This is a genomic window from Sphingobacterium sp. NGMCC 1.201703 (assembly GCF_047784615.1).
Lineage (GTDB): Bacteria > Bacteroidota > Bacteroidia > Sphingobacteriales > Sphingobacteriaceae > Sphingobacterium.
On record NZ_JBLOHD010000008.1, the window covers coordinates 1 to 115,343 of the forward strand.

Here is a 115,343-nt window from a genome sequence, read left to right on the forward strand (position 1 = left end):
GAACGGGATTTTAAATCCTGCCAGGCTCTCTTAAACCTTTCTTTTTTCATGGCTGCCTGCTCTCGCGGCAACCGTCCCTCCCTTGCGGAGTGGTGCAAAGATAGGGAGTTTTTATAATCACTTCCAAGACTTTTGTTTATTATTTTTTAATAAAAAAGTTAACTTACTGTAACATTGAAAGATTCATTTGAAAAATAGTATTCCATGGGCAATCCAACAGGTCAAATTAACAAACTGGCACATCCATTAACAGGCAAAATCTGTAAGTAAAATGGACAAGAAAACATCAATTGTCATTTTCCTTTTGTGGAGAAGCAAAATATGCTCATATAGAGTAAATCCACTCGTCTTGAAGAATATAGATCAATGAGTTTCCATGAAGCAAAAAAGGCCCAAGCATACACTTGGACCTTTTTTATATAATAATCGAGTAACGATTAATCTTCTTCTTTCGAAGCCAACAATTGATCGTACTCCTCGCGAGAGCCCACGATTAAATTGCTGTATTGACGGATACCTGTACCTGAAGGGATCAAGTGACCAACGATTACGTTTTCTTTCAAACCTAATAAGTTATCACGTTTACCTGCGATAGCAGCCTCGTTCAACACTTTTGTAGTCTCTTGGAAAGAGGCTGCAGAGATGAACGATTTGGTACCTAATGATGCTCTAGTGATACCTTGCAACAATGGACTTGAAGTCGCTGGAATTGCTTCACGTACTTCTACAAGTTTTAAGTCACGACGTTTCAAGCTTGAGTTTTCCTCTCTCAACTTACGTAAAGAAACAATCTGTCCTGGACGTAAGTTATTCGAGTCTCCTGCATCAACAACCACTTTTTTGTCAAACAAGGAATCATTCTCTTCCATGAAATCCCATTTGTTAACTGCTTCTTTTTCTAAGAAACGAGTATCTCCTGGATCTTCGATGTTAACTTTTTGCATCATTTGGTGAACGATCGTCTCAAAGTGTTTATCGTTGATCTTCACACCTTGCAAACGGTATACCTCTTGGATACCATTCACAATGTAATGTTGCACAGCTGATGGACCTTTGATCGACAAGATATCCGCAGGAGAAATCGAACCATCTGATAATGGCATACCAGCTTTCACGAAGTCATTATCCTGAACAAGGATATGTTTAGAAAGAGGTACCAAGTATTTCTTGATTTGACCATCACGAGACTCGATAGACATCTCACGGTTACCACGTTTCACACCACCTAATGTTACCACACCGTCGATTTCTGTTACAACAGCAGGGTTAGAAGGGTTACGTGCTTCGAACAACTCGGTTACACGTGGAAGACCACCCGTAATATCTCGTGTTTTACCAGTAGAACGAGGAATCTTAACTAAGATACCACCTTCTTTAACAGTCACACCGTTAGCAACAGCAACGTGGGCACCTACTGGAATATTGTATGTACGAATAACCTCTCCTGATTTATCAAGAATCTTGATGGATGGGTTTTTCGTTTTATCACGTGTTTCAATAATTACCTTCTCTTTGTGACCAGTTTGCTCATCTGATTCCTCACGGAAGGTAACACCTTCGATGATCGCATCAAACTCAACTTTACCAGCAAATTCAGAGATAATTACTGCGTTATATGGATCCCACTCTACCAATTTATCACCTTTAGCTACTGTACCGCCATCCTCAACGAACAACTGCGAACCATAAGGGATATTTTGTTGGAATACAATCTTATTGTGTGCATCAATGATCTTAACCTCACCAGAACGTCCTAAGACAACCTGATGTGTACCATTGTCATTTGTTTGCGAAACAGTACGTACGTTTTCAAATTCGATTTTACCATCGTATTTAGAAATGATGCTTGAGTCAGCAGCAATATTCGATGCCGTACCACCCACGTGGAACGTACGAAGTGTCAACTGTGTACCTGGCTCACCGATTGACTGAGCGGCAATAACACCGACAGCTTCACCTAACTGAACACGTTTACCTGACGCCAAGTTACGTCCGTAACAACATGCACAAACACCACGCTTCGACTCACAAGTCAATACCGTGCGAATCTCAATACCTTCGATACCCGCTTTCTCAATAGTTTCAGCGATTTCCTCTGTAATATCTTCGTTTGCAGAAACGATCAACTCCTCTGTTTCCGGATGGAATACATCATGTAAAGGCGTACGACCCAAAATCCGATCGAACAATGGTTCAACAACATCATCATTATCTTTCAATGCTGTCGTATAAATACCACGTAAACCACCACAATCTTGTTCCACGACGATCATGTCTTGTGCTACATCATGTAAACGACGAGTCAAGTAACCCGCATCGGCCGTTTTCAATGCCGTATCGGCAAGACCTTTACGCGCACCGTGGGTAGAGATAAAGTATTCCAATACGGACAAACCTTCTTTAAAGTTTGATAAGATTGGGTTTTCGATAATCTCACCACCAGAAGTACCGGATTTCTGAGGTTTCGCCATCAAACCACGCATACCACATAACTGACGGATCTGCTCTTTCGAACCACGGGCTCCAGAATCCAACATCATGTAAACTGAGTTGAAACCTTGGTTATCATTCGAAAGAATATCCATAACGTGTGCCGTCAATCTGTTGTTGATACGTGTCCAGATATCGATGATTTGGTTGTAACGTTCGTTGTTTGTAATGAAACCCATGTTATAGTTATTCATTACTTCTTCAACCTCGTTAGTTGCTTGTTGAATCAATTCAGCTTTCGCAGCAGGAATGTTCAAATCTTCCAAGTTGAAAGAAAGACCACCTTTGAAGGCTGTTTGATATCCCAATTCTTTCATATCGTCCAAGAATTGCGCAGCACGAGCCATACCCGTTGTCTTCACAATCTCGCCAATGATATTACGTAAAGATTTTTTGGTAAGCAGTTCGTTTACGAAACCCATTTCATCTGGAACAACTTGGTTGAAGATCACGCGACCTACAGTTGTTTCTAACAAGGTATCAACGATACTACCATCTTTTTGTCTAACTTTTGTTTTTACTTTAATCCAAGCGTGAAGGTCAATTTGCTTCTCATTTAAAGCAATGATAACCTCTTCGGCCGAATAGAAAGTCATATCTTGACCTCTTACGATATGATCGCCAGCAGTTCTACGGCCTTTAGTAATATAGTAAAGACCCAATACCATGTCTTGAGATGGTACTGTAATTGGGGAACCATTCGCAGGGTTTAAGATATTGTGGGCTGCCAACATCAAGATTTGGGCTTCCAAAACTGCGGCATTACCTAAAGGTAAGTGAACCGCCATTTGGTCACCGTCAAAATCGGCGTTGAACGCTGTACACACTAATGGGTGCAATTGGATCGCTTTTCCTTCCACCAATGTAGGTTGGAAAGCCTGAATACCCAAACGGTGAAGCGTAGGTGCACGGTTTAGCAATACAGGGTGACCTTTCAATACATTTTCGAGGATATCCCATACCACAGGATCTTTGCGATCAACGATTTTTTTAGCAGATTTTACTGTTTTTACAATACCACGCTCGATCATCTTACGGATGATAAACGGTTTGTAAAGTTCAGCAGCCATATCTTTAGGAAGACCACACTCGTGTAATTTCAAGTGAGGACCTACAACAATTACCGAACGGGCCGAATAATCCACACGCTTACCTAACAAGTTTTGACGGAAACGACCTTGTTTACCTTTCAAAATATCAGATAATGACTTCAATGCACGGTTACCTTCTGTCTTAACAGCATTCACTTTACGTGAATTGTCAAACAAAGAATCTACCGCTTCTTGAAGCATACGTTTTTCGTTACGTAAGATTACTTCAGGAGCTTTGATCTCGATCAAACGTTTTAAACGGTTGTTACGGATAATCACACGACGGTATAAGTCGTTCAAATCCGAAGTCGCAAAGCGACCACCATCCAAAGGCACTAAAGGACGTAATTCAGGCGGGATGATCGGAACGATTTTCACAATCATCCATTCTGGACGATTCTCGATATTTTCACGTGAGCTACGGAAAGCTTCAACCACATGAAGACGTTTTAACGCTTCATTTTTACGTTGCTGCGAAGTTTCATTAGCGGCCTGGTGACGTAAATCGTAAGACAATTGATCCAAATCAATACGTTTCAACAAGTCTTCCAAGGCCTCAGCACCCATCTTGGCAACGAATTTTTGAGGATCGTTATCGTCTAAATATTGATTTTCTTTTGGTAAGGTATCTAAAATATCTAAATATTCTTCTTCAGTCAAGAAGTCCATGAAGTTGATACCATCTTCTTCCTTAATACCAGCTTGGATAACCACATAACGTTCGTAGTAAATGATCATATCCAATTTCTTGGTAGGAAGTCCCAATAAATAACCAATTTTATTAGGAAGAGAACGGAAGTACCAGATGTGTGCAACAGGAACAACCAAATTGATATGTCCCATACGCTCACGACGTACTTTTTTCTCAGTTACTTCAACACCACAACGGTCACATACGATACCTTTATAACGGATACGTTTGTATTTACCACAGTGACATTCGTAGTCCTTTACAGGACCAAAAATACGCTCACAGAATAAACCGTCACGTTCTGGTTTGTAGGTACGATAGTTAATCGTTTCTGGTTTTGTAACTTCACCACTTGAGCGTTCCAAAATAGTTTCTGGAGAAGCCAAGCTGATCGTAATCGAAGTGAAGTTGCTTTTAATTTTATTATCTTTTTTGTAAGACATACTTATTCAAAAGTTAAAGCTTTATAAAGAAGCCTTGAAGGACTGAGCCCTTCAAAGCCCTATTTGCTTAATTAATCCAATGTGATATCTAGACCCAATCCACGTAACTCGTGTACCAATACGTTAAACGATTCTGGTACCGATGGTGTCGGAAGATTGTTACCTTTTACGATTGCCTCGTAAGTTTTGGCACGACCAACCACGTCATCCGATTTCACCGTTAAGATCTCTTGAAGGATGTTAGATGCACCGAATGCCTCCAATGCCCAAACCTCCATCTCACCGAAACGCTGACCACCGAATTGCGCTTTACCACCCAGAGGTTGTTGTGTGATCAATGAGTACGGACCGATTGAACGTGCGTGCATTTTATCATCAACCATGTGACCTAATTTCAACATGTAGATGACACCCACTGTCGTTGGTTGATCAAAACGGTCTCCCGTCAATCCATTGTACAAATATGTACGTCCAGATTTTGGTAAACCGGCCTTAGCAACCCAATCTTGTACCTGATCCATTTCAGCACCGTCAAAGATCGGTGTAGCAAACTTAACACCTAATTTTTGACCAGCCCAACCCAATACAGTTTCGTAGATCTGACCCAAGTTCATCCGTGAAGGTACCCCTAGTGGGTTCAACACGATATCAACTGGTGTACCGTCTTCTAAGAATGGCATATCCTCATCACGTACAATACGTGCAACGATACCTTTGTTACCGTGACGACCAGCCATTTTGTCCCCTACTTTCAACTTACGTTTCTTAGCAACGTAAACTTTAGCCATCTGCACAATTCCTGATGGAAGTTCATCACCGACAGATACTGCGAATTTATCACGTTTGAACGAACCTAACTCTTCATTAATTTTGATATTGTAATTATGAAGAGCCATTTTGATCAACTCGTTTTTATCTTCGTCAGTTGTCCATCCCATTGGGTTGATGTTGTTATAATCTAATTCAGCTAGGATTTTTTGCGTAAACTTAGCTCCCTTAGCAACCAACAACTCTTTATAGACATTGTATACCCCTTGGCTTGTTTTACCATTCACTACAGTGAATAATTTTTCAACCAAACGATCTTTCAATGATTTAACAGCTCTATCATGAGCAACCTCTAATTTCTCTAAAGTTTTACGTTCAACCTCTTTAGACATTTTCTTCGCACGCGAGAATAACTTCGTATCGATAACAACACCTTTCAATGAAGGTGGAGTTTTCAATGAAGCATCTTTCACGTCACCAGCTTTGTCTCCAAAGATTGCACGTAACAATTTCTCTTCTGGAGAAGGATCAGACTCGCCTTTAGGCGTGATTTTACCGATAAGGATATCACCACCACCAACTTCAGCACCGATACGGATAATACCGTTTTCGTCCAAGTCTTTTGTCGCTTCTTCAGATACGTTAGGAATATCAGCTGTTAACTCTTCTTCACCACGTTTTGTGTCACGAACTTCAAGTTCGAATTCTTCGATGTGAAGAGAAGTAAACCAGTCTTCTTTCGCTACACGCTCAGAAATTACGATCGCATCCTCAAAGTTATATCCTTGCCAAGGCATGAATGCAACTTTCAAGTTACGACCTAATGCCAATTCACCATTTTCAGTCGCATAACCTTCACATAATACCTGTCCTGGTTCAACTCGTTGACCTTTCTTAACGATAGGCTTCAAGTTCATACATGTATTTTGGTTGGTTTTCTTGAATTTGATCAATTTATACGTTTTGACATCATCATCGAATGATACAAGACGATCATCGTCGTTTCTGTCGTAACGGATCTTGATTTCATCAGCATCTACATATTCTACTACGCCATGACCTTCGGCATTGATCAAGGTACGTGAATCTTTTGCAACACGACCTTCAAGACCAGTACCTACGATAGGAGCTTGTGGACGCAATACAGGCACAGCCTGACGTTGCATGTTCGATCCCATCAATGCACGGTTGGCATCATCATGTTCCAAGAAAGGAATCAACGAAGCCGCAATAGAGGTAATTTGGTTTGGAGCAACGTCCATATAATCAAGCATATTAGGCTCGATAATTGGGAAGTCACCCTCATATCTGGCTTTCACTTTCGCATCTTCGAAATTACCTTTGTCATCATACAAAGCATTCGCTTGTGCAATTGTTTTACCATCTTCATCCTCAGCAGATAAGTATACTACAGGTTCATCGACCACAACAACCCCATCTTTAACCTTACGGTAAGGAGTTTCGATAAATCCTAAGTGGTTGATTTTCGCATGTACAGCCAATGAGGAGATCAAACCGATATTTGGTCCCTCTGGTGTTTCGATTGTACAAAGACGACCATAGTGTGTATAGTGAACGTCACGAACCTCGAAACCTGCGCGCTCACGGGAAAGACCACCTGGACCTAAAGCTGACAAACGACGCTTATGCGTGATCTCAGCAAGAGGGTTAGTTTGGTCCATGAACTGAGACAACTGGTTTGTACCAAAGAAAGAATTGATTACAGACGAAAGAGTACGTGCATTAATCAAATCGGTCGGCGTAAACACCTCATTATCACGAATGTTCATACGCTCACGGATTGTACGCGCCATACGAGATAGACCTACACCAAATTGAGCATATAATTGTTCACCTACAGTACGTACACGACGGTTTGATAAGTGGTCAATATCATCCACCTCGGCTTTGGAGTTGATCAAGTTGATCAAGTACTTCACGATTGCGATAATATCTTCACGTGTCAGGACTTTCGTATCATCAGGAGTACCCAATTTCAACTTACGGTTGATACGGTAACGACCTACATCACCCAAATCATAACGTTTATCAGAAAAGAATAAACGGTCAATGATACCACGAGCAGTTTCCTCATCTGGTGGTTCAGCGTTACGCAATTGACGATAGATATGCTCTACCGCTTCTTTTTCTGAATTGGAGGTATCTTTTTGTAAAGTATTATATATAATAGAATAATCGGCATTATTTGACTCATCGTCTTTGGCTAAGATAATAGACTTAACACCAGCTTCGATGATCAGATCAATGTGATCTTCTTCTAGAACAGTTTCACGTTCAAGGATAATTTCATTACGGTCGATAGATACCACTTCACCAGTATCCTCATCTACGAAATCTTCTACCCATTTTTTTAATACCCTAGCCGCTAGACGACGGCCAACATATTTTTTAAGACCAGATTTACTAACTTTTACTTCATCAGCTAGGTCAAACAATTCTAAGATATCTTTATCCGAATCGTAACCGATAGCACGCAATAAGGTAGTTACTGGGAATTTCTTTTTACGGTCGATATAAGCATACATAACGTTGTTTACGTCTGTCGCGAATTCGATCCAAGATCCTTTGAAAGGAATTACCCTTGCAGAATAAAGTTTAGTACCATTTGTGTGTCTACTTTGACCAAAGAAAACGCCCGGTGAACGGTGTAATTGCGATACGATGACACGCTCTGCACCATTTACCACGAAAGTACCTTTAGGAGTCATATAAGGGATAGTCCCTAAATATACATCCTGAACAATAGTTTCGAAATCTTCGTGTTCTTCATCATTACAAGATAACTTTAACTTAGCCTTTAAAGGAACGCTATAAGTCAAGCCGCGTTCGATACACTCTTGGATATCGTAACGTGGTGGATCAATGAAATAATCCAAAAACTCTAGCACAAAAATGTTTCTTGAATCAGAAATAGGGAAGTTTTCCGAGAATACCTTGAACAGCCCTTCCTGATGGCGGTTGTCAGAAGTAGTTTCTAATTGAAAAAACTCCTTGAAAGATTCCAATTGCACATCTAAGAAATCTGGATATTCCAATACTTTCTTACTTGTCGCAAAGTTTATTCTTTCTTGTTGAATATTATTGTTTGCCAAGGGAATATGAATTTTAGTTTTAAAAAAACTGCGCTTACATGCATGCTGTAAACCACATGTCCACTGTGCCCAGCATATACACAGCATAGTGGCGTATTGATATAAATAGGAATAGACTCTGACGAAAAATCGTCAGAGTCTAAACCTTTTCGGGCTAATTAGTTGAGATTATTTAATCTCAACAACAGCACCAGCTTCTTCTAATTGTTTTTTCAAAGCTTCTGCTTCGTCTTTAGATACACCAGCTTTTAATTCTTTAGGTGCTCCGTCAACTAAATCTTTAGCTTCTTTCAAGCCTAATCCAGCTAAATCTTTAACCAATTTAACTACAGCTAATTTTTGACCACCAGCTTCTTTCAAGATAACGTCAAATGAAGTTTTCTCTTCAGCAGCAGCAGCACCACCTTCAGCTGGAGCAGCAGCTACAGCAACAGCAGCAGCAGCAGGCTCGATGCCATACTCGTCTTTTAAGATATCAGCTAATTCTTTAACTTCTTTTACTGTTAAGTTAACTAACTGTTCAGCAAGTTGTTTTAAATCTGCCATTTTATTTTGAATTTTTGAATGTACTTTGTAAAAATTGTTAATTAAATTGTAACGAATAATTCTTGTTCTAGAGGATTCGTTAACCTCTTTCTTCTAAAGCTTTTACCAAACCTGCAACAGTATTTCCTCCTGATTGAAGAGCTGAAATAACATTTTTCGCAGGTGACTGCAATGCAGCGATAACATCAGCGATAAGTTCGTTTTTAGATTTAAGATTAACTAATGCAGTTAATTGATTATCTCCAACGAATGCAGTTTGCTCAATATAAGCAGCTTTCAATACTGGTTTGTCACCAGCTTTACGAAGCTCCTTGATCAATTTCGCAGGTGCGTTTGCAACTTCAGAAAATAACATTGTAGAAGCACCTTTAAGTGTTCCAAAAATATCTTCTTCGTCAACACCAGCTTCGATCAATGCTTTTTTGATCAACGTGTTTTTTACCGCTTTGATTTCGATACCTTGCTCGAAACATTTACGACGAATGTTATTCACTTTTTCAACTGACAACTCAGCAGTATCGGTAATATAGAAGTTACCGTAAGATTTAATCTGTTCGGCTAAAGCTTGAACAATTTCTTGTTTTTCTTCTTTTCTCATGATTAAATACCTGCTACTGATTTAGTCTCAATATGAATACCAGGACTCATAGTTGAGGAAATGTGAATACTTTTAAAGTAAGTTCCTTTAGCTGCAGACGGCTTCAAACGAGCTAGAGTTTGTAATACCTCTAATGCGTTATCATATATTTTATCTGCATCGAACGACGCTTTACCAATAGAAGTATGGATGATACCGGTTTTGTCAACTTTGAAATCGATCTTACCACCTTTTACATCTGTTACAGCTTTACCAACTTCTGTTGTAACTGTACCAGTTTTAGGGTTAGGCATCAAGTTTCTTGGACCTAAAATACGACCCAATTTACCAACTTTAGCCATAACACTAGGCATAGTAATAATGATATCAACGTCAGTCCAACCACCTTCAATTTTGCTGATGTAATCATCTAAACCTACGTAGTCTGCACCTGCCGCTTTAGCTTCTTCTTCCTTATCAGGAGTACATAAAACTAAAACACGAACAGTTTTACCAGTACCGTGAGGTAATGTTGCAATACCACGAACCATTTGATTTGCTTTACGAGGATCTACGCCCAAACGAACGTCGATATCCACAGAAGCATCAAATTTGGTCAATGAGATTTCTTTAACTAAAGCCGAAGCTTCTTTCAAAGAGTATGCTTTACCAGCTTCAATTTTGGATAGTGCCGCTTTTTGATTTTTTGTTAATCTAGCCACTTTTCTTAAATTGATTTCTTAATTAATTGTTCCAAGGAGCATTACCTGATACAGTAATACCCATACTACGTGCTGTACCAGCTACCATTCTCATAGCAGCCTCTACAGTAAATGCATTTAAATCAGGCATCTTATCTTTAGCGATTGTCTCAACTTGTTCCCAAGTGATAGCCGCAACCTTTTTACGGTTAGGCTCGCCAGATCCACTTTTTAATTTAGCAGCGTCTTTCAACTGAACTGCTACTGGTGGAGTCTTGATGATAAAATCGAACGATTTATCAGCGTAAACTGTAATGACAACAGGCAATACTTGACCTGGTTTGTCTTGCGTACGAGCGTTAAACTGCTTACAGAAATCCATAATATTCACACCTTTAGCACCTAATGCAGGTCCTACTGGAGGTGAAGGATTCGCAGCTCCGCCCTTAACTTGTAATTTTACTAACGCACTGACTTCTTTTGCCATTTTGTTTTGAATTTAATTTTGTTAAATGTCTGTTAGTAAGTTGGAAGCAAATAACGTAACATTCATCAGTCGGGACGTAACACCCCAACCGAGGTGCAAAGTTAATAAGAAGATTTTAATCCTGCAAGTATCTAACTTTTAATTTTTCAGGAATTTACACTTTTCCTGAAAAAGCCAGGGTCCATTCGTTTATTTTCCCGAAATGCCAACGATTCAACCAGCTAATTAAACATAGAAGGAATCAGAATTATTTTTCAAGGCAATAAAAAAAATAATATCCAATATAAATACAATTGGATTGATTTCAAAATACTCATGGCGTTGGTGTATTTGCGCTCTATATATCCAACTTAATTCCCTATAGACTTCAGCACTTTATCCATTACCGGATCTTTCCCCGTGATCACATCATCGATACTGCGCACGACAGGAACATCCGGCATTACACCCCTTCCCTCTTCGGCTACTTGAAAATAAGGTTTGATATTCATCAAACCAAAGCGCCAACGCAAATGGGAATTTGGAAGTTTAAGCACAGGAAGGTATCCCGCAACCGTACCTCCAGCAGCCCCTCCGGTTTCCTCACCCACAAAAATAGCTCGCTTCCCCGCTTTTAGATTTGTCGCAATCAAACTCGCTGCAGAAAAAGTCCCGCCATCGATCAGTACAAATAATCTACCTCGATATCGATGGGGTTTTGATTTTTCGATTTTACTTCCAATTTCCTCTTTTGTTCGGTCGCTTCAAACTTTCTTACAACAGTTCGCTGGTAAGTACTTTCGCCAAGAGAAAACAAGATATCAATGGAATCCCGGTATCCCAGTTCCAGTTGATAATACCGCGGCAACAAACGCTCAAAAGCCTGGTCTGTAAATGTTGTATTATAGCCATCCGAAGTAAACGTCGGACGATATTTCGTGTATAGATTTTGAGGCTGTATACCTTCTATAGCGAGTATTTTGGAACCCAGTACCAACGTGGAATCCATCGTTCCATTTTTTTTTAGATAAAGTGTATTTCCTTGCCAATGAAAGCCTAATTGCGAAAAAGGCCCCCTACTTTTTTGGTAACGAACTTTATCTTTACTTTGTGGATCGAATTTGGGAATAAGAGGGCTCAGGCTCATGTGTCCCTGCCGAACTTCTGACAATACAGACGCTAGTGCCAACTGAAACTGGTTGGGCAATAATGGCTGGCGGATCGCAAAACGAAGGCTGTCAAACTTAGCTTTTAACAGATCTTCTCGAACATACTGAAACAAATCCGGATGCATTTTCCACAAGTTGTGCTCAACATAGTTGATATCCTGCTGCATTGCCTCCACAACAAGGGGTGTCTCTATAAAACGATTGTACTTCTCAACATTTGCACAGCTCAGCAATGTGAAAGCATAGAACAATAAGATTAAATAACTCGCTGGCCTTTTCATTAGTAGTAATATACAAAAAAAAAGCCTTCCAATTTTCATGGAAAGCTTTTCTCTATCGTTAATTACTAATCTTACTCTTTTTCTACTTGCATGTAGTTCAATTCAAGAGGAGTCTTCCGTCCGAAGACTTTAACCATTACGATCAATTTCTTCTTATCTTCGTGAACCTCTTCAATTTCACCTGTAAAACCGTTAAAAGGACCATCATTTACTTTCACAGTTTCACCAACGTAATAAGGAACATTGATGGTTTCGCCTTGTTCTGCCATTTCATCAACCTTACCTAAGATACGGTTAACTTCCGCTTGGCGCAAAGGAACAGCATTTCCGGCTTTATCACCCAAGAAACCAATTACGCTATTGATATTCTTAATGATGTGCTCCAACTCCCCATCCAAGGCAGCCTCTAATAAAACGTAGCCTGGGTAGTAGTTACGTTCTTTAGCAACCTTTTTACCATCACGCATCAAGTAATATTTTTCCATTGGAATCAACACTTGAGGAACCAGGTGTTCAATACCTAAACGACTAACTTCGGCATCAATATATTGCTTTACTTTCTTCTCTTTCCCACTTACAGCACGAACTACGTACCATTTTAAACCTTGATCTGCCATAAATAAATACTATTGAAAATTAAGAAGCAATACCGTACAAGAACTCTAATCCTACACTCGAAGCCTTATCCATTACAAAGACCACCAATGCAATAAGAAGAGATGCAACAAGCACAATAACAGCTGAACTTTGCAACTGAGACCATGTAGGCCAAGTCACTTTCTCAGTGATCTCTACATAAGAGTCTTTAAAAAAATCAAGTACTTTTGCCATTTTAGTTTATCTGTTTTTATAAGCACGGGCACCAGGACTCGAACCCAGACCAAAGGTTTTGGAGACCTTCGTTCTACCTTTAAACTATGCCCGTGTATTTCTTATTTTGTGATGCAAATATAGTGTTTTAAACCACTTTCTGCAAATCTTTTTTTCTTTTTTTTTATTTTAATCCGATAAATCGCTTATCGAAAAAATAAGCTAATCAACCTCAGTCGATTAGCTTATTTTATATTTTTCTAGATCTTTAAAGACTAGATAATTTCAGTTACCTGACCAGCACCTACTGTACGACCACCCTCACGGATAGCGAAACGTAGACCTTTTTCCATAGCGATAGGAGAGATCAATTTAACAGAGATCGTAACGTTATCACCTGGCATAACCATTTCAGTACCTTCTGGTAAAGAGATTTCTCCAGTTACGTCAGTTGTACGGAAATAGAATTGAGGACGGTATTTGTTGAAGAATGGAGTGTGACGTCCACCTTCTGCTTTTGACAATACGTAAACCTCAGCTTTGAAATGATCGTGAGGAGTTACTGAACCTGGTTTACAGATAACCATACCACGTTTGATATCAGTTTTCTCAATACCACGTAACAATAAACCTACGTTATCACCAGCCTCACCGTAATCTAAGATTTTACGGAACATCTCAACACCTGTTACTGTAGATTTCAAGTTCTCAGCACCCATACCTAGGATCTCAACTGGATCACCAGAGTTGATTACACCTCTTTCGATACGACCTGTAGCAACTGTACCACGACCAGTGATTGAGAATACGTCCTCGATAGGCATCAAGAAAGGTAAGTCAGTCAAACGTGGAGGAATTGGAATGTAGTTATCTACAGCATCCATTAATTCCATGATTTTCTCAACCCACTCAGGCTCACCGTTCAATGCACCTAAAGCAGATCCTTTGATTACAGGGATATCATCACCTGGGAATTCGTAGAATGACAATAACTCACGAACTTCCATTTCTACTAAGTCTAACAACTCAGGGTCATCAACTAAGTCAGTTTTGTTCATGAATACTACTAACGCAGGAACACCTACCTGACGAGCCAACAAGATGTGCTCACGAGTTTGAGGCATAGGACCATCAGTCGCAGCAACTACGATGATAGCACCGTCCATTTGAGCAGCACCAGTTACCATGTTCTTAACGTAGTCAGCGTGACCTGGACAGTCAACGTGTGCATAGTGACGGTTAGCTGTAGAATATTCTACGTGTGCAGTATTGATTGTGATACCACGCTCTTTTTCTTCAGGAGCAGAGTCAATTGAATCAAATGAACGAGCTTCTGACAAACCTTTATCAGCCAATACTTTAGTGATAGCAGCTGTAGTTGTAGTTTTACCGTGGTCAACGTGACCGATAGTACCAATGTTTAAGTGTGGTTTACTACGGTCAAATTTCTCTTTTGCCATGTTTATGCGAATTAGTAATTATAAATTATTTCTATTTGTTATATACTCTTGCTTAACTTTACACAAGTACGAGCCAAAGATGGGATTTGAACCCACGACCTCTTCCTTACCAAGGAAGTGCTCTACCCCTGAGCTACTTCGGCTTACTAAAAAACCTTATTTACGTATTAATGCCCCCACCTTTAGATACATTATTATCAAAGAAGATAGAGACTAAATTTAATACTTGAAAAATTTGAGCGGAAGACGAGGTTCGAACTCGCGACCTATAGCTTGGAAGGCTATCGCTCTACCAACTGAGCTACTTCCGCTTAATAACTAGAAACTAGAGTAAATCTAAACTCCAATTAAAAAAAGTGTGGAGGGAGAAGGATTCGAACCTTCGAAGCCGAAGCAACGGATTTACAGTCCGTCCCATTTGACCGCTCTGGAACCCCTCCAGACCTGCAACCTACGTTGCATTTAGAGCCTCTTATCGGGATCGAACCAATGACCTACTGATTACAAGTCAGTTGCTCTACCAGCTGAGCTAAAGAGGCTTCTAATATTTTTAAAATAACTTACGTTCTATCAACGCCAATCCGATAATCTTATCTTTTCAGCGAGTGCAAATATCGAATTTACTTTTGATTTTTGCAAGTTTATTTTTTACTTTTTTTTTTCATTTAAAGAACTAAGCAAACTTCGTTGTTATGAACCGTTGTTCCCTTGTTTGCTGATGCAAAGATAGACACAAAAGTCACTTTACAAAAATATTTATCAAAAAAAAACAGTACTTTTTGTCAATTATACTGATATGCAGCACAATAATTTTTAATTGACTATTTGCCTATTTTGGTTATTTGCCTAATATACTATCTTTGGGCATGCAAATTTTACCCCAATCACTTTCAAAACTTACCCGCTATACAGCGTTACTTGCGCTGTTTATAGTTGGTAAAGGCGATTTGAAAGCTCAAAATATTATTCAAAAATTGAGTAAAAAATTTCTTTCGGCTGAGAAAGACTCTACCCGTTCAGGCAGTTTTATGGTTTTGCCTGCAGTTGGGTACGCACAGGAAACCGGAGTAGAATATGGTTTAGCCAGCTCATATAACTTTTACCTGGACAAATCGGATCCCCATATTCGCACCTCCACGATGACATTGATGGGAACCTTTACCTCTAAACATCAGTCAAACTTTAAATTTCAAACTGATCTTTGGACAAAAAATAACGATTATCATTTTGTCAGCGAAATTAGGTACCGCAACTGGCCATTTAATTATTATGGCATCGGTATGGATACCTGGAAAATAGACGAAGAGCGCATCGACCAAAAACTATTTCGCGTAAAACTGGAAGTAGAGAAAAAAGTCCATAACAATTTGTATTCGGGCGTTAATATACAGTACGATAATTTCACAATCCGCAGTGATAGCAACGACCATGTGTTTAATCGATCTGACCTTATCGGAAAAAAAGGGGGGCAGCAACTGCTCCTCGGTGTGTCACAGTTATTTGACAACCGCGACAACGTTTCTTATAGTACACGTGGTTATTATGCCAAATTTCGACTTGCCTACGCACCCAAATTATGGACCAGTGAAGATTTTAATGGCGCAAATCTGGACCTGGATCTCCGTGGTTTTATTCCTCTACATAAAAACGTCACACTGGCCCTCCAAGGTATCCTTCGTTCGACATTCGGAAAAACAATCCCTTTCTATAATTACCGTGAATTAGGCGGCGATATGATGATGCGCGGATATTACCTTGGACGTTATCGTGACAAAAATTACCTCGCTTCGCAAGCCGAATTACGTTATCGTTTTCACCCCCGTTTTGGTATCGTTGGTTTTTCTGGAATAGGGTCAACTTTTTCAAAAGAAAATAGCAGCAGGTATGTACCAAGTTATGGCGGCGGATTACGCTACTTTTTTAGTTTGGAACACAATAGCAGTATTCGATTTGACTATTCATATGGTGAACAACGGAACGGGGAGAAACGCCAATCAGGCTTTTACCTATCCCTAAGTGAAGCTTTTTAAATAAAGAAGGGGGCATAAAAATGGACTGCCCCCTTTTTTTATTTTATCCGGAACCTGCAACAATTTCTATCCAATTGTTGACGAGCCCCAGTTTATCTTTTTGAACAGCCTCCCCTTCATCAATTTCAATAAGGTACTGATTGATGCTATATTAGTTCTGTGCTCACAATAAGTCTACCTCAAGTCACCTTTGCGGGTAGATGCATACAATCTACTTCCACGTATACCGTAATACGTTGATGGCTTTCAATCCTAATCAAACATTGTAGAAAGAACAACGGAGAAACTAAAACCTGATTAGAAAATTTTCCTTACGTTGTCCAGCCCTAAAAAAGACCAAGCCAATTCGATACAAATCTATGGTGACAACTACGCGACTATCATCCTTGAGCCTCTTCCAATAGTCTTCACGCTCGACCGACAAATGGGGCTCGTTTACAATCAGCATATCGCGTTCGCCGACGATAGCCAGAAAATCCAGGTCTAGGTTTGTCTTATCGATATAATAGATCTTGCGAAAAGAATAACTTCCGGCTTGCTGTTTCAACAGCACCTCGTAACTTGGCAGTGACTTCTCTGCCAAAACCACAAACTGATCAAATGCAAAAGCCTTCAATAGGCGATCGATTAGCAGATATTTTTTTTCTTCTACCTTCCCCCTTACACTAATGTCCTGGGGCAAATTTAAACGCGTATCGGGATTATCTTTCTGATAAATGACCTCATCGACCAAATTATAAACAAACGGTGAATGTGTCCCATGTCGGCTATGGGAAATGAAATAATGGCGCCAATACTTCAGGTGGTAATTCATTTTGCTGCAAACATCGAAAAATTTGTCTTGATATACAATTAAATTCTCCTTTCTGTAAAGGCATATTTAACCACCTACAGCTCGATAAACAGCAATTTGTTGTATACCCAAAGAATAGATGACATTCGTTTTGCATGAAAAATACTGATTTTACACTTTATTTCACATGGAACATCAAAACACAAGACATGAACAAGCCATTTGCACCATAGGCATAACAAGAACAAGATGATCGTTAAAAGCTAGGTTATAGTTGGAAAGAAGTGTTAAAACTGAAGTATAAAAGCACTACCTTCTCCCTCAACGCTATTGAGAAAGATCGTGCCTTTATGCAGCAACATAATCTGCTTACTCAGAGTCAACCCCACCCCTGTTCCAGTTTTTTTTGTTGTAAAAAAGGGTGTAAATATCTGTTCCTGGAGATCCGCAGGGATTCCCCGACCATTATCTTCGATGCGAATCTGCACTTTTCCATCGATTTCCATTGCAGATAAACTGATATAGGCCTCCGTTCGGGAATTCACTGCATCAATTGCATTTAGCATCAGATTGATAATAACCTGTTCGATCAAGTTGACATCAGCATACAGTATCAGCCGGGTGTTCTTTAAGATAATATCAACATCAATATTTTTTTGGATCAGCGTCGGCTCGAGCAACTGGTAAATATGTTCAAATAGTTGGGAAACCTGAATCGGCGCTACCTGTGGTTGATCCACCTTATTAATCATACGGTAGCTTTTTGCAAAATGCAGGAGTCCTTCGCTCCGCCTTTTGATGGTTGATATACCGGTTTTTAGATCATCAATATCCTCATGTCCTCTGAAATGGTCCAAACGCCCATTGAGTGTTTCGGCCAATGAACTGATTGGCGCAATAGAATTCATGATCTCGTGCGTAAGTACGCGCAATAACTTATGCCAGGCCTTGGTCTCAGTCTCATCAATAGCTTCGTTGATATTTTGATAAACGACAATGCGAAATATGGCATCTTGTGTTTCAAAACTAGAACTTTGAATCAGCAATTTTATTTTTCCTTTACTTGACTGGATAGACTCCATTTGTTGCTGACCATTATCCAGCAGCATAGTCTTTTCATAAAGGTCGGGATTTTTCTTTTTCAGTCCGGCAATATTCCCTAGATGTGGCAGATGAAAAAGTTGTTTAAAGGCATCGTTCACCCACATTACTTTTCCCGTATCCATCTCATAGAAGATAATAGCCGAGTTAAGCATATTAATAACACGATCGAGGTACTGATGTTGTATCTCCTGTTTAATACTGATTTCCTTATACGTTTCGTTAATCTGATTAAAAGCGCGAAAAAGCTGCCCTTCGACCGATTTCGGATTTTTCACCAAAAAACGTCGCGTAAAGTCGCGATATTTAACTGCCTCGGCAAATTCTACAAGCTGTCTTTCCAAAAAATTATATTGGGCATATAGATTAAAACCCAGATAGAGCATAATACAAAAGATCAAAGACGCTTGTACATACTCATGCTTCATCAAGAGGTAGGCAGCCACAACCGCAGCTACCAACAGCAAAACAATCTTAATTACATTTAAAATCTTTCCATGTCTCATAGGCTAGATATCGTATTTCTCCAAACGCCTATAGAGTGCCGCACGGGTCAGCCCCAGTTCCTTTGCGGCCTTACTGATATTCCCATTATAACGTTCGATGGCCGACTTAATGGCTTTCCGCTCCAGCTCTTCTAGATTTTGGCTGCTAGGCACAGATTCAACAGCCACCTGTTCTGCTTGCTGTTCAATCGGAGAGAAAAATAGATCATTTCCAGCAATACTTACCTGATCGGCCATGATTACAGCCCGTTCGATACTGTATTGCAACTCACGCACATTTCCGGGAAAGTGATAAGCAAAAAGCTTTTTTATCGCATCCGGTTCAAATCCTTCTATGCGTTTATTGTACTTCTTCGCATAGATATCCAGAAAATATGTTGCCAATAGCCCGATATCTTCTCCCCTATCCCGTAAAGGAGGAACTTGAATTTCCACGGTATTGATGCGATAAATCAGATCCTTCCGAAAACGGCTTTCATCGGCCAAGTGTTTAAGGGATACATTTGTTGCGGAAATTAGGCGTATATCCACAGGGATCGATTGGTAAGAACCCAGCGGTGTAACTTGACGATTTTGTAGTACAGTCAATAGTTTGGCCTGTTGCTGCAACGAGATATTACCGATCTCATCCAGAAACAAAGTCCCGCCATTTGCTGCTTCAAAACGTCCCTGACGGTCTTCCCGCGCATCTGTGAATGCCCCTTTTTTATAGCCGAAAAGCTCACTTTCAAACAAAGTCTCCGTCAATGCACCTACGTCAACTTTCACATAAACCTGATCCGAGCGCAACGAGCGCCGTTGAATCGCCTGTGCAATCAAATCCTTACCGGTGCCATTCTCCCCCAAGATCAAGATATTTGCGTCTGTTGGTGCTATCTTCTCAAGCTTATATTGCAGTTCGTCCATGACCACCGAATTACCGATCAGATCTGGGCTATTGCCGGAGCGTAACAGCGAACTCTTATTTTTCTTTTCTTTATTTTTTGATTCTGCAAGCGTGCTTTCAATGGTTGCCAGCAACTGCTCGTTTTCCCAGGGCTTGACCACAAAATCGGCGGCGCCCTGTTTTAGCGATTTTACAGCCAGATCTACCGCACCATAGGCAGTGATCATAATCACATGAACCTGCGGAAATTTTTCTTTGATCCGCGACAACCAATATAACCCTTCATTTCCGGTATTGATTGTACTTTTGAAATTCATATCCAGAAGCACAAGGTCATAAGGCATTCTCTCCAAATGCCCAATCAGGTTCTCTGGATTAGATTCGACATGAACATGGCTGACTTTAGGTTTTAGCAAGATTCTTGCTGCTGTAAGTAAATCTTGGTCATCGTCGACTACTAAAATAGATGCTTTTTTCATATTCCCTGGCTTCATTCAGACACTAAGATAACTATAAATTTAACGAGCCTGCGTAATAATCATTGATATATTTTTGTAGCAACCACTCATACTGCTTGACAACCAATTGGATCTGGCTATTATCATATTTTGTCTTTGCAGTTAAAAATATGACTGAATTACTGTTTCCCAATTCGAATACGACCTTGGCGATACGAAATGATTCCGCGTAATTTGTATTTTGCTCCTGCAATTGTGTAATTGTATTGCTGGCATTTTGCAGGTTAAAAACCGCATTTGCAGTCTCGGTCCTCAAATTATTCAGCGCAATCTCGCGTTGAAATTTGCTTGATTCCAAATCTAATTTAGCCAGTTTAACATCATTCCTAACCTTAAATCTGTTAAAAATGGGAATTGAAAGATCTAATGATACAGACTTTCCAAGATTATTCTTCATTTGATACCAATAACCGCCCGTTTTTACATTTTTGGAATAATTCGAACCTAATCCACCATTTAAGGACAAAGAAGGCCAATAGGAAGATTGCGCTATTTTAATATTTTTTTCGGCCGCTTTAATTTTCCAATCCAGCGCCGGAATATTCGGTAGATTCTCCGTTGCCAAGTTATAAAGTGTTGTAGCGTCCATTTTTTGTGCATCAGCTTTTAACTCCAATGCCTGCAAATCGCCCAATTGCGCCTCTTCTATATTTAATAAACTGGCTAACTTTACACGATTCGTATAAAGCCGCTGTTTATTGCTTTCGATCATATTGATATCATTAGCAAGCTGTCCTTTTAGATCAAAATAATCCCCCGGATTAATTGCACCCTCTTTTTGCATCGCTTCAGCACGACGTACCTGCTCACGTGTCACCTCTGTTTGCACCTCTGATTGCCTCAAAACATCCTGTGCTGTTAATACTTGGATATAAGCCGTAATAACATCCAGTTTCAATGCATTGACCTGCGAATCGAATTCAAGTTTTCCCGCTGCCTTCGCATCTGCGCGCATCCGAATATCATTCAATATACGAAATCCATTAAAAACAGGTACACTAGCATCCAACCCAAAATTTCCAGAAGAGTTATTACTAGTAATATATTGATTTGTCGCATTATCAACAGAACGTCCTGAGGTAAGGCTATGCCCCAAGCGTCCATTCAAATTAGGTAATCGATTCGATTTTGCCTGTGAAAGATTCACTTCAGCTCGTTTTACTGCTAATTCATTTTGCAATAAGGTAGGGTTGGCTTTTATAGCCAATTGGATACAGTCGGCCAAGCTACGTTTTGATTCCGACTCATTCCCCCTGATAGCTTCTACTTTTACAACATCCCGCTCCCCAATTCCTTGCTCAGTCTGTTGTGCCTCAAGTTTTATATAAGTCAACAAAAAACACAATGTACTATATATATAAATTCTCTTCATATCCACTTTTTGTTTTCCAAGCAGACCATCGCCATGCCAAACAATAAAAATTCTGATTATCAACAAGATGCACAAAACAACAAACGATCAATGTCCAAGTTCGTACAATCAACTGTCCGATATTGAACACCCGCGCAATCTTATTAAAATACAATAAAAATATACGGTAAAAATCATAGATAAGATCCGGGTTGTACGCCATCGTACATGAAGTGTCCGCTATCGAACACCGAACAGCAGCACAAACAAAATAAACAACTAAAAATCAATACGTTAAATTATTGGCACAGCTTTCATAGTTACATAGCAAATTGATATTAAATTATGGACAGACCTTTAGAAAAGAAGAAGTGGAATAGCAAACGCATCATGACCATTGTAGGGATTGCTGGCATCGTTGGATTAATCGGCGCTAGTTTTTACTTTACCTCGGGCAAAAGCAAGCTAAATGTAGAAGCGGACCGTATCTCTATTGTCGAAATAAAAAATGGTAACTTTCAGGAATTCATTCCAATCAATGGCACAGTGCTTCCAATCAGCAGCATCTATCTCGATGCTTCTGTAGGTGGTCGTGTGGAGGAAAAATTTGTTGAAGATGGTACTGTCTTAAAAAAGGGTGATCCGATTATGCGTCTATCCAATACCGATCAGGAGCTTACGTTGGTTCAACAGGAAACACAAGTACTGAACCTTTTGACACAGTCGCAGATCGCGCAGACCAATGCCCAACAAGCATCTATTAACAACCGTAACCAGATGGCAGATGTCGAACAGGCTTTTAGGGAAGCCGAGCGTATCTATAACTTAAACAGAAAATTACTCGCGGAAAAGGCTATTGGATCACAGGAATTTGAAAAATCAAAAAATGAATATAATTACCAAAAGGAACGCGTTAATCTAACGAAACAGATTCTAAAACAAGACGAAATATCCAACGCTCAAAAAACGAATCAGGACAGACAGACCTACCAACGTACACAAAGTGCGTTGGAATTAATGAAACGAAAAATTGGTGACCTCATCGTACGGGCACCTGTCGATGGTCAGTTAACTGCTTTTGATGCCGAAATTGGACAGAACAAAAATGCGGGCGAGCGACTCGGTCAGATTGACGTCCTGACTGGATTTAAAGTTCGTGCTGATATCGACGAGCATTATATCAACCGTATTTTCCCAGATCTTCAGGGCGAGTTTTCCATTGGAGACAAAACCTACAAGCTTCGTATTAAAAAGGTATACACGCAGGTAACCAATGGCCGGTTCCAGGTCGACATGGAATTTATCAATGAAGTCCCCAAAGGAATCCGTCGTGGACAGACGCTACAAATACGTCTCGCCTTAAGTGATGAAACGAAAGCATTATTATTAGCTAAAGGTGGTTTCTATCAACAGACCGGTGGCAACTGGATCTTCAAACTCGATAAAAATGGAAATACAGCTTACCGTGTCGACATCCAACTGGGCAGACAGAATCCAGAATATTATGAAGTGATCAAAGGATTACAACCCGGAGACAAGGTCGTCGTATCGAGTTACGAGACCTATGACAAAGTGCAGGAATTAAGTATTAAGCGATAAATTCGAAGTAAAAAATAAAGCCAGTGTTAATCCACTGGCTTATTTAACCAAATCTGAATAAACAACAGCAATTACGCAATACCACGATGATAAAGAACTTTATAAAAACAGCCTTTCGTAACCTTTGGAAAACCAAAGGGTACAGCTTTCTCAATATTTTTGGGTTAGCGATCGGCATTGCAGCAGCATCCTTGATCTTTTTATGGGTAGAAAATCAGTTAAGCTATAATGATAACTTCCCCAACAAAAAGGATCTCTATATCGTCAAGTCAAAACAGACCTATGATGGTGCAACCTTTGTGTTCGAATCAACCCCCGGCCCCCTGGCGCAAAATATAGCGAAAGAGATTCCGGGCATTAAACATGCCGTACGCATGACATGGATTAGCCCAATGTTATTCTCTGTTGGTGATAACAATTTATTTCAGAATGGACTATATGCTGATGCGACCGTTGCCGACGTGCTTTCGCTGGAATTTATGGAGGGGGATCGTAAAACCGCATTTGACAAAGTAGATAACATCATTTTATCAGAATCCGGCGCGAAAAAATTATTTGGCAGTCAACCCGCCCTAGGTAAGACAGTAAAGACTGATAACAAAGAACTTTACATCGTATCAGCCATTACAAAAGACCTCCCTAAAAACAGCAGTTATAATTTTCAATGGTTAATTCCCTTCAAAAAATTTGAGTCTAGCCAAGACTGGCTGACCAGATGGGACAATAATGGTATCCAGACGTTGATTCAGGTTGAAGACAATGCAAACGTTGATCAAATCAACAAACAGCTCATGAACTATGTCAAAAATAGAACCAATGGTGAGGTTACTTTTTCACAAAATTTCCTCTATCCAATGGAAAGATGGGTTACACATAACCGTTTTGATAACAGTGGAAATGAAATAGAAGGAAGTTTAAAAAATATTCGTCTGTTCAGCATTATTGCTTGGATCGTTTTGCTGATTGCCTGTATCAATTTTATGAATCTTGCTACCGCCAGATCCGAAAAAAGGGCAAAAGAAGTCGGTATGCGCAAAGTTGTTGGTGCAAGTCGTCAATCGTTGATTGGACAATTTCTCGCAGAATCATTGGTCCTAGCTTCTATTTCCTCATTAGTTGCTATTTTATTGGTCTATATTTGTATTCGGCCATTTAATACCATGATTGGCCAAGACCTTCAGGTCGATTTATTCAAACCGATACATCTTGCCTTTGTCATCACAATTACTTTAATATGCGGGCTATTTGCAGGAAGTTATCCCGCATTCTTTCTGTCTGCTTTCAAGCCACTATCGACTATCAAAGGAGCGAAGCAGAAAGCTGGCACCGGAAGTCTTATCCGCAAGGGATTGGTTGTACTACAGTATACCGCATCAGTTGTACTGATCATTTGTACGATTATCATTTATCAGCAGATACAACATAATAAAAATAGAGACATTGGCTTTGACAAGAGTCAGGTATTGACCACCACACTGCAAGGTGATATGGCCAAACATCTTCCCCTGATCAAAAACCAGCTCCTAGCAACAGGATTGGTGGAGCAGGTTGGTGTCAGTGATGTGAGTATTCTCAACATTTACAACAATACCTCTGGTTTCAATTGGGAAGGAAAAGATCCAAACAAGAGTATTCTGATCGGAATGCTACGTGCAGATGAAGGCTTAATACCGGCATTAGATCTTAAAATGTTTGATGGAAGAAACTTCCACGCCAACTTACTGGGTGACAGCACATCGGTTCTTATTAATGAAACCCTTGCTAAATTAATCCGGAAAGACGGCCATGTAGTGGGTAGTATCCTTAATTACGGCGAAGAGAATTACACGATTGCCGGAGTTGTCAAAAATTTTGTTTATAACAACGTATATGCCGATCCAGATCCCATGTTATTTATACCTCTGGTCAGAGAAACCGGCCTATTGAATATCCGTACAAAAGCAGGGATTGACCTGCCGCAGGCTATTCAACAAATTGAAAAGATTATTGTAAAAAATAATCCCGGATTTCCTTTCGATTACAAATTTTTGGATGAAACCTTCAACAGCAAATTTCAGGCTGAACTGTTTATACAGCAGTTATCCAGTGTATTTGCGGTTATATCCATTATTATTTCATGCTTAGGCCTATTTGGTTTGGCTGCCTTTGCGACAGAACAACGTGCCAAAGAGATCAGTATACGCAAAGTCCTTGGTGCTTCCGTTTCTGGTCTTATTCAGATGCTCAATCGCGAATTTATTATCCTGATAGGTATCTCCTGTATCATTGCATTCCCGATTGCCTGGGTTTTCATGCACAAATGGCTCGCAGACTATGCACACCATGTTAACATCTCCTGGACGGTCTTTGTGCTGAGTGGTCTATCTGCCATAATAATAGCCCTGTTAACGATTAGCTCACAGGCTTTTAAAGCCGCAATAGCCAACCCGACGAAGACACTCCGAGACGAATAAAAAGAAAAATAAACAATTTAAAAGAATAGAATTAAACAGAATAATAACCGCCTAAAGCGATTGCCGAGGGCCCAAAACATAAAACCATGAGCGCAAAAAATATGATTAAAATAACCAATCTTCAAAAGTATTACCGCACGGAAGAAGTAGAGACTGTCGCATTGAACAATCTGAATATTCACGTAAAAGAAGGTGAATTTGTTGCCGTGATGGGTCCATCTGGTTGTGGCAAATCAACTTTACTGAATATAATCGGACTATTGGATGATCTGGATGAAGGGAGCTATTTATTCAACGATATCGAGGTGGCTAAATTCAAAGAACGTGGTCGGTCAGATCTTCGCAAACATAATATCGGGTTTGTATTCCAGAGTTTCAACTTGATCGATGAACTTACTGTATTTGAAAACGTGGAACTTCCTCTTGTCTATACCAATGTCCCAGCAGCCGAACGTAAGAAACGAGTTGAAGAAGTACTGGAGAAAGTGCAAATCATGCACCGCCGCAACCACTTTCCCCAACAGCTTTCCGGAGGACAGCAACAGCGTGTGGCCGTTGCCCGTGCTGTCGTCAATAATCCCAAATTAATTCTTGCCGATGAGCCTACCGGTAACCTGGATTCCAACAATGGTAATGAAGTGATGCAACTCTTAACCGAACTGAACGAAGCTGGTACAACCATCGTGATGGTTACCCACAGTGAACATGACGCCAAATTTTCGGATCGTATCATCCGCATGCTGGATGGTCAGGTTATTATGGAAACGACATCATTAGGATCCTAGCCAGGGCCAGCTGATCCTTTTAAGGGTAAGGAATGTTCTTAAAAATCTAAAAGCGCTTACCCATGAAGGGCCGAGAGCTATTAAACGAGTTTAAAGTATAAAACGATGAAAGGCATAAAATTAATTTTGAGACAATGGGGACGTAACCGTCTGTTTACCTTTCTTAATATCATCGGTCTAGCGATCGGGATCAGCGCAAGCTGGATTGTATTTCGGATTGTCAATTACGAATTCAGTTTTAACCAGAATCATCCCGACAAGGAACGGATTTACAAGCTTTACTCGGCATTTAAGGAAGGTGAAAATATCCATCGTTTTGATGGGACCCCCTACCCTCTTGGTGCTTATCTCGGTGCTAATCTAAAGAAAGATCTGACCGGACTGGAAGTGGTTGCACCTATTGCTAACCGATCATTTGAAAGCATCAAGGTAAAGCGTTCTAACAACGAAACGCTGGAATTCAATGAGCAGGATAAAATTGTTTCCGCCACCGCCGACTATTTTAAACTCGTTCCCTATAAATGGATCGTTGGTAATCCAAATACGGCGCTCAAAAACAACAATGAAACCATCCTGACGGCCTCCCGTGCAAAACAATATTTCCCCGATGCAGATCCAAAATCTCTTCTTGGCAAAACAATACAATACGATGATCAGCTTCTTACATTAACCGGTATTGTCGCCGACTTAGACTATCCGAGCAGTTTTGTCAGTAAAGAATTTATCCGTGTAAAACCCAATCCCCAGGAAGCAGACAATTGGGAGAATTCAAGTTCAAATTTCCATGTTTACATTAAATTAACTGAAAATGGGATGCCTTCGCAAGTAATTAAACTAGCTACCAAGAAGTTTCAGGAGATGGCTGGCGAAGAATTTAAGCAGTACAATATAACGGCCGGTTATGAGTTAGCACCACTGACGGACTTGCATTTCAATAAATTCATCTTGAACGGAAGTGACAAGCAGGTGTTGTTCGGATTGATAGGTATAGCCGTATTTCTCCTTATACTGGCAAGTATCAATTACATCAACCTGACCACCGCCCGTGTTCCGGCCCGGGCTCGGGAAATCGGTATTCGGAAAACATTGGGCGAACAACCCAGACACTTGACACTATCCTTTATCAAAGAAACCTTTTTTACCTGTTTATTTGGGTTATTATTCTCCTGGCCCTTGGTCAAAATATTCGAACTTACCTTTAGTACATATCTTCCGGAAAATATAAACGCTTATTCAGATAGTCTATCTGTCTTTATCTTTCTATTGGGACTTATTATCCTATTGACATTAATTTCCAGTCTGTATCCAGCTTATCTCATCAATAAAGTACATGTCGTAGAGGCCATCAAAATCCATGCAACAGATAAAATTTCGTTTGGTGGTATTTCGCTCAGAAAGATCCTCATTGTCTTTCAATTTGTAATCGCACAAGCTTTTGTCGTACTGACAGTGATCATGGGTTTACAGCTCCAGCATGCTTTAGACAGCGATGTTGGTTTTCAGGATGATGCTGTTATTACACTCAAACTGCCGTATAAAAAAGCAGAAGATTCGGGTAAAAGTCCATTTCTGTTGAAAGAACTTCTTCAAAAATATCCTGAAATTGATCAGATTTCGCTAGGCCACCTCCCCATGAATAACGACCAATGGGGAAATAATATCGTTATGCAGAGCGATACCGGTCAGATCTTGGTTAATATGCCTTTTAAATATATTGAAGAGAACTATTTGGATGTATTTAAAATGAAATTACTGGCCGGCCGGGCTCTCAAACTCTCGGATACAACTTCAGGAATACTGATCAATCAAAAGGCCATTAGTAAATTTGGATTTAAATCCCCAGCTGAAGCTGTCGGAGCAATTGTTACCGTAAGCGATCGTCCAACGACAATTGTCGGTGTACTGGCTGATTTCCACAACTTTAATCTCCATGCGCCATTAGAACCCCTTGCCATGCAAATATCAACTGATAAGGGCACGCTGCAGAATATAAATATCAAATTAAATGGAGATCCTAAAAAATGGCATCAGGCAATTGCATCCATCAAGACTGAATGGGAAAACGTATATCCAAATGCACCTTTTACCTACCAATTTTATAACGAGCGGATCAAGGAACTCTATGAGAAAGATTATCGCTTTTATAAAATAATCAATCTGTCAACGTCAATTACCATTTTATTAAGCTGCCTGGGATTGATTGGTTTAGTGACATTAACTACGCACCAGCGAACAAAGGAGATCGGGATCCGAAAAATTTTGGGCAGCACGGTCAGTGGCATCGTGCTACTGCTCTCAAAAGATTATATCAAACTAATTCTTATCTCGATCCTAATCGCTACACCGATTGCCTGGCTGGCGATTGATAAATGGCTCACAGACTTTGCGTTTAAAATAGAACTCAGCTGGTGGATGTTTATTATTCCGGCGATAGCAACTATCGGCGTAGCATTTTTAGCCATGGGCTATCAATCCCTCAGTGCTGCCCGTGCAAATCCAGTAGACAGTTTAAGAGATGAATAAAGAAGCTCAATAGTGATCAAGGAAAATGATGGGATTCAGTAATGTTCCCATCACAATCCATGTTTTTGAAGAACGAACCGCAAGAGAATACACAGAACACAGCAAAATTGACCAACACTACAAAAACCTAACCATATGATAAAGAATTATTTAATAACAGCCATCAGAGAATTAAGGAAAAAGAAGTTCTATACCGTTATCAATATCTTAGGGTTGTCGGTCAGTCTTACTGCCTCGATATTAATTATTCTCTGGGTACAGGATGAACAAAGTTTTGATAAATTCCATCCAGACTATGAACGTATATATACAGTCAATTCTCACTTAGATCCCGAACACAACGGTTCTATATGGGGATCTTCCCCAGGTCCTATTGGAAATTATGCACAAAATGTACCTGAGGTTGATTACGCAACGCGTGTTTCACGGGACTACAATACAACATTGGTCAATGACAAGTTGAAACGTCCCGTAACGGATATGAACATCTATTATGTTGACGGCAATTTTTTCAACATGTTTCATTTTCCACTGCAAGAAGGCTCTCTTGCAGGTTTTCAGGCTAATTACAAGCAGGCACTTATCACTGCATCAACAGCCGAAAAACTTTTTAGCAATCAGCAGGCTATCGGAAAGACTTTTCGTTACCAAAAAGATCTCTTTACTGTGTCCGGTATCCTACAAGATCTCCCCCAAAACTCCTCCATGCAGTTCGATGTCGTTATTCCATTAGGATATCATGCACAGCGATTTACAAACTGGGGGGGTAATGGAAAATGGAAAACAATCGATGAAGATCTGGGAAACTACAGCTTTTCAACCTATGTTAAAGTCAAACCCAACGCTTCTGCAGCACTTATCGGAAAATCTATCACAGACTCCTATACCAAAGCCCGTGACGGCGAAAATTCGACTGTATTTGTTTTAGACCCGTTAAAAACCATGCATCTAATTGCGCCCGACAGAAATAAATCTACACTTCGCATGGTGCAGATTTTTGGGATCATAGCGGTATTGCTGCTGGTCATCGGTGCAGTAAATTATGTCAATCTGAGCACCGCAAGGGCATTGGATCGGGCGAAAGATGTTGGTATCAGAAAGATTATTGGTGCCAACCGTCTCCACTTATTCTTACAATTCATCACGGAAACGGTTATTGTATTTCTTTGTTCGTTAGTGATCGCTTTTATCCTGATTCTGATCCTTCATACAGGATATAATCAGATTGCGCAAAAATCAATCAGCTTTTCTTTCCGTAATACGGCAATATGGCTGTATATTGGGGCTGCAATTTTGGGAACACTCGCGCTATCCAGTATATATCCCGCAATTCAACTGTCCTCATTCAATCCAATTCAATCCATAAAAGGGAAATCAGTAAAAGGTGTTTCATCTAATACAATGCGTAAAATATTAGTGGTCTTCCAGTTTACCCTTTCCGTGACGTTAATTGTGTGTACACTTGTCATCCGAAACCAATTGGCTTTTATCCAAAAGATCAACCTGGGCTATGACAGAGATCATGTCATAACCCTTGGTCTTCCAGAGGAAGCCTATAAGCATATAGATGCAATACGGACCGAACTCAAAAACAACAACGCCATACAAGCTGTCTCCTTATCCGGTGTTTACAACATGACCGACTTCGGAAATGCCACTGGGGATATAGATTGGCAAGGTAAATCTAAAGACAACAAACTGATTGTAGCTCAGGCGACCATTGATAAGGATTTTATTCCACTGATGAACATACAATTTCTCGAAGGGAAAAATTTTACTGGTATGCCAGCCGATTCTTCTGGCTATATCATCAACGAAACATTGGCTAAACAGATGGGCTTAAAACCACCCTATGTGGGATCCAACATGAGTTTTCATGATATCCCGGGACAAATCATCGGAGTGGTAAAAGACTTCCACTTCAAATCCATCAAAGATAAGATTGGTCCAATGGTCTTTTGGACACGTTGGGGAGCGGGCACTTTATATGTAAAAACAAGTACGACAAAAGCTCCTGAAGCCATTAAGGCTTTAGAAAAGATCTATAATCGCTATCCTTCCGATGCTCCATTTAATTATACATTCATTGATCAGCAATTTGACAATTTATATAAATCGGAACACCGGACAGGACTACTATTCAACATTTTTGCAGGTATTGCGATTTTTATATCCGCTTTGGGCTTATTTGCACTAGCAACTCACGAAGCACAAATGCGCATAAAAGAAATTGGAATCCGCAAGGTCCTCGGAGCAAGCACCTTTGGTGTCGTAAGACTATTGGGCAAAAATTTCGTGATACTCGTTTCTATTGCCATTTTGATTGCCTGTCCCATTGCGGTCTATTTGATGAATAAATGGTTAAGCAATTTTGCCTATAAAACAGATTTGGACATACAGACCTTCATCTTCGGCAGCATTCTGGCCTTGCTGATTGCCATTACCACAGTCAGCTATCAGGCTATTCGCGCGGCCTTGAGTAATCCTGTCGATAGCTTAAGGGACGAATAATTAACACGATAAACTATGATACAAAATTATATTAAAATAGCCTGGCGCAATATACTAAAGAATAGAGGTTATGCCACCATAAATATTGTAGGCCTCGCCGTCGGCTTGGCTTGCTGTTTATTAATTGTTATTTATGTACAGCATGAACTTTCCTACGATAAATATCATGTCAACAAAGACCGTATTTTCCGCGTCGTACATGACTATAAAGAAGTCGGCAGCACAGAACAGCATCAGATCTGGGGGAATGCTCCAGTTGGAGAAGCCCTGAAATCCGACTTCCCGGAGATAGAGAAGATCGTTCAATTCTCTGGGCAAACGTCCATCCTACTCAAACAAGGGGAAAATAGATTCCAGGAAGAAAATGTATTTTTCATGGATTCTACAGCATTCGATGTATTCAGCTGGAAAATGTTGGCTGGTAATCCACATACAGCATTAAAAAATGCATATTCTGTTGTATTGACAGAAAGCACAGCAAAAAAATATTTCGGTGACCAGAACCCGATCGGCAAAACCATTGAAGGGGGATTAGCAGCAGGTCGGGCTGATGCAGGTCTGTATACCGTAACAGCTGTAATGGAAGATGTTCCTGCCAACTCACATTTTACCTTCGATGCGCTATTATCTATGAGTACCTTCCGGAAAGCAAGACCCGGTGTCTTCGGGAAAGAAGGTTGGGACTATGTAGATTTTTACACTTACTTCTTAACATCGAAAGAATTTGATCCTACAAAATTCAGTCAGAAGATACCTGATTTTCTCAAACGTAATGTCCCGGTACAAGTAAACGCCAATTCAAAATACAGTTTCCATCTCGAGCCCATGCTTCAGGCATATATGCACTCCACTGCGGATCGCCAACCGGGAACAACAGGTAGCTTTCAAAATCTGTACATTTTCGCGATTATCGGTGGATTCATCCTGCTGATTGCCTGTGTTAACTTTATGAATCTTGCGACTTCCAGATCCATGGAGCGCGCCAAGGAAGTCGGTGTACGAAAAGCCATTGGGGCCAATAAAAGCAATCTGATACTACAGTTTATGTCCGAGTCGCTGGTACTCGTATTTATCAGTAGTATATTGGCTATCGCTTTGGTCCTTGCATTTCTTCCTTTTATGGAAGTTTTTTCAGGTAAACAGTTTGGCTATTCGACCCTCCTTAACGGCACCACCTGGACGATTTTCTTTTTGGTAACACTTATAACCGGGTTATTAGCCGCCAGCTACCCCGCTTTGATCCTCGCAAATTTTAAACCGATTAAAGTTCTTAAAGGAACATTTAGCAACAGTAAAGGCGGTACATTATTACGTCGGGCTCTCGTTGTCTTTCAATTCTGTCTTTCCATTGCATTGATCGCAGGCACCGTGATTGTATTCTCGCAATTGAATCAACTACAACAGCAGGATCTTGGATTTCAAAAAGCACAACGTCTAATCATCGACTATAATTTTGATGAGAAAGTCAACAACAATTTAGAGGCAATCAAAAATACCCTCGCAAAAGATAAAGATGTACTGTCGGTGACAGCTTCACGCACCGTACCGGGAGCATTTTTTCCAAATGCTGGAACAGAGATTATGTCTACAGATGGCAAAATGACCAATTTCGCGCCTTCACTATATGAAGTAGATATAGACTTTATCCCCAATATGGACATCAAGATGGCAGCAGGAAGAGCTTACTCACGCGATTTCCCAGCAGATAGTGCCCATTCACTTGTGATCAACGAATCGGCAGCCAAATTATGGGGCTATTCAAATCCACAGGATATCATCGGAAAACAATTTAGACAGTGGGGCAAAGAAGGCACGGTCATCGGCGTTGTAAAAGATTTCAATTACCTGTCCCTACATCGCAAAATTGAACCATTGACGCTACGACTTGAGCCAAGTAGCAGCCGTTATCTGGCTGTGAATCTACAAAAAGTAAATCAGCAAACAATCGCACGAATTAGCAAATTATGGGCAGAACTTGCCCCTCACCGTCCCTTTCTGTATAGCTTCTTGGACGATAATTTTAACCGTCAATACGAAGCCGATTTTAACTTCCGGAGACTCTTTACGGCATTTTCTAGTCTTGCCCTTTTCATTGCTTGTCTGGGTTTACTTGGATTGGTGACCTATACGGCGCAACAGCGTACCAAAGAAATCGGGGTCCGCAAAGTTCTTGGTGCTTCCATATACAATTTAGTGCTGCTACTCTCTTCTGATTTTATCAGATTATTAGTCATCGCGCTCTGTATCGCTACACCATTATCATGGATAGCAATGAACAAGTGGCTGGATAATTTCGCCTATCATATTGAGCCAAAATGGTGGATGTTTGCTTTTGCTGGATTTTCAGCTGTTCTCATCGCCCTGATCACCGTTAGCTTCCAAACGTTAAAAGCCGCTAAAGCCAATCCGGTAGATAGTCTGAGAGACGAATAAATAGTATACAAGCAAGAATAAACTTAATATATCAGCACGACACAAATAGATACAATCATGATCAAGAACTACATAAAAACAGCCTGGCGGAGTATTCGGGCCAACCGATTTTTCAGCATCCTTAATATTAGCGGATTGGCGATTGGCATCTGCATATCCCTGCTGCTATTTGCTTTTATCCGTCAGGAACTGAGTTTTGATACCATGTATCCAAAAGCTGATAATATCTATCGTTTGCACATGCAGTTGTCGGCAGAATACAATCGGGAGAAAATGATTAACCTGCCAAATGCAGTGGGTCCGGCCCTCAAATCAGATATTGCGCAGGTCGATAATATGGTACGGCTGGTAAAAGATGGCTTTGGCGCTACCGCTTCGATACGTGCCGGAGCGGAAAATTTCAATGAGAAACAATTGTACCTAGCCGATTCAACCCTGTTTTCCATCTTTGATTTCCAATTTATAGAAGGGAATGTTCGTACAGCATTTCTAAACAAAAAAAGTATTGTCCTTTCCCAATCAACAAAAGAAAAACTGTTTGGTAAGAGTGAAGCATTGGGAAAACTCATTTCCGTTAACCAAAGAGATACCGTACAGGTAACCGGCGTATTCAAAGATCTTCCCGCCAATAGCACCCTGGACTGTAATATGGTCATGAATATTATGGATTCCTGGATGGGGCAAAATGTCCATTGGAGCAATGCAAGCTATGAGACGTATATATTACTAAAAAAAGGATCCGATCCAGCTGCTGTTGCTCAACAAGCGACAAAGTTGATTGACAAATACGTAGAAAAAGACCATCAATATTATACTCAATTTTTCCTGCAACCACTGCTAAAGGTGCATCTTTACTCATCGAATCTTGGAGAGGGAGTTACCAAACGTATAGGAAACATTGACAGCATTCGAACACTATCTGTCCTTGCTTTTCTTGTCATCGCGATTGCCTGTATCAATTACATGAATCTGGCGACCGCAAAATCACAGAAGAATGCCAAAGAAGTGGGTGTAAACAAGGTGCTTGGAGCTACTAGGAGCCAACTGATTGTCCGCTTTTTTGTGGAAACCGCAACGATCAGTCTATTTGCAATGACATTAGGCGTGGTATTGGCCATTCTTTTGATCCCGCTATTTAATAACATCGGCAGCACAAACATTACTATTCAACAACTCCTGAACTGGGATATGCTAGGGATATTGGCGTTATCCTGGTTTATGATTACGTTTTTTGCGGGCAGCTACCCAGCCTTATTCTTATCGAAAATAAAATCGATCGCATTGATGAATAAGGGCTACAATAAACAAGGGAAAACAGTCCTGATCAGACAAATATTGGTGGTATGCCAATTTACCATTTCGATTATATTGATCATCGGCATCTCCGTGATGCTCACCCAGATGAATTTTATTCGAAATAAAGACCTGGGCTATCAACCTGAACATGTGGTCTCGGTCCCCATCCGTTCTTTCCGAAGCCTGGAAAAGCTCAACACACTCAATCAACAGGTCCAAAGCTTATCAAATACGTTGTCCACCACATTCGCACAGTCCGTACCCGGAAGTAACGAAAGCGGAAAAACAACTTATAAACTCAGCACAGATAAACAGGGTTTACCGACACTGAGCTGTGTTACTTATGGAAATACAGTAAATACACTTGGATTAAAATTGCTTGCCGGAACAGATTTACCTGATATATGGGGACGTACAGACTCTACCTGCTATGTACTGATCAACGAGAAAGTACTGAAATACTTAGGCTATAAATCTCCGCAAGAAGCCATTGGGAAGCATATTATCACTGAGATGAGTCCAACCAACTCGATCATCACCGGTGTCGTTCAGGATTTTAATTATACAAACCTTAAATCCGAAATCGGAGGTTACAGCTACTACACCATGAATGATCCCTCAGAATCACCACGCAACTTATTGATCCGTTATAAAACCACAGATGTTCAAGGATATATCGACCAAATAAAGAAGATATATACGACTGTCGCTCCTGAAGCTGCATTCGATTTTTCGTTTTTAGATCAACATGTCCAAAGCCAATATGAAAATGAAATCCGCTCATCCAATATCATGAGCATGTTTTCATTTCTTACACTTTTTATAGCCTGTCTCGGTCTGTTGGGACTAGCAGCCTATACCACCGAAGCCCGAAGCAAAGAAATCGGTATCCGCAAAGTTCTGGGAGCCAGTGTTCCGGGTATAATTCATTTACTGTCATCAAATTATATCAAACTGATTTTGCTTGCTTTTCTTATTGCTGGACCGATCGCTTATTATCTCTTTAATAATTGGTTAAATGATTTTGTGTATCATATTGAGATGCCTTGGTGGGCATACCTGATTGCGATATTAATAGTAACACTGGTCGCATTTATCACTATAGGATTTCAGACGTTTAAAGCCGCGCTATTGAATCCGGTAAATAGTTTAAGGGACGAATAGATCTTCACCTGGTTGAATCATTAAAACTAAAACGACAATGATTGGAAACTCACTAAAAACAGCTTATCGTTTTTTAAAAAAACACAAGTTGATTACATGTATCAATGTCATGAGCTTAGCCATCGGCATCACAGCGACATTAGTCATCTTTTTGATGATTCAATACGACTATAGTTTCGATAAACATGTTCCAGACAGGGAACAGGTTTACCGTATTGTTAGTGACGGTGACATTAAAAACGCGGGGGTATACATGCCTTTAGTACGAACTATGGAAGAAGAGCTACCAAACCTCGACGCCATAGCTCCCGTTTATCGAAGTCATGTTCAAAAATTGAAAATCACGACTCCTAGCAACAAAGCTCAAGTTTTTCCAAAAGAGCAACGTATTGTACTGACCAATAGTCAATATTTCAATATTTTACCACGCAAATGGTTATCCGGAAATCCACTTAGCCTCAATACAGCAGGCCATATCGTACTCACAGAAAAAACACTGGAAAAATTTTATGGAAATGAGTCTCCTGCCAATGTTATTGGCAAAACCATTGTTTATGCAGACAGTATTCCGCTCCAGGTCGTCGGCGTGGTCGAAAATGCACAACAGCACTCTGGCTTCAATTTTGACAGTTTTATCTCCGAAAAAACAATTCCCCAGAACAATAGTTTGAAGGAGATGTTTAATTGGGAAGCCTGGAACAGCATCTCTGACTCCCATCAGGTTTTGATCAAAACCAAACCCGGTACCCGACCAAACGCGGTAGAAAGTAATATTGCAAACCTATTAAAAAAGTATAAATTTAAAAATGGCGAGAAAATTACTGATCACCTGCTGTTACAACCGCTATCAGATGTCCATTTTAATACGACTTTCAATTATGAAGCTACTAAGCCTGAAACACTACGAAATCTGATCCTGTTGGCATTTTTCCTTTTGGCCTTAGGCGCGGTTAACTTTATCAATTTATCTACCGCGCAATCCATCGAACGGGCAAAAGAAGTGGGCATCCGCAAGACACTGGGAAGTTCAAAATCCACTTTAATTAAACAATTTTTGTTGGAGACTTTCCTGATCACACTTGCAGCCACTGTACTGGCGGTTCTACTGTTCCCCCTTTTTCTACAAGTCTTCGAAGGATTTATTCCTAGAAACTTAAACCTGGATTTATTGGATAAAAAATTGATTATAATGTTCCTATTGGCGCAGCTTTTTTTTGTCACGCTACTGGCAGGTTTTTATCCTGCTTGGGTATTGACGGGATATGCACCTGTATTAGCGCTCAAAAATCAGCTGGGGAAAAACACCAATCTTTCCAGAAGTGCATGGATACGTAAAGCATTGACCATTTTCCAATTTGTGATGGCCCAGGCCTTTTTAATCTGCGTATTAATTGTGATTCGGCAAATCAATTACCTATCCCATAAGGATATGGGATTTCAACGTGATGCCATCATCAATATCGATATCCCCGGTGCCTTTCAGAACTCGGACAAAGGACTATTCCTCAAAAATGAGCTTTTAAAACTTCCCGAAGTAAAAAAAATAAGCTTTGGAAATATTGCCCCGGCAATGAATGGTTATATGACAACTTCAATAGTTTACGATCAGTCTTCGGACAAAAAATCCTTAACTTTTGATAACCGCTCAGGCGATGAAAACTATTTGGATGTTTATAATATTCCACTTCTGGCAGGAAGAAATATTCGTTTACTGGACTCTACAAGAGAAATACTAATCAATAGAAAAGGTTTAGAATTACTAGGTATCCAAAAACCGCAGGATGCAATTGGCAAAACCTTCGAAAATGGAGCATCTAAGATTGTCGGTGTTATGGAAAATTTTGACATTGCTTCGGCGCGCCAAGCTGTCAAGCCTGTATTGTACATCGGAAGTAAGACAGGTTATGTGCTTCATATTGCTTTGGACCAAAAACATCCAGAAAACTGGAAAAAGGCAATCGACAAGATCACGGCCACCTACAAATCTACGTTTCCTGACGACGAGATCGACCTTCGCTTTGTAGATGAAATTGTCCAAAAATTCTATAACCAAGAAAAACGACTTTCCAAATTGTTGTCCTGGGCCGTCGGGCTGTCCGTATTTATTGCTGGGTTAGGCTTATTTGGGCTGACCATATTTACGGCTAATCAAAGAACAAAAGAAATTGGTATACGTAAAGTTTTAGGAGCTTCAATAGTGCAGATTACTTTTTTATTGCTCAAGAATTTACTTTCCCTGGTGGCAATAGCCTGTTTGATTGCATTCCCGATAGCATATTACTTTATGTCACATTGGCTAAATGATTTCGCCTATCGCACCACTATGGAACCATGGATTTTTGGGTTGTCTGCCCTCAGCCTGATAGCATTCGCCAGTTTCGTGCTCTCAACCAAAAGTATTATGGCTGCAAAAGCAAATCCAGTAGATAGCCTAAGGGACGAATAGATCAGCTACTGGTGGCGAGAATGGTATACAGTTAAATTTGAATCTAATATAGGTCACAATGATAAAGAATTTCATCAAAACCGCTTGGCGCAGTATTTTTTCCAACAAATTCTATAGCGCTATCAATATCCTCGGGTTGACCGCTGGACTAGTTGTGGGAATCTTCCTATTACTATGGATAAAGGATGAATTGTCCTATGATCGTTTTCACAAGAATCAAGGATCTATCTACAAAATTGGGATTGAGGGCGGGACAGGGATCTCAAAACGCATATTTGGATCTATCATTGCCCCAGTTGGAAGTTTCGCAAAGAAAGAAATCCCTGAGGTGCAGGATGCGGTACGTATCTTCAGGATCGGTGATGCCACCATCAAGTATAAGGACAAACGTTTTACAGAAAAGAATTTCGCCTTTGTGGACCCCAGCTATTTTAGTGTTTTTGACTTCCCGCTTATTCAGGGGAACCAAAGGCAGCCTTTTCCCGATAACAATTCCGTTGTTCTTACCGAAACTACCGCCCGTCGGTATTTTGGTGATGAAAATCCAATCGGCAAAACGGTGGTATTGGGAATAGAAGACCTGTGTACAGTTAGCGGAGTTATCCCCGACTATCCCGAAAATTCTTCCTTTCAATTTCAGGTACTCCTCCCCCTTTCACGGTTCAACGAGCAGGCTTACATCAAAAACAAAACCACCTACGACAATAAAACCTATCTGTCATCAATGGATGAAGATTGGTCCAGTTTCGCCTTTGGGACCTACCTGCAATTAAGACCCGACGCGAATCCTGCTGTGGTGGCTCAGAAATTACAAATGATACATGAACGTAATAAACCCGAAGATGCCCCCGTTCCTTACATTACACAGGAATTGGCCAAAATGCACCTTTATCAGATGGATGGTAGCGATGGCGGTATTGGCACGGTACATATTTTTATCGGGATCGCTCTGATCATCCTTGTCATAGCCAGCATCAATTACATCAATCTCTCTACCGCGCGATCTTTATCCAGATCCAAAGAGGTTGGCATCCGTAAAATTATCGGCGCCGGAAGAAAAGAACTCTTTTTTCAATTTATACTGGAAACGACTCTTCTTTTCACGATGGCCGCGACTTTAGCCATCTGCCTTGTTTTTATCCTTCTCCCCCTTTTTAACAGTTTCTCTGGCAAACAAATTTCCCTGCAACTATTTAGCACCGAACTATGGGGCTACATTTTAATGATGTTGATAGGTACCTTACTGCTGACCAGCATTTATCCTGCATTATTGCTTTCAAAATTTGATCCGATCAATGTATTAAAAGGTAGATTCGGAATGAAGAAATCAAATTTCAGAAAGATATTGGTGGTCTTACAGTTTACAGTATCCATTGTTCTCATCGCGATGACGATCGTTATCGGTCGACAATTGGAATATATACGCAACAAGAACCTAGGCTACGAAAAGAGCAATATTATCTCGGTAGCGATGGCACCAAAAATGGCGCAGCATTTTGATGCCGTCAAAAGTGATCTCCTGAAAAATAAAGGTGTAAGCGATGTCATTCGACTTGGCCGCGATATGGTATACGGTGGAGCATCTACTGGCGATAATGATTGGGATGGAAAACCCAGCAATTCAAATCTGTGGTTCAGCATGACGTATTCGGATCAATCAGCGCTTGATTTTTTCAAGATAAAGCTAACACAGGGAAAAAACTTTACCGGCTCACTGGCAGATTCTACACATTTTCTCGTCAATGAAACTGCCGTTCGCGAGATGGGATTGAAAAATCCAATTGGTAGCCGCTTACGGATCCGAACAGTTTCTGGAACCATTATTGGCGTGGTCAAAGACTTTAATTATGCTAGTGTACGTCAAAAGATCGAACCCATGGTTTTTCAATTTAGTCCAAAAGATTGCCAGCAACTTTATGTCAAAACAACCCCTGCTGGGACCGAATCAGCATTACATGCCCTCCAACAAATCTGGAAAAGCTACTATGACGATATGCCGATCAACTATAGCTTTCTGGATGAAAGTTATCAAAAGCAGTATATGAGCGAGCAAAAACAAGGAACATTGTTTAACTTCTTTGCCGTCATAGCGATACTGATTTCTTGCCTGGGACTTCTTGGATTATGCACCTATACTGCACAACTGAAAACCAAGGAAATTGGCATCAGGAAAGTTCTCGGCGCAACGGTCTTCCATATTATGCAGATGCTGAATAAAGAATTTTTGCTTTTGATCCTTATCGCTAATATTATCGCACTTCCGATTGCACTATACTTCACTTCGAATTGGCTCGATGGATTTGCTTTTAGAACAACAGTGCCGATAACAATATTTTTCTCTGCCGGGCTACTAACGATTATCATTGCCCTCTTTACCGTTAGCTTTCAATCCATCAAAGCAGCGATCGCGAACCCCGTCAAGAGTCTAAAAGACGAATAGCTTTTATGCATAAAAAATCGCCCCAAATATATTGAACAATTAATCAGCATACGGAAATAACAAACATAACCATCAAGCACCGCCATGATTAAATTATTTTTGAAAACTGCTTTACGCAATCTTAAACGAAACCCCTTACATACGAAAATCAATATTCTTGGATTGTCGTTGGGATTTACGGTTGCTTTGGTGAGCACCCTGTGGATCTTAAAACAATTTTCCTTCAACCGCAATCATGAGAATTATGACGATATTTATCAGGTCATGTTAACAGGTACATTCAATAATGAAAAATCTACTGGCCATTCGACTCCTATACCCCTAGCAAAGGTTATTGCATCTGATTTCACCAATGAGATGCAGCATATCACATTAATAACAAATGAAAGTAATAACCTTAAAGTCGGGAACAAGAAGCTCAATGCTGAGGGCTTTTATGCCATGGGCGAATTTTCTGAATTATTTTCGTTAAAACCAATACAGGGAGATATTTCAACCCCAACTGCTGCCTCTACCATTATTATCTCAGAATCATTAGCGCAACGACTATTTGGCTCCAATAATATTGTTGGAAAAACGATTCAATTCAATGGAAGAGAACAATATAGCATACAGGGTATCTTTGAGGACATTCCAGAAAACAGTACTTTTCAAGGATTAGAATATATCCTACCCTTTGTAGATTATCTTCATAAAAACGAAGGTATAGACCAAAAGTGGTCGCACTGTTATTTTCGCACATTCGGACAAATCGAGAACCCACAAAACATCCCTGGGCTTGAACGTAAATTGACCAATATCTTTAGAACAAACCTTACCGATATAAACCCCGAGATTCTTTTGCATCCTATGTCCAAATGGCATCTCTATGATGCATTCAAAAATGGTAAAAATGCAGGCGGACAAATTCAATATGTATGGATGTTTGCCTGGATCAGTATTTTTATCCTGCTGTTGGCAAGTATAAATTTTATTAATCTCAATACAGCCCGAAGTTTAAAAAGAGGGAAAGAAATTGGAGTTTTAAAATCTGTTGGGGTCAATCGTCGACAACTGATCGCTGGTTTTCTGGTGGAGTCAACCCTAGCTGTATGTTGCGCCTTTTTGATCGCGATACTACTGGCTACCCTAATCCTTCCCTGGATTAATACCATCACTCATACGACACTCCACATCCCTTTCGCCGATTTTCGTTTTTATAGTTATTCGCTATTAGGAATACTTGTTATAGGACTTCTTGCGGGTCTATATCCTGCATTGTTCTTATCCTCGTTTAATCCGATCCTTGCACTCAAAGGAAAAGTGAGCATAAGTATGGGTAGTTTCAATGCTAGAAAAGGTATGGTTGTCCTCCAGTTTGCTATTTCCATCTTTCTGATGATTGCAACCTATTTGGTCATAAAACAATTGCATTACACAAAAGGTCGTCCGATTGGCTACAATAGTTCAAACCTAATCAACGTAAACAATAGTAGTGAATTAATTACCAAAAACTTTGAGGTCCTGAGAAAACAACTGATGGATCAACGTCTGATTCAGGACGCCTCACTCACTTCAAATTTTGTCAACCATCTCTCTTTGACCGGTGGTGGTTTTAACTGGCAGGGGAATGAAACAAAGGAAGGATCTATTATGGGAATTTTCACCATCGACGAAAACTTCGCCAAAACGGTACAATGGAACTTTTTAAAAGGGAGGAACTTCTCAAAGGATTTCAAAACTGATTCAACTGCCGTAATTATCAATGAAGCAGCGGCGAAATTTATGGGGGTTACAGATTTGACGAGCAAACAATTATCTAAAAGAGGAATCAGCTATACGATTATCGGTATTATACAGAACACCTTATCCCAATCCCCCTTCAGCGCTATCACGCCTACGGCCTATTTCCTTGATTTTCTGCCAAAAAATAAAATAACACTCAGGCTGAATGAGCAGCAAGATATTAGCCAAACGATGAAAGCAATCGCCCAACAGTTCAATCGCTTTGATCCGGATCTCATCTTTGATTACACGTTCACAGATAAAGAATATGCCAAGCAATTTGAACAAATGGAAATGATTAAAAATCTGACCAGTATATTTACCGCGCTTGCCATACTGATTTCCTGCCTTGGACTCTATGCTTTGGTATCCTTTCTAACCGAACAACGCGAAAAAGAAATTGGTATCCGCAAAGTTCTTGGCGCATCAGAAGTTGGTTTATGGATATTATTGTGCACAGAGTATGTCTGGTTGACATTGATCGGTTTTCTTATTGCTGCTCCCCTAGCCTATCTATTAATGGAAACATGGCTCGACAATTACGTTTATCGCATTTCAATTAGCTGGACCGTATTTGTCCTTACGGGATTAACTGCACTGGTCATCACCCTCCTAACGGTTAGTTATCAAGCCATTAAAGCAGCATTAGCCAATCCGGCGATCACATTACGGAACGAATAGATCTACCTGTTCGGCGACGGACAGCAGACTGTCCGTTTCCGAACATACCACGCGAGCACAACAACACAAAAACACCTAAAAATCAAAAACTTACACTTATGGCAAACGAATTGAATTAGCTATTACTATTGTGGCATGACCAGCAAAAGCCTATCTATCCAGATAAACTACTTTGCGGGTCAGACAATTATGGAAAAGTCAAAAACTCAATACGATGATTAAGAATTACCTTAAAATTGCCTGGCGGAATATCAAAAAAAATAAGGGGTTTTCCTTATTAAATATGTTTGGCTTAAGTTTGGGCATTACCTGCTTCCTGTTATTAGCAGCCTATATATTTCACGAATCAAGTTATGAACGTTTTTTTCCAAATGCCGATCGTTTAGCTTATTTCAGTCTGACCTATAAGGCTCCCAATAGTACCGAAGAGGTAAACTCCAGTGTAACGCCCACAGCACTAGCACCAACCTTGCAAGCGGAGCTTCCCGAAATCGAACAGGCAACCCGATTATATGGATACTCCAAAGCCGGAAATATAGCTTCGAAAGATGAGACGACGAAGGAAAAAAAACTGATGTACGCCGATCCTAATTTTTTTAACACCTTAAGCTATACATTTATCGAGGGCGACGCGAAACATGCGTTAACCGAACCGAATCAAATCGTACTGACAAAAAAACTAGCCGAAAAATACTTCCCAAAACAATCTGCACTGGGAAAAACCTTGGCGATAGATAAAGTCAATTGGAAAGTCTCCGGTGTCATACAAGATCTGCCAACAAATACACAGATAAATTTCACGGCCATTCTTTCCAACAAAGATTTGCCACGCTACAAGCAACCAGAATGGTCTTCAGCAAATGACATCACCATTGCGCTGTTAAAAAACAAAGACAGTTTTGGCACGATTCAACAAAAATTAGATCAGATCACCAAAGCGAAATTTGCCGAGGCAACCAAACAAGGTTATCAATTTAGCTTTTCAATTGAAAAACTAATAGATATTCATCTTCATTCCAAGGCTGCAGGTTCTGGCAACCTGGTATATATCTATATTTTGATGGCTCTAGGAGCTGCGCTTATTATCCTGACGAGCATTAACTTCACAAATCTAATATTGGCACATGCCATCGAACGCAAAAAGGAAATCGGCGTTAAGAAAGTCTTAGGCGCTGCCCGAAAAACGATTTTCTTGCAATTCTTCTTAGAGTGTAGCTTGATGGTATTGCTTTCCCTTTCTTTCGCTTTGCTGGCTACATTTCTATTATTGCCCCTATTCAGTTCGTACATGGGAAGCGAAATGCAATTAACGGTATGGACAGATCCTAGGTTCTATGCGATCCTGTTTTTATTTTTTATCGTATTGACACTAATTTCTGGTGGATGGCCCGCCTATTCCATTGCCAGCTCAAAACCAATGTCTATTTTCAAACGGAAATTGGCGGAGAAACAGAGTGGGATTTCTTTTAGCAAGGTATTGGTTACTTTCCAATTTAGCATATCCATCTTCTTTATCATCTGTACCCTATTTGCGGGACGTCAAATGCAATTTATACAATCCAAAAATACAGGACTAGACCGTACCGATATGCTGGTCATCGATGGCCAGGGATGGCAGGACAAGGAGCGGCAATTATTAAAAGATAAACTGATGCAACTCAATAGTGTTCGGGGTGTAACTGCCTCCTATGACAATCCGGTCAATATTCAAGGCGGATATAGCATTAACACTGTTGAAGGTCAACCGACTGATTTCGAAATGGATGTGACAGCAATTCCTATCGAAAAAGATTTTGTATCAGTCTTTCGTATCAAAACAGTGGCTGGGGAACCTCTTTCCGATACAGATATTTTACGTGTACGGGATACCCTATCTCCGGAATATAGTTTTGTGATCAATACACTCGCTGCATCGGCGATGGGATTTACACCACAACAGGCAGTCGGCAAAAAAATCAATTTAAACGGCCGTAAAGGCAGTATTAAACAAGTCGTTGCCAGTTTTAACTTTGCCTCACTCCACAATGAGATTAAGCCAATTGTACTTTTTCCGGAATACTATTATTTTGGTAATATCTTCATCCGTCTAAACCCAGATGCACCAATTCAGGATGCAATAGCGCAAGTGAAATCTGTTGTGAAAGATATTGATGCGAAAAATAAATTTGAGTATCATTTTCTAAATGATGACTATAGTAAACTCTATTTAAAAGATCAACAGACGACAAAAGTCATGCAGCTCTTTTCGCTTATTACAATTGCCATTGCTTGCATGGGATTATTCGCACTATCCGCTTATGCTGTGCAACAGCGTGTCAAAGAAATCGGAATCCGCAAAGTATTGGGTGCTTCCGTATTCAAAATCGTCAAGATCCTCAGCGCTGACTTTATGGTACTCGTTTGTTCAGCACTTTTGATTGCCATACCATTGGGATGGTACGCCATGCATCGCTGGATGGACAATTTTGCTTATCACATTACACTGGACTGGTGGATATTTATCATCGCAGGATCAAGCGCACTGCTGGTTTCCTTTATTACAATCAGTTTTCAGACGGTAAAAGCAGCACTCACAAATCCCATTGACAGTTTAAGGGATGAATAATTTAATAAAAAAATAGAAATAACATGTTTAAAAACCATATTAAAATCGCTTGGCGGAATCTTTGGAAAAGTAAGAGCTATTCTATTATTAATATTATTGGACTTTCCATCGGCATGACTGCTGTATTGAATATCGGGATCTGGGTGCAAAACCAATTACAGTTTGACAATTTTTATAGCAACAAAGAAAACTTATATAAGATCTGGATTAAAAGCCAAAATGATGAGGGAAAAGTAGGTATGAATGAGATTACTTCTGGACGAGCAGCACGTGCTCTCGTGGAAGACTATCCAGAAGTTGAACATGCTGCGCGTATGTATTGGAGTACCACTAGACTGATGTCATTTGATGACAAAAAAATCAAATCCAAGGGAAATGAAGTCGATCCAGATTTTATCCGCATGTTTGATTTTAAACTCCTCAAAGGAAATGTTGATCAAGCTTTACAGGAAACAAAAAATATCATTCTTACGGAAAGCTTGGCCAAAAGCATATTTGGTGATGTAGATCCATTGAATAAAACCATCATACTTGATAATAAGGAGCCTTATCAGGTTTCTGCAGTTATGCAGGATCTTCCAAATAATACAAGTTTTGATTTCACCTACCTGATCCCTTTAGCCGATGCTAGCAAATATTCACCAAATTGGAATACAATCACATTCTCAAGTTACGTACAATTAAAGGCGGGAACTAATATTGACGCTTTTAATAAAAAGCTTGTGAACATAATTGAGAAAAAATCCAACAACGAGTTAAAAGGGTCTCTGTTCTTATATCCAATATCCAAAATGCACCTGTATTCAAAATTTGAACAGGGTATTCCAGTTGGTGGAAAAATTGATCAGGTTAAACTTGTTGCGGGAATTGGTTTATTAATTTTATTGATAGCCTGTATCAATTTTATCAATCTCAGTACAGCGCGCAGCCAAAAAAGGGCAAAAGAGGTCGCTATACGAAAAGTTGTCGGGGCACAGCGTTTCAACCTCATTGTACAATTTCTGACAGAATCCCTATTATTGGCGATAATCTCAGGGACACTTGCGATCACATGGACATTACTGACGCTTCCCCTATTCAATAAGATTTTTGATAAGCCGTTGGTTCTTGGATTGTCAGATCCAGCAATCTGGTTTTCGTTGATCGGGTTTATTTTTCTAACAGGTATCCTGGCGGGACTATATCCTGCATTTGTAATATCGGCCTTCAAACCAATAAAATCGTTAAAGATATTCGGACAATCAAAAAAAATCCCCTTGAATTTCCGTGAGGTATTGGTCATTTTTCAATTCGGTATTGCCATCATACTTATTATTGCCACGATTATCGTCCGCAGGCAAATTGAATATGCGGGGCAGCGTGATGTTGGCTATAACATTTCCCAATTGATAGAGATTGGCATGGAAGGCGATATGGGCAAAAATTACGAAGCGATCAAGTCCGAACTGCTCAACAATAGAGTAGCTACTGCTGTCACACGTACCGGATCATCAATCACTAGCTTTGCTGGAAGTGCTTTTGGGGGGTTCTCCTGGACTGGCTCAACACCCGAACAGGAGAAAAAAATGGGCTTTGATCTAGGAAGAGCAGAAAATGGCTTTGTCAAAACTCTCGGATTAAAACTCACCGCCGGTCGTGATATCGATTATCCAAGATTAGCTACCGATAGCGCTGCAGCATTGCTGAACGAAGCCGCTATCAAAGAAATGAAACTGGAAAATCCTATTGGAAGCTTTCTAAAATGGGGAGACAATACCTATACAATCGTTGGTGTAATCAACGACTACATCAGCGGTTCTCCGTATAGTCCCGTAAAGCCTATGTTTATTTATGCCAACAAGAAATCCTTGTACAATTTAATTATCCGGACAAATCCGACTTCTCCCATCCAGGATCAGCTAACTCAGATCGAACAGATCATTAAAAAATTCAATCCTGCTTATCCCTTCGAATATCAATTTGTCGATCAAAAATTTGCGGGTAAATTTAAAGATCAGCAACAGACAGCTCAACTGGCATTCATCTTTTCGGGGCTGGCGATTTTCATATCTTGCTTAGGCTTATTTGGTTTGGCATCTTATATTGCAGAACTCAGAACCAAAGAAATTGGTATACGCAAGGTACTCGGTGCTTCTGTTAGTGGCATTACAGCCATGCTCTCCAAAGATTTTATCAAATTAGTGATTGTTTCCATTTTGCTAGCCTCTCCTATTGCATGGTGGGCAATGAATAAATGGTTGCAGGATTTCTCCTATCGAATTGAAATACAATGGTGGATTTTCGTGTTGGCAGGTGCTGCAGCCCTTTTGGTCGCCTTCGTGACAGTAAGTTCACAAGCCATTAGAGCAGCAAATCACAATCCGGTCAAAACATTAAGGGATGAATAATTATCCATTATCTAATATCTCAACAGAAAAGACATGGTCAAAACATATATCAAAGTAGCCTGGCGGAACTTATTGAAGAACAAGGCTTTTTCAGCGATTAATATTCTTGGTTTGGCCATCGGTATGGCCGGAGCCTTACTTATTGCCCTATGGTTGCAGAATATGCTGAGCACAGACCGCTTTCACGAAAAAAGTGAACGTCTTTATATTATCAGTAACCGCGATTCCTATCAAGGCGAATTATGGGCTTGGACAAATACGCCTAAGATCATGGGGCCAACACTGAAAGCTGATTTCCCCGAAATCGAAAGTTTTACACGTATCGAGCAGGATGATAAGTTTCTGACAAGCTATGCGGATAAAAATCTAGTTTCCAGCGTTACCTTTGTCGATCCCGGGTTCTTCAATATGTTTAGCTATCCCTTGCTTAAAGGTGATAAATCCAATCCGCTTAAAGATGCAAACTCAGTTGTCATTACGGAAAAATATGCAAAAGCCCTGTTCGGTGATACAGATCCAATAGGAAAAACCATCAAAATTGAATCAACGTATTTAGTGACTGTCCAAGCGATCGTAAAAGACCCTTCAAGTTATAGTAGCATACAATTTGATTACCTGCTTTCATGGGAGCTGGCCAAGAAAATGGGCTATGTAGATGAAAATTGGTCCAATAACTCTACTTATACCTATGTGCTGTTACGGGAAGGGACAAGGTTGGAAGACTTCAATGCCAAAATCAGACTTTTCAGCCAGAACCATATCAATGTCGGCGGCAACGAAATTAAATCTACAAACGAAATTTTTGCATTTCCATACAAGGACACCTACCTCTACAATAAAAGTGAAAACGGGGCTTATACAGCCGGACGGATCCAATTAGTTCATTTATTCACGTGGATCGGTATCTTTATCTTGCTTGTTGCCTGTATTAATTTTATGAATCTCAGTACAGCCCGCTCCGAGAGAAGAGCCAAAGAGGTCGGCGTACGCAAAGTAGTCGGTGCACAAAGAAAAAGTCTGATTCTACAATTTATCATCGAGAGTGTCCTGGTCAGTATGGCAGCAATGATTATTGCTTTCATCACTATCGTATTGGTTCTTCCAGCCTTTAATGATTTGGTTGAAAAAAATCTCACCATATCCGTCCTGTCCGGAAATACCTGGTTATTTTTAATCGGATTCACTTTGTTGACTGGCATATTGGCGGGAAGTTATCCCGCATTTTTTCTTTCCTCTTTTAAACCACTGAAAACATTAAAAGGAAAATTGAATACCTACAACAAAGGAATCAGTGTACGTTCCATCCTGGTTGTTGTTCAATTCAGTCTCGCAATTATCTTGGTCATAGCAACCATCATCGTTTCACAACAGATCCGACATACCAAGGATCGGGATCGTGGCTATAATGATAACGGGCTCGTAGCAACTCGGTTTACCGGCAAAATCAATGGCGGAAAAATTTACCAAACTCTTCGAAATGAGTTGTTGGCCAGCAATGCGGTGATTTCAGTGTCCAAAAACATGTCCCCGGTAACGGATCGTTATAGCAATGGCTGGGGCTTTTCCTGGCCGGGTAGTACCGAAAACGATAAAAGAATTTCCTTTGACCGCTTCAGTACCGATGCCGATGCCGTGAAAACGTTGGGATTTAACCTTGTTGCAGGAAGGGATATCGATATATACAAATACCCAACAGACAGTAATGCCATGTTACTGTCCGAAACAGCCGTCAAGCAGATGCGTTTACAGCATCCTGTTGGGCAAACAGTAAACGGGGATGGTCAAAATTGGACCGTCGTTGGAGTAATTAAAGATTTTATCACCGAATCTCCTTTTTCAGCAGCTTATCCAATGATCGTCCTGGGGCCAAAATCCTGGTTTACAAATATCCATTATCGCTTAAATCCAAACAACAGCACTGCCTCGAACTTAAAAACCATCGAGGCTATCTTTAAAAAATTCAATCCGGAATATCCATTTGAGTATAAATTCATCGACGAAAATTTTGAAGCTAAATTCAAAGAAACGCAGGCTATCGGGACGATTTCAATGCTTTTTTCAGGTTTGACCATCTTTATTTCCTGTCTTGGTCTACTCGCTCTGATCGCCTATATGGCCGAGACGCGTATGAAAGAAATTGCCGTTCGCAAAGTCCTGGGAGCCAGCGTAACACAAGTAACTTCGTTGCTATCTGTAGACTTTATTAAATTAGTGATTATTGCTATTATGATCGCCTCACCGATCGCTTGGTGGATAATGGACAAGTGGTTGCAGGATTATAGCTACCGCATACAGGTTCAATGGCATTATTTTGCTTTTGCCGGATTAATGGCAATATTGATCAGTATGGCAACCATCAGTTATCAAGCTATTAAGGCTGCCCTTAGCAATCCGGTGAATAGCCTTAGAAATGAATAAATAATACGATCTCATCATGATAAAGAACAATCTAAAAATAGCGTGGCGAAATCTAAGAAGAAATTCTTCCACATCGATCATCAATATTACCGGGCTAGCCATGGGTATTGCGATCTGCTTACTGATAAGCCTATATGTCGCTGATGAATTTAGTTTTGATCGGTTCAACACAAATGCAGATCGTATAGTACGTATAGTCTTCCGGGGTACAGTAAAAGGGGGAACAATCAATGAGGCACATGTGATGCCTCCCGTGGCAGCCACAATGAAGGCTGAATTAGCCGAAGTCAAGGAAACAGCCCGTTTGAGACAAGGCGGAGCTCCCCTATTTACAGTTGGCAATAAAGTTTTTCGTGATGAACAGATGGCCTATGTTGATGCCTCCTTCTTTAAAATATTTACCTTGCCTCTTATCAAAGGTGATGCGAATACCGCTGTCAAGATGCCCTATACCGCGGTAATATCTGAATCCATGGCACGCAAATATTTTGGAACAACAGACGTCGTAGGTCGGGATCTCGCCATAAAAGGTGATCAAAATATTTTAAAAATTACAGGAGTGATGAAAGATATCCCCAAAAACTCGCACTTCCATTTTGATATCTTTACCTCTATGGCTGCACTGGAAGACTCCCGTTCAAACTCCTGGATGACATCCGAGTACTACACCTACGCACTCCTCAAGGAAAATACCTCATTAAAAAATCTAGAAAAAAACTTAACGACCTTATTTGACAAACATGTTGGGGCTCAGTTTATGGCCGGATTCGGGATGAGTTATGAGGATTACAAAAAGTCAGGCAATACAATAGGTCTCTATTTACAGCCGCTGACCGATATCCATCTGCATTCCAATTTTGGCTACGACCTCAGCCCATCAGGTGATATCCGGTATATTTATATTTTTGGTGCGATAGCCCTTTTTATGTTATTGATCGCTACGATCAATTTTATGAATTTGTCTACAGCCAGCGGTTTCCGGAGAAGTCGGGAAGTCGGTGTACGTAAAGTATTCGGTGCTGACAAGCAAAGCCTGATCCGTCAGTTCCTCTCAGAAGGTATTCTGCTGACTTATCTGGCATTGTTTCTGGCAGTCGGAATTGTTTTATTGGCTCTTCCTCTATTTAATCAACTATCGGGTAAATCCATTGCAATCCATCAGCTCGATTTTGCCAAAATCATTCCCCTCCTGCTCGCATTCGGCTTATTGGTAGGTCTATTTTCGAGTACTTATTCTGCATTATATCTAGCTGCATTCAACCCTTTGACTGTATTAAAAGGACGTTTGTTGCGATCTACAAAACGGTTCAACCTCCGGAGCAGCCTTGTGGTCTTTCAGTTTATTATTTCCGTAGGGCTCATTTTCTGTACCGTAGTTGTCATCCGGCAGCTCGATTATATGCGGAACATCAAATTAGGTTATGAAAAAGAGAATGTCATTGTGATCCAGAGTTGGCCCTTGGGCGAAAACGAAAAAACTTACGTCAAGCTATTATCCGAAGACAGCCGTATCAAGCATATCTCCCGTTCATCTTACCTACCCGCTGGAGAAACCAACAACAATAACTTCTTTGTCTATCCGGACGGCAATACCGAGAAATGGGTCAAAACACTGCGTTATGATGTAGACGAGGAATATATTCCTGCAATGGGTATGCAGCTTCATGAGGGACGAAATTTTTCGAAAGCTTTTGGTAACGATACCTTATCCATTATCGTGAATGAAACCGCAGCAAAAGATCTGGGCTGGAAAGGAAAAAGTCTTGGCCGTACATTGACCAATAAGGATAATAAAACCTATCGTGTCGTGGGTGTTGTCAAAGATTTTCATTTTAAATCGCTACACGAACCCATCTCACCCTTAGTCATGGTATTGGGCGATCAAGCTGGAAGCCTGATTATCAAAACAGAGACAAAAGATACCGAAGCGCTGATTCAAAAGTTGAAAGCGGAATACGACGCCTTCCCTTCCGATATTCCATTCAACTATTCTTTCCTCGATGAGCGCTATGCCCAAACCTATCAGGCCGAAGTCAAAACAGGAAAATTGTTGAGCATATTCGCCGGACTGACAATTTTCGTCGCTTGTCTGGGTTTATTTGGATTAGCTATTTTTACAGCAAACCAGCGCCGGAAAGAAATCGGTATACGTAAGGTCATCGGCGCTTCTGTTCCGGGTATTACAGGGATGCTTTCGACAGAATTTATCAAACTTGTCCTGATCGCTATCGTGATTTCTTCACCCATAGTCTGGTGGGCGATGCACAAATGGCTTGAAAATTTTGCTTACCGCGTTGAGATACAATGGTGGATGTTTGCCCTTGCGGGGCTACTTGCGGTACTGATCGCACTGCTGACCGTGAGTTCGCAAGCCATCAAAGCTGCGATAGCAAATCCTGTCGATAGCCTACGGGAGGAGTAATCTCCAATACGGACAAAACAGTGATATTGTAAACGCAACACAATAAAATTATGATTAAAACATATTTCAGATCAGCGCTACGGCAACTATGGAAACATAGCTACTATACCTTTTTAACAATTGCTGGTTTAGGGCTGGCAATTGCATGTAGCTTATTTATCTATAGCTATAACAGTTTCCAATATAGTTTTGATCAGTTTCATACCGATAAAGATCGCACCTTTCTAGTCGTACAGGATCTCAAACTAGAACAGGTCGAGCATAGCAAAGGCGGATCCTATGCCATGTACAACGCTATTTCACGTGAAATTCCACAAGTGGAACGAACAGCATTGTATATGGATAATAAAGACTTGACGCTACGGATCGGGGATCAACTTTATAAAACAGAGGGCAAAGCCGCTTTTGTTTCATCAGCATATTTCAACACCTTAAATTTCCCTTGGCTGGAGGGATCCCCAAAAGATCTGGATCAGCCTAACACCGTCGCGTTAACCAAGACAATCGCCAAAACTTATTTTAATAACGATAACCCCTTGGGCAAAACGATCCTGGTTGATAGCAAATTCCCGGTAAAAGTCGTGGGTATTATCGATGACAGCAACAAAAATTCAGACTTCCGTTCAGAAATCTATCTTTCGCAAAGTTCTGTTGCTACCTTATGGCAGATCCCTCAAAACGATGGATTCTTTAACAATTGGGGCTATTCCAACTCTAGTAATAATATTCTCGTCACCTTAAAAAATGTAGCTGATAAAGGTACCGTCGAACAGGCCATTCGTACGCTTGTTGCCAAATATTGGCATAAAGATGTATTACAGACATTCAATTATAAACTCCTGCCATTGACAAGCTACCATTTTGACACAGACTACGGAAAAGGAACACAACGTACACTATTGAATATTCTGGTCGCAATTGCAATCGGGGTCAGTATCATGGCTTTGGTCAATTACAGCAACATCACCTTTGCCAGACAAATGAACCGCAGTGTAGAAATGGGCGTGAGAAAGGTATTGGGTAGTTCCAAAAGACAGCTGTATATTCAGTTTCTATTCGAAACCCTGATCCTGACCGCTGCTGCTGTTATCTTCGCCTTAGTTTTATTACTGATCTTTTCAAACTGGGCAAATCAGGCTCTTTTTCCAAATGAACCCGTACAGATTATCCATCCCCTATCATTTATGGGGATCATTGGTATTATCTGGATTTTCACGAGCTTATTGACCTCCGTCTATCCGCTGATTTTCGTCAACCGGATGAACATTCAGCAGGCACTGAAAAAGCTGACCATAGGCCCCTGGAGTTTTAGCCGCAAAACGCTTATTGTGTTTCAGAATGTGATCGCCATGACGCTGCTGATTGCCACTTTCGTTATTGTCTTACAGGTAAATCATCTCAAAAACACAGATATAGGATTCAGCAGAGAGCAGGTTATCCTGCTTCCGTTCACAAAAAAAATGATCCAATCAAAAGCGAAAATCGCTCATTTCATTAGCAATAGAACCGATATTCAATCCTATACTTTTAGCGACAACCCACCTTCATCTGAAAAGGTATGGGGCGGAACCATCCAGTTTGACAACAGAACGGATTGGGAGAAATGGCCTGCGCGATACGCTATCGGGGATTCTGCTTATATCAGCACATTCAACATCAAATTATTGGCGGGAAGAAATTTCAATGATAATCCGCAGAAGCCAGAATTTCTAGTCAACAAGAATATGGCTGCCGCATTGGGTTTTAAAGATCCCAATGATATTATCGGCAAATCTTTAAACGCCGGCGGGCTGAACGAAGAACAAGCGGGAACAATAGTAGGTGTTGTTGCCGACTTTAGCACCAATTCGCTGAACGAACCCATCTCCCCTACAGTAATTGGGTATAACGAAACACGGTTAAAAAATGTAGCGATTAAACTAAAGGGTACCGATCATCAGCTGCTCATGAAAGATCTGGAACAACAATGGAAAAACTGGTATCCGGATGAAGTGTTCCAATACAGATTCTATGATCAGCAGATTGCTCAGCTCTACAAGAAAGAAGCATTACTGGAAAAACTGATCTGGATCGCTGCTATCATTGCGATAAGCATCAGTATGCTCGGTTTTCTAGGATTGCTCTCCATCAATATTCTGAAACGAACAAAAGAAATCGGAATCCGGAAAGTGTTAGGTTCTTCGGTAACAGGTATTATTGTCTTGTTGTCACAAGATTTCTTCAAATGGATCACCATCGCCTTTGTAGTTGCGACACCGCTGGCTTATTATCTTATGAACCGCTGGCTGGACAATTTCCCATTTCGGATCAGTATGGGCTGGTGGATCTTTGTATTGGCTTTTTGCGTTGGGCTTATTTTAACGATTGCCGTGGTATCCCTACAATCTATAAAAGCAGCTACAGCCAATCCTGTTGATAGTTTAAGGGACGAATAGGAAAGGAAGCTGTTCCATATTCGAATAAGTCCTGTCTAAAGTACATAACTGCTGATGATATCGCTATAATTTGGTGTCGGGTCTATTCCGATATAGGAGACCCTAAATTCATATTCCCGAAAGGACTCCAACCCATCGATAATACAGCTGCTTTTCGAACAGAGCCGTGTGCTCCAGTCTACATTTTGACCTTTGATGCGGAATTGATACTGATACATGCGTGCTCCCCGCCATCGTTGTGTTTTTAGCTTCACGCGCCCACTGCCCACCTCCTCGGGACGAGCAATTAGTTGCCCCGCTTTGGGAACCACCCCACCATAGGACGTTTTGGATTTTCTGACAGCATAACCTGCAGCTAAAATAATCGTCGGATCCGCGTTGGCTATTGTATCTACATATTTAGCCAGTTCTTTCAGTACATACGCCAGTTCAGTTCTTTTTTGATTACGGATCAGTATAGCACGTGTATCCCGATAATAGGCTTCCGTTGCGGCATTCCGAAATGCAAGGAGCGCTTCCTCCAAAATTGACAATGCTGGTACAGGGGCCGCAAACAGTTCGGTTTCAGCAGCCATTTTACTCAATACCTGTTCCGCCATCTGCATTAACTCAACATCCTTATGCCCTCTTTCATTAAGTGTAACTTGACTCATCTTTTTTAGAATTAAAGGTTCCAAATAAAATTGTTTACATAAGCAAAGATACAGTCAGGGGACTCGCGGATAGGGGTAAAATTCCGCCAAAATGATAAAACCCGAAAAGACTATTTGGCGGAATTTTACCCCCTATTTTCGCTGATTTCAAACAAAACTTTATGTCAAATATTGCATTACACGCCAATAAACATCCTTTTCCCGAAACAGAACGATCCGGTATCATCCACATTGGGATTATTTGAAAAATCAAAAAACCAATTATATTCTGAAAAATACAGATGGAAAAGTTCGCAGTCATCTTCTGAAAAAACAGAAAACAATTGAGCTATCGGAGATCCCCCTTTAGGAATTCAATTTTACAGCTGAGCTAAAGCCGAATAATATAAACATAGTGCTTATCATTCATTAAACATTTGCTGAATTCATCTAGGGAAGGTATAAAACCAATATGATGTCGGCGCTTTCAAATTAAACATGGCACAAATCAAATTGAAAAAATTGAACATCTCATTTGATGACTCCTTTTATTAGCAAGGAACTCCCTTTCTCAAATAAAAAACAGGAAATAGTTATTTAGTATAAAACGATTCTCCTCTTGAAAACCGAAATGTATTAGCTATAAAACGGAACTGTTCACTTGATACAACCAATTGCTGCCATATTCTTACAGTATTCCATTTAATTTTTCTGCTTACCGGTCTGGCTATCACTATTCTTTCGGAAAACCGAAGAGATCAAGGTGTTCACGCATGTACAACGACTGTCCGATTTCGGACAGTCCAAACAGCGGAAGCCATCTTAAAAAACTAACAGTCAAACGAATATATACTTGGCTAAGGATTTGTATTACCGTACGCAAATTAGCAAAAACCAAAGCCGGCATCCAATCTGTTTGCGGTGATGGAAATAAACCTTATACGAGTGACAATGACGTTTACAAATTTCAAAATTGCCTGGCGGAATATCCAAAAGAAAAAAATTCAAAACCTGATCAACCTAATCGGATTAACCCTTGGCATTACTTTTTTACTGCTGGTCGGAGCCTATGTCTGGGATGTTCATCAGGTAAACAGCAAGATCAAAAATATAGATCAGCAATATCTATTGCAGAGCAAGTATAAGACAGAAGGATTTGGGATCAATTTGACTACGATCGGAGCGCTGCCCAAAGCCCTGTATGAAGAATATCCAAATTTGGTGACCAATTATTACCGTATCGACGGATTGACCGGTATTGTAGCAAATGGTGCTACGATTTATGAAGAAGGAATGGCGCTCGGTGATCCCAGTCTTTTGACCATGTTTGGTTTTGAGCTTTTAGCAGGCAATCCGGAGACCGCGCTCAACAATCCTTTTTCTGTGGTGATCACTGACCAGGCTGCCCTAAAATATTTTGGAACTATAAATGTGCTTGGAAAAAGCCTACAGATTAAAAACTTCAAAGGAGAAAAACATGATTTTGAAATTACTGCGGTCATAAAAACTGCCGTACAAAATGCGGTCATGGATCTGACAAAGAATATGCATTCTGACATTTTCCTGCCCATTGCCAACGAAGAATACTTCGGTCGGGCCGTGGATAACTGGGATAATCCTTACATCGCAGGTTATCTTGAATTGAAAGCTGGGGTGACGACCCAACAACTGAATGCGGCCATTCAAACGCTGGTTCATAAAAATACAGATAAAGAATTCGCTATCGCCTACAGTCCTGATTTAAAACCGCTGAAAAGCTATTATCTAGACGATAATCAAGGCGCGGTACGCAAGATGATTCAGACGCTAATCTGGATTGCTATTTTTATCCTGGTCATGGCGATCATCAACTTTATCAATTTCAGTATTGCACAGCATATTACACGGCTAAGAGAAATCGGTGTACGCAAAATTATGGGATCCTCTAGACTGCAATTGGTAAGGCAATTACTGACAGAATATATCCTTATCGTAGCAATTGCGGCTTTGATCAGTTTGCCCATCTATTGCATCATACGCCCGCTGTTTGCACATGTACTGATGCGCGAGCTGCCCACTCTAATTAATTTACCGGGCTATTTTTTCGGTTTATTAGGTTTATTGACCGTAGTGGTCGGTATACTGGCGGGACTATATCCAGCCATTAAACTGTCCAATATCAAGATACTTCCTTCGGTCAAAAATCAGTTCTCGGCATTGGGTGACAAGCAATTGGTTCGAAAAGTACTCTTGTTCTTCCAGTTCGCTGTTGCACTGCTCCTGTTGGTCTGTACCCTAATTATCTCCAAACAGGTAAATTTATTTATAAACAGCAATTTAGGATATAACAAAGAGTATCTATTGACCGTACAGGCACCAAGGGACTGGTCCGAAACTGGTATCCGGAAAATGGAGACCGTCCGGCATGAACTGCTGCAGGAATCAGCGGTCAAGTCCGTAAGTCTCTCCTATGAGACCCCAGGGTTATTAGGCTCCAATATGCAACCGGCTTTTGGCAAGAATAACGATACAGAGGTACAGGTTCAACGGATTAACAGCGACAGTTACTTTCTGGAAACCTATGAAATCCCACTATTGGCAGGTACCTTTTTACCCAAAAATGCGGTTGCTGGAGCCACAAATAGACCCGTTGTGATCAACAGGAAAGCCATGGAAGATTTTGGTTTCGGTAACGCCCAAAATGCAATCGGTCAACAGATCGCCCTGAACGATCCAAAAGAGAAGATGACCATTGTGGGCGTCACCGAAAACTTTGTTGCAAATTCTCTTCACCGGGCATCTCCGGCTATTGTCTGGACAGATATCCATGAAAATTTCCAATACCGATACCTGAGTATCCGTTTAAAACCGGGTCAACTCTCCAGCGCAGTACAGGGACTGGAAAAGAAATGGACCGCATTAATGCCTGATGCACCATTTAAATATCAGTTTATGGATGAACGCATCAAAGGTTTATATGAAACGGAACTGCAACTGCATCGGGCGGCACAGATTGCGAGTGCTGTTTCACTTCTAATCGTTGTATTGGGACTGACCGGCCTGATCTCCCTATCGATTCATCTCCGTAACAAGGAAGTAGGTATCCGTAAAGTACTGGGCGCCTCATTAGCACATTTGATGCTGTTATTTTCGAAGGAATACTATGGCATATTTCTGTTGGCGGTTTTGGTTACAGTCCCATCCAGCTATATGCTGATGCAACATTGGCTACAGAACTATATCATCCGGATAGAGATCAATGCATTTACCTACCTGTTGCCACTGGGCATACTGCTGAGCATACTTGGTCTACTGGTAGGCTTCATCGTATTTCGGGCGACCCGGTTTAATCCTGTTGAAAAATTGAGGGATGAATAAGAAAAAATAAGCCGTAGGTGGTGTTCAACGCTCGCAAAAAGTGCATTTATTATTAACCGATTGGGAATGAAAGTTTATAATTGGTGTACCTACGGCTTAGGATCTTTGAAGCAATTTTTAACTGTTCGCAGTGAACAGCTAAAGATTGCTTATTTCTTTTCAGTCGATTTTGCGTGAGCAGCTAAAACATACGCAAAACCATATTTAGATTTCTGCCGATTAATTTTGCGTTCATCAGACCAATTAAGTAAATCATCTAGCACCTTCATCAGGTTTTTAGGATCTATATATTTCTCTAGCTTAACACAGCAGAAGTTATGTATTTCATCAGGTCTTTTTTCCTCATTAAAATATCCTGCATCAATTTGGTCATCCAAAAAAGCACTTATCTTTTTCACTTCTTCTGCTGTAGAATTTTTATAGTGATCAATATCATGACGAGCGTCGATTAATTTAAATTCGATTACTTTTTGATCCTGCTCAACATCAACTTTATACATGTCGTAAATAACCCTGTCAGCCAATGTAGTCACATGCAATTCATATAAGTTTTTTTGTGATGATAGTTCTACACCCAGAGGCATCATGGCACTCATACTATTTATTTCTAGTACATTGTACATGGTAACCAAATCATGAACAAAAATTCGTTTGAGCTTAAACCTCTCAATTTTACTTAAAAAATCCAATGGTTTGCCCATTAGAAAGGAAACTTCCTCAGGTGACAGGTGCCGCGAAATACGTTGTAGCAGCATGCGATAATAGATTAATATATCTAACTCTTCACATTTTCTCCTATAGATCTTTGTTGTTTGATTTTTCGCTGTTTTCATAATTGGCACACTGAAATGATATAGATTTTCAATACAAAAGAACAGAAAATATTTCAAAAACAAAAACATTTGTATAAATAAAAATAACATTATCTATATTTATCTATACAAAAGGACAGATTAATAAAATAATACGATGACAAAACTAGGCGAATTTTTAGCGAAGAAATCTGTGAATAAATCCCAGATTGCTCGCAAAACAGGATTAAGTAAAGCGAGGATCAATGAATTAACCATGACCGAGACGGCTAAATTACGTTTAGATGAAATGTACTTAATTGCTCTGGCCATCGATACGGACCCGGCCAAAATGATGCTCGAACTCTGCGAACATCTCCAACTGAAAGAGATCGAAGAGTAAGTTTAATGTTATGTAATTTCATCAGTACACTTTATGCAATTTCATCAGTACACCTTATGTAATTTCATCAGTAGACCCTATGCAATTTCATCAAATAACAAAGAACTCATTTCCCATTTTTTCAAACAGCTTGACAAATTTGAAAGCTACCAACAATTGCCCACTCAGAAAATTTTGGTTTATGGAGGCAATCAAACTCAAAAGCGTACCAACTATCTCGTCAAAAGCTGGATGCAGGCAGCTGACGGAGCTGGATATTAAACATTGTACGATACCGAACGTCAAATTGTTCGATATCGTACAGACACAAAATGCAATAAACAAATCAAAAACCTATAAATCAACAACTTAACAAAATGGCAATACAATTGACTTCAGTCTAATGTCTAGATTGACCGGTCTATTACCGATCAGTAAGGTCTTAAAAATGTATTGTTATGATAGGAAATAGCCTTAAAATCGCTTGGCGGAACATGGCAAAAAATAAACTCTATTCTTTTATAAAGATCGGGGGATTTGCTTTTGGTATCGCAATCTGTATGCTCATCGTACTGTATATCAAGCATGAGACGAGTTACAACAAATTTTATCCAACGATGGATCGAATTTATCGTCTGGTCGTTCAGCTTCCGATCGAAGGTAAAATAGAACGTTGGGTATCTCTTTCTGCACCGGTTGCCCCAACATTGAAAGCAGAAATTCCCTCCATCGAACAAACGGGCCGAATACTCCCTAACCCTTTATTTGGCGCTGGAAGCAATCAGCTTTCCCTGAATGATAACCCACAAAGCTTTTATGATGATGGCTTTGTCTATATTGACCAGTCTATTCTTGACATGTTTCCGACTCCAATGGTTTCAGGAACACTTGCCCATGCATTGGATAAACCCAATACACTTGTCATTACGAAAAGTAAAGCGGAAAAATACTTTAAAAATGATCCTATCGGACAGACCATTTATCTGAACAATAACAGATCCAAGCTCTATACCATTACCGGCGTGATCGAAGATATACCCAAAAATTCCATTTTAGCAGGTTATAGCTTCTTCATGTCGCTCGCAGGCGAACCCTTCTATCCCGGCGAACAGAACCAATGGCTCAGCAATAATTACACGGTCTACGTTAAATTAAAACCCAATGTCAATATTGAACAAACCGAAAAGGAGATTTTAAAAAATTATAAAGCGCACTATTTACCTGAATACAAGAAATCAGGCCGCAAACTCAATCCTTTATTCGAACAGGCAAGAATCAACTTACAAAATGCACTTGACATCCATTTGAAGTCTTCCGATATCGATGACGATAAAGTCAGCACATTGAATCGGGGAGATATCCGTATGGTCTGGACCTTTGCCATTGTTGCATTGTTTATTCTCCTGATTGCCTGTATCAATTTTATCAACCTGTCCACGGCCAATGCCGCTACACGGGCCAAAGAAATCGGTATCCGAAAGACAATTGGCTCCACAAGAACATTATTGATCGGCCAATTCCTGCTTGAGGCCATTTGCTATAGTATATTGTCTTTGCTTGTCGGTCTATTGCTGAGTTGGGTATTGTTGCCCATATTCAACAATCTCGCCAATAAGTCCCTAACCATTCCATGGGCATCCCCCTACTTTTTCCCATCTTTATTGCTGGCGATAATTTTCATCGGCAGCTTGGCCGGAATCTATCCAGCCCTATACCTATCCCGGTTTAAACCCATTGCAGCATTGAAAAACAAGACCACCGGAACCAAATTCTCCTTATTCAGAAATGGTCTTGTCATTTTTCAGTTCGCAACCTCCATCATCCTTATTGTCAGCGCACTCGTGACCAATCAACAGATACGCTATATCCTGGGAAAAGACCTGGGCTTCAAAAAGGAACAGGTGATTGTCCTACGCGGTATTGGTACGTTGGGAAATCAGATCCCTAGTCTTAAGAATGAATTAAAGTCCATTCCAAATGTCAGTTCCGTCTCATTAGGTGACTTTCTCCCAGTCCCCATTGATGGTGCCAAAAGAAATGGTAATCCTTTTTGGAATGAAGGCAGACGGGAGATCGATATGGCGACACAGGGGCAGTTTTGGGAGATTGATCAGGATTATCTTGCTACCTTCGGATTGCAACTGACCAAAGGGAGAAATTTCGATCCCAACATGGCCACCGACAGTACAGCCGCAATCATCAACCAAAAATTAGCGGATGATCTGGGATTAAAAAATCCGATCGGGGCAAAAATAACCAATGGCACTACCTGGACAGTAGTTGGCGTTGTGGACAATTTTATTTTTGAGTCACTGAAAGGTAAAGGATTTGCCGGCCTTTGTATGGTATTGCGGGGTTACCCATCACTCCTCTCTGTTAAAGTTAAGCCCGAAAACCTACAGGAGACCCTCAACGGAATTAACACGGTATGGAATAAATTTTCACCCAATCAAAAAATCAATTACAGCTTTTTGGATGAGGGCTTTGCCTCACTTTATCACGATGTTGAACGGACGAAAAATATTTTTAGCTGTTTTGCAATCGTTGCCATTTTTGTGGCAGCCCTTGGGCTATTTGGACTCGCCACCTATGTGACACAACAGCGGACAAAAGAAATCGGCGTAAGGAAAGTGCTTGGCGCCAGTACCCTCAGGTTGCTGAAACTGCTGTCCGGAGACTTTATAAAATTGGTGTTTGTTGCCATGGTCATTGCCTCACCTGTTGCGTGGTGGGCAATGAACCAATGGCTCAGAGATTTCAACTATAAAATAGATATCAACTGGATGTATTTTATTCTCGCGGGCATGGGCGCTGTCCTCATCGCCTTAGGTACCATTAGTTATCAAACCTGGAAGGCTATCCGGACCAATCCTGTCGATAGTTTAAGGGATGAATAAAGTCAGAAGATCTTAAAAATGGGTGCTTGTTGCCTTGGTCATTGCCTTGCCTGTTGCGTGGCAGGCAATGAACCAATGGCTGAGGGGGATGAATGTTCGATTGCGAACGAAAACTGTCCGAAATCGAACATCAAAAAGGAACTAACACCAGCTAACAAACTCATAATAAAAGCATTAAAACACTGGCAAGGGGATTGTATTTTTATACGACAGATTTGATGCGAAGGTGATTAAATATAAAATCCAATGACATGGCACAATATTAACATCGGCATAGCCCTTCCTTTAGCTTATTTACTCATGGACAAATGGCTTTCCAATTTTGCATACCATGTCAATATACAATGGTGGTCGTTTTTGATCCCGATATTTTGCATATTTATCTTAATATTGATTTCCATTAGCTTCCAATCGTTGAAAGTTGCAAGAACAAATCCGGCAGATAGCCTGCGGGATGAATAAGTAGATTTAAAAAACAATAATTAAAAACGAGATACCAAGTAAGTCATCGGTTGCGCAACCAAGGTCTCAATACTCATATCTCAATACTCAATACTATAAAATGATACAATTAAAACATTTATTCAAGTGGTATAACGTAGGTGGTACTCGCTCGTTTGTGCTCAAAGATGTCAGTTTAGATATAGCAGAAGGTGATTTCATATCCATTATGGGGCCTTCGGGTTCAGGAAAATCCACCCTGTTGAATATTATCGGCATGCTGGACGAACCCGATGAAGGTGAATATATCTTTATGGATGAAAATGTATTGGAGATGAAAGCAAAAAAGCGCACGCAACTCTATCAATCCCATATCGGATACGTGTTTCAGGCCTATCACCTACTGGATGAATTGACAGTATATGAAAACATAGAAACCCCGTTGATCTATAAAGATATTTCCAGCAAAGAACGAAAAGCCATTGTGGCCGATATGCTTGACCGTTTTGGTATTGTGGGAAAGAAAGATCTATTTCCGGCTCAGCTGTCCGGAGGGCAACAACAGATCGTTGGTATCGCACGTGCTTTGGCAGGATCTCCGAAACTCCTGTTGGCAGATGAACCTACCGGCAACCTCAATTCCAAACAAGGCGAAGAGATCATGGAACTGTTCAAACAATTGAATGATGACGGTGTCACAATCATACAGGTTACCCATTCCGAAAAAAATGCCGAGTACGGCAAAAGGATTGTCAATATGCTGGATGGCCAGCTTAAATAATTGTATACCAATTTAACCTGAATAATCCCTACCTGGTACATGAATTACTGTAGGGATTTTTTTGTATCATTTCTCAATTCAATTCTTTAACTTCGTTATGATGAATGAGAGAGAGCTGAAATCGTTAATATTCCTGTTGGACGATACCGATCAACAGATTATTCAGGAAGTGGAGCATCAGTTAAAAAGCCAAGGCCCTGAAATCGTTCCTTATTTGGAGAAATTCTGGGAATCTAGTTTTGATCCAAGGGTACAGGGACGGCTGGAGAACATTATCCATGAAATTCAGTTTGACCAGACCAAAAACGAACTGCAGATCTGGAACCTGAGCAATTCCTTCAATCTGTTGGAGGGGCTTATCATTCTCAATAACTATCAATATCCTTCTTACGAAGACCATAAAATTGTATTGAAGATTGAAGACCTGAAAACAGAGGTATGGCGCGGGCTACAATACGATATGAGTCCCCTGGAAAAGGTAAACCTGATCAATCACGTATTATTTGGTTCTTTTGGCTTGTCGGGTAATACAAAGGATTATCACCATCCCCAAAACTCCTATATTGGTCAGGTGCTGGACACAAAACAGGGGAATCCCTTGACCATATCCTGCATCTATAGCATTATCGCACAAAAACTGGATATCCCGATCTACGGAATCAATTTGCCCAAGCATTTTATCCTTGCTTATATGGATTCGGATGAAGAAGGAAATGAACATGTGTTGTTTTACATCAATGCGTTTAACCGGGGGCAGATTATGCAAAAAAGTGATGTAAATTCGTTCCTAAAACAGTTAAATCTAAGTCCAGACCGGGAATTTACCTATCCCTGTGACAATGTGACCATTATGAAGCGGGCGCTTCGGAATTTATTGTCGGCCTATGAAGCACATGAAAGTGCAGGCAAGCAACAGGAAATCAGAGAACTGTTCGAATTACTTGCCTGATACAAATTGACAAACTAGAAATCTGTTCTTTCTCTGGCATCCAAAAAGATATAATTTGGCGTCAGCGTCCCATACTCTTTTGTTAGTTCGGGCACGATATCTCCTCCCTGATCGGTCAGGTTAAAACGTAGGATTTTTTTCGTATTATAATCGGAGACATAAAAGAATTTACCGTTTTCAACACGGTCGTCGATCGCAATTCCCTGTGGCCTATCAAACCCGGTCTTCGTACCAGCAACCACATAGTCAGGAGCAATCGGTTTATTTCCAGATCCGCTAAACAACGCATCAGGATTTTTAAAGAACAATACCTCCCTACCTGCCGTGATCGCAAATAATTTTTTATTCGGTGCATAAGACACTGCACGTAAGTCTGTTTTTCCCTCCACATAGACTGTCAATGCAGGCTCAAATCTATCCTTATTGATGATTGTATCGCCCGGCCTGTCTATCAACTCCTCTTTAAGTCCTTTATAAACAGCAAAACCAATTCTGTTTTTGGTTTCATCATTAAATCCAATGAGTACCCATTTTTCATTTTTATCAGCTGGATTTCCCTGCAACAAGGTCAATGATACAGGTTCAATATCCCCTAAACTGATCTGCTTGTCGATGATCTTAGAACCACCTGCTCCACCTTTTCCCTCTGGACGGCTTATCGCATATAACATTTTCCCACTTGTCGCCGCAAGCAGAAAATTAGTGACTGCCGATCCGCCAGTGCCATTTTGTTGCGCATAGGTATAATAAGCCAATCCTCTTACATTTCTAAAACCTCTAAACCCAAGCTGACTTGCTTCACCTGGTTTCCCATAAATGTCGTCCAAAGGAACCCGTTGGATAAAGGTATCCTGAGCAACGCCCCCCTCACTGGCTTGAAAAACTGATGTTGCATTGGGATCAAAGATCACCGGTCCACCGCCCCTAGAGGGGGAAAGATATTGAAAGGTATTGTCCAGTGTATTGGTATCCGCAGGATCAACAATCATAAGATTCTGGATCGAGTTATTTGTCCGATAATCCCAGAAAGAAATATACAATCTTGAAATAAGGGTTGGCAAGCCCTTTTCTGGTTCATCATCCAATTTTTTACAGGAAGCAACACCTATTAGACTGGCAAATAATACAATAACACAGGTTTGAAATGAAAATTTCATATATTTTTTAGTATAAATAGCTTATAGTGTCAAACATACAAATCTACTAATATATGCAGAATATCAATGAATTTATCTGATTCTTTTAGACAGATCCGTTGATCTGTCAAACGGAAATATTTGTCATTCCGCTACTTTTTGATTAAAATTGCCTTTGTTTTTGATATCACATACGATTATGGAAAAGAAGGAATTTGTACGGGAGAAGCTGACATTACCAGGAGAAGGCAAGAAATTGCTTTTACATTCCTGTTGTGCACCTTGTTCCGGAGAAGTCATGGAAGCATTGATTGCTTCGGATATCGATTTTACGATTTATTTCTACAATCCCAATATCCATCCCCGCAAGGAATATGACCTGCGCAAAGATGAGAATATTCGATTTGCGGAGAAGCATAACATCCCTTTTATCGATGCAGATTACGATGTAGATCACTGGTTCGATCTGGCGAAAGGCATGGAACAAGAGCCTGAAAGAGGGATCCGCTGTACCATGTGTTTTGATATGCGCTTTGAGAAAACAGCGGAATATGCTGCAGCGAATGGTTTTGACGTGATCTCAAGTTCATTGGGTATTTCACGTTGGAAAAACATGGAGCAGATCAACGACTGCGGCTTGCGTGCAGCATCCCGTCACCAAGGTATGGAGTATTGGACGTTCAACTGGCGCAAAAAGGGTGGTTCGGCTAGGATGTTAGAAGTGTCCAAAAAAGAGAAATTCTACATGCAGGAATATTGCGGCTGTGCTTATTCGCTGCGTGACACCAATAAATGGCGTATGGCAAATGGACGCGAAAAGATAGAGTTAGGTAAAAATTATTATGAATAAGTCGTGCTCTGTGTGTATATAAAGCATTCGACTGGAATATTTAAAAAAATATTTCGATCCTAATGATTTTATACATACCTTTGCAGGCTCAAATGCAAGATTGTGAAACATCTAAAACAATACAGAATTCCCTTTTCGGGACTCAACGCTGGAAAGCACAATTTTGAATTTGACATTAATAAAAAGTTCTTTGACTGCTACGAACATTCGATTGTAAAAGATGGCAATCTGAAAGCAGAAGTTGAATTGCAAAAACAGGAAAATCTATTGATTTTGCACTTCGATATCCAAGGCGAGATTCAATTGACTTGTGATACCTGCTTGAAAGAGTTTATGTCACCGATTTCAATTCAGGAACGGATATTGGTCAAATTCACGGATGAAGATTGGACGGACAATACCGAAGAGGTGTTGATCTTATCAAAAAGCGACCATGAGTTGGATATAGCTGAGTTATTGTACGAATACATCAATTTAGCTGTTCCGTATATCGTAAAATGTGAAGAGCAGGGACAAGGGATACAATGTGATCCTGAAATGCTGGCACTATTTACAAGTGAGCCGGATTCAGAGGAACAAAAAGAAGAAGAAATTATCGACCCACGTTGGGAAGCATTGAGAAATATTAAAAATAACTAAAACAAAAATACGAGATGGCACATCCAAAACGTAAAACTTCTAAATCAAGAAGAGACAAAAGAAGAACACATTATAAAGCTGAAGCTCCTAGCTTGACAGTATGTAAAGAAACTGGCGCAGTTCATTTACCTCACCGTGCTTACAAAGTAGACGGAAACTTGTATTACAACGGTAAATTGATCATTGAAAATACAGCTGTTGTCTAAGGTAAACCTTTCATAACACCAAAACATCCCAAACAAGCAATATTTTAGAAATTTGCTTTATTTTGGGATGTTTTTTGCGTATTATTGATTTACTAAATAATAACGGATGAAGATTGGTTTAGATATTTTAGGAGGAGATTATGCTCCTAAAGCAACGATAACAGGTGCTATTGAAGCACAAAAACAGCTTACTGGAGACCAAAAGATAGTCCTTTTTGGTAAAACTGAAGAGACTAAACAATTAATCGATCAAGCCGGAGGAAATTCATCTGACTTTGAATATGTGGAAGCTCCAGAAGTCATTGCGATGGGTGAACATCCAACCAAAGCGATAACTCAAAAACCCAACTCAAGCATTGCGAAGGGATTTGAATATTTAAAAAACAAAGAAATCGATTCATTCGCATCCGCTGGTAACACCGGAGCCATGCTCGTAGGATCGATGTTCAGCGTGAAAGCTATTCCAGGCGTATTGCGCCCAGCCATAGCATCAATTGTTCCAAAATTGAAATCAGGATTCGGAATCCTACTGGATGTCGGTGCAAACGCAGACTGTAAACCAGAGATGCTGAATCAATTTGCAATGTTGGGCAGCCTCTTTGCCGAGCATGTATTCAATGTATCCAACCCAAAAGTGGGATTGTTGAACATCGGAGAAGAAGAAGAAAAAGGAAACATCCTGACAACCTCTACCTACCCCCTACTTAAAGCCAACGACAAGATTAACTTTATCGGAAATGCAGAAGGCCGCGACCTGTTCAGTGACCATGCCGACGTTTACGTCTGTGATGGATTTACGGGCAATGTGGTCCTGAAACTTGCAGAATCATTTTATGTAGTGACCCTGAAAAAAGGTTTTAAAGATGATTTCTTCGACCGATTCAACTACGAGCAGTACGGCGGTAGTCCAATCTTGGGAGTCAATGCTCCTGTCATTATTGGTCATGGTATTTCAACACCAGAGGCCATTAAAAATATGGTTTTATTTTCAAGAGATATGATCGAGTCTAAATTCATTGACAGCATCAGATCTATTTTCAATTAAGTATTTATGTCAAAGATTCATGCCGCGATTACGGCTGTAAATGGTTACGTTCCGGATTACATCCTCACCAACAAAGAGTTGGAAACAATGGTCGATACCAACGACGAGTGGATTGTATCACGAACAGGAATCAAAGAGAGACGCATCTTAAAGGGCGAAGGGCTTGCTACATCAGACCTTGCTGTACCTGCCGTTCAGGGTTTATTGAAAAAGAGGGGAATAGAAGCGACGGATATCGATTTAATTATCTTTTGTACCAGCACACCGGATATGCTGTTCCCAGCCACTGCAAACATTTTGGCCGATAAGATCGGGGCAACAAATGCTTGGGGCTTCGATCTACAGGCAGCTTGCTCAGGTTTCTTGTTCGGTCTGAATACCGGAACACAGTTTATCACGGCTGGTACACATAAAAAAGTACTTGTTATAGGTGCTGATAAAATGTCATCGGTCATCAATTACCAAGATCGCAATACCTGTATCCTTTTTGGAGATGGTTGTGGTTGTGTGTTATTGGAGCCAAATGAAGAAGGATTGGGTATACAGGATGCCATTTTGAAAACAGATGGTTCAGGTGGCCAATTCCTTAATATTAAAGGCGGTGGTTCATTAAACCCTGCATCACATGCCACTGTTGACGCAGGTCTGCATTACGCTTACCAAGAAGGTCGTACAGTATTCAAATTTGCTGTGACCAACATGGCTGATGTTGCCCATGATGTTATGGTAAAAAATAATCTGAAGTCAGAAGACATTGCTTGGTTGGTACCGCATCAGGCCAACAAACGCATCATCGATGCAACAGCAGAGCGTGTAGGTCTTCCAGAAGAAAAAGTGATGGTAAACATCCAAAAATATGGAAATACAACCAGCGGAACAATCCCCCTATGCCTATGGGAATGGGAATCTCAATTGAAAAAAGGAGATAGCCTGATCCTTGCCGCGTTCGGTGGCGGTTTCACCTGGGGATCCATCTATTTAAAATGGGCGTATTAATTGTCCATTTTATGGTATAATTTATTACTTTTGACAGTTAGAATTTTTTAAGAAACAAACAAAACCTAGAATACTATGGGTATGGATATCAAACAAATTCAAGACTTGATTAAATTCGTTTCAAAATCAGGTGTGAATGAAGTCTCGATTGAAGAGCAAGATTTTAAAATTACAATAAAAACAAATCAAGAGCCTACGTACGTTACAGCTTCTGTTCCAGCTGTTGCACCAGTTGCTGCTGCTCCGGTTGCGCAAGCGGCAGCTCCAGCTCCTGTGGCTACGCCTGCTGCTCCAGCAGCTAACGCTGACGCGAACTTGATTACAATCAAATCACCAATGATCGGTACTTTCTACCGTTCAGCAGGACCTGGTAAACCATCTTTTGTGAATGTTGGTGATGATATCAATACAGGTAATGTATTGTGTATTGTTGAAGCAATGAAATTGTTCAACGAAATCGAATCTGAAGTTTCTGGTAAAATCGTTAAGATTTTGGTAGAGGATGCTCAACCTGTTGAGTATGACCAACCATTATTCTTAGTTGAGCCTAAGTAATTTACAAACGTAAATGAATATGATGTAGCCTCCAAAGGGCTACATTTTTGTAAACTTCATAATTCAAGACAATGTTTAAAAAAATACTAATTGCAAATAGAGGCGAGATTGCCCTGCGCATTATCCGTACCTGCCGTGAGATGGGTATCAAGAGTGTTGCAGTATATTCAACCGCAGATAGAGACAGCTTACACGTGCGCTTTGCCGACGAAGCGGTCTGTATTGGCCCTCCACCGAGTAAAGATTCTTACTTAAACATTCCGAATATTATTTCTGCGGCTGAATTGACAAACGCTGACGCGATTCACCCAGGATATGGTTTCTTGTCGGAAAACGCACGTTTTTCAGCAATCTGTGCAGAGTACGGTATCAAATTTATTGGTGCTACTGCTGAGCAGATCGAAAAAATGGGCGATAAGTCACGTGCAAAGGATACCATGAAAAAAGCCGGTGTACCTACTGTACCTGGATCGGATGGTTTGATCTCAAACGTAAAAGAAGGGATCACATTAGCCAATGAAATCGGTTACCCTGTAATTATCAAGGCTACTGCCGGTGGTGGTGGTCGTGGTATGCGCATCATCTGGAAAGACGAAGAATTCGAACCAGCTTGGGATTCTGCCCGCGTAGAATCCGCAGCCGCATTTGGCAACGATGGTATCTACCTTGAAAAATATGTAGAAGAGCCACGTCACATCGAATTCCAGATCGTAGGCGATCAGTTCGGTACCGTATGTCATTTATCAGAACGCGACTGCTCTATCCAACGTCGTCATCAAAAATTGATCGAGGAATCCCCTTCACCATTTATGACACCTGAGTTAAGAGTTAAAATGGGTGAAGCTGCTGTAAAAGGGGCTAAAGCCGTAAACTATGAAGGTGCCGGTACAATCGAATTTTTGGTTGACAAACACCGCAATTTCTATTTTATGGAGATGAATACACGTATTCAGGTAGAGCATCCGGTAACGGAGGAAGTGATCAACTTCGACCTGATCAAAGAACAGATCAAAGTTGCTGCCGGTATTCCGATCTCCGGAAAAAATTATGAACCGGAAATGCACGCGATCGAATGCCGTATCAATGCCGAAGATCCGTTCAACAACTTCCGCCCTTCACCAGGCAAAATCACGAACTTCCACTCACCGGGAGGCCATGGTGTACGTGTAGATACACACGTGTACTCAGGGTATACTATTCCACCAAACTACGACTCGATGATCGCCAAATTGATTTGTGTGGCACAGACACGTGAAGAGGCCATCTGTACCATGGAGCGTGCTTTGAGCGAATTCGTGATTGAAGGTATCAAAACAACCATTCCTTTGCACCTGAGATTGATGCGTGACCCTAACTTCAGGGCCGGCAATTTCACCACAAAGTTCATGGAAACATTTGACCTAACTGAATATCCTGTAGAAGATTAAATAAAATTATCTTTACATACATAAAAAATACCATTCTTTACAATAAGAATGGTATTTTTGTTTCCAAACAATTTTTATGAGTACACCAAATTCGAAAGATCTAATACAAGCTATCAAAAATAAAGGGAAGAATATAGAAGCAGAGATGTCTTTCTTTGACCATCTTGAAGTCTTAAGATGGCATTTGGTTCGTTCAGCTATTGCAATCTGTATCTTTGCAGGTATTGCTTTCTCGTTCTACGATTTTGTATTCAACGATATTATCATGGGACCCAAAAATCTGGATTTTTGGACCTACCGTATGATGTGCAAAGCTGCTGATGCTTTCAATCTGGCCGATTTCTGTGTCAAGAAAATACCTTTTAATATTATCAATACGGAATTAGCTGGGCAATTTATGCTCCAGATCAACTCCTGCTTGTTGATGGCCTTAATGATGGGGTTCCCTTACCTTCTGTTTGAAATCTGGTTATTTGTTAAACCGGCATTGACAGATGTGGAAAGACGTTCCGCTCGTGGTTTTGTATTTTACTCCACAATATTGTTTGTTTTGGGCGCGCTTTTCGGGTATTATATTGTTGTACCATTATCTATCAACTTCCTAGCGAATGTATCCTTAAGTGACGAAATCGTCAATCAGATTACAATCGACAACTATCTGTCTACCATTGCGACATTGACATTAGGCTGTGGAATCGTATTCCTATTACCGATCATGGTGTTTATCCTGTCTAAAATAGGCATCATGACACCTGAGTTTATGCGTGCCAGCCGTCGTTATGCAACAGTAATTATTTTGCTTATAGCGGCCGTCATTACACCTTCTGCAGATATTATCACCATGTTGACTGTTGCTGCGCCGATGTTCTTATTGTATGAAATAAGTATTATGGTCTCTGCGGATGTCAAAAGAAAAAAATTAGCACAAGAAAAATAAAATAACAAGAGAAATGAGCAGTGTAAAGAAAATTGCGGTCGGAAGTGACCATGCAGGATTTGAGTACAAAACGGCATTGGTTAGCTTTTTAAATGAATTGGGTTATGAAGTAACCGACTTTGGAACAAACTCGCCAGATTCGGTCGATTACCCAGATTTTGCACATCCCGTCGCATCTGCGGTAGAGAACAAAGAGGCTGATGCAGGTGTATTGATCTGTGGTAGTGCCAATGGTGTTGCGATCACAGCCAATAAACATCAGAATATCCGTGCGGCAATCTGTTGGTTGGAAGAAATTTCGGCATTGGCACGTCAACATAATGATGCCAATGTGGTATGTGTACCAGCCCGTTTTATTGATCTTGATCTCGCAAAAAAGATCGTTTCAACTTTTATGACAACCGAATTTGAAGGCGGGCGTCATGCCAATCGCGTCAATAAAATAGCTTGCAGCTGTTAATAAATTAACATATTTTAAGGAGCGGATGAAGGGTAAAAGATACTTTTCATCCGCTTTTTTAGTTATATTGTATATGATTTAAGGTGATCGAAATTGGCATTACTATCACTTCATATTGTTATGGACATTATAACACACTGTTGCTGATAGTCAACAAGCGATCATCCGATATATACTATTTTTAACGATAAAAGGTGTATTGCGCACAACGTAGAACCTAAGCTTTCGGCACCCGGATCTCAATATGCAATACTAAATACTAAATTCTCAATACGAAATGAATAAAATACATAACCTGATCTGGATAGCGTTGTCTATGGTAAGCTGTGCTCAGGCACAGGATGTCAGCACCAAATATGCGAATGAAATCACTGTAGAATCGACGCAGAAACATCTACGAACGCTTGCTTCGGTGGACTTTGAAGGAAGAGGAACAGGACAGAAAGGCGGTCAGCTAGCCGCGGATTATATCGCCAACGAATTCAAAAAATACGGCCTTTCAGCACCAGTAAATGGATCTTATTTCCAGGCCCTTCAGCTTATACACAATAGCTTTAAGGTCAAGCAGTTCACGATAAATGACCGGCCGTTCCTAAATGGGAAAGATATTTTCATCATTGGTAACAATGAGAATAAACTCTTTGAAAGCGATGAGATCATGTTTATAGGCTATGGCATTGATGATTCAAAATACTCCGATATTGCGGGACTTGACCTGACCAATAAAGTTGTGTTATTATTAAACGAAGGCGAACCTACAGACGATAAAGGAAATTCATGGATCACCGGAAAAAAAACTCCATCGGACTGGTCGACAAGCAGGAACAAGAAAATCAAAGAAATTCTCAAGAAGAAACCAAAATTGATACTAGCCGTCAACAGCCAGCTATCCCAATTACTTGAAGAGGCCGGGGACCGCGCGACAGAAGGGCGTTATAATCTTGCCGTTGATCAGCCGGCACCCGAAAAGTCACCGATGATCCCGGTCATCAATATTACCGACCATGCAGCAAATTATATTTTTAATCTCGCACGCACAAATCTGGCAGCTGTTGTCGGCAAAATCAACCGTTCAGGACAGCCAAATTCCTTTGCCATTAACACTAAGCTTAAGGCTGAATTCGGCACCAATGCCCAACCTTTAACTGACCCTAATGTTTTGGGATACCTGGAGGGAACCGACAAAAAAGATGAAATTGTTGTCATTGGTGGACATTACGATCACGATGGCAAAGATTCCAAAGGAACTATCTTCTTTGGTGCGGATGACAATGCCTCCGGAACAACGGCAGTATTGGAGCTTGCCCGCAGCTTTTCCCGCGCAAAGGCCGCAGGGAATGGTCCAAGACGCAGTATCCTGTTTGTTACCTATGCCGCTGAAGAAAAGGGCTTACTCGGTTCTAAATTCTATACCGAAAACCCCATCTTTCCGTTAGCAAACACTGTCGCCTGTATTAACATCGATATGATTGGACGTGTAGATGATAAACACCTCAAAGGAAACCATGACTATATCCATGCGATCGGTTCGGATAAACTGAGTTCTGAACTTTATCAGATCAATAAAGATGAAAATGAAAAAAATACCAAGCTGGAAATAGATTATATGTATGATAATCCGAAAGATCCAATGCGTCTTTATTACCGATCAGATCATTATAACTTTGCGAAAAAAGGGATACCATCCATCTTCTACTTTTCTGGGCTCCATCCGGACTATCATACACCGGCCGATACCTATGATAAAATAGACTTCCCATTGATGGTCAAACGGGAAAAATTGGTGTTTTTTACGGCATGGCAAATCGCTAATAGAGATCAGCGATTAATTATTGATAACAACAAAGAATAACAAGTCAACGTTGTCTTCAAAAAAAGGAGTCCCGGCATTCAAACGCCGGGACTCCTTTTTTTTGAACAACATCCAGAACAAAGCCCTCGATAATTTGTTATATTTATTACAAGACAACAAAATACATATGGCTTTTGTAGATTACTATAAAGTGCTCGGCATTGATAAAACGGCTTCGGCTGATGATATCAAAAAAGCATACCGAAAACTAGCGCGTAAATACCATCCTGATGTCAACCCCAATGACAATGAGGCTAAACAACGTTTTCAGGAGATTAATGAAGCGAATGAGGTATTGTCCGATGCCGAAAAACGCAAAAAATATGACCAATATGGCGAACATTGGCAGCATGGAGAGGAATATGAAAAGGCGCAACAGCAATACAGACAATCCCAATCTGCTGGTGGCAATCCTTTTGGTGCGGGGGGAAACCCCTTTGGCGGCGGCTCAGGTTCTTACGAGTATACCGGAAATTTTGATGATGGTCAATTCTCAGATTTTTTCGAACAGATGTTTGGTAGTCGACGTGGCGGTGGCAGACAAAGTACCTTCCGTGGGCAGGACTTCAATGCCGAACTGAGCTTAACTCTCCAACAGGCCTATACAACCCACCAACAGACCTTTAATATCAACGGCAAAAGCATCCGTATTACGATCCATGCAGGTGTCGAAGATGGACAGAAAATCAAATTAAAGGGCTATGGTAGTGAAGGAATAAACGGTGGACCTAAAGGCGATCTGTATATTACAATCAACATCACGCCCGATGCAAATTTCAAACGGCAGGGAAATGATCTATATACTTCACTGGATGTAGACCTCTATACAGCGATTTTAGGCGGAGAGGCAACGCTGGATACCTTCGGTGGTAAAATCAAATTAAAGGTTAAACCTGAAAGTCAAAACGGAGCAAAAATGCGACTCAAGGGCAAAGGATTCCCGGTCTATCGCAAAGAAGGGGAATTTGGAGATCTGTATGTCAGCCTAAATATTAAAATGCCGAGCAATTTATCTGAAGAGGAAAAGGCATTGTTTCAGCAACTGAAGGATTTAAAGCATTAATCTCATGGAAACAACACTCATAAAAGTAATAGACTTCTGTCAGTCCAGAAAAGTTGAAACAACTTTCCTGCAGACCATGGAGGAATATGGTCTTATACATATTGTCATACAAGAAGAAGAACAATTTATTGACGAAGATGAACTCAAAAAACTGGAACGCTTCTCCAATCTCTATTATGAGCTGGAAGTAAATCCACAGGGAATTCAGGTGGCCCATCAGCTATTGGATAAGGTCGAACAACTTCAAAATGAAATTATACAGCTTAAAAATAAATTAAAAGCCCTGGATTATTAATCCCGGGCTTTCATATTTCCCCATAAAATAGAAAAACTAGAATACCACATCCTGCTCCGTATTAATTTTGGTCTGCCAAACAATTTTATCCTGCAGTGTTGTATAGATAATCTCATAATCGCCTTTGCAGACAACAAAGGACCCATAAAAATCTCTGGGCTTCATTAAGCGATAAACCACCAAGGCGCGCTTTCCTTCAACCATTCCGTATGCTTTCATCAGCATATATCCGGTTTTGTTAATTTTCTCTTCGGGGATCTTATAGTCCAGGTGCGAACGGCTTCCATCATCCGGACAGTGTATTGTCGTTCGGCTCGGTGTAAAAATATACCGGTTGCGATACATGGCAACATTAGATTGCACAATATCTTTTGCCCAGGCAATATCTTCAAAATCATCCGGAAGCAGAAAGATCATACTTAACATTTTTTCCTGCCAAAGGCGATCATTGAATGGGATAACAAAATGTAATACCTTCCGTCCTTTAAATTCACTTATATTATAGAAATAACGTCCCTCCTTGTTTTCCTCGCGATGGAAAGTAGTCAGATCCAATAAATGATTTTTTTTGCCTTTAGCATTCGGATAGTTGTTCATTACTGCAAGAATATCATAACTGTACCTACCTTTTAGGCTCCCTGTAAATAACACTTTGTAAGCAGTATCCGCGTAATTGAGATGCTTGAGGACATTTTTGTATTTCACATTGACCTTACTGACATTGATCGGTCCGGTATAAGCATTCCAGTTTTCCTGCCTTAGCATATCATCACCCAGAAATACAGCGAGCTCTTTGTCGATATTGATAAAATATTCATCGCCTTCCACGGTGTAACCGTTTGGCACAACCTGATAGGATTTGCAGGACGACAGCATAGCACATAGGGACAGTGTGATAAACAGCAGAAATGTTCTTTCTTTTTTAAACATCTGGAAGGTCTCCTATGATTTTAGCTTTTGCACCTTTAGCCCCTCCCAACGATAAACATCATATGAATTTCCATTTCTTTTCATCACCTTTAATGTCAGCTCATATTGATTTCTAACCTGTCGGCCATCAAGAAGTCCGGGCTTCCATTTTACTCCGCTTTGCAACAGTTTTACAAGCTCCTGTGCAGCCTTTGTATCAGGCGTATTAAGGATTTTAAAGTCATTCAAACTGCCATCTTTTTCAACCATAAACTGTACGACGACATTACCATCCTCCCCCGTCGAATTTGGATTATAATTCTTTATGACATAATCTCTATAGGCAATCATCCCCCCTATGGGTTCCGAATTCACATCCACCCGCCTATAGTTTTTCACATAGCCCCCATCTGGCGTAAACTTAATCCGAAAAAAACCAGTGGATTTTACGGGTTTGCCCTCTACCACAGCTGGATTCCATTTCGTTTTCTGTAAAAGTCTTGAAGCCTCCTGAGCAAATGCCCTTCCTAAATCCGAATTGGTCAGCACCGAATGGATGGTACCATCCACATTGATTGTCAAATAGGCCTGGATGACAGGATCAAGATCTTTTTTGGAAATCTTTCTGGGGAATTTAAAGTTCTGAATAAACCATTTTTCAAGTCCTTCACGACCCAAGACTGGACTTCCAGCTGGATTTTCACGCACGACCTGATTCTCTTTCCCATCGCTTAGATTTAGACGAATCGGCAATGTATAAGCCACTCGAACAGCCTGTCCATTTTGAATTCCCGGTTTCCACTTTCTCGCTTTTTTCATTAATTCCAATGCAGCCTCTTTCGTGCCATAGCCCAAATCCCGCTTTACCTTGAAATCGGAAAGACTACCATCTTTTTCTACAACAAAAGAAATCTCAATGATACCATTCGCCTTTTTTTCAAGTGCTTCCTTGGGATAGGTATAATTTGTAGCCACCCAGTTCATAAAATTGACCATTCCCCCGATTGGCTCTGGGTTAACCTCAACAGCTGTAAATATCGCATTGAAAGCTGGATCAAGCGAATCAAGCTTGGTATTCCCATCCTTCATCTGTCTTTCCGCAGCAGCCCGCTCAGCATCCAATTTAGCCTGTTTGGCGTCGGTTACTTTTCTATTTTTAGTTGTATCTGATCTAAGTTCCCTATTGTTGGTAAATAGACCATCCTCCACTTTCATCATCTCTGTTGCTGTCGTTAGTTCCACCTGATTGATCGAACTTTCAACGTCTGAAACGATATCCTTAGCACGTGTGGTATTAAAGACCAAGGTAGACCCCATTACAACCAATAACATAGGTAATACGGCGGCATATAATAGACGCTTTTTTCGCGCTGATTTATTCTTAAATAACATCATAATTCTCTTCTTTAAAAACGAATGATTAGAAAACTCATGCGTGAGTGCCAGATGGTCCACCTTTAGGGCATGAGCAACCAGCATTTCGGCGTAAGCAACCTTGTCCGTTGAGCAGACTTCATCGGCAATACACTCATGCTGAAACTTTAACTCCTTTTGAAAGAAATATAAAATCGGATTAAACCAGTTGAAAATTTTCAACAGTTCCATCAAAAGCAAATCATAAGAGTGGCCCTGTTCGACATGAACACGTTCATGCGATGCTATGCTGCCCTTGTCTGTAATAGATCCGCCAATGACGATTTTATTGAAAAATGAGAAACTTAGATAATCATGTTTATGTCGTAAAGCCCTAAGCAGCTGTATCACCCGAACCAGCAGTAACATACATGCTATCGCAACGCCCGTCCAATATACATAAGTCAAGATATCGACCAAATAAATGGGCTGTTCCTTTGGGCTACTGATAGCGATATCCATATAGCCACTCAGATCCACCATCGGTATGGAATAGGCAATTACCTCGTTTTTCGGTAATTCAATAAAAATTCCGATCGGCGCCAAGAGCGAGAATATAATCATCCCGATCAAATAGATCCGGTTCCATTGGAAAAAAGTGAGTTTACGAAATATCAGCCTATAGAGCGCAAAGCTGATAATCAATGAAACATTGACAATCATTAAGTAAATCATAATCAAAAGTTTATAAGAGGTGGTTGTTGTTATTTGTTTTTTCGGATAATCGAAAGAATATCATCTAGTTCTTTGACATCCAATTTATTTTCCTCCAGAAAATAAGAAAGCATACTTTTGGGAGAATTATCAAAATAATTATTCAACAACTTACCAGTAATTCCTTTTTTATATTCCTCTTTTGAGATCTTCGGTAAATACTGATGGCTTTTACCAAAAGACTCGTGCGTCACAAAACCCTTGGTTTCGAGAATACGCACTATCGTTGAAACTGTATTGTAAGCAGGTTTCGGTTCGGGCAGTCGGTCAATGATATCTTTGACAAAACCGCGTCCCATTTCCCAAAGCTCCTGCATGATCTGTTCTTCTGCTTTAGTCAATTCTTTAAAATCTTCCATAACTCCTTATGATTAACAGTACTGTTGTAATCGATTACAATACAAGTATATAACTAAAGAAATAGTTTTACAACTATTTCTTTAGTTATATACATAATAAATTGATTATTAGCACAATAAAATTTAACCGACCACTATTTTATAACAAATTAATCATCAAAACTTCGTCTACGTGAAGCTTTCAATTGAGATTGTTGTTTTTTGCGGTCCAACCTTTTTAGCACGCTGGAATAGGGTATTTTGGTTTTCTTTCTTGGCTTGCTGGGCACAAGCGCATCTTTCACAAGATGAAGAAAACGGTCAATGGCGATTTCTTTGTTTCGTACCTGTGAGCGGTCCGTATCCGATTCTAATTGCAATATTCCTTCTTTATTGATACGATTTGAAAGCTTCTCAGCTAGCAGAGCCTTTTCTTCGGCCGAAAATACAGCAGACCGCTCCACATCCCACTGCAGGGTAACCTTGGAAGATACTTTGTTGACATGTTGCCCCCCTGCTCCACCAGACCTTGAAAATTTAAACGTCAGTTCGCCTATTAATCCTGTTATATTCATTTGTCTTTAAATGCTTCTTCAATTTTTTCCATTTTCTTTAGCAGGAAGCTTAATTTCTCTACCTGGTCACGTTGTATTTCAGTCAGTTCCTGCTCTTTTCTGATAATGAGATGATCTATTTTCTCATGTAATTCCCTGATTTCGAGCTCAGCCTTCAGGTTCACCATATAATCATTCCGTGCCCGTTCACGGTCCTTAGCCTCCTGCCTATTTTGGCTCATCATAATCACCGGGGCCTGCAGTGCAGCCACACAGGACAAGATCAGATTAAGCAAAATAAATGGATAAGGGTCGAAACCTTTATTATTTAACCAATACATATTGAGCGCGATCCAGATCAGCAAAAATACAACGAAAGAAATAATGAATGTCCAGCTACCTCCAAATTCAGCGACTTTGTCCGCGACACGTTCGCCCAACGAGGCTGCTGTTGCGACATCGTTATCCATACTTGCACTAATGACCTTATTATCCTTAAAGCTCTGTATCACTTGCTGGTCCAGCTGACTGAGCTGGCCGGACTCGTCCTTTAAAAATTCAGTAATATAGGCCTCCTTAAAACGTGTAAGCTCTGTCGCTGCGAGAGCGTTATCTTTTCTAAAATTTGGATATTCCTTACGGATCAGTTTAAAAATAGGCTGTCGGATAGAGGCCCCCAAAACACGTTGCTCCAATGGGAATCGTTGGCCTGAAATATCACTTATGAAATTGTCCATATACCGCTCAAATGTCTACTTAAAGATAATGCTTTTTAAGTAATCAAAAAATTCACAAAACTATGGCAATTGGTTTTTGTTATTTTAGGCATAAATAGCCGAAATTTGCAACACAAAAAATCAGATGATGAAAACGTCCTGATTTACTCCGCGCGACAGTGAGCGGAATAAGATCAGACAGCTTTATCGCGTTTAAAATAAAAACGGGTGCCGCGGGTTCATTTAGATCGATGAAAGCGAACACTAATAAAAAATTACACAAATGAAAATAGGCATTGTTTGTTATCCCACATTTGGTGGCAGTGGTGTTGTGGCAACGGAATTAGGAAAGGCTTTAGCGGCCAATGGACATGAGATCCATTTTATAACCTATCGACAACCCGCACGCCTAGATTTCTTTTCGGAAAACCTATACTACCACGAAGTAGCTGTATCCCAATATCCACTTTTTGACTTCTTACCTTACGAATCTGCACTGGCCAGTAAATTGGTCGATGTCGTACGTTTTGAAAAGCTGGATCTGATCCATGTACATTACGCCATTCCCCATGCGTCAGCAGCATTTATGGCAAAGCAGATCCTGCTGACCACTTATGGAATCAATATTCCCGTAGTCACGACCTTACACGGTACGGACATCACCCTGGTTGGAAAGGACAAAAGCTTCAGTCCGGTAGTTACCTTCTCCATCAACCAGTCTGATGGTGTAACTGCTGTTTCACAAAACCTTAAAGATGAGACGCTACGGTATTTTGATATTTCCAGGGCGATTAAAGTGATCCCCAATTTTATTGATCTCGATAGATTCAGCAATAAGGACCGTTCCCATTTCAAAAAGGCAATCGCTCCGGGTAATGAACGGATATTGGTGCATACCTCCAATTTCAGAAAAGTAAAAAACACGGAAGATGTCATCCGTATATTTAAGAAAGTACATGATGTCATTCCATCCAAATTATTGATGGTCGGCGATGGACCTGAACGCCGTAATGCAGAAGAATTATCCAGAGAATTGGATGTATGTATGGATGTCCGTTTTTTGGGTAAACAGGATGCTGTGGAAGAGATCCTTTCAGTTTCTGATCTCTTTCTGATGCCTTCCAGTTCGGAAAGTTTTGGGTTAGCGGCGCTAGAAGCGATGGCCTGTCAGGTTCCGGTAGTGTCCTCCAATACCGGTGGATTACCCGAATTGAATGAAAATGGCGTTACAGGATTTCTCAGCAATGTAGGCGATGTGGATGATATGGCCAAGAATGCGATCTATATCCTGGAAGATGCTGAACGATTGGAAAAATTTAAAGAAGCGGCATTAAATCACGCAAAAAAATTCCAATTGTCCAATATCATGCCTTTATACGAACAATATTATCAGGAAGTAATTGATCAAACAACAAAAGCGCAATAAATATCATTTTTGGCCTTAAGGGTTGAAAAAAAAATTTTATCTTTGACCTTTGGAAAATTTCCAAAAAAACAATTATGAAATACAAACGTATCTTATTAAAACTTAGCGGTGAATCCTTAATGGGTGACCAAAGCTATGGTATCGATATTAACCGTGTATCACAATACGCTAATGATATCAAAGAAATTCACGATCAAGGTTTAGAAATTGCAATTGTTATCGGAGGTGGTAACATTTACCGTGGTTTGAGCGCTGAAAAATCAGGAATGGACCGTGTTCAGGCAGACTACATGGGAATGCTTGCCACTGTTATCAACAGTATGGCGCTTCAGGATGCTCTTGAAAAAGTAGGTAAAAAGACACGTTTGCTAACGGCTATCAAAATGGAACAGATTTGTGAGCCATTTATCCGCAGAAGAGCGGTACGCCACCTCGAAAAAGGTCGTATTGTTATTTTCGGAGCTGGTACCGGAAATCCATATTTTACAACGGATACTGCTGCCTCTTTACGCGCAATTGAAATCAATGCGGATGCTGTGCTAAAAGGAACCCGTGTAGACGGTATCTATACTGCTGATCCAGAGAAAGATCCTAGCGCGACAAAATTTGAGGAAATCTCATTCACGGAGGTCTACGAAAAAGGACTTAATGTGATGGATATGACAGCCTTTACCCTTTGTCAGGAAAACAAATTACCAATCATTGTATTTGACATGAACAAACCAGGCAATTTATTGAAACTTGCCAATGGAGAACATGTTGGAACTGTGGTAAAATAATTAATATCTGTAAAAAAACGTAATCTTATATGAACGAACTAATTTCAATTGAATTGGACGATTGTAAAGACAAGATGTCCAAAGCAGTTGCTCACACCGAGTCTGAATTAACAAAAATTCGCGCCGGTAAAGCTTCTCCATCGATGTTAGATGGTATTTCAGTCGATTATTATGGTAGCGCAACTCCGCTTTCGCAGGTCGCTAACATCAATACAACTGATGCACGGACAATTGTTATCCAACCTTGGGAAAAATCGCTCATCAACGCAATTGAAAAAGCTATTACGGATGCTAATCTTGGCATCAATCCTCAAAATGATGGTATCGTTATCCGCTTAAACGTTCCTCCTTTGACTGAAGAAAGAAGACGCGACCTGGTCAAAAAAGTAAAAGAAGAGACTGAAAGAGGCCGTATTGCTATCCGTAACATTCGTAAGGATACAAATGAGTCCATCAAAAAACTAAAAAATGATGGTGCCTCAGAAGACGAAATCAAAACCGCTGAAGGTGAAGTCCAAAAATTAACTGATGCATTCATTGTAAAAGTTGATAAACTGGCTGAGCTGAAAGAAAAAGATATCATGACTGTTTAAGACCTTATTTTTAAACATACAAAACGGGGATGTCCAATGGCTTTGGACATCCTCGTTTTTTTTGCGTTCCCCCCGGAGTCCCTTATCATTTATCCGATTTTCATCGGGCTCACTTTCACGTTCTAGGCAAGCTCTTTTTATATTCCGGAAGCCCCATAATATGCGTTCATCAAAATATTTTCAGCAGCTTTTATTGATTTTTGAGCAAAATAATTGTACATTGTACACTACACATAATCAGTTATATGATGAACAATTCTCGCCGTCAATTTTTAAAGCAAGCTGGAATAGGTCTTTCGGCAGCTTATTTGATGCCCAATTTGTTATCTTGTCAAAATAAAGCGGGTGCTGTCAGCGACAATCCATTGCAGAATATAGGCGTACAGCTTTATTCCATCCGTGATTTAATGGATAAGGACCCCAAAGGTTCTTTGGAACAGATCGCAAAAATAGGCTACAAACATGTCGAGCTCTATGGCATAGATCCTACCGCTAAACAATTCTGGAAATTACCTTATAAAGAGCTAAAAAAGATTCTGGACGACAATGGTCTTAAAACCTATTCGGGCCACTATGACATGTCCAAATATCTCAGTAAATCACATACCGATAAAGAGGATCTATCCGTTTACTTTGATGCTGCAAAGGAACTTGGACAGGAATATGTTATTGCACCGGTAACACCGATGTTCGATATTAATGCGCTGAAAAAAGATGATTATCTCTATGCTGCCGAACAGCTCAATAAGGCCGGTGAACAAGCTAAAAAGATGGGACTAAAGGTTGCTTACCACAACCATTTTTGGGAATTTAGGGATTTAGGCAACAATACCACAGGTGAAGATATCATGTTGGCTTTTACAGAGCCTGATCTCGTGGATTTTGAGCTTGATCTTTTCTGGACCGAGAAAGCCGGAAAAAACCCTGTATCTATATTTGAGAAATTTCCTAACCGATTTAAGCTATGGCATGTGAAAGATATGGACCGTACAAAATCCAATCCGATCGAATGGCCTAAGGATGGTAAGTTGCCTGTGGAACAGATCTTTAAGGATATCAGATATACCGAAGTGGGTACCGGAAGCATTTCGTTTCAAGAAATTGTCAAAGAAAAGGCTAAAGCTGGCCTCAAATACGCTTTCGTAGAGCAGGACGACATCTACATGCCTAACAAGATAGAAAGTCTTAAGAAAAGCTACGATTACGTTCAGAGAAATCTGATCAAATAAAAAAAGGGAAGCAGATGCTTCCCATTTTTTATTTGATCAATTCCCTTAGAATTGCGTATCCTCTACTTCGGCCGCAGTTTCAATCACTTTGCGTGCTAGTTCTTCCTTGAAGTCAATAATATTCTTACTGATCGTCTCGTCATGAGTTCCTAGAATCTGGGCTGCCAAAATACCAGCATTTTTTGCAGCATTTAGGGCAACTGTAGCCACTGGAATACCATTGGGCATCTGAAGGATTGATAATACCGAATCCCAACCATCAATGGAATTGGATGATTTTACAGGTACACCGATCACAGGCAAATGCGTGATTGAAGCCACCATTCCGGGAAGATGCGCAGCACCACCGGCCCCAGCAATAATCACTTTTAAACCACGGGATGACGCATCCTTTGCATAATCAAACATACGTTGTGGTGTACGGTGCGCCGATACGATTGTAACTTCAAATTCTACTCCAAGGACTTTCAGAACATCAATGGCATCCTGCATAACCGGAAGATCGGATTTACTTCCCATGATAATCCCTACCTGGGCCTTATTATTGACTGACATAGTATAATTAAGCTTTAACTTTTAATATTTCTTGTACTTTTCTCGCATTGGAAATGGCTTTTTCCCGATCATCATTAATGATACATACATGGCCCATTTTACGAAAAGGTTTTGTATACTTCTTGCCGTAAAGGTGCAGATAGACTCCTTCCATGGCCAACACCTCTTCTACACCATCATATTTTGCCAAGCCTTCGTAGCCATCCTCACCCAAGAGATTAATCATGACGGCATTTGTCCGGCATCTGGTATCACCCATAGGCAAATTGAAAATGGCTCTTAAATGCTGCGCAAACTGAGATACGTAATTTCCCTCGATCGTCTGATGTCCACTATTATGCGGGCGCGGAGCCAGTTCGTTCACAAGGATATCGCCGTTTTTCGTTAAAAACATTTCCACCGCAAGTAAACCTACAATCTGTAGATCATCCGCAATCTTCTTCGCAATTGCCTCGGCACGTTGCTGGATCTCTACCCCATATAAAGATGGTGCGATAAGAAATTCTACCAAATTAGCCTGTGGATTGAATTCCATTTCCACCATCGGAAAAGTAGACACCTCACCTCTATCGTTACGTGCAACAATAACCGCGATTTCCTTTTCAAAATCCACCCATTCCTCAATCAGGCTAGGCTCTTCAAAAGCATGTTCAATATCCGCCTCCGTAACGATTTTCTTCACTCCTTTTCCGTCGTAACCATCTTTACGGAGTTTTTGAATATAAGGTAAGCTCAAAGATGCATTTGTGAGATTATCCTTATTGGATATCAATTGAAATGCAGAAGTCGGGATATCATTTTGTTTAAAAAACTGTTTCTGTAATCCCTTATCCTGAATCAAGCGAATGATGCGGGACTGTGGATAAACAACTACCCCCTCTTCCTCCAATTTTTCCAATGCATCCACATTTACTTTTTCGATTTCGATAGTAATCAAATCCAGGTCTTTACCAAAATTATATACCGTCTCAAAATCGCTCAATGAACCACATTCAAATTTGTTGCACAGTTTACGACAGGGCGCATTCTTGTCGGGATCCAGTACATGAACGTTTACATTGTAATTAATGGCTTCCTGGATTAACATTCTTCCCAGTTGACCACCACCAAGAATGCCTAATTGCAGTTCGCCATAAAAATCTTTTGCCATAGTTGATTTTAGAATCTTATAAAATTTATCTCTTAAGCTTTTTCTCTGAACAGCTGTTCACCTAATAAGCTTTCTTTTTCTATCTTTTTTTGCAGTTCAATAAAAGCACCTATCAGTGCTTCCGGACGTGGCGGACAGCCTTGAACATACACATCCACTGGAATGATCTTATCAACCCCCTTCACCACATGATACCCATGCTGCCAATATGGACCACCACAATTGGAACAGGATCCCATCGAAATTACATATTTAGGATCTGGCATCTGCTCATATAGCTTTTTAATACGATCAGCCATTTTGAACGTGACTGTACCTGCAATAATAATAACATCCGATTGTCTTGGCGAAGGCCTTGGAAACACCCCCATCCGATCCAGGTCATAAGTTGAAGCCATAGCACCCATCATTTCGATCGCACAACAGGCTATACCGAAACTCATCGGCCACATCGATGAAAGCCGTGCCCAGTTTAGCAAATCATCCAATTTGGCAACAACGACACCATTATTTTGCAACTGACTATCTAAACTCATGTTTACTCAGGTTTTTTAAATCGAGGTTTAAAAGCAATTTTCGGAGCACTCGTCGGCTCCTGAACGACAGCATGCTCCACAGCCTCAACTGCGGGCTGTCTATAATCCCGTACCTGATATGCGGTATTGTTCAAAGCGGAATAAGCACTTTGGGGAATATTGACCGGAACCTTAGGTAGTGAAACATTCGGTTTAACCCATTCCAAATCTCCTTTTTTCCAGACAAAAACCAATCCCAAGATCAAAATACCGATAAACATCGCCATTTCAATTAGTGTAAACCATCCCCATCGACCATCGGCAGCAATATATTCCGACTGTCCAAACACCGTCGCCCAGGGAAAAATAAAAATGAGTTCCACATCAAAAAGCAGGAACACCAAAGCAATGACGTAAAATCGGGGATTAAATTGTACCCAAGAGGATCCAATCGGATCTTCGCCACATTCGTAAGTACCAGATTTAATGGGATTATTCTTTTTGGGAGAGATTAAACGTGCTAGAAAAATGGTCGCACAGACTAACAGCGCCCCTATCAGCAGAATGATAAGGATTTTGCCGTATTCCGATAATTGCGCGGGGTCATCCATAATGATTACAAATTTAACAATTATTTCGTTTACTCTAGCGAGGAACTTGAAATTACAAATTATTTATTAAAAAAATAGGGCATTGTATGCGTACAATGCCCTATCGTATATAACTATACATTAAAATTACATTTTACCCGGCATTTTAGGCATATTGCGCATCAATTTAGCGGCCATTGCAGGATTAGACATCTGTTTCATCACTTTACGCATGTCGCCAAATTGCTTCAATAATTTGTTCACTTCGTTAATATCGGTTCCCGAACCTTTGGCAATACGTAAACGACGTTTTTGATCGATCACATCCGGGTTTTCGCGTTCAAAAGGTGTCATCGAATCAATAATTGCTTCGATAGGCTTGAATGCATTATCATCGACTTCAATATCCTTCATGGCCTTTCCTACCCCGGGGATCATGCCCATCAAATCTTTCATATTACCCATTTTTTTGATCTGTTGGATCTGGGATTTGAAATCATTGAAATCAAATTTATTCTTACGGATTTTCTTTTGAAGCTCAGCAGCTTGTTTTTCGTCAAACTGTTGTTGTGCACGTTCTACCAAAGATACGACGTCACCCATACCTAAAATACGGGATGCCATACGATCCGGATAGAAAACGTCCAATGCATCCATTTTCTCACCGGTACCGATAAACTTGATTGGTTTATTGACAACAGATTTGATGGATAGTGCAGCACCACCACGTGTATCACCATCTAATTTGGTCAATACCACACCCGTAAAATCAAGGCGATCGTTGAATGTCTTCGCTGTATTGACAGCATCCTGTCCCGTCATCGAATCAACCACAAATAAGATCTCGTCCGGTTTTGTTGCTTCCTTAACTGCGGTAATCTCCACCATTAAAGGCTCATCTATCGCCAGACGACCTGCCGTATCGATGATAACGACATTATGGCCATTGCGTTTAGCCTCTTCAACCCCCGCTTTGGCGATGGCAATCGGATCCGTTGATTCCCTATTGACATACACCGGAACACCAACCTGTTCAGCCAGGACCTCCAATTGATCAATCGCTGCTGGGCGATAAACGTCACCTGCAACCAACAATGGTTTTTTATTCTTTTTATCTTTTAGGAATAATGCCAGCTTACCAGAAAAAGTTGTTTTACCGGCACCATTCAGACCTGCTATCAAAATGACAGTAGGGTTTTTACCGGTCTCTAATTCGGTAACAGATCCCCCCATCAATGCTGTCAGCTCATCATTCATGATTTTAGTCAACAACTGACCCGGAGAAATACTTGTCAATACATTCTGCCCTAAAGCTTTTTGTCTAACATCATCTGTAAAAGTTTTAGCAGTCTTGTAATTCACATCGGCATCCAACAATGCTTTGCGAATTTCTTTCATCGTTTCAGCAACGTTGATTTCGGTAATACTGCCTTGTCCTTTTAATACCTTAAAGGCCCTATCTAGCTTATCTTGAAGATTTGAAAACATAAAATCTGAATCTTATTCTATATAAACAGCAAAGTTAAAAAAATTGTCTGTAGTAACCTCATTAACACCCCATAAAAAATGCGACTATTAAAAATAATCGCATTTTTTTGTATACTTGAGTGGCCTGGCCACGCATTAATCACTTCTCCGTCCACCAAATAAGATGGAAGCATAGTATAAAAGAGTTACCAAGGCACTCAAAGCAGCAACTACATAAGTCATAGCAGCCCATTTTAAGGCATCTTTCGCACCGTCATGCTCTTCGCCATTATAAGTAACGCCCGCATGGTTCAACCATTCCAAAGCACGGTTTGATGCATCAAACTCCACTGGAAGTGTGATGAAAGAAAATATTGTTGTGATCGCCAAGGCACCTACACCAACTGCTAACAACCATGGGTTTCCGCCTTTGGAAAATGCAAATAACATCACACCGAGCATCAATACCCATGAGGTCAGTTTGGAAGCCACATTGACCATAGGTACCATTGCTGAACGGAACCCCAGCCATTTGTATGCTTTTGCATGCTGAACGGCATGGCCACATTCATGGGCTGCCACAGCAGCCGCCGCCACACTCCGACCGCTATACACCTCAGGACTCAAATTAACCGTTTTATCCGATGGATTATAATGGTCGCCCAAGCGATCAGGAATGGAGATCACTTTCACATCATATATACCGTTATCGTTGAGCATTTTTTGCGCAATCTCAGCACCCGACATTCCATTCCCCAATGGCATTTCCGAATACTTTTTAAATTTGTTTTTAAATCGTGTCTGGACAATCAGGCTTACCACCATTATTCCAATAAATAAAATCAAGTACATAGCTTTTTTATATTTTTTATCGTTATTCTCTTTTACTGTTTCAATCTAATGATCAAACCTCATTCCAATTCCCTCAAATGGACAAAGACATGAACTTCTAAGTTAACAAAAAGCGAATAACTGACAAAAAGATCAAATTCTTCTGATGCCGGCATGACATTGTAGCATAAAAAAGGGAGTGAAAAATTCACCCCCTCGTGTTGTTATCTTCTAAAATATAGTATTAACTCCCTTATCCCATCTGAAAGACCAGATCAGAACCTTCAATCATTTTACGCAGGTTGCTCAACGCATAGCGCATTCTCCCTAAAGCTGTATTGATACTCACTTCTGTAATTTCAGCAATATCCTTAAAACTCATATCACAGAAGTGACGCATAATTAAGACTTCTTTCTGATCATCCGGCAGTTTCTGGATCATTTTCTTTAAGTCTACATCCACCTGTTGTTTCAGCATCTTGGATTCAGCACTTTCATCACTGAATTCCAATACCTCAAAAATATCGAAACCATCCGCATTCACGATATTTGGGGCACGTTTGGCTTTTCTAAAAAAGTCAACGATCATATTATGCGCAATACGGATTGCCCAGGGCAAAAATTTACCCTCTTCATTGTACTTGCCCGATTTTAAGGTGTTGATGATTTTTATGAAAGTCTCCTGGAAAATATCTTCAGCAAGATATTCGTCTTTTACTTTCATATATATAGAGGTGTAAATTTTCGATTTATATCGATTCAACAATGCCTCTAGGCCGGACTCTTGGCCACCGACATACATTTGGATCAATTCTTGATCACTCTTACTTTTCAAAAGTCTCATACGTCACTTACTTTTTTAGCAGTTCGCAAATAAATTATCAGTTCTGTTGTAAAATGTAAATGTTGGGCGTATAGTGTTCCTTTCTTATTGTAAAACAATCAATTAATACTATTTCAAAGTACCGTAAAATTATCGAGTAATCAAATTATTACAATTTATTTTAAGATTTTTTAACATTTAAGAAGCGCAGAGCTTCCTTGATTCTACGAAAAAAGCGCTTGACAACATCCGTAAGCCTGCCGTAATTTATGGGGGTATTAACTCCGTCACAAATTCTCAAATGATAGGGACTTTACAGGGACCTCATTCGGACCTAGTACGGACCTCATTCGGATAAAAGCGTATAAAGTACCTATTAAGTCCGTACCAAATCCGATTAAATTTCTTACTATTCCACAAGTTATTATGCAGTTTATAACCAGATATGTCGGTACTATCCCAGCAGTTTACGATCATGAAATTCTAGGTCAATGGATGGGGTTTAAGAATGAAGAGAATGGCCTTGGAAATGAAAACAGTCTTATAAACTAAAAAGCGGAATCACCTTAAGATGATTCCGCTTTATGCTATTAAGCGTTGCTATATTAAAAAGACAATGTCTTATTTATACAATGGGAATTCGGCCATTAGGGCTTTCACTTTACCGTGGATTTTATCCAACTCAGCATCGTTTGAGGCATTTTGCAATGCTTCGTCAATTAACTCTCCGATTTGAACAATTTCATTTTCTTTGATACCACGTGTCGTAATTGCTGCTGTACCGAAACGCACACCTGAAGTCACAAAAGGAGAACGTGTATCAAAAGGAACCATGTTTTTGTTGGTGGTGATACCCGCTTTACCCAATACTGCTTCTGCTTCTTTACCAGAAATATCTTTGTTACGTAGGTCAACCAGCATCAAGTGGTTATCCGTACCACCAGAGATAATCTTATAGTCTTTATCAACGAAGAACTGCGCTAATGCGGCCGCATTTTTCTTCACCTGAACGATATACTCCATGTATTCGTCTGATAATGCTTCGCCGTAAGCGATTGCTTTAGCAGCAATTGTATGTTCCAAAGGACCACCTTGTGTACCTGGGAAAACAGCCAGATCCAACAATTGTGTAATCGTACGGATTTCGCCTTTAGGAGTCTTGATACCCCAAGGATTTTCAAAATCCTTACCTACCATAATCATACCGCCACGTGGGCCACGTAATGTCTTATGTGTAGTTGTTGTCACAATATGACAATGAGGAAGTGGATCATTCAATAGGCCACGTGCGATCAAACCAGCTGGATGGGAAATATCTGCCAAAACAATTGCACCGATCTCATCAGCCACTTTACGGATACGGGCATAATCCCAATCACGTGAATAAGCTGATGCACCACAGATGATCATTTTTGGTTTTTCACGAAGTGCTGTTTCCTCCAATTGTTCGTAATCAATCAGACCTGTATCTTCTTTTACACCATAAAATAATGGCTGATAGATCTTACCGGAAAGGTTTGCCGGTGAACCATGCGTCAAGTGCCCACCATGAGATAAATCAAGACCTAAAATTTTGTCGCCAGGTTTGATTGTCGCCAAAAAAACAGCCGCATTTGCCTGCGCTCCAGAGTGAGGTTGAACATTTACCCATTCTGCGCCAAATAATTGCTTCGCACGATCAATTGCGATGGTTTCAATTTCATCCACAACTTCACAACCTCCATAGTAACGTTTTCCTGGGAGGCCTTCCGCATATTTATTTGTCAACACTGAACCAGCAGCTTCCATTACCTGTTTTGAAACAAAGTTTTCTGAAGCAATTAATTCAATACCTTCTTCTTGGCGTTTAAGCTCATCAGCTATCAAATTAAAAATGGCTTGATCTCTTTCCATTGTTTTTAAATGTTGTAAAGTAAATTTTGTTTTTATTTTAATGCCTCAAAGATAGCATATTCCATAAAGAATATCGACAAAAAGCCATATTTTATTAAATGTTCTTAGAAAAATAGACTTATTTATGCGAATTAACTAATTAGTGTAGTATCCTTTTAATTCCGGTTTGGAGCAAAATCACCCCTAAAAATCGAATGTTTTGTAAATGTCAAAAAATCCAATACAATCAATTTGCGATTTAAAATATGTATTTTTGTCTAAGAATTGGCTAAAACGATATCAAAATGAGCGCAGAACATACAGCAGTTGCTCCCGTTACCTTAACTCAGGGAGCGATCAAGGAACTCAATAAATTAAAAGATCAGCAAGAAATCTCTGATGATTTTGGTTTACGTGTCGGTGTCGAAGGCGGTGGTTGTTCAGGTATGAGTTATATCCTGGGTTTTGATCAGAAAAAAGACGGAGACAACGAGTACGAAATTGAAGGCATCCGCATATTCATGAATAAAGCACACGGCCTATATCTTGCAGGCATGGAAATTGATTTCAAATCAGGGCTTGATGCAAGAGGTTTTACCTTTAATAACCCCAATGCTACCAGCACCTGTGGTTGTGGAAGCAGTTTTTCCGCATAAGTTGAAATTTAACATATTTCAGTAAAAGAGGGATTGCCAATAGCAATCCCTCTTTTGTATTAGCTCTGCGGAATCGCAAACCTGATCAGCTGTTTCGGAAAACTCAACCGTCCTTTATCCGACTTATTCCTGTAACAGGCTTCCTGTCACCGGACTTTCCAATTCAACTTCAGCAATCAGCATTATTGGGTAATTTTAGATCAGCAACAACGATGAGGATTTTCAAAAATATTTTGCCCATCATATAATGATACTACAGCAACAAAGCCCTCTTTCTTTTTCCATCATAATTCACTAAATTAGCGACCTTTAGAAAAGAAGCATACAACAGTCTGATGTACAAAGAATATAAGCAGTTAAATTTACCGGAGATTGGTAAAGAGATTTTGACCCGTTGGGAACAGGAAAAAATATTCGAAAAAAGTATCAATAATCGCCCTGAGAGCAAGTCATATACATTTTTTGAAGGGCCACCTTCTGCAAATGGAATGCCGGGCATCCATCACGTGATGGCTCGTACGATTAAGGATATTTTCTGTCGCTACAAGACATTGAAAGGCTACCAGGTAAAACGAAAAGGAGGCTGGGATACCCATGGCCTTCCGATTGAGCTTGCTGTCGAGAAAGCTCTTGGTATTACTAAGGAGGATATCGGCAAAAAGATTACCGTAGAAGAATATAATGACGCTTGCCGCAAGGAAGTGATGAAATACACGGATGTATGGAATGACCTAACCAACAAAATGGGCTATTGGGTTGATCTTGAACATCCTTACATCACGTATAAAAACGAATACATTGAAACCTTATGGTATTTGTTAAAAGAGCTATACAAAAAAGGCTTGTTATACAAAGGTTATACCATCCAACCCTATTCACCTGCTGCGGGCACAGGTTTGAGTTCACATGAGCTTAATCAACCGGGCACGTATAAAGATGTGAAGGATACAACCATTGTTGCTGAATTCAGATTGATCAAAAGCCAGCTGCATCCAGCGATTGAAAAATTAGTGGATGATGAAGCCGAAGATGTTGCATTTATCGCCTGGACAACTACACCTTGGACGCTACCGTCCAATACAGCTTTGGTTGTTGGCAAGAAAATAAACTATGTCAAAATCAGAACGTTCAATAAATATACAGGTGCACCGGTATCTGTTGTATTGGCGAAAGATCTGATCAGTAAACACTTTAAAGCTGAAGGTGAAAATGCCTCTTTCCAAGACTACAAACTGGGCGATAAAGTAATCCCTTGGGAACTTGCAGCTGAATTTGTGGGCGAAGAACTTGTGGGCCTGCGCTACGAGCAGTTGCTGCCTTATATCACCAATGAAGAGCTACAGGAAAATGCTTTCCGCGTCATCCCTGGTGACTTTGTGACCACTGAAGATGGTACAGGTATCGTGCATGCTGCGCCGACCTATGGTGCAGATGACTTTCGTGTAGCAAAAGAACACGGTGTACCGGGTATTTTGGTCAAAGACGAAAATGGAAAAGATGTGCCTACGGTAGACCGTACTGGCCGTTTCGTTAACGAAATCACTGATTTTGCCGGACGATTTGTAAAAGAAGAATACTACAGCGCTGAAGAGCGTGCGAAAGAAGACTTCAAACCTACTGACGTCCTGATCTCGATCAAACTAAAAGAGGATAATAAAGCATTTGATGTTAAAAAATACGAGCACACCTACCCACACTGCTGGCGTACAGACAAGCCGGTTTTATACTATCCATTGGATAGCTGGTTTATCCGTACTACTGCCGTAAAAGAGGATCTGGTTGCGTTAAATAAAACAATCAACTGGAAACCTGAAGCTACCGGAACAGGGCGCTTTGGAAACTGGTTGGAAAACCTGGTCGATTGGAACCTTTCCCGCTCCCGTTACTGGGGAACACCACTTCCAATCTGGCGTTCGGAAGATGAGAATGAAGAGGTTTGTATCGGTTCGTTACCGGAGTTAAAATCTTTCTTGGAGGCTTCACTGACTTCGGATGTCCTATCGGCAGATGAGAAAGCGAAAAACCAAGCCTATCTGGATAAATTTGATACAGAAAAGCTGGATTTACACCGTCCATATGTGGACGATATCGTTCTTGTTTCTGATGCCGGTCAAAAATTATTCCGTGAGCCTGACTTAATCGATGTATGGTTCGACTCAGGTGCAATGCCTTATGCCCAATGGGGATTGGATCATGAGAAATTGGCAAAAGGTGAAGAATTCCCATTTAAAGATGGATTCAATCACGCATATCCTGCAGACTTCATTGCCGAAGGGGTAGACCAGACGCGTGGATGGTTCTTTACGCTACATGCGATCTCCACGATGATGTATAAATCGGTCTCTTTCAAAAACGTTGTTTCCAATGGGTTGGTATTGGACAAAAACGGAAATAAGATGTCCAAACGTCTAGGCAATGGTGTTGATCCTTTCTCAACGATAGATCAATATAGTGCGGATGCTACCCGTTGGTATATGATCAGTAATGCTGCTCCTTGGGACAACTTAAAGTTCAACATGGAAGGATTGGATGAGGTACGCCGTAAGTTTTTCGGTACGCTATACAATACCTATGCATTCTTTGCACTTTATGCCAACATTGATAAGTTCTCCTATGCAGAACCGGATATTGCATTGGAAAACCGTCCTGAAATCGATCGTTGGATTATCTCTTTACTCAATTCACTAACGAAAGAAGTGGACGAATATTTAGCGGATTACGAACCGACCAAAGCCGCACGTGCAATCCAAAACTTTGTGGATGAGCATTTGAGTAACTGGTACGTTCGTTTGTGTCGCCGTCGTTTCTGGAAAGGAGAATATACGGAAGATAAAATTTCGGCCTATCAGACCTTATACACCTGTCTGGATACCATCGCGAAATTAATGTCACCGATATCACCATTTTTCTCGGACAGACTGTTCCTTGATCTGAATACAGCGACAAATAAAGAACAAGTTGAATCTGTTCACTTGGCCAACTTCCCGGTATACGATGAAAAACTTGTGGATAAAGATCTGGAAGAACGTATGGCCCTGGCGCAGGATATTTCGTCGTTGACACTTTCATTACGTAAGAAAACGTCGATCAATGTGCGTCAGCCATTGAACAAAATCCTCGTTCCAGTACTGGACAGTGCTTTCCAGGAGAAAGTGGAAAAAGTAAAAGATTTGATACTTTCTGAAACTAATATCAAAGATATTGAGTTTATTACAGATACAACTGGTATCATCAAGAAAAAAATAAAACCAAACTTTAAAGCTCTTGGCGCGAAAGTTGGTAAGGATATGAAGTTAGTCTCTTCAGCTATCCAATCGTTGACTATTGAACAGATCAGTACCTTAGAATCAGCAGGTGAATTGGCCTTAGTTGGCACACCATATACTATTCTATTGAGCGATGTCGAAATTATAGCAGAGGATGTGGAAGGATGGCAGGTTGCCAATTTAGGTAAATTAACCGTCGCATTGGATGTCCATATCACCGAAGAATTGAAGAAAGAAGGTTTATCAAGGGAATTGATCAACCGTCTACAAAATCTACGGAAAGAAAAAGGACTTGAAGTAACGGATAGAATTAACGTAAAGTTAACAGTTTCACCGGAAGTGGTCGATGCTGCGAAAGAAAATTTATCTTATATTTGCACCGAAATTCTAGCCGATTCATTGGTATTTGAAGATTCACTAACTGAAGGAGAGACCATCGAGATCGATGGCAAAGAACTTAAGGCATTAATCCAAAAAAATTAAATTATGGCAAACAACAACGAGAAAACACGCTATAGCGATTCAGAATTACAAGAATTCAAAGATATTATCTTGGACAAGCTTAGAATAGCAAAAGAAGAGCTTTCCTCGTTGACAGCAACGCTTAATAATAGCAATGCGAATGGTACAGACGATACTGCAGGGACTTATAAGACCTTAGAGGATGGTTCTGCAACGTTGGAGAAAGAACAGACAAATCAATTAGCGGCTCGCCAAAAGAAGTTTATTGATAACCTTGAAGCAGCCTTGGTGCGTATCGAGAACAAAACGTACGGTATCTGTAGAGAAACCGGAAAACTGATCCAAAAAGAGCGTTTGAAAGCTGTTCCACACACAACGTTGAGCATCGAAGCGAAAAACAAACAATATTAATTTTAGGTAAAAATATATGGTCTTTGCTTAGGCAAAGACCATTTTTATAGCACAATGAAGGGGTATACGAAACCAGTCGCACTAATCGTGGCGATTCTTTTAATAGACCAATTGTCAAAAATATGGGTTAAGCTCTCTATGACAATTGGCCAAAGTCATCACATCCTAGGTAAATTCTTTCAGATCCATTTTATTGAAAATAATGGAATGGCCTACGGAATGGAATTCGGTGGTGATTACGGGAAATTGTTCCTGACCGTGTTTCGCATACTGGCCGTAGCTGGTATCGGGTATGGTCTACACTACATGATCAAGAATAAATACAACCGCGGTTTTATATTGAATGTAGCCCTGATTCTTGCCGGTGCTCTGGGCAATATCATTGATTCGGCCTTCTATGGTGTGATTTTTAGCGAAAGCAATTTTTACGAAAAGGCTTCCTTATTTCCAGCTGGTGGAGGGTATTCCTCCTTTCTGCATGGAAAGGTCGTCGATATGCTTTATTTCCCTTTAATAGAAGGTACGTTCCCTACATGGGTACCCTTTTGGGGCGGTGAAGAGTTCCTATTCTTCCGGCCGGTATTCAACATTGCAGATTCGGCTATCTCAGTCGGTGTGGTGCTCATACTATTGTTCCAAAAACGGTATTTCAAAACAGAAAAAGAAGAGAAATCGAGTATCCATAGCGAAATCGTTGAAGATTAACGAAATATCTTACAAAAGCCTTGTTAATCGCAAGGCTTTTCTTTTAAAAATTAAAAATACAGATCATAAACCGGTTATCCACCAAGCAAATAATCCGGATTATGATGATCTAAATAATATCATACAAAAAAATGAAAAACATCAACTTATTCCTGATCGCAGGCTTACTTTTTGTGACAAAATTGGCACAGGCACAACAAATTGAAATTCCAAACCTAAAAAAACATATCTACTACCTGGCAGATGATAAAATGAAAGGTAGAGGAACGGGTAGTAAAGAAGTGTTCAAAGCCGCGGACTATATTGAAAAGGAATTCAAAAAATATAAATTGCAACCAAAAGGTGAAAAAGGCTATCGCCAATCCTTCAAAGCCAAGGTATGGAAAGTAAAAGTAGCCGACAGCATCCGCAATGCAGACAATATTATTGGCTTTATCGATAATGGAGCTGCACTAACAGTCGTGATAGGTGCGCATTACGATCACTTGGGAACAGGTCGTCAGGGCAGCTCGAAAGACTCGCTAGGTGTTGGTAAAATCCACAATGGCGCCGATGACAATGCCTCGGGTACTGCAGGTTTATTGGAACTGGCACGCTATTTCAGTACCAATAACCAAAAAGAGCCCTATAACTTATTGTTCATCGCTTTTGGTGCCGAAGAACTAGGTTTGGTCGGCTCCAAATATTTTACCGAGCATCCTACCCTACCGTTAGAAAAAATAACAGCAATGCTTAATATGGATATGATCGGCCGTTACAACCCAGGCAATGGGCTTGCTGTTATTGGATATGGAACGAGCAGTCAATGGCCTATCATATTCAAAGATATCCAGGCACCTATAAAGTTTAATCTGAGCAAAGATGGTAATGGCGGATCCGATCAAACTTCATTTTATAAGAAGAATATTCCGGTGTTATTTTTCCATACCGGCGGACATCCGGATTATCATATGCCGACGGATGATGCAGATAAAATCGACTATAATTCATTAAAATCTATTCTGGATTTGGAGAAATCGGTGATCGAGAACATCATGAAACAGTCGAATAAAATGGACTTTATCTGGACCAACTAAGACCGATAGAGTAAGGCTTTTGATCCTCTTTCAAAACATCACTTTAACCAGAGGACAAAGGAGCGAAAAATAGACGAAGGTACCATGGATATCTTCGAAATGAAAACACGGATAAAAAAAATAGTAATACGGATGAAAAAAATTCTTGTCACAGGATCTAATGGCTTTTTGGGTCAGAAGGTCGTCGACCTACTTGCTGGTAATGATCTTTATGAAGTTACAGCCATTTCAAAAGGCGCGAATAGAAATCCTAATCAAATCGGATATGCTTTCTATCAAGTCGACTTATTAGATCAGACCTTATTAACGGATTTTTTATCCAACCATATCTTTGATGCAATTATACATACCGCTGCCATGACCAGTGTGGAAGCATGTGAGGCCGATAAAGCGGCCTGTCAGCTGATCAATGTGGATCTGGTAAAAACACTGGCGGGCTACTGCGAAAAAAATAAAACGCAGCTGGTACATCTATCGACAGATTTTGTATTTGATGGCAAAAAAGGTACTACTTATAATGAACTGGACAGCCCCAATCCACAAAGTGAATATGGGAAAAGTAAATATGCATCTGAACAAGTCCTCGCGCAGTCGTCCTGCCCTTATGCTGTCCTACGTACAATTTTGGTGTATGGCATCAATGCTGATCCAAACCGTTCGAATCTGGTGCTATGGGCAAAAGGAAAGTTATCACAAAAAGAAGCGATAAAGGTGGTCAATGACCAATGGAGAATGCCTACCTTTGTAGATGATTTAGCGAAAGCATGTCAATTGGCCGTTGAGCGAAAGGCTCAGGGAATATTTCATATCTCGGGAGCAGAATTGATGTCCATCAATGAAGCGGTTGATAAAATTGCAGATTATTGGCAGCTGGACAAATCCTTGATTTCGGAAATCAGTGCTGCAAGCATTGGACAGGCGGACAACAGACCCCGGCTGACAGGTTTTGATCTCAGCAAGTCCAAAAATGAGTTGGGCTATAAACCTAGGGCATTTGTAGAATCCTTGGCTATTATTGATCGCCAGGCCAAGGAATTTGGAAGATAATGACAAAAAACGATATGATAGAGAAATTTGCGAGAGAGTCATACACGGAAATGAACGAACTGGTTCTTCCGAATGATACCAATACCTTTGGGAATCTCATGGGTGGCCGCTTATTATACTGGATGGATATCTGTTCGGCTATTGCCGCACAGAAGCATTGCAGCAATGTAGTCGTCACGGTATCTGTGGACAATGTATCTTTTAAGCGTTCGATCAAATTGGGTGAAGTGGTTACCATACAGGCACAGGTCACCCGTGCATTTAACAGCTCCCTAGAGGTACGCATGGAAATTTTCGCGTCCAACCTGCCCGAGGGCACACGTGTGAAAACCAATGAAGCATATTATACCTTTGTTGCCGTTGATGCCGACAACAACCCCAAAGCTGTCCCCGTATTGATTCCGGAAACAGAATCAGAACACAAAGCTTATGAGGATGCATTGCAGCGCAGAGAACTTCGCCTTATCCTTGCAGGGAAATTAAAACCCGAAAATGCAAAAAAACTAAAAGCCTTGGTCAGTCTGTTCAGTCAGAAGAACTGATACAGCATGGAAAAGTTGCTCTACAAATAAAGCGAGTACATATCGATATGTACTCGCTTTATTTGTAGAATCTGTAAGAACAATGTGGTTCCGTACCTTGTTATGTTGGATGGTTACTCCCCATTGCCTAAAGCGAGGATCCGGTCAAATTCCTCCGGTTTAAGCGGCATCACCGATAGACGGCCCTGTCTTACCAAAGCGATATCCTGTAACTGTTCATCCGCTTTAATCGTCTCTAACGTAACTGGCTTCTTCAATGTCTCAACCGGAGCTAGGTCTACGACAACCCAGCGTTCATCATCCGTTGTCGGGTCCTGATAAAACTCTTTCACGACCTTCGCAACTCCAACAACATCTTTACCTTCGTTGCTATGATAGAAAAGGACCAGGTCCCCTTCTTTCATCGCTTTCATATTATTCCTAGCCTGGTAATTGCGTACGCCATCCCAAAACGTCCTTCCATCTTTATTGAATTGCTCCCAACTATATTTAAATGGTTCAGATTTTACTAAGAAATATTGCATAATCTAAATTTGTTAAGCGTTAAAAACTATTGTTGTGGCATTAATACTTCCATTTTATCCGCAAAATGGGCACAATAATCACGTAAATCGCCAATCACCTTTTCAGCCATGGGATCTCCACCTGAAGAACGGATAAAAGAGTCTCCCAAGGTTTGCAAAGTTTCATAGAAGAACCTTTTCATCTCATCGTAGGGCATATCTTTCGTCCAGAGGTCGATTCGCATCGAATTTTTATAATGAGAATCCCATAAAGCTAAAAACATTGCTTTTGCTGGCAATTCTTCCGAATTATTTCCATCTGTGGACGACCACATAATGTTTTCAGGAACATTGTTTTCGTCAAGCTCTACCTGTAATTTTATTTCTGCTTTTTTCATTTTAATATTGAGTATTGAGATGTGAGTATTGAGATTTTACCTCAACAAGCCTAGGGCTTATACATTATCTCCATTTTTTAATTTTCACTTTATAATATATCAACTGAATGCCACTTTAACGATCAGGCTGGCAACACAAACCAGCAGCAAAAACACGAGCTGCAACATCCACATTTTTTTATTTTCTTTGACAAGTACCCTAAACAAAATATCCACGGCTGTCAGCAATACCATTAAGGCGATAAATGCCCCCCATGTAAAGAGCGCCTTCCCGTCATTGGGATTCTCCATGACGAACCAAGCGACCAAGCATGCACTGGCAATATTTAATGGGGTAAACCGCATGCTGATTATCGTTTCTTGAAATTACGGCTTGGTCCTGTGGATTTTCCCCCGCTGGACTTACCCTTGCTTTTGGCCTTCGGCTTAAAGCCCGAGGCTCGTTGCGCTTCGCGTACTTCCTTTTGTTTGATCACATATTTCTTCTCATGGAAAGCACCCTGATAATCTGGATTATCTTTTTTCTTTTGATTATCAATATCGCGGGCTATATCCTGTTTCTCCTGAAAAGGGGTTTTCTCCACAAATACTTCCTCCGGAATCGGATATACCGGAATACTCTGTTTGATCAATTTCTCAATTTTTCGGACATAGTACTTCTCGGCCTCATTACAAAAAGTGATGGCATCTCCTTCATTGAAAGCCCGGCCCGTACGTCCGATACGATGTACATAATCTTCGATAACAATAGGCACCTCAAAGTTGATTACATGGCTCACATTGGACACATCAAGTCCGCGTGCCGCAACATCCGTTGCCACCAGTATACGGATATTCCCCTCCTTAAACGCATTGATTGAATTGATACGTGTATTCTGTCCTTTATTGGCATGAATGACACGCACTTCATCTTTACCATATTTACGTTCCAGAAAATGAAAAACGTTATCCGCTACTTGTTTTGTTTTACAAAAAACAATCAGTCGGCTAAAAGCTTCATCATCTTTTAACAGATGTTGCAGTAAGTTGAGTTTTGTTTTTTGATTAGGGACAAAATACAAAGCTTGGCTGACCGTTTTAGCCGGTGTGGCCTGTTCAGAAACTTCTATAACGGTAGGAAATGCAAGAAAATCCCCAGCAATCTTACGGACAAGCTCACTCATTGTGGCTGAAAACAACAGATTTTGGCGTTTGCGCGGTACGATCTCCAATACACGGTGGATTTTACTGATAAATCCCATGTCCATCATCTTGTCCGCTTCGTCCAAAACTAAAAATTTAAGTGACTTAACGACGATATGTCCTTCTAAATATAAATCAAGGAACCGCCCCGGTGTGGCAACGATAATATCAACTCCTTTTTCAAGTGTTTCTATCTGAGTTTTGGGGCCTAATCCGCCATACAATACGACCGAACGTAAATCGAGGTAAGTAGAAAATAATTTGATATTCTCCTCGATCTGCATGGCCAACTCCCGGGTTGGTGTCAAAATTAAAGCACGTGCATCAGTTCCTTGAGCATACTTCAATTTCATCAACATGGGCAATACAAATGCAGCTGTCTTTCCGGTTCCGGTCTGGGCTATTCCCATCACATCCTGCCCCGCCAATATCGGTGTAATTGCCTTTTCCTGGATCTCAGTCGGTTGTTCATACCCCGCTTCTGCTATCGCATTTAGGATCTGTTTATTGAATTTAAAATTTTCAAATGATTGCTGCATCCGACAAAGATAAGGAAAAGACTCCATTTGACTTTCTTCGATAACCAATACGGTAGACATTTACTTTTAATTGACATAAAAATTGGGAAAAAGTACAATATAAAGTCTAATATTTTGGTTTTTAACAGAATTAAAGCATTTTTGTAGGGTATAAACAAACTTTTTATCAGGTTGATATGAAAAAATTATGGATGTGTTTGTTGTTGATAACAACAAGCTTTACTGCGTTTGCCGATGAGGGAATGTGGTTTTTAATGTATCTGAAGCGTCTGAATGAGGCTGATATGCAAAAAAAGGGGCTTCGTTTAAGTGCCGAAGAGATCTACAGCATTAACAACTCAAGCTTAAAAGATGCGATTGTGCAATTTGGCGGTGGCTGTACCGCAGAGATTGTGTCTGACCAAGGATTGGTATTCACCAACCACCACTGCGGCTATGGCGCAATTGCTGAATTGTCCACACCTGAGAACGACCACTTGACTAATGGTTTCTGGGCAAAGACAAAAAGCGAGGAATTAAAACCAAAATCGCTATCTGTACGCTTCTTTGTACGCATGGATGATGTATCAAAACGCATCTTAGGATTGGTCAATAATAAAATGTCCGAAGATGAGCGCAACAAAATCATCGCTGCCGAGATTGCTAAAATCCAAAAAGAGAACAGTGAAAATGGCAAATATGTTGTTGAGGTGAAATCTTTCTACCAAGGCAATGAATATTATTATTTCGTATATCAAGATTACAATGATGTACGTTTAGTGGGAACCCCACCAAATAGCATTGGTAAATTCGGTGGCGACACGGACAATTGGGAATGGCCTCGCCATACAGGTGACTTCTCCATTTTCCGCGTCTACGCAGATAAAAACGGGAATCCAGCAGAATATGCAAAGGATAATGTTCCATTAAAACCAAAACATTTCCTACCTGTAAGTTTAAAGGGTGTTCAAGAAGGTGATTTTGCGATGATCTTAGGTTACCCAGGCCGCACAAATCGTTGGATGCCATCGGGTGGAATCAATCAAAACGTAAAATTTGCATACCCTGCTTGGGTAGAAGCTTCCAAAACAGGTATGGATGCCATGAAAAAATTCATGGATCAGGATCAGGCTGTCAAATTGAATTACGCTTCGAAATACTCTCAGGTTGCCAATTACTGGAAAAACCGTCAGGGAATGATTGACGCATTGACTCTACATAAAACTGCTGCATCAAAAGCCAAAGATGAGGTTAAATTTGAAAAATGGGCAAACAAGGCTGCCAATAAAGCGGAATATGGTGATGTTATTAGCACGATCAATGCATACTATACCGCAACCAACGAGAAAGCGAAACACGACAATTACCTGATGGGTATGATCCGTTCCAGTGCAATTGCCACTTTACCTTACTCGATCGGCTCTGGCTTGGAAGTCTATGCAGCAGGTGATGATGCACGCAGAAAAGATATTCTTCCACGTTTAAAATCAGCGATCGATGCGGGCTACGAAAAAATGTATATGCCTTTGGAAGAACAGGTGTTGATCGACGAATTGAACCTTTACGCGAAAAAAGCTGGAAATATCGCGCCTTATGTTGCAGAGTTAGCAGCCAAAAACAATAATGATTTTACAGCCTATATCAAAGAATCTGTTAAAAACAGCATTTTTGCTTCAGCTGAGCGCTTAAATAATTACTTAGCAGATCCTAAGGCTGAAATTTTGGCCAATGATCCATTGTATAAATTATCTTCGGCATTGATCAACAAATACCGCCAGGAAGACCCTAGCGCAAAAGCTGAGCATGACAAGTTTGAAGCGGCTTACCGTAAATATGTTGCCGGTGTATTGGCTTCCAATCCAAAAGGCAAATTCTATCCGGACGCAAACAGCACCTTACGTCTTTCATATGGCTCGATCAAAGGCTTACCGAAAGACCCTCGTAACGATGCTGACAAGAACTTCTATACAACCTTAAAAGGTACTATCGCCAAATACAAAAAAGGTGACGAAGAGTTCGATTTACCACAACGTTTGATGGATTTGTATAAAAATAAGGACTATGGCCGTTACGCCGACAAAAAAGGACACTTGCCCGTAAACTTCCTAAGTGACAATGACATAACAGGCGGAAACTCAGGTTCTCCGGTAATTAATGGCAATGGCGAATTAATTGGCCTAGCTTTTGATGGTAATATCGAGGCAATGGCCGGCGACGTAATCTTTGACCATAAGCTACAACGTACAATTTCAGTTGACATTCGCTATGTTTTATTTATCATTGATAAATTTGCAGGAGCAAGCAACATTATTGACGAACTTAAGATTGTTGAATAGTTTTTTTTAAGCTTTTTCGATAAAAAAAAACGAAATTTATTTTCTATTTGATTCGTTTTTGTATATTTAAGGAGTGTTTAGGAAAAACCATAAAAACTAAAATTATAATTATAAAAAAATGGAAAACTACGTAAAATTAAAAGAGTTAGTAGCTTCTATCGAAGCTGATGCAGACAAGTTCTTCAACAATGGTAATTCTGCTGCTGGTACACGTGTACGTAAAGGATTACAAGACATCAAAACCTTAGCACAAGAAATTCGTAACGAAGTTACTGCTAAGAAAAACAGCGGAAAATAATCTTTCCTGAGTTTACATAAAAAAGGCCTTTCAATGAAAGGCCTTTTTTTGCTTTAATGGCAGCTGTAGCTTGTTACAAGTAATAACAGCCCATTAAGAGGTTATACACCTTCACATCGAGGTAACAACCTAAGCCGAACCAACACAGATCAGCTAAAGTCACCAAAGTTTCAGATAAAACCATTATTATTAACACTGGTTTTTTGCTGCTCCTATCGACAAAGGGCTATCCGTGGATAGCCCTTTGTCGATAGGAGCAGAATTTGTCTGCCAATCACCTAGTTTATGATATAAGATAAATTTCTTACATATTGCCCAGTTCCATAATAAATTGAACTGTTTCTTTATTCATGTGCTGAGACAAAACACCCGAAATCTGATCGGTCATGGTCTTTCTGGTCATCCGTTTTACCTTGCTTTTTTCGAACCGCTGTTTATCCATAGGCACATCGTTGCTCAATTCGACCTTGGTGGCAAAATAAGAAACGTGCTGGCTGGGGACTACCAATCCGAGTATCATTCCGGGGAGTCCATTGATAGACTCAGGTCCGCCACTGACTGGAATTTCATTGCAATAATAGCCGATCACGTAAATCGAGTCAGTTGTAAGACCATTAGCTCTCCGACAGTTATACCCGGCTATTTCACGGTATTCATCCGTAATTTTCCATTTTATCCGTTTCATCGTGTCCTCAACAATGATCTTTTCACCAACAATATCATTATATCGTTGGAAGGAACGTGTCGTCATATTGGACAATGTAATCGCTTCAAAGTCCAATGCAAACATCATGATATATTGCTTAACCATTTGATCCAGATTGTCATTTTTGACAGGCTCAAATAGGGTTTCATTCGCATTGAATTTCAAAGTCTTTTTCAATACAGCATTTTCGGGCAACTTGGGCAATACCTGTTCAAAAAATGTTTTTGAATTGTTATCAGCCTTCGCGATAAACTTCTTGCTCACAATATTTTTCATATACATGGTCTTATCATAGGAAATGCTCCCAGATCGCCCGAACAGCGTGTACTGCGCCTTGAGACTTAATACAGTACAACACAAAAAGAGAAAAAAGATATATTTTAACATGGTCATTAACTTAAATTTTATAAGAACATTTTTGTAAAGTCCCAGGATAGCTTCAGCATATAGTATCTACGGATCGTGTCATAGCGACGCTGCGTAAAAATTGAAGTTGATGCCGAACGGCTAAAGCCTTTATTCTGGTCAAGCACATCATTGATCATAAAATCCAACATCAGGGATTCATTCTTCAGGAACTTTTTACTTACTCCGGGGTGAAGCAGGAACTGCTCAAATTTTTCATCAAAAGCTTTCGTTGCCGCTTCATAGGTGTAGCTATAGTTTGTATAGACTTTAAAGGTTTTATTGATAAAATATTCGACACTACCATTCGATCCAAACACAAAGCCATTACTATTTGTGTTACGTTCCAGACTGGATTTCATTAAGCGATATTGCGGACTGAAATTTAAATCGAAATTCAGCCCAGTCTTCGTATCTCTTTTAAAATTGTATGTAAAGTTGAAATTTGTCGTATTCACCTTATTTAATTGCTGGTTGAATAGATTATAATTATCACTCATATTCAGATAGAACTGCGGGGTATTGGACAAGCCCAGTTTCTTGCTCAATTTAAAATGGTATCCGGACCAGATATTTATGGAGGTATTTGTTTTCCCCTTTACGTTATTCCAGGTATAAATATTGAGCCCCTGTGCGGTATCGATATTTTGTGTGATCGGATTTTTATCCAGCGTAATATTACCGCCCACATAGACATAGCTTCCCGTAAGAATACGAAATGAATTATAATTGATATTTAAGGAGTTTCTAAAAGAAGGTTTTAAATTCTCATTTCCCAAATAGCGGTTGATCTGATCCGAATTATCCAAAATCGGTTGGATCTGACTCATGGAAGGCAATTGATTCTTTCCAGTGTAATTCATCCATAATCCTTTGGTTTTTGTGAAGGAATATCCGGCACTCACATTGGGGTTATACGTAAAATAACTTCTGGAAAGCCCTTCTTGGCTATAGTAATTATATTGTTTGAGTTTGTCATTATTAAAATTATTGGCAACAGTAAACTTCAACTTGTCCGTTGTATGCACGATTGCTAATTTATATCTGCTGCTCCGTCTATCGAAATCGTAATTGTTACTGAAACGACTGTCCAGATCATTATATTTCCCATCAGCACCTTTGTTGAATGATTCAACACGGGAGGAGTTATTACTGCTTTCTATGCCAGTTCCGACCACGAGATTCCAAACATTTGATAACGGTTCGGTATACGAAACTGAAGCACCCAGTACATCATTTTTATTATTGCGTTCCTTGCGTTGATCTGTCCTGTCAACCAGCCTATTGCCTGCGGTATCCTTTTTAGCATAATTTTCAACAGTTGAGAATAGATGACCATCTCCTATCATTTCACTTCGTCTGAATTGACCATCAAATGTAAATGAACGTCCCTTTTTCTTAAATTTATGGGTAAAATAAGTGCTAAAATTCAACTCATTGATTGTGTTCTTGATGGTCTCACGGGTAGTTTCAGCAATTGTTGTATCCATACTTTGCGTAAATTGATAGGCGTCACGCTTGTTATCCGACCAAAGATTTTTGCGGGAAGCTCCGCCCCGGATGGTTAACGTATTTAATGAATCAAAATTCAGATCATATTTTAAATTGGCGCGATGCTGATCATTCTCCGTATCTACAGATTTAGTCGATTTATTATTGATAAGACCGGTACTAATTGTCTCATCATCGCCATCACTGCTTAATCTTCCGTATTTATAGTTGATATTTACACTGTGTTTATCCTTGTTGAATTTATCCGAAAAATTAACACCCGAATTAATCGCCTGAGGTATCCCGATCACACCTTGTCCGGAAAAAGGATCCGTAAAATTAGTCCAGGACATAGACCCGTCGTCTCCATATGAAACACCCGAATCACCGCCATATTTCTGTGCATCCTGCCAGTTCATACTGGTCGTTCCATTATTTCCAAAAAGGCCATACACGGAGATCTTTTGAGAACCTTTGAACTTGTTCAACATCAACTGCCCCATATAATAATCACGGGTACCTCCTCCTAATAAGGCTTTTCCGAACATGCCATTTTTGGAGCCCTCTTTTAGTTTGACATTAATGGTCTGTTCACGTTGGCCATCATCTACCCCCGTCCGTTCGGCCTGCTCAGATTTTTTTTCATACACCTGCACCTTATCCACCATATCCGATCGAATATTGCGGGTCACCAGGGTTGGATCATCGCCGAAAAACTCCTCGCCATCCACAAGTACCTTTTTGACCGTCTTGCCTTGTGCGGTAATTTTCCCGGATGCATCCACTGTGATCCCCGGCAGCACCTTCAACAGATCTTCAACCTTCGCATTTTTTTCTACCTTAAAACTTCCGGCGTCATACTCGGTAGTATCCCCTTTTATCGTAATGGGAATTCGACCGGTGACAATAACCTCCTCCAATAAAGTAGCTGTCTTGGTCAGCCCAACACTTAATTTGGAATAATCTTTATCTGGGGAAATCTCGGTATAATAATCACCATATTTGGGATAACTTACGATCAACAGATAGGAACCGCTATCAGGCTTTAACAAGGAAAATAGTCCATTTTCATCTGATCTCGTAAAACCGGTCAATATGGAATCTTTAGCGGTTAACAACATGACTGTCGCATCTGATAGCTTAATCTGATCTTTTACATCACTTATTTTTCCGGCAATTTTGGACTGCCCCAATGCTATTCCGTGCATACTGAAAACGAAAAATAAGAGAATTTGCAAAACTCTTTTCATAAAATTGTTGGATAGTATATTAACATCAATATAACATTAGTAGATAAAACCAATGTTTTGTTACAGTAAATTTAATTTTATTTCTAAAAAATATTCAATAGCGTCCTGACACTAATTAAAAAGACATAAATCTTATCTAATTAGGATGCTTAAATCCAAAATTTCCATAAAAAAAATTAAAATTATTGATAGCTTTTTTCTTTTTGTATCTTAATTAATTTCCACAATTGCAGACAGAAAAAACAGATCAATAGCACGAAGATGATCTGAGAGAATATGAGCGCATAATTGCGATAAGCAACCACGGTGATTAGGGTCTGAATTCTGTTGATAAAATAGTTATTGAGCATAATCCCAAATATCGATCCCAACAGAAAAAATAGGATGGCATATTTACGATCAGAAAGTGCCTTGGCTTTTACTTTTTCCAAATCGCTGATCTGTCTCATAACACGCTGCTCAAAGTCTTCGAAAGGCATATTGACGCGACTCATTTGCAAGGCTTGCTTTATTTTATTGTTTTCTTTATCCATGGTATTCTGATTTTTTAATCAATTGATTCAACACTAGCAGCATATTTTTCCTTGCCCGATGTAGCACTACTTTGGTATTTGCGAGCGTCCACCCCATGATTTCCTGGATTTCTTCCATAGACTTTTCCTCTAAATAAAATAAGCGCAAAGCAACAGATTCTTTTGGCGACAAAATCGCCAAAGCATCGTTGATCATTTCTTTACGCTCGTTATCAATAATTTCGTCAAGAATGGACGCATCAGTAGCATGGTCATGGTCTCTCAGATCAAAATCGACCAATTCCAGCTTTTTGTAACGGATGCTATTAAAAGCAACATGGACCACAATGCGGTAAAACCAGGTGCTGAACTTGGATTTACCTTTAAATGAGGACAAAGATTGATAACACTTTATAAAAGCTTCCTGTACGACATCCTCGGCCATATGTTCCTGCTTGACAATAGAGATTGCAACGGAAAAAGCCATGTCCTGATAGGTCTTTATAAAATAGCGGTATGATTCAACGTCCCCGGAAAGTACTTTACGAATATAGATTTCATCCATCTAAGCCTAAATATCGTGTTTTTTATCTAGCCGGTTTGCAACAATCATAGATACCCCAGCGGATATGATCAAAATCGCCACTACCAATGAATCTGGCAGGCCGGCACGCAGGTAATTTTGTAATACGCCCACAATGAGCAGTCCGATACCTATCCCCAACACGAGGATACCTGGTTTTTGCCAATCTGCAGGCTGCCTCCTTCTTTCCTCACCAGGAATGTGGATCGCCTTACTACGATAACGCATAATAAAATATACGCACAGCGTAATACAGGTAAATAATCCCACCGCTACGATTGCACCCATTGTTTGTTTTTCCATAATTTTTTTGATTTAATTTTACCATTAGTCACCTTCAGGCCCGAAAAGGTTACAACAAATTGAGTTAAATGTGCCGATTTGTGTAAATTTGTTTCAAATACAAACAATATGCAAAACATTAAAGAATATGTAGAAGCAAACAAGCAACGTTTTTTAGATGAGTTGTTTGATTTATTGCGTTTACCTTCGGTCAGTGCTGATCCTAAATTCAAAGGCGACGTACAGAAGACTGCAGAATTTGTTGCCCAAAAATTACGTGATGCAGGTGCCGACAACGTAGAAGTTTGTGCCACAGCTGGTAATCCAATCGTTTACGGCGAAAAAATTATTGATCCTTCATTGCCAACTGTACTGACTTATGGTCATTATGACGTACAACCGGCAGATCCATATGAGTTGTGGGATACCCCGCCTTTTGAACCAACTATCCGCGATGGTAAAATATATGCCCGTGGTTCAGCAGATGACAAGGGGCAGTTTTATATGCATGTGAAAGCCTTCGAATATATGATGCAAAACAACGCCTTGGCGTGTAACATCAAATTTATGATCGAAGGAGAGGAAGAAGTTGGTTCTGTTAACTTAGGTACTTTCGTCAAGGAAAACACGGAAAGACTTAAAGCGGATGTGATCGTGATTTCGGATACCTCGATGATCAGTATGGAGCAACCGTCATTGGAGACAGGTCTTCGTGGGCTTTCTTATGTTGAAGTTGAAGTCACCGGACCAAACCGTGATTTACACTCTGGCGTGTATGGTGGTGCTGTTGCGAACCCGGCTACCGTTCTGGCAAAACTTATTGCATCTTTGCACGACGAGAACAACCATATCGCAATCCCTGGATTTTACGATGATGTCGTTGAATTAACAGCTGAAGAACGTAAAGCGTTGAACGAAGCCCCATTTGATATCGAAGAATATAAATCAGATTTAGGCATCGAGAATATTTGGGGCGAGAAGGGTTATACAACTTTAGAACGTACCGGTATCCGCCCTACGCTGGAAGTCAATGGTATCTGGGGAGGCTATATCGGTGAAGGAGCCAAAACCGTGTTACCTTCCAAAGCAAACGCAAAAATCTCGATGCGTCTTGTACCAAACCAAAATTCTGAACGCATTACGGAACTATTCAAAAAACATTTCGAGGGTATTGCACCGGATTACGTTAAAGTAGAGGTAAAACCACATCATGGTGGTGAACCTGTGGTCACTCCAACAGACAGTGTGGCCTATAAAGCTGCTGAAAAAGCTTTACATGAAACATTTGGCGTAAAACCAATCCCTACCCGTGGCGGTGGATCCATTCCTATTGTTGCTTTATTTGAAGACGTTTTAGGACTAAAAACAGTGCTTCTTGGATTTGGACTTGACAGCGATAACCTGCACTCTCCAAACGAAAAATATGGAATCGAGAATTACTTAATGGGTATATCCACAATTCCTTTATTTCATAAATATTACGCAGAACTAAGCAAATAATTTAGTTTTTCATTAGATAAAGGGTTATTTTTAAATTTTAGAAATAACCCTTTATCTTTTTATGGATTTTGATTTTCGCCTCATCGTTTTTTATACTGCTGCTCAGCACCTTAATTTCACCAAGACTGCTTCGGCACTCTTCATCTCACAACCCGCAGTCAGCAAAAACATCCAGGAACTGGAAAAAAAGCTCGGCGTCCCTCTTTTTGAGAGGAAGGGAAATAACCTCGACCTGACTGAATCCGGACAAATTCTCTATAAATACGCTCAACAGATTATCAATCTTTATAATCAGGCAGGACAGGAAATACAGGAATTACAGACTGGACGTAAAGGGAATCTTGTACTGGGGGCCAGCACGACAATATCGCAGTATGTACTTCCAACATTACTGGCAGATTTCCTCTCCCAATATCCGAATAACCGCATCCAATCTTTTCAATCCAATAGCCGCAGCATTGAAGAGCAGCTTATTGACAAGACATTGGACCTAGGGATTACCGAAGGATCAACGGACAACAGGGCTTTAAAATATATCCCTTTCATGAAAGATGAACTCGTTTTGGTCACCAATAGCCAAAACCCGTTGCTAAACCAGTTAAAAAATCCTATTCTCTCTGATATCACACGTTTACCTTTGGTACTTCGCGAGCAGGGTTCAGGTACACGCACCATTATTGAAAATGCATTAAAAGAACAACGGATCGGTCTTGCAGAGATCCAGATCGACATGATACTTCCATCAACAGAAAGTATCAAAGGATATCTGGCCCGTCGTCATAGTTTTGCGTTTCTTTCTATCCATACCGTGCAACGGGAGGTATTAAATAATCAGTTGACCATCGTCGATATTCCGCATTTGTCCATCGAACGTTACTTTTATTTCACCCATCTAT

At 40.3% G+C, this 115,343-nt stretch carries 90 protein-coding genes and 5 tRNA genes (1 of these 95 running past the window's edge); 50 read left to right on the plus strand and 45 right to left on the minus strand.

The window, feature by feature from the left end; translation table 11 throughout:
• Positions 1-437: 437 nt before the first annotated feature.
• The 16 genes from rpoC to ACK8HY_RS17340 form a co-directional block, all read right to left on the minus strand.
• Positions 438-4,715 carry a DNA-directed RNA polymerase subunit beta' gene (gene rpoC, locus ACK8HY_RS17265; protein ID WP_077437769.1) on the minus strand — a complete coding sequence of 1,426 codons (4,278 nt, stop codon included), beginning with the start codon at positions 4,713-4,715 and terminating at the stop codon, positions 438-440.
• 71 nt (positions 4,716-4,786) lie between these two features.
• Entirely contained in the window at positions 4,787-8,596 is a 3,810-nt protein-coding gene (gene rpoB, locus ACK8HY_RS17270; RefSeq protein WP_046672286.1) for a DNA-directed RNA polymerase subunit beta, read from the minus strand.
• 168 nt (positions 8,597-8,764) lie between these two features.
• A complete protein-coding gene (gene rplL / locus ACK8HY_RS17275) occupies positions 8,765-9,142 on the minus strand; it encodes a 50S ribosomal protein L7/L12 (protein ID WP_002992785.1) in 378 nt (125 codons plus the stop codon).
• A 79-nt stretch (positions 9,143-9,221) separates the two neighbouring features.
• The gene (gene rplJ / locus ACK8HY_RS17280) at positions 9,222-9,740 is read right to left on the minus strand and encodes a 50S ribosomal protein L10 (protein ID WP_077437770.1); all 519 of its coding nucleotides are present in this window, start codon (positions 9,738-9,740) and stop codon (positions 9,222-9,224) included.
• Positions 9,741-9,742: 2 nt separating this feature from the next.
• Positions 9,743-10,441 carry a 50S ribosomal protein L1 gene (gene rplA / locus ACK8HY_RS17285; RefSeq protein ID WP_046672240.1) on the minus strand — a complete coding sequence of 233 codons (699 nt, stop codon included), beginning with the start codon at positions 10,439-10,441 and terminating at the stop codon, positions 9,743-9,745.
• A gap of 22 nt (positions 10,442-10,463) precedes the next feature.
• Positions 10,464-10,907: a 50S ribosomal protein L11 gene (rplK, locus tag ACK8HY_RS17290; protein WP_028072660.1), complete on the minus strand. Its 444-nt coding sequence runs from the start codon at positions 10,905-10,907 to the stop codon at positions 10,464-10,466.
• Positions 10,908-11,257: 350 nt separating this feature from the next.
• Positions 11,258-11,629: a S41 family peptidase gene (locus ACK8HY_RS17295; RefSeq protein ID WP_416134446.1), complete on the minus strand. Its 372-nt coding sequence runs from the start codon at positions 11,627-11,629 to the stop codon at positions 11,258-11,260.
• Complete coding sequence (locus tag ACK8HY_RS17300) at positions 11,569-12,336, minus strand: hypothetical protein (RefSeq protein WP_416134321.1); 768 nt, start codon at positions 12,334-12,336, stop codon at positions 11,569-11,571. Before ACK8HY_RS17300 ends, ACK8HY_RS17295 begins: the two co-directional genes overlap by 61 nt.
• A gap of 71 nt (positions 12,337-12,407) precedes the next feature.
• Positions 12,408-12,953, minus strand: a complete 546-nt coding sequence (gene nusG, locus ACK8HY_RS17305) for a transcription termination/antitermination protein NusG (RefSeq protein ID WP_077437773.1) — start codon at positions 12,951-12,953, stop codon at positions 12,408-12,410.
• 19 nt (positions 12,954-12,972) lie between these two features.
• Positions 12,973-13,167 carry a preprotein translocase subunit SecE gene (gene secE, locus ACK8HY_RS17310; RefSeq protein ID WP_028072657.1) on the minus strand — a complete coding sequence of 65 codons (195 nt, stop codon included), beginning with the start codon at positions 13,165-13,167 and terminating at the stop codon, positions 12,973-12,975.
• Between the two features lie 23 nt (positions 13,168-13,190).
• Positions 13,191-13,261, minus strand: a tRNA-Trp gene (locus ACK8HY_RS17315).
• Between the two features lie 160 nt (positions 13,262-13,421).
• Entirely contained in the window at positions 13,422-14,606 is a 1,185-nt protein-coding gene (tuf, locus tag ACK8HY_RS17320) for an elongation factor Tu (protein ID WP_077437774.1), read from the minus strand.
• A 71-nt stretch (positions 14,607-14,677) separates the two neighbouring features.
• Positions 14,678-14,749 (minus strand) — tRNA-Thr (locus tag ACK8HY_RS17325).
• Between the two features lie 95 nt (positions 14,750-14,844).
• A tRNA-Gly gene (locus ACK8HY_RS17330) sits at positions 14,845-14,917 on the minus strand.
• 48 nt (positions 14,918-14,965) lie between these two features.
• Positions 14,966-15,046, minus strand: a tRNA-Tyr gene (locus tag ACK8HY_RS17335).
• Between the two features lie 26 nt (positions 15,047-15,072).
• Positions 15,073-15,145 (minus strand) — tRNA-Thr (locus ACK8HY_RS17340).
• Positions 15,146-15,472: 327 nt separating this feature from the next.
• Here ACK8HY_RS17340 and ACK8HY_RS17345 point away from each other — a divergent pair.
• Positions 15,473-16,636, plus strand: a complete 1,164-nt coding sequence (locus ACK8HY_RS17345) for a polymerase (RefSeq protein ID WP_416134322.1) — start codon at positions 15,473-15,475, stop codon at positions 16,634-16,636.
• Between the two features lie 286 nt (positions 16,637-16,922).
• Here ACK8HY_RS17345 and ACK8HY_RS17350 read toward each other — a convergent pair whose 3' ends face one another.
• From ACK8HY_RS17350 to ACK8HY_RS17365, 4 genes are all read right to left on the minus strand, one after another.
• The gene (locus ACK8HY_RS17350; RefSeq protein WP_416134323.1) at positions 16,923-17,450 is read right to left on the minus strand and encodes a hypothetical protein; all 528 of its coding nucleotides are present in this window, start codon (positions 17,448-17,450) and stop codon (positions 16,923-16,925) included.
• Positions 17,451-17,716: 266 nt separating this feature from the next.
• Positions 17,717-19,036, minus strand: coding sequence for a sensor histidine kinase (locus tag ACK8HY_RS17355; RefSeq protein ID WP_416134324.1), 1,320 nt, complete (start codon positions 19,034-19,036; stop codon positions 17,717-17,719).
• 3 nt (positions 19,037-19,039) lie between these two features.
• Positions 19,040-20,401: a sigma-54-dependent transcriptional regulator gene (locus ACK8HY_RS17360; RefSeq protein WP_416134325.1), complete on the minus strand. Its 1,362-nt coding sequence runs from the start codon at positions 20,399-20,401 to the stop codon at positions 19,040-19,042.
• A 31-nt stretch (positions 20,402-20,432) separates the two neighbouring features.
• The gene (locus tag ACK8HY_RS17365) at positions 20,433-21,812 is read right to left on the minus strand and encodes a TolC family protein (protein WP_139351203.1); all 1,380 of its coding nucleotides are present in this window, start codon (positions 21,810-21,812) and stop codon (positions 20,433-20,435) included.
• A 324-nt stretch (positions 21,813-22,136) separates the two neighbouring features.
• On the opposite strand from ACK8HY_RS17365, the gene ACK8HY_RS17370 reads away from it, so the two are divergent.
• The 15 genes from ACK8HY_RS17370 to ACK8HY_RS17440 all read left to right on the plus strand — a co-directional run bounded on the left by ACK8HY_RS17370 (position 22,137) and on the right by ACK8HY_RS17440 (position 56,153).
• Positions 22,137-23,390, plus strand: coding sequence for an efflux RND transporter periplasmic adaptor subunit (locus ACK8HY_RS17370; RefSeq protein ID WP_343563688.1), 1,254 nt, complete (start codon positions 22,137-22,139; stop codon positions 23,388-23,390).
• Positions 23,391-23,476: 86 nt separating this feature from the next.
• The gene (locus tag ACK8HY_RS17375) at positions 23,477-25,843 is read left to right on the plus strand and encodes an ABC transporter permease (RefSeq protein WP_416134326.1); all 2,367 of its coding nucleotides are present in this window, start codon (positions 23,477-23,479) and stop codon (positions 25,841-25,843) included.
• 101 nt (positions 25,844-25,944) lie between these two features.
• The gene (locus ACK8HY_RS17380) at positions 25,945-26,628 is read left to right on the plus strand and encodes an ABC transporter ATP-binding protein (protein ID WP_077438031.1); all 684 of its coding nucleotides are present in this window, start codon (positions 25,945-25,947) and stop codon (positions 26,626-26,628) included.
• A gap of 105 nt (positions 26,629-26,733) precedes the next feature.
• On the plus strand, positions 26,734-29,151 hold the full coding sequence (locus ACK8HY_RS17385) for an ABC transporter permease (protein ID WP_416134327.1): 2,418 nt from the start codon (positions 26,734-26,736) through the stop codon (positions 29,149-29,151).
• 135 nt (positions 29,152-29,286) lie between these two features.
• The gene (locus ACK8HY_RS17390; RefSeq protein WP_416134328.1) at positions 29,287-31,662 is read left to right on the plus strand and encodes an ABC transporter permease; all 2,376 of its coding nucleotides are present in this window, start codon (positions 29,287-29,289) and stop codon (positions 31,660-31,662) included.
• A gap of 15 nt (positions 31,663-31,677) precedes the next feature.
• Complete coding sequence (locus ACK8HY_RS17395) at positions 31,678-34,095, plus strand: ABC transporter permease (RefSeq protein ID WP_416134329.1); 2,418 nt, start codon at positions 31,678-31,680, stop codon at positions 34,093-34,095.
• 57 nt (positions 34,096-34,152) lie between these two features.
• Positions 34,153-36,555 (plus strand): ABC transporter permease, encoded by a 2,403-nt coding sequence (locus ACK8HY_RS17400; protein ID WP_416134330.1) that lies wholly within the window; start codon positions 34,153-34,155, stop codon positions 36,553-36,555.
• 37 nt (positions 36,556-36,592) lie between these two features.
• Entirely contained in the window at positions 36,593-39,001 is a 2,409-nt protein-coding gene (locus tag ACK8HY_RS17405) for an ABC transporter permease (protein WP_416134331.1), read from the plus strand.
• Positions 39,002-39,059: 58 nt separating this feature from the next.
• Positions 39,060-41,441, plus strand: a complete 2,382-nt coding sequence (locus tag ACK8HY_RS17410) for an ABC transporter permease (protein WP_416134332.1) — start codon at positions 39,060-39,062, stop codon at positions 41,439-41,441.
• Between the two features lie 84 nt (positions 41,442-41,525).
• Positions 41,526-43,886 (plus strand): ABC transporter permease, encoded by a 2,361-nt coding sequence (locus tag ACK8HY_RS17415; protein WP_416134333.1) that lies wholly within the window; start codon positions 41,526-41,528, stop codon positions 43,884-43,886.
• 214 nt (positions 43,887-44,100) lie between these two features.
• Positions 44,101-46,491, plus strand: a complete 2,391-nt coding sequence (locus ACK8HY_RS17420; RefSeq protein WP_416134334.1) for an ABC transporter permease — start codon at positions 44,101-44,103, stop codon at positions 46,489-46,491.
• 23 nt (positions 46,492-46,514) lie between these two features.
• On the plus strand, positions 46,515-48,878 hold the full coding sequence (locus ACK8HY_RS17425; protein ID WP_416134335.1) for an ABC transporter permease: 2,364 nt from the start codon (positions 46,515-46,517) through the stop codon (positions 48,876-48,878).
• A gap of 33 nt (positions 48,879-48,911) precedes the next feature.
• Entirely contained in the window at positions 48,912-51,296 is a 2,385-nt protein-coding gene (locus ACK8HY_RS17430) for an ABC transporter permease (RefSeq protein ID WP_416134336.1), read from the plus strand.
• 16 nt (positions 51,297-51,312) lie between these two features.
• On the plus strand, positions 51,313-53,718 hold the full coding sequence (locus tag ACK8HY_RS17435) for an ABC transporter permease (RefSeq protein ID WP_416134337.1): 2,406 nt from the start codon (positions 51,313-51,315) through the stop codon (positions 53,716-53,718).
• A gap of 50 nt (positions 53,719-53,768) precedes the next feature.
• Positions 53,769-56,153, plus strand: a complete 2,385-nt coding sequence (locus tag ACK8HY_RS17440) for an ABC transporter permease (protein ID WP_416134338.1) — start codon at positions 53,769-53,771, stop codon at positions 56,151-56,153.
• A gap of 35 nt (positions 56,154-56,188) precedes the next feature.
• On the opposite strand, the gene ACK8HY_RS17445 is transcribed toward ACK8HY_RS17440, so the two are convergent.
• Positions 56,189-56,806 (minus strand): hypothetical protein, encoded by a 618-nt coding sequence (locus ACK8HY_RS17445; RefSeq protein ID WP_416134339.1) that lies wholly within the window; start codon positions 56,804-56,806, stop codon positions 56,189-56,191.
• Positions 56,807-57,736: 930 nt separating this feature from the next.
• Here ACK8HY_RS17445 and ACK8HY_RS17450 point away from each other — a divergent pair.
• Complete coding sequence (locus ACK8HY_RS17450; protein ID WP_416134340.1) at positions 57,737-60,142, plus strand: ABC transporter permease; 2,406 nt, start codon at positions 57,737-57,739, stop codon at positions 60,140-60,142.
• Positions 60,143-60,291: 149 nt separating this feature from the next.
• On the opposite strand, the gene ACK8HY_RS17455 is transcribed toward ACK8HY_RS17450, so the two are convergent.
• Complete coding sequence (locus tag ACK8HY_RS17455; protein ID WP_416134341.1) at positions 60,292-60,975, minus strand: hypothetical protein; 684 nt, start codon at positions 60,973-60,975, stop codon at positions 60,292-60,294.
• 136 nt (positions 60,976-61,111) lie between these two features.
• On the opposite strand from ACK8HY_RS17455, the gene ACK8HY_RS17460 reads away from it, so the two are divergent.
• The 6 genes from ACK8HY_RS17460 to ACK8HY_RS17485 all read left to right on the plus strand — a co-directional run bounded on the left by ACK8HY_RS17460 (position 61,112) and on the right by ACK8HY_RS17485 (position 66,383).
• A complete protein-coding gene (locus ACK8HY_RS17460; RefSeq protein ID WP_077437797.1) occupies positions 61,112-61,336 on the plus strand; it encodes a helix-turn-helix domain-containing protein in 225 nt (74 codons plus the stop codon).
• A gap of 33 nt (positions 61,337-61,369) precedes the next feature.
• Positions 61,370-61,597 (plus strand): hypothetical protein, encoded by a 228-nt coding sequence (locus tag ACK8HY_RS17465; protein ID WP_077437798.1) that lies wholly within the window; start codon positions 61,370-61,372, stop codon positions 61,595-61,597.
• Between the two features lie 212 nt (positions 61,598-61,809).
• Entirely contained in the window at positions 61,810-64,212 is a 2,403-nt protein-coding gene (locus tag ACK8HY_RS17470) for an ABC transporter permease (RefSeq protein ID WP_416134342.1), read from the plus strand.
• A 246-nt stretch (positions 64,213-64,458) separates the two neighbouring features.
• Entirely contained in the window at positions 64,459-64,674 is a 216-nt protein-coding gene (locus tag ACK8HY_RS17475) for a hypothetical protein (RefSeq protein WP_139351206.1), read from the plus strand.
• 100 nt (positions 64,675-64,774) lie between these two features.
• Positions 64,775-65,434 carry an ABC transporter ATP-binding protein gene (locus ACK8HY_RS17480; RefSeq protein ID WP_077437800.1) on the plus strand — a complete coding sequence of 220 codons (660 nt, stop codon included), beginning with the start codon at positions 64,775-64,777 and terminating at the stop codon, positions 65,432-65,434.
• Positions 65,435-65,531: 97 nt separating this feature from the next.
• Positions 65,532-66,383, plus strand: a complete 852-nt coding sequence (locus ACK8HY_RS17485; RefSeq protein ID WP_317041809.1) for a transglutaminase-like domain-containing protein — start codon at positions 65,532-65,534, stop codon at positions 66,381-66,383.
• 14 nt (positions 66,384-66,397) lie between these two features.
• Here ACK8HY_RS17485 and ACK8HY_RS17490 read toward each other — a convergent pair whose 3' ends face one another.
• Positions 66,398-67,540 carry a hypothetical protein gene (locus tag ACK8HY_RS17490; protein WP_416134343.1) on the minus strand — a complete coding sequence of 381 codons (1,143 nt, stop codon included), beginning with the start codon at positions 67,538-67,540 and terminating at the stop codon, positions 66,398-66,400.
• Between the two features lie 178 nt (positions 67,541-67,718).
• On the opposite strand from ACK8HY_RS17490, the gene ACK8HY_RS17495 reads away from it, so the two are divergent.
• The 12 genes from ACK8HY_RS17495 to ACK8HY_RS17550 all read left to right on the plus strand — a co-directional run bounded on the left by ACK8HY_RS17495 (position 67,719) and on the right by ACK8HY_RS17550 (position 77,844).
• A complete protein-coding gene (locus tag ACK8HY_RS17495; protein WP_077437803.1) occupies positions 67,719-68,369 on the plus strand; it encodes an epoxyqueuosine reductase QueH in 651 nt (216 codons plus the stop codon).
• 102 nt (positions 68,370-68,471) lie between these two features.
• Positions 68,472-69,008, plus strand: a complete 537-nt coding sequence (locus ACK8HY_RS17500; RefSeq protein ID WP_046672268.1) for a YceD family protein — start codon at positions 68,472-68,474, stop codon at positions 69,006-69,008.
• A 14-nt stretch (positions 69,009-69,022) separates the two neighbouring features.
• The gene (rpmF, locus tag ACK8HY_RS17505; RefSeq protein ID WP_077437804.1) at positions 69,023-69,214 is read left to right on the plus strand and encodes a 50S ribosomal protein L32; all 192 of its coding nucleotides are present in this window, start codon (positions 69,023-69,025) and stop codon (positions 69,212-69,214) included.
• A gap of 106 nt (positions 69,215-69,320) precedes the next feature.
• Positions 69,321-70,259, plus strand: a complete 939-nt coding sequence (plsX, locus tag ACK8HY_RS17510; RefSeq protein WP_077437805.1) for a phosphate acyltransferase PlsX — start codon at positions 69,321-69,323, stop codon at positions 70,257-70,259.
• A 6-nt stretch (positions 70,260-70,265) separates the two neighbouring features.
• The gene (locus ACK8HY_RS17515; RefSeq protein WP_416134344.1) at positions 70,266-71,255 is read left to right on the plus strand and encodes a beta-ketoacyl-ACP synthase III; all 990 of its coding nucleotides are present in this window, start codon (positions 70,266-70,268) and stop codon (positions 71,253-71,255) included.
• 75 nt (positions 71,256-71,330) lie between these two features.
• Positions 71,331-71,810: an acetyl-CoA carboxylase biotin carboxyl carrier protein gene (gene accB / locus ACK8HY_RS17520; RefSeq protein WP_077437807.1), complete on the plus strand. Its 480-nt coding sequence runs from the start codon at positions 71,331-71,333 to the stop codon at positions 71,808-71,810.
• A 71-nt stretch (positions 71,811-71,881) separates the two neighbouring features.
• Positions 71,882-73,237, plus strand: coding sequence for an acetyl-CoA carboxylase biotin carboxylase subunit (accC, locus tag ACK8HY_RS17525; RefSeq protein ID WP_077437808.1), 1,356 nt, complete (start codon positions 71,882-71,884; stop codon positions 73,235-73,237).
• Positions 73,238-73,313: 76 nt separating this feature from the next.
• Positions 73,314-74,174 carry a twin-arginine translocase subunit TatC gene (gene tatC / locus ACK8HY_RS17530; RefSeq protein ID WP_077437809.1) on the plus strand — a complete coding sequence of 287 codons (861 nt, stop codon included), beginning with the start codon at positions 73,314-73,316 and terminating at the stop codon, positions 74,172-74,174.
• Between the two features lie 13 nt (positions 74,175-74,187).
• Complete coding sequence (gene rpiB / locus ACK8HY_RS17535; protein WP_077437810.1) at positions 74,188-74,634, plus strand: ribose 5-phosphate isomerase B; 447 nt, start codon at positions 74,188-74,190, stop codon at positions 74,632-74,634.
• A gap of 277 nt (positions 74,635-74,911) precedes the next feature.
• On the plus strand, positions 74,912-76,486 hold the full coding sequence (locus ACK8HY_RS17540) for a M28 family peptidase (protein ID WP_416134345.1): 1,575 nt from the start codon (positions 74,912-74,914) through the stop codon (positions 76,484-76,486).
• 127 nt (positions 76,487-76,613) lie between these two features.
• Positions 76,614-77,549 carry a DnaJ C-terminal domain-containing protein gene (locus tag ACK8HY_RS17545; protein WP_416134346.1) on the plus strand — a complete coding sequence of 312 codons (936 nt, stop codon included), beginning with the start codon at positions 76,614-76,616 and terminating at the stop codon, positions 77,547-77,549.
• Positions 77,550-77,553: 4 nt separating this feature from the next.
• Complete coding sequence (locus ACK8HY_RS17550; RefSeq protein ID WP_077437813.1) at positions 77,554-77,844, plus strand: chaperone modulator CbpM; 291 nt, start codon at positions 77,554-77,556, stop codon at positions 77,842-77,844.
• 36 nt (positions 77,845-77,880) lie between these two features.
• Here the strand turns inward: ACK8HY_RS17550 and ACK8HY_RS17555 are convergent, their stop codons facing one another.
• The 5 genes from ACK8HY_RS17555 to ACK8HY_RS17575 all read right to left on the minus strand — a co-directional run bounded on the left by ACK8HY_RS17555 (position 77,881) and on the right by ACK8HY_RS17575 (position 82,509).
• Positions 77,881-78,774, minus strand: a complete 894-nt coding sequence (locus ACK8HY_RS17555; RefSeq protein WP_416134347.1) for a hypothetical protein — start codon at positions 78,772-78,774, stop codon at positions 77,881-77,883.
• A 12-nt stretch (positions 78,775-78,786) separates the two neighbouring features.
• Positions 78,787-80,841, minus strand: a complete 2,055-nt coding sequence (locus ACK8HY_RS17560; RefSeq protein ID WP_416134348.1) for an energy transducer TonB — start codon at positions 80,839-80,841, stop codon at positions 78,787-78,789.
• Between the two features lie 29 nt (positions 80,842-80,870).
• Positions 80,871-81,239 carry a BlaI/MecI/CopY family transcriptional regulator gene (locus ACK8HY_RS17565; protein WP_077437816.1) on the minus strand — a complete coding sequence of 123 codons (369 nt, stop codon included), beginning with the start codon at positions 81,237-81,239 and terminating at the stop codon, positions 80,871-80,873.
• A 149-nt stretch (positions 81,240-81,388) separates the two neighbouring features.
• Positions 81,389-81,793, minus strand: coding sequence for an alternative ribosome rescue aminoacyl-tRNA hydrolase ArfB (arfB, locus tag ACK8HY_RS17570; RefSeq protein WP_416134349.1), 405 nt, complete (start codon positions 81,791-81,793; stop codon positions 81,389-81,391).
• A complete protein-coding gene (locus ACK8HY_RS17575) occupies positions 81,790-82,509 on the minus strand; it encodes a DUF1003 domain-containing protein (protein ID WP_416134350.1) in 720 nt (239 codons plus the stop codon). The genes arfB and ACK8HY_RS17575 overlap by 4 nt, the downstream gene beginning before the upstream one ends.
• A gap of 262 nt (positions 82,510-82,771) precedes the next feature.
• Between ACK8HY_RS17575 and bshA the strand changes: the two genes are divergently transcribed.
• The 4 genes from bshA (at position 82,772) to ACK8HY_RS17595 (ending at position 86,515) form a co-directional block, all read left to right on the plus strand.
• The gene (gene bshA, locus ACK8HY_RS17580) at positions 82,772-83,914 is read left to right on the plus strand and encodes an N-acetyl-alpha-D-glucosaminyl L-malate synthase BshA (RefSeq protein ID WP_416134351.1); all 1,143 of its coding nucleotides are present in this window, start codon (positions 82,772-82,774) and stop codon (positions 83,912-83,914) included.
• A 74-nt stretch (positions 83,915-83,988) separates the two neighbouring features.
• On the plus strand, positions 83,989-84,693 hold the full coding sequence (gene pyrH / locus ACK8HY_RS17585; protein ID WP_075991132.1) for a UMP kinase: 705 nt from the start codon (positions 83,989-83,991) through the stop codon (positions 84,691-84,693).
• Between the two features lie 29 nt (positions 84,694-84,722).
• A complete protein-coding gene (gene frr, locus ACK8HY_RS17590) occupies positions 84,723-85,286 on the plus strand; it encodes a ribosome recycling factor (protein WP_416134352.1) in 564 nt (187 codons plus the stop codon).
• A gap of 245 nt (positions 85,287-85,531) precedes the next feature.
• A complete protein-coding gene (locus ACK8HY_RS17595; RefSeq protein ID WP_416134353.1) occupies positions 85,532-86,515 on the plus strand; it encodes a sugar phosphate isomerase/epimerase family protein in 984 nt (327 codons plus the stop codon).
• A gap of 45 nt (positions 86,516-86,560) precedes the next feature.
• Here the strand turns inward: ACK8HY_RS17595 and purE are convergent, their stop codons facing one another.
• The 8 genes from purE to glyA form a co-directional block, all read right to left on the minus strand.
• The gene (purE, locus tag ACK8HY_RS17600; RefSeq protein ID WP_416134354.1) at positions 86,561-87,070 is read right to left on the minus strand and encodes a 5-(carboxyamino)imidazole ribonucleotide mutase; all 510 of its coding nucleotides are present in this window, start codon (positions 87,068-87,070) and stop codon (positions 86,561-86,563) included.
• 7 nt (positions 87,071-87,077) lie between these two features.
• Complete coding sequence (locus ACK8HY_RS17605; RefSeq protein WP_077437823.1) at positions 87,078-88,220, minus strand: 5-(carboxyamino)imidazole ribonucleotide synthase; 1,143 nt, start codon at positions 88,218-88,220, stop codon at positions 87,078-87,080.
• A 32-nt stretch (positions 88,221-88,252) separates the two neighbouring features.
• A complete protein-coding gene (locus ACK8HY_RS17610; RefSeq protein ID WP_416134355.1) occupies positions 88,253-88,756 on the minus strand; it encodes an NADH-quinone oxidoreductase subunit B in 504 nt (167 codons plus the stop codon).
• Between the two features lie 2 nt (positions 88,757-88,758).
• Positions 88,759-89,346, minus strand: a complete 588-nt coding sequence (locus ACK8HY_RS17615; protein WP_416134356.1) for an NADH-quinone oxidoreductase subunit A — start codon at positions 89,344-89,346, stop codon at positions 88,759-88,761.
• Positions 89,347-89,472: 126 nt separating this feature from the next.
• A complete protein-coding gene (ffh, locus tag ACK8HY_RS17620; RefSeq protein ID WP_077437826.1) occupies positions 89,473-90,813 on the minus strand; it encodes a signal recognition particle protein in 1,341 nt (446 codons plus the stop codon).
• 135 nt (positions 90,814-90,948) lie between these two features.
• Positions 90,949-91,644 carry a zinc metallopeptidase gene (locus ACK8HY_RS17625; RefSeq protein ID WP_077437827.1) on the minus strand — a complete coding sequence of 232 codons (696 nt, stop codon included), beginning with the start codon at positions 91,642-91,644 and terminating at the stop codon, positions 90,949-90,951.
• A 232-nt stretch (positions 91,645-91,876) separates the two neighbouring features.
• Positions 91,877-92,467, minus strand: a complete 591-nt coding sequence (locus ACK8HY_RS17630; RefSeq protein WP_077437828.1) for an RNA polymerase sigma factor — start codon at positions 92,465-92,467, stop codon at positions 91,877-91,879.
• A gap of 600 nt (positions 92,468-93,067) precedes the next feature.
• Entirely contained in the window at positions 93,068-94,339 is a 1,272-nt protein-coding gene (gene glyA / locus ACK8HY_RS17635; protein WP_077437829.1) for a serine hydroxymethyltransferase, read from the minus strand.
• Between the two features lie 284 nt (positions 94,340-94,623).
• Here glyA and ACK8HY_RS17640 point away from each other — a divergent pair, with 284 nt between their 5' ends.
• The 7 genes from ACK8HY_RS17640 (at position 94,624) to ACK8HY_RS17670 (ending at position 102,483) form a co-directional block, all read left to right on the plus strand.
• The gene (locus ACK8HY_RS17640) at positions 94,624-94,974 is read left to right on the plus strand and encodes a HesB/IscA family protein (protein ID WP_077437830.1); all 351 of its coding nucleotides are present in this window, start codon (positions 94,624-94,626) and stop codon (positions 94,972-94,974) included.
• A gap of 335 nt (positions 94,975-95,309) precedes the next feature.
• Positions 95,310-98,723: an isoleucine--tRNA ligase gene (gene ileS / locus ACK8HY_RS17645; RefSeq protein WP_077437831.1), complete on the plus strand. Its 3,414-nt coding sequence runs from the start codon at positions 95,310-95,312 to the stop codon at positions 98,721-98,723.
• 3 nt (positions 98,724-98,726) lie between these two features.
• Positions 98,727-99,113 carry a TraR/DksA family transcriptional regulator gene (locus tag ACK8HY_RS17650; protein ID WP_046674049.1) on the plus strand — a complete coding sequence of 129 codons (387 nt, stop codon included), beginning with the start codon at positions 98,727-98,729 and terminating at the stop codon, positions 99,111-99,113.
• A 54-nt stretch (positions 99,114-99,167) separates the two neighbouring features.
• On the plus strand, positions 99,168-99,818 hold the full coding sequence (locus ACK8HY_RS17655) for a lipoprotein signal peptidase (RefSeq protein ID WP_416134357.1): 651 nt from the start codon (positions 99,168-99,170) through the stop codon (positions 99,816-99,818).
• A gap of 131 nt (positions 99,819-99,949) precedes the next feature.
• Positions 99,950-100,894, plus strand: coding sequence for a M20/M25/M40 family metallo-hydrolase (locus ACK8HY_RS17660; RefSeq protein WP_077437833.1), 945 nt, complete (start codon positions 99,950-99,952; stop codon positions 100,892-100,894).
• A 132-nt stretch (positions 100,895-101,026) separates the two neighbouring features.
• Positions 101,027-101,941, plus strand: a complete 915-nt coding sequence (locus ACK8HY_RS17665) for an SDR family oxidoreductase (RefSeq protein WP_416134358.1) — start codon at positions 101,027-101,029, stop codon at positions 101,939-101,941.
• A 14-nt stretch (positions 101,942-101,955) separates the two neighbouring features.
• Positions 101,956-102,483: an acyl-CoA thioesterase gene (locus ACK8HY_RS17670; protein ID WP_120261652.1), complete on the plus strand. Its 528-nt coding sequence runs from the start codon at positions 101,956-101,958 to the stop codon at positions 102,481-102,483.
• A 113-nt stretch (positions 102,484-102,596) separates the two neighbouring features.
• Here the strand turns inward: ACK8HY_RS17670 and ACK8HY_RS17675 are convergent, their stop codons facing one another.
• The 4 genes from ACK8HY_RS17675 to ACK8HY_RS17690 all read right to left on the minus strand — a co-directional run bounded on the left by ACK8HY_RS17675 (position 102,597) and on the right by ACK8HY_RS17690 (position 105,105).
• The gene (locus ACK8HY_RS17675) at positions 102,597-103,007 is read right to left on the minus strand and encodes an EVE domain-containing protein (protein ID WP_077437835.1); all 411 of its coding nucleotides are present in this window, start codon (positions 103,005-103,007) and stop codon (positions 102,597-102,599) included.
• A gap of 26 nt (positions 103,008-103,033) precedes the next feature.
• A complete protein-coding gene (gene gldC / locus ACK8HY_RS17680) occupies positions 103,034-103,384 on the minus strand; it encodes a gliding motility protein GldC (protein WP_077437836.1) in 351 nt (116 codons plus the stop codon).
• Between the two features lie 99 nt (positions 103,385-103,483).
• Positions 103,484-103,729 (minus strand): hypothetical protein, encoded by a 246-nt coding sequence (locus tag ACK8HY_RS17685; RefSeq protein ID WP_077437837.1) that lies wholly within the window; start codon positions 103,727-103,729, stop codon positions 103,484-103,486.
• Between the two features lie 5 nt (positions 103,730-103,734).
• Positions 103,735-105,105 (minus strand): DEAD/DEAH box helicase, encoded by a 1,371-nt coding sequence (locus ACK8HY_RS17690; protein ID WP_077438035.1) that lies wholly within the window; start codon positions 105,103-105,105, stop codon positions 103,735-103,737.
• A 176-nt stretch (positions 105,106-105,281) separates the two neighbouring features.
• Here ACK8HY_RS17690 and ACK8HY_RS17695 point away from each other — a divergent pair, with 176 nt between their 5' ends.
• Both ACK8HY_RS17695 and ACK8HY_RS17700 read left to right on the plus strand, forming a co-directional pair.
• Positions 105,282-107,420 carry a S46 family peptidase gene (locus ACK8HY_RS17695; protein ID WP_077437838.1) on the plus strand — a complete coding sequence of 713 codons (2,139 nt, stop codon included), beginning with the start codon at positions 105,282-105,284 and terminating at the stop codon, positions 107,418-107,420.
• Positions 107,421-107,538: 118 nt separating this feature from the next.
• Positions 107,539-107,718 carry a histone H1 gene (locus ACK8HY_RS17700; RefSeq protein ID WP_077437839.1) on the plus strand — a complete coding sequence of 60 codons (180 nt, stop codon included), beginning with the start codon at positions 107,539-107,541 and terminating at the stop codon, positions 107,716-107,718.
• Between the two features lie 304 nt (positions 107,719-108,022).
• Here ACK8HY_RS17700 and ACK8HY_RS17705 read toward each other — a convergent pair whose 3' ends face one another.
• The 5 genes from ACK8HY_RS17705 to ACK8HY_RS17725 form a co-directional block, all read right to left on the minus strand.
• On the minus strand, positions 108,023-108,817 hold the full coding sequence (locus tag ACK8HY_RS17705) for a GLPGLI family protein (RefSeq protein WP_416134359.1): 795 nt from the start codon (positions 108,815-108,817) through the stop codon (positions 108,023-108,025).
• A gap of 11 nt (positions 108,818-108,828) precedes the next feature.
• On the minus strand, positions 108,829-111,570 hold the full coding sequence (locus ACK8HY_RS17710; RefSeq protein WP_416134360.1) for an outer membrane beta-barrel protein: 2,742 nt from the start codon (positions 111,568-111,570) through the stop codon (positions 108,829-108,831).
• Positions 111,571-111,752: 182 nt separating this feature from the next.
• The gene (locus ACK8HY_RS17715; protein ID WP_416134361.1) at positions 111,753-112,103 is read right to left on the minus strand and encodes a hypothetical protein; all 351 of its coding nucleotides are present in this window, start codon (positions 112,101-112,103) and stop codon (positions 111,753-111,755) included.
• A complete protein-coding gene (locus tag ACK8HY_RS17720) occupies positions 112,096-112,647 on the minus strand; it encodes an RNA polymerase sigma factor (protein WP_416134362.1) in 552 nt (183 codons plus the stop codon). The genes ACK8HY_RS17715 and ACK8HY_RS17720 overlap by 8 nt, the downstream gene beginning before the upstream one ends.
• A gap of 6 nt (positions 112,648-112,653) precedes the next feature.
• Positions 112,654-112,968, minus strand: a complete 315-nt coding sequence (locus ACK8HY_RS17725) for a hypothetical protein (protein ID WP_077437846.1) — start codon at positions 112,966-112,968, stop codon at positions 112,654-112,656.
• Positions 112,969-113,076: 108 nt separating this feature from the next.
• Between ACK8HY_RS17725 and ACK8HY_RS17730 the strand changes: the two genes are divergently transcribed.
• Together ACK8HY_RS17730 and ACK8HY_RS17735 are read left to right on the plus strand one after the other, a co-directional pair.
• Positions 113,077-114,447 (plus strand): dipeptidase, encoded by a 1,371-nt coding sequence (locus tag ACK8HY_RS17730; RefSeq protein ID WP_416134363.1) that lies wholly within the window; start codon positions 113,077-113,079, stop codon positions 114,445-114,447.
• A 61-nt stretch (positions 114,448-114,508) separates the two neighbouring features.
• On the plus strand, positions 114,509-115,343 hold the 5' portion of the coding sequence (locus tag ACK8HY_RS17735) for a LysR substrate-binding domain-containing protein (protein ID WP_416134364.1). The gene runs 68 nt beyond the window's last position; 835 of the gene's 903 nt are visible here — the first part of the coding sequence; its start codon is at positions 114,509-114,511; its stop codon lies beyond the right edge, outside the window.

Bases quoted from the DNA above. Each gene is read 5' to 3' on its own strand.
- rpoC (WP_077437769.1), bottom strand. From the start codon at position 4,715: ATGTCTTACAAAAAAGATAATAAAATTAAAAGCAACTTCACTTCGATT.
- rplL (WP_002992785.1), bottom strand. From the start codon at position 9,142: ATGGCAGATTTAAAACAACTTGCTGAACAGTTAGTTAACTTAACAGTA.
- rplJ (WP_077437770.1), bottom strand. From the start codon at position 9,740: ATGAGAAAAGAAGAAAAACAAGAAATTGTTCAAGCTTTAGCCGAACAG.
- rplK (WP_028072660.1), bottom strand. From the start codon at position 10,907: ATGGCAAAAGAAGTCAGTGCGTTAGTAAAATTACAAGTTAAGGGCGGA.
- ACK8HY_RS17300 (WP_416134321.1), bottom strand. From the start codon at position 12,336: ATGAAAAGGCCAGCGAGTTATTTAATCTTATTGTTCTATGCTTTCACA.
- nusG (WP_077437773.1), bottom strand. From the start codon at position 12,953: ATGGCAGATCAAGGTTTAAAATGGTACGTAGTTCGTGCTGTAAGTGGG.
- secE (WP_028072657.1), bottom strand. From the start codon at position 13,167: ATGGCAAAAGTACTTGATTTTTTTAAAGACTCTTATGTAGAGATCACT.
- tuf (WP_077437774.1), bottom strand. From the start codon at position 14,606: ATGGCAAAAGAGAAATTTGACCGTAGTAAACCACACTTAAACATTGGT.
- ACK8HY_RS17345 (WP_416134322.1), top strand. From the start codon at position 15,473: ATGCAAATTTTACCCCAATCACTTTCAAAACTTACCCGCTATACAGCG.
- ACK8HY_RS17350 (WP_416134323.1), bottom strand. From the start codon at position 17,450: ATGAATTACCACCTGAAGTATTGGCGCCATTATTTCATTTCCCATAGC.
- ACK8HY_RS17355 (WP_416134324.1), bottom strand. From the start codon at position 19,036: ATGAGACATGGAAAGATTTTAAATGTAATTAAGATTGTTTTGCTGTTG.
- ACK8HY_RS17360 (WP_416134325.1), bottom strand. From the start codon at position 20,401: ATGAAAAAAGCATCTATTTTAGTAGTCGACGATGACCAAGATTTACTT.
- ACK8HY_RS17365 (WP_139351203.1), bottom strand. From the start codon at position 21,812: ATGAAGAGAATTTATATATATAGTACATTGTGTTTTTTGTTGACTTAT.
- ACK8HY_RS17370 (WP_343563688.1), top strand. From the start codon at position 22,137: ATGGACAGACCTTTAGAAAAGAAGAAGTGGAATAGCAAACGCATCATG.
- ACK8HY_RS17375 (WP_416134326.1), top strand. From the start codon at position 23,477: ATGATAAAGAACTTTATAAAAACAGCCTTTCGTAACCTTTGGAAAACC.
- ACK8HY_RS17380 (WP_077438031.1), top strand. From the start codon at position 25,945: ATGATTAAAATAACCAATCTTCAAAAGTATTACCGCACGGAAGAAGTA.
- ACK8HY_RS17385 (WP_416134327.1), top strand. From the start codon at position 26,734: ATGAAAGGCATAAAATTAATTTTGAGACAATGGGGACGTAACCGTCTG.
- ACK8HY_RS17390 (WP_416134328.1), top strand. From the start codon at position 29,287: ATGATAAAGAATTATTTAATAACAGCCATCAGAGAATTAAGGAAAAAG.
- ACK8HY_RS17395 (WP_416134329.1), top strand. From the start codon at position 31,678: ATGATACAAAATTATATTAAAATAGCCTGGCGCAATATACTAAAGAAT.
- ACK8HY_RS17400 (WP_416134330.1), top strand. From the start codon at position 34,153: ATGATCAAGAACTACATAAAAACAGCCTGGCGGAGTATTCGGGCCAAC.
- ACK8HY_RS17405 (WP_416134331.1), top strand. From the start codon at position 36,593: ATGATTGGAAACTCACTAAAAACAGCTTATCGTTTTTTAAAAAAACAC.
- ACK8HY_RS17410 (WP_416134332.1), top strand. From the start codon at position 39,060: ATGATAAAGAATTTCATCAAAACCGCTTGGCGCAGTATTTTTTCCAAC.
- ACK8HY_RS17415 (WP_416134333.1), top strand. From the start codon at position 41,526: ATGATTAAATTATTTTTGAAAACTGCTTTACGCAATCTTAAACGAAAC.
- ACK8HY_RS17420 (WP_416134334.1), top strand. From the start codon at position 44,101: ATGATTAAGAATTACCTTAAAATTGCCTGGCGGAATATCAAAAAAAAT.
- ACK8HY_RS17425 (WP_416134335.1), top strand. From the start codon at position 46,515: ATGTTTAAAAACCATATTAAAATCGCTTGGCGGAATCTTTGGAAAAGT.
- ACK8HY_RS17430 (WP_416134336.1), top strand. From the start codon at position 48,912: ATGGTCAAAACATATATCAAAGTAGCCTGGCGGAACTTATTGAAGAAC.
- ACK8HY_RS17435 (WP_416134337.1), top strand. From the start codon at position 51,313: ATGATAAAGAACAATCTAAAAATAGCGTGGCGAAATCTAAGAAGAAAT.
- ACK8HY_RS17440 (WP_416134338.1), top strand. From the start codon at position 53,769: ATGATTAAAACATATTTCAGATCAGCGCTACGGCAACTATGGAAACAT.
- ACK8HY_RS17445 (WP_416134339.1), bottom strand. From the start codon at position 56,806: ATGAGTCAAGTTACACTTAATGAAAGAGGGCATAAGGATGTTGAGTTA.
- ACK8HY_RS17450 (WP_416134340.1), top strand. From the start codon at position 57,737: ATGACGTTTACAAATTTCAAAATTGCCTGGCGGAATATCCAAAAGAAA.
- ACK8HY_RS17455 (WP_416134341.1), bottom strand. From the start codon at position 60,975: ATGAAAACAGCGAAAAATCAAACAACAAAGATCTATAGGAGAAAATGT.
- ACK8HY_RS17460 (WP_077437797.1), top strand. From the start codon at position 61,112: ATGACAAAACTAGGCGAATTTTTAGCGAAGAAATCTGTGAATAAATCC.
- ACK8HY_RS17465 (WP_077437798.1), top strand. From the start codon at position 61,370: ATGCAATTTCATCAGTACACCTTATGTAATTTCATCAGTAGACCCTAT.
- ACK8HY_RS17470 (WP_416134342.1), top strand. From the start codon at position 61,810: ATGGCAAAAAATAAACTCTATTCTTTTATAAAGATCGGGGGATTTGCT.
- ACK8HY_RS17475 (WP_139351206.1), top strand. From the start codon at position 64,459: ATGACATGGCACAATATTAACATCGGCATAGCCCTTCCTTTAGCTTAT.
- ACK8HY_RS17480 (WP_077437800.1), top strand. From the start codon at position 64,775: ATGATACAATTAAAACATTTATTCAAGTGGTATAACGTAGGTGGTACT.
- ACK8HY_RS17485 (WP_317041809.1), top strand. From the start codon at position 65,532: ATGATGAATGAGAGAGAGCTGAAATCGTTAATATTCCTGTTGGACGAT.
- ACK8HY_RS17490 (WP_416134343.1), bottom strand. From the start codon at position 67,540: ATGAAATTTTCATTTCAAACCTGTGTTATTGTATTATTTGCCAGTCTA.
- ACK8HY_RS17495 (WP_077437803.1), top strand. From the start codon at position 67,719: ATGGAAAAGAAGGAATTTGTACGGGAGAAGCTGACATTACCAGGAGAA.
- rpmF (WP_077437804.1), top strand. From the start codon at position 69,023: ATGGCACATCCAAAACGTAAAACTTCTAAATCAAGAAGAGACAAAAGA.
- plsX (WP_077437805.1), top strand. From the start codon at position 69,321: ATGAAGATTGGTTTAGATATTTTAGGAGGAGATTATGCTCCTAAAGCA.
- ACK8HY_RS17515 (WP_416134344.1), top strand. From the start codon at position 70,266: ATGTCAAAGATTCATGCCGCGATTACGGCTGTAAATGGTTACGTTCCG.
- accB (WP_077437807.1), top strand. From the start codon at position 71,331: ATGGGTATGGATATCAAACAAATTCAAGACTTGATTAAATTCGTTTCA.
- accC (WP_077437808.1), top strand. From the start codon at position 71,882: ATGTTTAAAAAAATACTAATTGCAAATAGAGGCGAGATTGCCCTGCGC.
- tatC (WP_077437809.1), top strand. From the start codon at position 73,314: ATGAGTACACCAAATTCGAAAGATCTAATACAAGCTATCAAAAATAAA.
- rpiB (WP_077437810.1), top strand. From the start codon at position 74,188: ATGAGCAGTGTAAAGAAAATTGCGGTCGGAAGTGACCATGCAGGATTT.
- ACK8HY_RS17540 (WP_416134345.1), top strand. From the start codon at position 74,912: ATGAATAAAATACATAACCTGATCTGGATAGCGTTGTCTATGGTAAGC.
- ACK8HY_RS17545 (WP_416134346.1), top strand. From the start codon at position 76,614: ATGGCTTTTGTAGATTACTATAAAGTGCTCGGCATTGATAAAACGGCT.
- ACK8HY_RS17550 (WP_077437813.1), top strand. From the start codon at position 77,554: ATGGAAACAACACTCATAAAAGTAATAGACTTCTGTCAGTCCAGAAAA.
- ACK8HY_RS17555 (WP_416134347.1), bottom strand. From the start codon at position 78,774: ATGTTTAAAAAAGAAAGAACATTTCTGCTGTTTATCACACTGTCCCTA.
- ACK8HY_RS17560 (WP_416134348.1), bottom strand. From the start codon at position 80,841: ATGATTTACTTAATGATTGTCAATGTTTCATTGATTATCAGCTTTGCG.
- ACK8HY_RS17565 (WP_077437816.1), bottom strand. From the start codon at position 81,239: ATGGAAGATTTTAAAGAATTGACTAAAGCAGAAGAACAGATCATGCAG.
- arfB (WP_416134349.1), bottom strand. From the start codon at position 81,793: ATGAATATAACAGGATTAATAGGCGAACTGACGTTTAAATTTTCAAGG.
- ACK8HY_RS17575 (WP_416134350.1), bottom strand. From the start codon at position 82,509: ATGGACAATTTCATAAGTGATATTTCAGGCCAACGATTCCCATTGGAG.
- bshA (WP_416134351.1), top strand. From the start codon at position 82,772: ATGAAAATAGGCATTGTTTGTTATCCCACATTTGGTGGCAGTGGTGTT.
- pyrH (WP_075991132.1), top strand. From the start codon at position 83,989: ATGAAATACAAACGTATCTTATTAAAACTTAGCGGTGAATCCTTAATG.
- frr (WP_416134352.1), top strand. From the start codon at position 84,723: ATGAACGAACTAATTTCAATTGAATTGGACGATTGTAAAGACAAGATG.
- ACK8HY_RS17595 (WP_416134353.1), top strand. From the start codon at position 85,532: ATGATGAACAATTCTCGCCGTCAATTTTTAAAGCAAGCTGGAATAGGT.
- purE (WP_416134354.1), bottom strand. From the start codon at position 87,070: ATGTCAGTCAATAATAAGGCCCAGGTAGGGATTATCATGGGAAGTAAA.
- ACK8HY_RS17605 (WP_077437823.1), bottom strand. From the start codon at position 88,220: ATGGCAAAAGATTTTTATGGCGAACTGCAATTAGGCATTCTTGGTGGT.
- ACK8HY_RS17610 (WP_416134355.1), bottom strand. From the start codon at position 88,756: ATGAGTTTAGATAGTCAGTTGCAAAATAATGGTGTCGTTGTTGCCAAA.
- ACK8HY_RS17615 (WP_416134356.1), bottom strand. From the start codon at position 89,346: ATGGATGACCCCGCGCAATTATCGGAATACGGCAAAATCCTTATCATT.
- ffh (WP_077437826.1), bottom strand. From the start codon at position 90,813: ATGTTTTCAAATCTTCAAGATAAGCTAGATAGGGCCTTTAAGGTATTA.
- ACK8HY_RS17625 (WP_077437827.1), bottom strand. From the start codon at position 91,644: ATGTACTTGATTTTATTTATTGGAATAATGGTGGTAAGCCTGATTGTC.
- ACK8HY_RS17630 (WP_077437828.1), bottom strand. From the start codon at position 92,467: ATGAGACTTTTGAAAAGTAAGAGTGATCAAGAATTGATCCAAATGTAT.
- glyA (WP_077437829.1), bottom strand. From the start codon at position 94,339: ATGGAAAGAGATCAAGCCATTTTTAATTTGATAGCTGATGAGCTTAAA.
- ACK8HY_RS17640 (WP_077437830.1), top strand. From the start codon at position 94,624: ATGAGCGCAGAACATACAGCAGTTGCTCCCGTTACCTTAACTCAGGGA.
- ileS (WP_077437831.1), top strand. From the start codon at position 95,310: ATGTACAAAGAATATAAGCAGTTAAATTTACCGGAGATTGGTAAAGAG.
- ACK8HY_RS17650 (WP_046674049.1), top strand. From the start codon at position 98,727: ATGGCAAACAACAACGAGAAAACACGCTATAGCGATTCAGAATTACAA.
- ACK8HY_RS17655 (WP_416134357.1), top strand. From the start codon at position 99,168: ATGAAGGGGTATACGAAACCAGTCGCACTAATCGTGGCGATTCTTTTA.
- ACK8HY_RS17660 (WP_077437833.1), top strand. From the start codon at position 99,950: ATGAAAAACATCAACTTATTCCTGATCGCAGGCTTACTTTTTGTGACA.
- ACK8HY_RS17665 (WP_416134358.1), top strand. From the start codon at position 101,027: ATGAAAAAAATTCTTGTCACAGGATCTAATGGCTTTTTGGGTCAGAAG.
- ACK8HY_RS17670 (WP_120261652.1), top strand. From the start codon at position 101,956: ATGATAGAGAAATTTGCGAGAGAGTCATACACGGAAATGAACGAACTG.
- ACK8HY_RS17675 (WP_077437835.1), bottom strand. From the start codon at position 103,007: ATGCAATATTTCTTAGTAAAATCTGAACCATTTAAATATAGTTGGGAG.
- gldC (WP_077437836.1), bottom strand. From the start codon at position 103,384: ATGAAAAAAGCAGAAATAAAATTACAGGTAGAGCTTGACGAAAACAAT.
- ACK8HY_RS17685 (WP_077437837.1), bottom strand. From the start codon at position 103,729: ATGCGGTTTACCCCATTAAATATTGCCAGTGCATGCTTGGTCGCTTGG.
- ACK8HY_RS17690 (WP_077438035.1), bottom strand. From the start codon at position 105,105: ATGCAGCAATCATTTGAAAATTTTAAATTCAATAAACAGATCCTAAAT.
- ACK8HY_RS17695 (WP_077437838.1), top strand. From the start codon at position 105,282: ATGAAAAAATTATGGATGTGTTTGTTGTTGATAACAACAAGCTTTACT.
- ACK8HY_RS17700 (WP_077437839.1), top strand. From the start codon at position 107,539: ATGGAAAACTACGTAAAATTAAAAGAGTTAGTAGCTTCTATCGAAGCT.
- ACK8HY_RS17705 (WP_416134359.1), bottom strand. From the start codon at position 108,817: ATGACCATGTTAAAATATATCTTTTTTCTCTTTTTGTGTTGTACTGTA.
- ACK8HY_RS17710 (WP_416134360.1), bottom strand. From the start codon at position 111,570: ATGAAAAGAGTTTTGCAAATTCTCTTATTTTTCGTTTTCAGTATGCAC.
- ACK8HY_RS17715 (WP_416134361.1), bottom strand. From the start codon at position 112,103: ATGGATAAAGAAAACAATAAAATAAAGCAAGCCTTGCAAATGAGTCGC.
- ACK8HY_RS17720 (WP_416134362.1), bottom strand. From the start codon at position 112,647: ATGGATGAAATCTATATTCGTAAAGTACTTTCCGGGGACGTTGAATCA.
- ACK8HY_RS17725 (WP_077437846.1), bottom strand. From the start codon at position 112,968: ATGGAAAAACAAACAATGGGTGCAATCGTAGCGGTGGGATTATTTACC.
- ACK8HY_RS17730 (WP_416134363.1), top strand. From the start codon at position 113,077: ATGCAAAACATTAAAGAATATGTAGAAGCAAACAAGCAACGTTTTTTA.